The sequence below is a fragment of the Variovorax sp. UC74_104 genome, from assembly GCF_044055375.1.
Lineage (GTDB): Bacteria > Pseudomonadota > Gammaproteobacteria > Burkholderiales > Burkholderiaceae_C > Variovorax.
The window spans coordinates 2,823,156-2,929,707 of the sequence record NZ_CP171978.1; the positions used below are offsets into that span (position 1 = coordinate 2,823,156).

The window sequence follows — 106,552 nt, forward strand, 5'->3', positions numbered from 1 at the left end:
TGCCCGACCTGAACGACGACGACGCGCCCGTCATCGCGAGCATCTGCCGGAAGCTCGATGGCGTCGCACTCGCCATCGAACTCGCGGCTAGGCGCGTCGCCGCCTACGGGCTACAGCAGACGGCCACCCTGCTCGACGAGCGACTGGCGCTTTCGTGGCTCGGGCAGCGCACCGCGCAGCCAAGGCACCAGACCCTGCAGGCCACGCTGGACTGGAGCTACGAACTGCTCGACATGCCGGAGCGCCAGGTGCTGTGCCGGTTGTCGGTCTTCGTGGGCCATTTTTCGCTGGAAGCCGCGCGAGAAGTGGCAACGGACGGCGAGCTGACGCAGGCGCAGGTCGTCGATGCCGTCGCAAGCCTGGCGGAGAAATCGCTGCTCTCCATCCGGCGCTCCGTCGCCTCGACGCAATACCGGCTGCTCGAGAGCACCCGCGCGTATGCGCATTCGAAGGCCGGCGCGGACCTGGCCGATTCGGCGGCGCGGCGCCACGCGATCTACTTCCGCAAGCGGCTGGAGCAGATGGCAGAGCAGGACGACGCCTTCTCCCGCGACACGGCGCGCGCGTCGGATCTCGCGGACCTGGGCAACGTGAGGGCCGCGCTCGCCTGGTGCTTCGATCGCGTCGATTCCAGGGAACTCGGCGTTTCCCTCGTTCTGGCGGCCGTGCCGGCCTTCATGGCGATGTCACTGCTGGCCGAGTGCCACGACTGGTCGAAGCGCGCGCTCGCCGAACTGGGCCCGGCCTTGCTCGGCAGCGCCGCCGAGATGCACCTGCAGGCGGCCGTCGGCCTCTCGCAGATGTTCACTCGCGGCCACAGCGACGAGGTGCGGCACGCGCTCGAACGCAGCCTCCAGGTGGCGGAGGCGCTCGGCGACTCGCGCAGCCAGGTCGAGTTGCTGGGACGGCTGCAGATCTTTCATGAGCGCATCGGGGACTTCGTCGAGTCGCTCAGCCATGCCCGGCGCTGCGCCGCCGTGGCCGCCTCCATCGACGACGCGACGGCGCAGGCGACCGCCAATTCACTGGTGGGCCTCTGCCATCATTTGGTGGGAGACCAGGCCCGCGCGCGGCATTTCCTGGAAGCTGCGATCGCCGGCGCCTCGGTGTCGCGGCAGCGCAGCAGCATCCACGCCGGCTTCGATTTCCACAATCGCGCGTGCATCGCGCTGGCCAGGACCTTGTGGCTGCAGGGGCAGCCCTCGCAGGCCGTGGTCGTCGCCGGGCGCGCGGTCGAGGAGGCCCGGCACCTGAACCACCCCGTGACGCTCTGCATCGCGCTGATATGGGCCGTGTCGGTCTACATGTGGGTAGGTGACCTCGCGCGTGCCGAGCAGGACATCGATCGCTTCATCGCCTATGCGGAATCGCACTCGCTGACGCCGTATCTCGCGGTGGGCCGCGGGGTCAGGGGCGAGCTCGCCATCAAGCGCGGCGACGCCGCACGCGGCGTGAGAGCGATCCAGGATTCTCTGGTCGAGCTGCGTGCGTCGCGCTACGAACTGCTCACCACGTCGTTCAACATCACGCTCGCGGAAGGCCTGAATGCCATGGGCAGGAACTGTGACGCGCTTGAGTTGATGAACGACACGCTCGCGCTGGTGCACGCCAAGGGCGACCTCTACAACCTGCCGGAGCTTCTTCGCGTGAAGGCGCGTGCCCTCTCGGGTGCCGTGCCGCCGAACACCGCGGGCGCGGAGGAGTCGCTGCTCGAAGCGCTGGCAGTCAGCAGGCAGCAGGGCGCCCGCTCGTGGGAACTGCGCGTGGCGATGGACCTGGCGCGCCTTTTGGAAGACGCCGGACGCGGGCAGGAGGGCAGGAACCTGCTGGCCGGCGTGCTTGCCCGCTACACCGAGGGCTTCGAGACTGCGGACCTGCAGGAAGCCGAGCGGCTGTTCGGCGGGTCGATGGATTAGGGAAGGGCGCGGTCCGCCGCCTGCGGCCACGCCGCGCTCTGCGTCGATGAGGCGCGCGCGGCGGGCTGCCGCCGGGAAAAGATCATGGGGTTTCCCGGCGGCGGGGAGCGATGGAAGCGGATGCGCATCGGTGGCCGCTTACAGCGTTCCCTCGGTCACGCCGCGGGCCGCCGTTGCGCGTGCCTGCGCACGCACCATCGCGCGGTCGAGCGTGCTGGTGAATGACTGGGGTGCGTCGGCATTGGCGCCATCAGCGTAGATGTTGCCGGCGCGGGCAGCCGCGACGGCTTCGGCACGCGTGTCGGAGCGCTTGGCCAGGGTGGGCAGCGCGGGAGCGACATCTGCCGAAGCGCCTTCGCGGTAGGGATCGGCGCTGTGCGAGGCAACGACGGCCTCGGCCCTGACACCGGCGCGGCTCGCGCTGGAATGGAACTGCAGCACGCCCTGGTATTCCTCGGCGCTCGCGCTCAAGGCGAACAACGAAGAGACGGCAGCGGCGGCGAGGAGTACGGAAGCTTTCATGATGAATCCTTTCGGGTAGGTGATGACGATTCGGAAGACCGGTTGTCAGTCGGATCGCATGGGCTTTTCCGAACTGATGGAGAGATTGTTCGGCTCATGAGGCACCTGGTGATCGGATTGCGTATGCCTCTGTATCCGGGCCGTGTTCGTCAACACTAAATTTCAAAATCGCAGGCACGACCCATCAACTGCACCCCATCGATTGCGACTCGTCAGGGCGCGAGCCGCGTGAACACGTAGTCGTGGTTCTTCACCAGCGACTGATGGCAGGCAAAGCAGGTCTGGTGCTGTGCCAGGTCCGCGGGCTTGCCGTCGATGAAGCGCCCGAAGCCCCAGCCGCCGGTGGCGGCGTATTTCTTCGAATCCTTCACCATCACCTGCACGGTGGTGGCCGCGCCCGGAACGGATGCCGGTGCGAACTCGGGCGACTGCACGTGCCTCCAGGCGAGCTTGACGAGCACGGTTCCGTCGGGAAAGGGCAGCGTGCCCTGGTCGTAGGCCTTGATCGCCTTGGCGTTGCCGAGCACGGCGCGCAATTCATTCAGCGGCTCCGCCTCGATGGCGGGCGCGATCAGCTGCCACTGCCGGTAGCCCTTGGGAATGGTGACGCCGTAGATCGGCGATGCGTCGGGGCCTGCAGCGGCGCTGCGGGTCTCCTTGGCCGCGATGGGCGCGACCGCGAAGGCGGCCAGCGCGCCAGCGAGCGCGAGGAGGCCGAAGCTGGCGAGCCTGGCTGGCGCACCTTGGAGGAAGCGGGGCGATGCCTTCGTTGCGCGAGTGCCGCGAGGCTGATGGGTGTGGGGATGGTTCATGGGTGAGCTGAGTTGGTTGGACAGAGTCGGCATGCCGACGGGACGCGGGCCCGCACCCGGGGCGCGTCCGATGGTCTGCCGTCTTTTCCTCGTTCCTGCGCCTTGCGTATGCGCATGTATCGCGCCTGGCCGCTCCACACACTGCGTTACGGTGGCCGGCGTGCCACGCGCATCGCTCCGGTGCGTCTTCAGCGCGATGCGCACCGTCTTCGCCACGTGCACCTGCGTCGCGCATCTCGTTGCGAGATACGGCGATCTTCAATCCATATGAATATTGCGTGGAAACCCGCAGCCGCGCGGCGGGTGCGGACCCGACCATCGCCTGCAGTCGAACCAGACGAAGGAAAGCGACGCACCCATGAGCACCAGCACCATCGCGCAGCCCTACGAGGGCCGCTTCGACAGCACCTCCGACGCCGTCTACCGTAAGGTGGGATGGCGGCTGATACCGCTGCTGTTCCTCTGCTACATCGTGGCCTACCTCGACCGCGTGAACGTGGGTTTCGCCAAGCTGCAGATGCAGGGTGACCTGCAGTTCAGCGACGCGGTCTACGGGCTGGGGGCGGGCATCTTCTTCATCGGCTACTTCCTCTTCGAGGTGCCGAGCAACGTGGTGCTGCACCGCGTGGGCGCGCGCCGCTGGATCGCGCGGATCATGATCACCTGGGGCGTGCTGTCGGCGGGCACCATGTTCGTGAACTCGCCCACGTCGTTCTACGTGATCCGCTTCCTGCTCGGCGCGGCCGAAGCGGGCTTCTTCCCCGGCATCATCCTGTACCTCACCTACTGGTACCCGGCCGCGCGGCGCGGCAAGGCCACGTCGCTCTTCCTCGCGGCGATCCCGTTCGCGGGCATCCTCGGCGGCCCGTTCTCGGGCTGGATCCTGCAGGGGATGGGCGGCGTCAACGGCTGGGCCGGCTGGCAGTGGCTGTTCCTGCTGCAGGGCCTGCCGACGGTGGCGCTGGGCCTGGTCGTGTGGCGCTACCTCGACGACCGCGTGAAGGACGTGCGCTGGCTCACGCCCGCCGAGCGCGAACTCATCGCCCGCGAGATCACCGCCGAAGACGCCGGCAAGGCCGAGCCGCGCATCCTGAGCGTGCTGGGCAACGGCCGCGTGTGGCTGCTGGCGCTGGTGTACTTCGCCTACACCTCGGGGCTCTACGGCATCTCGTTCTGGCTGCCCAGCATCATCAAGGCGGCGGGCGTGAAGGGCGCGCTCGACATCGGCCTGCTCAGCGCCATCCCGTGGACCTTCGGCGTGGTCGCGATGTACTTCATGGCCCGCAGCGCCGACCGCCGGCTGGAGTACCGCTGGCACAGCGCGATCGGCGCGGTCGTCGGCGCGGCGGGGCTGGTGCTCAGCGTGGCCTCGCACGGCAACGTGACGCTCGCGATGGCAGGGCTCACGCTGGCCACCATGGGCATCATGTCGACCTTCCCCGTCTTCTGGGGCCTGCCCACGGCCTTTCTCGGCGGTGCGGCGGCGGCCGCGGGCATCGCGCTCATCAATTCGTTCGGCAATCTCTCGGGCTTCAGCGCGCCGTACCTGATCGGGCTCATCAAGGATGCGACGCAGAGCACCGATGCGGGCCTGCACATGCTGGCGGCGCTGCTGGTGATCGGCGCGGTGCTGGTGCTGTTCGTCAGGCCGGCCCGCGCGCTGTCGCAGCGCTGAGCGGCATTCAGTCAGGAGGCTCCCATGGACTCGGTCGTGAATATTCCCGTGCGTTCGAATACGCGGCGCTCCCCGTCGCCGGAACTGCTCGCCTTGCTGCAGGGCAGGTTCGCCGAACGCTTTTCGACGAGCAAGGTGGTGTTGCTGCAGCACGGCACCGACGAATCGACCTACCCGCCTCAGCCGCCCGACGCGGTGGTGTTCGTGCGCAGCACCGAGGACGCGGCCTTCGTGGTGCGTGCCTGCGCGCGCGAGCGAGTGCCGGTCATCGGCTTCGGCGTGGGGTCGTCGGTGGAGGGGCATCTGCTGGCCGTCGAGGGCGGTGTGTGCGTCGACTTCTCGCAGATGGACAAGGTGCTGGCGATCCGGCCCGGCGATCTCACGGCCACCGTGGAGGCAGGCGTCACGCGCGGACAGCTAAACGCGGCGCTGCAGGGCACCGGCTTCTTCTTCTCGGTCGATCCGGGCGCGGATGCGTCCATCGGCGGCATGGTCGCGACGGCCGCCTCGGGCACCAACACCGTCCGCTACGGCACCATGCGCGACAACCTCGTGAGCCTGACGGTCATCACGGCCGAGGGCGAGATCGTGCGCACCGCGTCGCGGGCGCGCAAGAGCTCGGCGGGCTACAACCTCACGCAGCTTTACTGCGGCTCCGAGGGCACGCTGGGGCTGATCACCGAGGCCACTGTGCGCCTGCATCCGCACCCGGAGACGTACGCCGCGGCGGTGGTGCACTTTCCATCGGTGCGCGCGGCGGTCGGCTGCGTGATCGAGTCGATCCAGATGGGCGTGCCGCTGGCGCGCGCGGAGCTGCTGGACGCGCTGACCATCCGCGCCGTGAACGCGCACAGCCGCACCGCGCTGGGCGAGCATCCGACGCTGTTCCTGGAGTTCGGCGGCAGCCAGGGGCAGGTCGACGAGCAGGCGGCGGTGGTGCGCGAGATCGCGGGCGGCCACGGCGGCGGCGACTTGCAGTGGGCAAGGCTGCCGGAGGAGCGCTCGCGCCTGTGGACCCCGCGCCATCACGCCTACTTTGCCTGCCTGCAGCTGAAGGCGGGCTGCCGCAGCCTGAGCACCGATGCCTGCGTGCCGCTGTCCGCGCTCGCGCAGTGCATAGAGGAGACGCAGGCCGACATCGCCGAACACGGCCTGCTCGCGCCGGTGCTGGGCCATGTCGGCGACGGCAATTTCCATTGCCTCGTGCTGGTCGACCCTGGCAGCGCTCAGGAGAACGAGGCGGCCGAGGCCTTCAGCCACCGGCTGGTGCAGCGTGCGCTGCGCCACGGCGGCACGTCGACCGGCGAGCACGGCGTGGGGCTGCACAAGATGAAGTACCTGGTCGATGAGCACGGCGAGCACGGCGTGGCACTGATGCGCGCGGTGAAGAAGGCGCTGGACCCGCACGACATCTTCAACCCCGGGAAGGTCGTCGCTCTGGCCGAGGGCTGAAGAGCAGGCTGGTGTGCGCTCTAGAATTTCCGGCCTCGCCCGCGCCTCGCGGCGAACGGCCGGAGGTCCCTCGATGGAGTTGCGCCAGTTCAAGTACTTCGTTGCCATCGTGGATTGCGGCAGCCTGTCGCGCGCCGCGCAGCAGCTCTTCATCGCGCAGTCGGCCCTGAGCAAGCAGATGGCCGAGCTGGAGGGCGAGCTCGGCACCCAGCTGCTGCTGCGAAGCCGAAACGGCGTGGCGATGACGGAGGCCGGCAAGGTCTTCTACGAATACGCGCAGGGCATCACCAAGCAGGTGCGTGACGCCAGGGCCGCTGTGCATGTCGCGGCCGAGTCGGTGGCGGGGTCGGTGGTCGCGGCGCTGCCGCAGAGCGTGTCGCCCATGGTCGCGCTGCCGCTGATGCGCGCGGCCGCGCGCCGCTATCCCGACGTGGTGCTGCACCTGAACGAGGAACTCACCGGCAACATGGCCGACCAGCTGCTGCGCGGCCGCGTCGACGTGGCGATGTTCTCGCCCGCGATGGCGGCGGAGGACATCCAGTTCACCCCGCTGGTCGAGGAAGACTTCGTGTTCCTCGACGCCCCGCAGAGCCCGCACGCGCTGCCGCCCGGCGACGTGAGCATCGAGCAGGCCATCGCGCGGCCACTGGTGTGGCCCGCCCATGCGCACGGCCACTGCACGCGCTGGCTGGTCGATGCGGTGCTGGAGCAGGCGGGGTACTCCGCGGCACGGGTGGCGGCGGAGATCAACTCGGTCTACACGCTGAAGGCCGCGGTGGAGGCGGGGCTGGGGCCGACCATCATGCCGTTCGGCCTCGCGCAGCGCGAAGTGCAGGAGGGGCGGCTCGTCGCGCACCGCATCGACTGGCCGTCGATGCGCCGCACGCTGGGGCTGTGCGTTTCCGTGCACCTGCCCGTCACCAATGCCAAGCGCGCGGTGTGCACGCTGATCGCCGATGTGGTGCGCGACCTGTGCGAGAGCGGCCAGTGGGCCGGCGCGCGTGCGCTCGCACCGGCGAGGAAGGCGAGCTGAGCTTCTTCGCGCTTCAGGCGCCGCGCGTGCGGGGCGCCGCGGCCTTCGCGGGCGGCGTGAAGAGGCGGCCGATGGCCTCGCGCACGTCGGCCTTCATGTTCTCCACGGCCTTCGCATCGCCCGACATGTGCTTGAGCAGCGCCTGCTGGAAGAGCCCGTCGAACAGCGCATAGGTGGCCGAGGGCGACATGCCGGGCTCTTCGCCCGAGAGCTCGGCGAAGCGGCTCATGATGCGCCAGATCATTTCTTCCAGGCTCTTGTCGATCTGCACGACGTCGGCGCGGAAGGCTTCCTCGAACAGCGCCTGCGAGCGCAGGTCGTACCAGAGGCGGTGCACGTGGCCTTCGTCGCACAGCGTGTCGCCGAGGCTTTGCAGGAAGCCTTCCATCAGTTCGTCGTAGGTCGTGGCGCTTTCCACGGCGTGGTCGTAGCGCGTGACGCAGCGGGCCTTGTACTGCTTCACGCTGCAGATGATCAGGTCGACCTTGTCGCTGAAGTAGTAGTGCAGCACGCCGTGCGAGAACTCGGAGTTCTGCGCGATCTCGCGCAGGCTGGTGCGTGCGTAGCCCAGTGCCGCCAGCGTGGTCAGCGCGGCCTCGCCCAGTTCGGCGCGGCGCTCGGAGAACTTGTCGACCCGCGCCTTGGGCACTCGTTCAGCGTGTTTCTTTACCCGTTGATGTGTCGTCATTGAAAGCCGGGCCGCATGCGTGCCGGCCCCTGTGTTCCTCTTGATCGCAGACCATAGCACGCAAGCGGGAGAACCCGCATCCGGCGCGCCACGGATGCCATTCTAGAAAAACTTGACGAGTGCCAAGAAAAATCTTGACAGTCGTAAAGTCGATTTCTAGCATGGCCGCTCCATCTCACAACATATCCACAGGAGACAAGTGATGGCCAAGTACGACTTGATGGGGCGCAGTGCGCTCGTGACAGGCGGTGCGCGCGGCATTGGCGCGAGCATCGCCGAGGCGCTGGCCGCGGCCGGCGCTTCCGTGATGATCGGCGACGTGCTCGCCGACCTGGGGCGCGAAACCGCCGCCAGGCTGTCCGCCTCGGGGGCGAAGGTGGGCTTCGTCCCGCTCGACGTCACGAGGGACGGCGACTGGGCCTCGGCCGCCGAGACCACGGTGAAGGAGATCGGCGGCTTCGACATCCTCGTCAACAACGCCGGCATCGAGATCACCTCGCTGGTGGTCGACGTGAACGCCGACGACCTGCGCCGCATGCTCGACGTGAACGTGGCCGGCACGCTGCTCGGCATGAAGCACGCGTTCCGCGCGATGCGCCCCGGCGGCAGCGCGGGCAAGGGCGGGGCGGTGGTCAACATCGCCTCGGTCGCCGCGACCATCGCGTTCCCCGCCATTGCCGGCTACTCGGCCACCAAGTCCGCCGTCGACCGCGCCACGCGCGTCGCGGCAATGGAATCCGGCAAGCTGGGCTACGGCGTTCGAGTCAACTGCATCTACCCGGGCCTCGTGCCCACCGACATGGGCATGAAGCTCGCCCATGACATCGTCGCCGCGGGCCTCGCGCCCAGCGTGGAAGCGGCCGTGGGCGACGTGGTCGGCCAGACGCCGCTCGGGCGCCTCGGCGAAGTCGGCGACATGGCCGACGTGGTGGTCTTCCTCTGCTCCGACGCGGCCCGGTTCATCACCGGCGCCGGCATCGCGGTGGACGGCGGCATGGGCATGTAGTCGCGCAGGCGAGCAACAGCAAGGAGACACAGCATGAGCAGCAGCAAGAAGAAACCCGTCGTCGTCTACGGCGCCTCCGGCTACACGGGCCGCCTGGTGTGCGAATACCTGCGCGAGTACAACATCCCCTTCGTCGCCGCGGGACGCAGCGCGCAGAAGGTCGAAGCGGCGATGAAGTCGAACGTGCCCGGCATCGAGACCGCGAACTACGAGGTGGTGGAAGTGGCGCATTCGGTGGGTGCGCTCACCGAGCTTTTCACCGGCGCCTCGGTGGTGCTGAACACGGTGGGGCCCTTCGCCCGCTTCGGCCACGAGGTGGTCGATGCCTGCCTGGCGGCGGGCTGCCACTACACCGACACCACCGGCGAGCAGGACTGGCTCATCACGCTCGACCAGAAGTACGGCGCCAGGTTCGCCGCCGCGGGCCTGCTGCTGTCGCCGGGCCTGGCCCACATGTACACCACCGGCGAGATCGCCGCGCAGCTGTGCCTGGAGACGCCCGGCCTCGACACGCTCGACATCGCCGTGTTCTGGGGCGGCAGCCCGACCATCGCGTCCACCCAGACCATCCTGGTGAATGCGGCCACCTCCAAGGCCTACTACCTGGAGCAGAACGAATACGTCGAGTGGCAGCCCGACGCGGGCCTGTACCACCTCTCGATTCCCGGCCAGCACGAGGCCGCGCTGGCGCTGCCCTGGGGCGGCACCTCGCACCCGGTGTGGTTCAAGCGCGATCCGCGCGTGGCCAACGTGAAGGTGCTCGGCGGCGTCTTCAACAAGGCGCTGATGCAGGGCGTACCGCAGATCGTGGCTGCCGCGCTCAAGGCCACCGAGGGCATGAACGACGACGACCGCTATGCCGCGCTGGCCCAGACCGCATCGGGCGTGATGAACACCATGCCGCCACGCGAGAACCCGCGCATCAACAAGTCGGTCGACTCGGTGCATGCCTCCGGTCCGCTGGGCCGCGTGCACTGCGTGATCTTCGGCAACTGCAACTACAAGCAGACCGGCCTGCTGCAGGCCTACGCGGCCGCCTCGCTGCTGCAGCAGCCGCCGCGGCGCGCCGGCTTCGCTTCGGGCTGCCAGGCCTTCGGTCACCGCGAGCTGCTGGGTGCGCTGCGCGGTTTCGGGCTGGTGCAGGAGCCCGTGATTACCCGGATGGGCTGATCCCATGCGCCTGGTCGACTACCTCGACAAGGGCGCCCAGCTCGGCGCCCATTCGCCCTGCCTGACCATGGGCGCCAGCAGCCTGAGCTATGCCCAGGTGCAGCGCATCAGCTGGCGCGTGGCGCGGGGCCTGCAGCGCGCCGGCATCCGGCCCGGCGACAAGGTGGCGGTGCTGTCGAGCAACGACGCGACGGCCTTCGCCACCGTGTTCGGCATCTCGCGCGCGGGCTGCGTGTGGTGCCCGATCAATCCGCGCAACGAGGCGAGCGAGAACGCCTACGTGCTCGACGCCTTCGACTGCGCCTGCCTGGTCTTCCACGGCAACTACGCGGCCATGGTCGAGCAGATGCGGTCGCAGCTGCCCAAGCTGCAGGCGCTGGTGTGCCTCGACCAGCGGCAGGCCTTCGCGCCGTCGCTGGACGACTGGCTCGAGGGCCTGGACGATTCGCCTTTCGACATCGCACCGCCCGACGACCTCGCGATGATCGCCGGCACCGGCGGCACCACCGGCCAGCCCAAGGGCGTGATGCTGTCGGGGCGCAATCTCGAGGCGATGTCGGCGCTGACGCTGATGGGCTATCCCTTCGAGGGGCGGCCGGTCTACCTCGCGCTGGCACCCCTCACGCATGCCGCCGGCGTGCTGTGCCTGCCGGTGATGGCGCTGGGCGGGCAGGTCGTGATCATGCCCAGGCCCGATCTCGGCGAGTTCCTGGGCCTCATCGAGGAACATCGCGTCACCCACACCTTCCTGCCGCCCACGCTGATCTACATGCTGCTGCAGCATCCGCAGCTCGCGCAGACCAGGCTCGATTCGCTGCAGTGCTTCTGGTACGGCGCCGCGCCCATGTCGGCCGCACGGCTCGAAGAGGCGCTGCAGAAGATCGGCCCCGTCATGGCGCAGCTCTTCGGCCAGACGGAGGCGCCGATGATGATCTCGATGATGTCGCCGCGCGAGCACTTCAACGCCGACGGCACCATCGCGCGCCACCGGCTGTCTTCGGCGGGCAGGCCGGGTCCGCTGGTGCAGGTCGGCGTGATGAACGGCGACGGCGTGCTGCTGCCCACGGGCGAGAGCGGCGAGATCGTGGTGCGCGGCTCGCTCGTGATGCTCGGCTACTACAAGAACCCGGGCGCCACCGAAGAGGCTTCGCGCCATGGCTGGCACCACACGGGCGACATCGGCTACCTCGATGCGGACGGCTTCCTCTACATCGTCGACCGCGCCAAGGACATGATCATCTCGGGCGGCTTCAACGTCTATTCGGCCGAGGTCGAGCAGGCGCTGCTGCAGCACCCCGACGTGCAGGACAGCGCGGTCGTCGGCCTGCCCGACGAGAAGTGGGGCGAGCGCGTGGTGGCCGTGCTGCAGCTGCACGAAGGCAGGCAGGTGGACGCGGAGGAAATCAAGGCCTTCGTCAAGGCGCGCATCGGCAGCGTGAAGGCGCCCAAGCAGATCGAGGTGTGGCTCGACCTGCCGCGCTCCAGGGTGGGCAAGGTGTTGAAGAAGGAAGTGCGCGCGACGCTGCTGCAGCGCGCGGATCAGCCGCCGCGCTCGTAGTGGTCGTGGTGCGCCCGGCGCAGCTCGAACTTCTGGATTTTGCCGGTCGATGTCATCGGCAGCGCCGGCAGGAAGATGATTTTCTTCGGCACCTCGAAGCCGCCCAGGTGCTCCCTGCAGTGCGCGGCGAGCGCGTTCTCGTCGAAGTCCGCCGGCGCGTCGTGCCTGCGCGTGACGAAGGCGGTGATGGCCTCGCCCCAGCGCTCGTGCGGCAGGCCCACCACCGCGGCGTTGAGCACGGCGGGGTGCCGCAGCAGCACCTCCTCGACCTTGATCGAGGGCACGTTCTCGCCGCCCGACTTGACCATGTCCTTGAGCCGGTCGAGAAAGATCAGCTGGCCGTCGGCGTCGAGCTTGCCCAGGTCGCCCGAGTGGTGCCAGCCGAAGCGCTGCGCGTTAGCGGTGGCCTCGGGGTCGTTGTAGTAGCCGAGCATCACGTTGGGGCCGCGGAAGACGATCTCGCCGACCTGCTCGGGGCCCAGCAGTTCGCCGTCGTCGCCCATCACCGCGACCTCGTTCACCAGCGTGCCCACGCCCCAGTAGGAGCCGAAGCGCCTGCGCTGCTCATGCGCCTCGAAGATGGTGGCGCCGGGGTACATCTCGGTCTGGCCCGAGACGAGCGCGAAGTTCGGGCAGAACTCGTCGAGCAGGCGCAGCAGCAGCGTGCGCGACATCGGCGCCATCGCATACACGCAAAGCCGCAGGCTCGAGATGTCCCGCGCGGCGCGCTGCGGATGTGCGAGCAGCGCGCCGTACATCATCGGCAGGCCGACCATCACCGTGATGCGGTGCCGCTCGATGGCCGCGAGCACCGCGCCGGGGTCGAAGCCGCGCAGCACCACGAGCGAGCCGCCCACCGCCAGCGCCGACATCAGCACCGTGTGCTGGCCGCAGTGGAAGAGCGGCAGCACGCTGCTCCACACGTCGGCGCGCTCGGGGCTGCTGCCCCATTCGACCATGTTGCTCAGCAGCACCGAATGCACCGAGGCGTGCGAATGCATCACGCCCTTCTGGCGGCCGGTGGTGCCGCTGGTGTACATGATGAGAGCGAGTTGCGCGCTGTCGATGGGCACCTCGGGCAAGGTCGTCGGGCCCTGCGCGATGGCTTGCGGCACCGTGGGCACGTCCTGCGGCGGCGTGTCGCCGTCGAGCACGCAGAGGATGGGTGCCACGCTCTTCGCGTGCAGCAGCTCGCGCAGCTCGGGCCGGGCGTGCAGCGCGGTGTCGATCACGATGTGTCGCACCTCGGCATGACCGAGGATGTAGCCGATGGCATCGACGGCCAGTGCGGTGTTGATCGGCACCCACACCAGCCCCGCCTTCTGGATGCCCAGCATGGCGACCACCATCTGGATCGAGTTGTTGCACAGCATGCCCACGCGGTCGCCGAGCGCGAGGCCCAGCCCCAGCAGGTGGTGCGCGAAGCGGTTGGAGGCGGCGTCGAGTTCGCCGTAGGTGATGCGGTGCTCGCCTTCGACGAGCGCCGTGCGTGCGCCGAAGCGGCGTGCGCTGCGATGGATCACGTCGCCGAGCGCGATGCGCGAGATGCGCGAATGGAACTGCGGCGGCACAGGGCCGTTGGCGGCTGCGGGCATGCTCTTCGTCTCCGTTCTTCGATGGTGGGCGCAGCCTAAGGCCGTGCGCCGTACCGCGTCTTGCGAAGACTGGCTGCCGCCCGCAGCCGGGGCACGCTGCTAGAAGCGCGCCTTGAGGAAGGCCGACGGCCCCTGCAGCCTGACCTTCAGGCGCGAGTCGGCGAAATCGTTCTCGCGCGTCAGGTCGATGTTGGTCACGCCATAGGCCAGCACCACGCCCACGTTCTTCACCGGGAACCACTCCACGCCGGCGGAGGCGTTGTAGATGTTGCCGTGGAAGCGGCCGCTGCTCTTCCACACGCCCGAGGCGTCGGCGAACAGGCGCAGGTCGGGCGTGATGGCATGGCGCACGCCTATTTCGAGCAGCGGCGCCACGGTGCTGCCGCTGGAGCTTTCGCTCAGCGTGCCGACCTGGCCGTTCACCGATGCCAGCGCGGTGGTGCCCAGCGTCGCACGGTAGTAGGCGGCGCCTGCGCCGAGGCCCAGCACGGTGTTGCCCGAGCCTATCCACCATTTGTAGGAGAGCTTGGCGAAGTCGAGCTTGGTGCTGATGTTCGCGTTGCCGAAGGTGTTGAGCGTGCCGAAGGGGCCCAGCGAGGTGGAGCTGTCAACGCCGCCCGAGTATTCGCGCTTGTAGCGGTAGTAGTCGAACGAGATGCCCTGGCTGTCGCCCAGCAGCACGTCTGCCGAGATGCGCGGCATGGTGACGCGGCCCGGCTTGACGTCGCCCGTCTGCAGCGCGCCGTAGGCCGTGCCGAAGGAGGCGTTGAGCTTCGGATCGGCGCTGAAGCCGCCGACCGAGAGGCTGAAGCGGTCGAGTGCGGGCGAGGGGTCGGCAAAAGCCGGCGAGGCGGAAAGCAGGAGGCCGGCGACGACCATGGCAGGCCGGCCGGAAGGACGTGAGCGAAAGCGCGTGAGCAGCATGAAGCAGATCCTTGATGACCCGAAAGACGAATGCCGCGGGCACCTCGTGAAGCGGACGCGAACGCTGCGTCCTGTGCGGTGCTTGCCGGCGAGGCTCCCTTGAACAGCGAAGACCATAGGGGCGCGCGCACCTGCCGTGGATGAGCGGAATGCCGCTGTGCTTGTAGGACTCGTGCCCAGCGCTGTTGCCGTGGCGTGACGGTGCCGCCCCTTCGCCCGGCGCTAAAGTGCCGCCATGCGCAGACACCTCTCCACCACCACCGGCCCTCAGCGTCTTCTCTACGGTGCCATCGCCGGCTGCGCCGTCGCGGCCGCGCTGATGCCGGTGCCCATGAGCGGCATGGCGCGCGGGCTCACGGGATGGTGCGCGGCGGTGGTCGTGCACCAGCTGCTGGCCTGGTGGCTGGCCTGCACCTTCGATGCGAAGCGCACGCGCGAACGTGCGCAGTCGCTGGACCAGCCCAACGTGATGATCCTGGTGTCGATGCTGGTGGTCGTGGCCATGAGCGTGGTGGCCATCGCCATGCTGCTCCAGCAGGGGAAGGGGCTGGGCGGCTGGGAGCGCGCCGGGCACGTGGTGCTGGGCCTCGTGGCGCTGGCGGGGTCATGGCTGACGATGCACACCATCTACGCCTTCCACTACGCCCACCGCTACTACATCGATCAGCGCGACGGAACGCCCGACGGCGGCCTCGACTTTCCGGGCAAGGGCGAGGACGCGCCCGACTACTTCGACTTTCTCTACTACTCGTACGTGATCGGCATGACCTCGCAGGTCTCGGACGTGCAGGCCACCTCGAAGGAGATGCGGCGCATCACGCTGCTGCACAGCGTGCTGGCCTTCGCCTTCAACATGCTGGTGCTGGCGCTTTCGGTGAACGTGGTCGCGGGCGCCGTGTAGGCGCCGTGCGATGCAGTCTCAGGCTGCGGCCTTGCGCGGCCAGCCGGGCTTGACGATGCCGGTCGACAGCGCCACCCCGCACACGATCACCAGCGCGCAGATCAGCATCCACTGCGTGATGTTCTCGCCGAGGAACACCGCGCCGTAGAAGAGCGCGAACACCGGCACCAGGAAGGTCACCGTCAGGGCGCGGGCCGGGCCGGCGCGCTCGATCAGCCGGAAGAACAGGATGTAGGCCACCCCCGTGCAGGCGATGCCTAGCGCCAGCAGCGCGAGCCATGCGCGCAGGCTCGGCATCTGTGGCGGCCAGAACAAGAAGGCGGGCAGGGCGAGGAAGACGGTGGCGCCGATCTGGCTGCCGGTGGCGGTGGTGAGCGCGGGCACGCCGCCCAGGTAGGCCCGCGTGGCGCTGGCCGAGATGCCGTAGCACAGGCACGCGCCCAGGCAGGCCAGCACGGCGAAGAGCGCGGCATTGCTGCTGGCGCCGGCGTGCAGGCCGGCACTGCGGCTGGCGAGCATCGCCACGCCGGCGAAGCCGATCAGCAACCCCACCAGGCGCCAGTTCGCGGGGCGCTCGCGGAACCAGGCCCAGGCCACCAGCGCGCCGAACATCGGCACGGTGGCGTTGAGCACCGCCGCGAGGCCGGTGTTGATGGTCAGCAGCGCGAAGCAGAAGAGCGCGAACGGCATGCCCGAGTTGAAGACGCCGACCAGCAGGCTGGCCTTCCAGTGCTTCGCGAGCGACGGCCCCTGGCCGCGCAGCAGCGCGATGGGCAGCAGGAACAGCGCTGCAATCGCCACCCGCACCGCGGCCGTCGGCAGCGCGCCGAACTCGGCGGCGCCGATGCGCATGAACAGGAAGGATGCGCCCCACAGCGCGCCGAGCAGCACGAGGTCGATGAGCCAGGCAGTGGGGGCGAGGGGCTTGGCGGCGGTGGTTGGCGTGGCGGCGTTGTTGTTCGTTGTGCTCATGAGTCCTCGGTCGTTCTCTTCTTTTCTGCTGCACACCCGGATGGCTCAGATCGCCTTTTCGAGCTGCAGCAATGCTGTCTTGCGTTCGAGCCCGCCAGCGTAACCGGTCAGCGAGCCGTCCGAGCCGAGCACCCGATGGCAGGGCACGATCACGCTGATCGGGTTGCGCCCCACGGCCGCGCCCACCGCGCGCACCGCGGCCGGGTTGCCCACGTTGATGCTCAGGGCTCCGTAGCTGGTGGTGGCGCCGGTCGGAATGGCCAGCAGCTGCTGCCACACGCTCTGCTGGAAAGCCGTGCCGTGCGACAGGTCGAGCTTCATGTCGAAGCTGTCGCGCCTGCCGGCGAAGTAGTCGCGCAGTTGCGCGCCCGCCTCGACCAGCGCGGGGTGGTCGTCCTTCGCGATCCAGCCGGTGGTGTCGGGCCAGTGGCGCTGCTGGTCGAACCAGACGCCGGCCAGTCCCTGGTCGGTGGCCGCCATCGTGATGCCGCCCAGCGGCGTGTCGATGTGCGATGTGTAGATGACTTTGCTCTTGAACTTCATGACGCTTCAGGCTGCGACGCCTGCCGTTGCAACAAGGGGAGAACCGGCGTCGTTCGCCGGAACAGGAGAAGGGGCCGCACCGGGCGCATGCCAGGCCCGCAGTACCGCGTAGCTGCGCCAGGGCCGCCAAGCCTGCGAGGCCTCGCTGGCGGCGCGGGCGGTGGTCACGCCCAGCGCCTTCTGCAGCGCGACGTCGCCGGCCGGAAAGGCGTCGGGCCAGCGCAGCGCGCGCATCGCGATGTATTGCGCGGTCCAGGCGCCGATGCCGGGCAGCTCCTGCAGCGCGGCGATGGTGGAGGGCACGTCGGCCCCCGCATGGAGCGCCAGCTTGCCGGAAGCGACTTCGCGCGCGATGGCCTGCAGCGCCGTCTGCCGTTGCCGCACGATGCCGAGCCGGCCCAGCTCGTCGCCGCTTGCGGCGGCGATGGCCGCTGGCGTGGGAAAGAGCCGGTTCAGCCCTTCGACGGGCGTGGCCAGCGTTTCGCCGAAGGCCTCGACCAGCCGCGAGCCCAGCGTGCGCGCCGCGGCCACCGTGATCTGCTGGCCCAGCACCGCGCGCACCGCGAGCTCGAAGCCGTCGAGCGCGCCGGGCACGCGCAGTCCGTCGCCGTGCGGGAAGGCCGCGTGCAGCGCCGCATTGATCGCCATCGGCTCGGCGTCGAGGTCGAACAGCGCGCGGGCCCTGCTGATGACGATGGGCAGCACCGCGGCCAGCGAATCGCTGACGGACAGCAGCATCTGCTCGCGCTCCATGTCGAAGCGCAGCTGCAGCCAGCCGGCGTGGGCCTGCCCGCCGTGCTGGATGCGCAGCGTGCGGGTCAGCTTCGAAAAGACCGGCGTGCTGCCCTTGGCGGGCTCCTTGCCGTCGGCCGTGGAGACGACCTCCACGCCGCGCAGCGCACGGCGCGCGAAGAAGCCGAGCATCGCGTTGGCGTCGTAGGGCGGCCGCAAGCCCAGCCGCACCTCGATGGCCCTGCCTTCGCCGCCTTCGGCGATGGCGCCGCCGGCCCGTCGCAGTGCGCTGGGGTTCAGTCCGTAGTGCTCGAGAAAGGCCGCGTTGAAGCGCCGCACGCTCGCGAAGCCGCTGGCCAGCGCCACCTGCGTCATCGGCAGTCGCGTGTCGGCGATGAGCTGCTTTGCGGCCAGCAGGCGGCGCGTCTGCAGGTATTGGAGGGGCGAGACGCCGAACTGCGCCTCGAAGATGCGCCGCAGGTGGCGGTCGCTCACGCCCAGGCGGGCCGCGATCTGCGCCGCGCCGGGGCCGTCTTCCGACCAGGCGTCGGGCTCGTCGATCAGCCGCGCAGCCTGCTGCGCGAGGATGCGCGATGCGTCTTCGGTCGACCAGGTGGCTGCGCCTGAAGCACGAGGAGCGAGTTCGGGCCGGCAGCGCAGGCAGGGGCGGAAGCCCGCGGCCTCGGCCTGTGCCGCATGGCGGAAGAACCGGCAGTTCTCGCGCCGCGGCAGCTTCACGCGGCAGACCGGGCGGCAGTAGATGCCGGTGGATGTCACCGCGGTGAAGAACGACCCGTCGAAGCGCGCGTCATGCGTCTTCATCGCCAGGTAGCAGGCGTCGCTCTCGAGCGCTTCGGTGGAGGTGTGGTTGGCGGGCATGGAGAAATGATACGGTTTCGACTCGTTTCAACTGGCCGTTTTCGGACATGTGGGCACCCTGGGCCTTGCCTACAATGCCCCGTTTACAAATCCATAGCAGGGAACCGCCTTTCATGCAGCTCAGCGCGTCGATCTTCAAGGCCTATGACATTCGCGGCATCGTGCCGGCCACTCTCGATGAGGAGGTGGCGGAAGCGCTCGGCAGGGCCTTCGGCAGCGCCGCCCGCGCGGCTGGCGAGAAGTCGGTGGCAGTGGGACGCGACGGCCGCCTTTCGGGCCCCTCGCTGGCCCAGGCGCTGATCAAGGGCCTGGTGGCCACCGGCATCGAAGTGATCGACGTCGGCGCCGTGACCACCCCGATGCTGTACTTTGCGGCCCACACGCTGTGCACGAGCGGCATCCAGGTCACCGGCAGCCACAACCCCAAGGACTACAACGGCTTCAAGATGGTGCTGGCCGGCCGCGCGATCTACGGCGACGAGATCCAGGGCCTGCGCAGGACCATGGAAGCCGGCTCCGCCCAACTCGCCCCGGGCGGCAGCGTGCGCAAGGTCGACGTGACCCAGGCCTACATCGAGCGCATCGCGGGCGACATCAAGCTGGCGCGGCCGATGAAGATCGTGGTCGACTCGGGCAACGGCATCGCCGGCGCCTCGGCCCCGGCCATCTTCCGCGCCCTGGGCTGCGAGGTGACCGAGCTCTACAGCGAGGTCGACGGCAACTTCCCCAACCACCATCCCGACCCCAGCAAGCCCGAGAACCTGAAGGACCTGATCGCGGCGCTCGCCACCGGCGACGCCGAACTGGGCCTGGCCTTCGACGGCGACGGCGACCGCCTGGGCATCGTCACCAAGGACGGCCAGAACATCTTCCCCGACCGCCAGATGCAGCTGTTCGCGCAGGACGTGCTCTCGCGCGTGCCCGGCGGCACCATCGTCTACGACGTGAAGTGCTCGCAGCGCCTGGCGCCGGCCATCGAGGCGGCGGGCGGCAAGCCGATGATCTTCAAGACCGGCCACTCGCTCATCAAGGCCAAGATGAAGGAAATCGACTCGCCCCTGGGCGGCGAGATGAGCGGCCACATCTTCTTCAAGGAGCGCTGGTTCGGCTTCGACGACGGCACCTACGCGGGCTGCCGGCTGCTCGAGATCCTGAGCAAGAGCCCGGACGCGAACGCCGTTCTCAATGCGCTGCCCACGAGCTTCTCGACCCCCGAGCTGAACGTGGCCTGCGCCGAGGGCGAACCGCACGCCGTGGTCGACAAGCTGGTGAAGAGCGCGAATTTCGCGGCCCCCGCCAAGGTCTCGACCATCGACGGCCTGCGCGTCGACTGGCCCGATGGTTTCGGGCTGATCCGCGCTTCGAACACCACGCCCGTGCTGGTGCTGCGCTTCGAAGGCCAGACCGATGCCGCGCTCAAGCGCATCGAGGCCGAGATGCTGGCGCTTCTGAAAACCGCCAAGCCCGACGCCAAGGTGGGCGAAGCCGCCCACTGAACAGCCGAGCCCGTGCGTTCCCTGCTGCTGCGCCTCTACGGCGCCTTCACCACCGTCGTGCAACCGCTGGTGCGCCGCAAGCTGCGGCGCCGCGCGGAGGCCGAGCCGGGCTATGGCGTGGCCGTGGAGGAGCGCTTCGGCTACTACGACGAAGCCACCACCGGCCAGGCCCAGTGCTGGGTGCATGCGGTCTCGCTCGGCGAGACGCGCGCGGCCGCGATCCTGATTGCCGAGCTGCGGCGCCAGTATCCGGGCGTGCCGATCCTGCTCACGCACGGCACGGCCACCGGCCGAGAGGAGGGCGCCAAGCTGCTTGAGCCTGGCGATACGCAGGTCTGGCAGCCCTGGGACACGCCGGGCGCAGTGCGCCGCTTCCTCGACCGCTTCCAGCCGCGCATCGGCGTGCTGATGGAAACCGAGGTCTGGCCCGAGATGACGGCCGCCTGCGCCGAGCGCCGCATTCCGCTGGTGCTGGCCAACGCGCGTCTCAACGAGAAGTCGCTGGCGGCGGCCGAGCGCCTCGCATGGCTGGCGCGGCCCGCATATTCGTCTCTCACGGCCGTGTGGGCGCAGACCGAAGCCGATGCGCACCGGCTGGTGTCGCTGGGCGCCAAGGTGGCCGGCATCTACGGCAACCTGAAGTTCGACGCCACGCCCGACGCGCGCCAGCTCGCCACGGCCGCCTCGCTGCGCGAGCGCCTGCCCAAGCCGATGGTGGTGCTCGCAAGCTCGCGCGACGGCGAGGAGCGCATGCTGCTCGAAGTGCTCAAGCGCTTCGGCGCGACGTCGCCGGTGCCGCCGGAGCAGGGCGCGATCCGCTCGATTTCCAAGCGCGTGCACGACGTGCAATGGATGATCGTGCCGCGCCATCCGCAGCGCTTCGACGAGGTCGCGGCGCTGATCGAGGCCGAAGGCTTCGCGGTGGCGCGCCGCAGCGCCGCCGGCCAGCCGGCCGAGGCCGAGATCTGGCTGGGCGACTCGCTGGGCGAGATGGCGCTGTACTACGGCCTGGCCGACGTGGCGCTGCTTGGCGGCAGCTTCGAGCCGCTGGGCGGGCAGAACCTGATCGAACCGGCGGCCTGCGGCTGCCCGGTGGTGATGGGCCCGTCGACCTTCAATTTCGCGGAGGCGGCGCAGCTCTCGCTGGCTGCCGGCGCGTCGCTGCGCGTCGAGGGCATGGAGCAGGCCGTGACGGCCGCGCTGAAGCTGGTCGAAAACCCCGAGCGCCGTGCCGCGATGGCGCAGGCTGCGCTGGCTTTTGCATCCTCGAACCGTGGAGCGGCCGAGCGCACGGCGGCTGCCGTGCTGGCGATTGCGCAGGCGGCCGAGCCGGTGGACACGGTGAATGCGCCGCTGGACGACGATCCGCAACAACCGCCGCGCGCGGAACCCACGCTGGACTGAATTGCCTCCGGCTCCTTCCCCCTCTGGGGGGGAAGGCTCAGCGCACCGGCGGATTCAAAATGACCGGCGGCACGGGTGCCGTCGGCATCGTTGGCGCCGGGGGATTGAACTGCGGCGTCTGCACCGGCGGAACCACGGGAATGCTCTGCGGCGCCACGGGCACCGCGGGCGAAGTCGTGCCGCGGTCGGGGCCGATGGCCGGCGGCACGGCCGGCACGCTGCCGCTGCTCGCCAGCGTCGCGTTGATCGCGTTCATGTCGTCGGTGGTCAGCGTGCCGTTGGCCTGGCGTAGCTTCAGGTTGCCCAGCAGCACGTTGTAGCGCGCCTGCGCGAGGTCGCGCTTGGTCTGGTAGAGCTGGCTCTGCGAGTTCAGCACGTCGATGTTGATGCGCACGCCGACCTGGTAGCCGAGCCGGTTGGCGTCGAGCGCGCTCTGGCTGGAGGCCTCGGCCGCTTCGAGCGCCTTCACCTGCCCCGCACCCGAGACGAGCCCGAGGTAGGCCGCGCGCGTGGCCTGCGCCACGCTGCGGCGCGTGCCGTCGAGCACGCTGCGCGACTGGTCTTCGAGCGCCAGCGTTTCCTTGATGCGGTTCTCGGTGGCGAAGCCGGCGAAAAGCGGCAGGTTGAAGGTGACGCCCACCGTGGCCGCGTTGACGCGCGTGCCCACGGTGCTCGTGCTGGTGCCGGTCGGGTTGCGGGTGACGTTGTAGCCCAGGTTGGCGTCCAGCGTGGGCTTGTGGCCGGCCTTGGCCTTGTCCACCTCGAGTCCGGCCACGTCCAGGCCCAGGCGGGCCTGCCGGATGGCGGGATGCGCCTCGTCGGCCTGCGAGACCCAGGCGTTGATGTCGGCGGGCGTCGCCGTCGGCAGCACCACGGGCACGGCAAGCGGCACCGGCACGCTGCCGGGACGGCCGACCAGTTGGTCGAGCACCACCTTCTTCACCTGCAGGTCGTTCTCCGCCGCGATCTCCTGCGCGATCACCAGGTCGTAGCGGGCCTGGGCCTCGCGCGAATCGGTGATGGTGGAGGTGCCTACCTCGAAGTTGCGCTTGGCCGAAGCCAGCTGCTCGGCCACGGCGACCTTCTGCGCGCGCACGAGCGCCAGGCTGTCCTGGCTCGCGAGCACGTCGAAGTAGGCCTGGCTCACGCGCACGATCAGGTCCTGCTCGGCAATGGTGAGCACTGCCTGAGCGATATCGGCCTGCCGCTTGCCCTGCTCGTAGGTGGCCCAGTTGGCGGGCCGGTACAGCGGCTGCGTGGCGTTGATGCCGACGTTCTGCGTGGTGAAGTCGCGCGAGGCCGAGGTGCCCCGGCCGGCGCCCGTGAGGGTGTCGATGTCGAGGTCGCTGCGCGTCACGCCGGCCGTGAGCCCCACGGCGGGCAGGATGCCGGCCTTGGCCTGCGCGGCGCGGGCGATGCTCGCGTCGTACTGGGCTCGTGCGCCCTGGTAGGTGGCGTCGAAGCCGCGGGCGGATTCGTAGAGTTCGTTCAGTGTCTGGGCCTGGGTCAGGGCCGGCGATGCGAGCAGGACTGCGAAGGTGGTTGCGAGTGCTGCGGAAAGAGGCGAAAGCCGGGGCCTGGGGGGCATTGAACGTCCTTGGGGGAAAGAATCAGTAGCGCGGGACCGATGGGTCGTGCGAGGACCAGGCGTCGATGCCGCCCGCCACGTTGGCGAGCTGGTCAAAGCCGTTCTGGTTCAGGAAGGCGGCCACGCGCTGGCTGCGCGCGCCGTGATGGCATAAGCAGGCAATCCTGAGTTCGGGTTGGCCGTCGCTCAGCTCGGCCAGCCGCCCGGGAATCTCGTTCATCGGAATCGCCACCAGGGTGAAGCCCTGGGGCGCGACGCTCGCCGTCTGCAGCTCCCAGGGCTCGCGCACGTCGAGCAGCACGGGGGCTGCGTCGGCGTTCTGCGCGAACCAGGCGGCGAGGTCGGCGGGGCGGACTTGGTCGATCATGCTTCGGTCAACCGTCTGCTCAGAACGAGAAGCGCGAGGGCTCGGGGAAATTCAGCAGGCGCGGGGCCACCGTGTCCCAGGGCTGGATGGTGTCCCACTTGCTCTCGCTGGTGCGGGTGACGAAGTGCGCGCGCATCATCGGCTCTTCGCCCACGATGGCCGAGAGGCGGCCGCCGACCTTCAGCGAACCCAGCAGGTTCTGTGGAATGCGCGCGACGGAGCCGCTGAGCACGATCACGTCGAAGCTGGGGCCGCTGGGCAGGGGCACGGCGCCGTCGGCATTGCGCACTTCGACGTTGGTCACGCCGTTGCGGCGCAGCGTCTCGGCGGCGCGGGCGGCCAGCACGGGGTTGATTTCGAGCGAGAGCACCTGGGCGGCGCGGGCGCCCAGCAGGGCGGCCATGAAGCCGGAGCCGGTGCCGATCTCGAGCACGCTCTCGTGCTTCTGGATGTGCAGGTCCTGCAGCGTGCGGGCCTCGACCTTGGGCGACAGCATGATCTCGCCGGGCACGGAGCCGTCGAGCAGCGGCAGTTCCATGTCGAAGAACGAGAGGGTGCGGTGCGCGTCGGGCACGTAGTCCTCGCGGTGGATCTGGGCCAGCAGCTCGAGGATGTCGTTGTCGAGCACGTCCCAGGGACGGATCTGCTGCTCGATCATGTTGAAGCGCAAGCGCTCGAGGGTGGGGGTGGGGTTCATGGCGTGGCTTTCCTTGTGGGCTCAGGACAAACCTTCAATTTTAGGTGCCGCCGATGACACCCCCGGTTCGGTCGGCCTTCCGGGACGCACGCTGAGGCCGTTGATCACCACTTCGGCCTGGGTCGCCAGGTACTTTTCGGGGTCGAGCGCCGCGGCGCCGTCGACGCAGACCATGGCCGAATGCTTCCAGAGCATGAGAAAGACCATGGGCGCGACCACCGAGTAGATCGCGTGGTCGACGTCCATCGGCGCGAACTCGCCGCTGTCGATGCCGCGCTGGAAGATGCGCCGCAGCAGGTCGTGGCCGGGCCGGACCACCTGCTCGCGGTAGAACTCCGCGAGCGCGGGAAAATTGGCGCCCTCGCTCATCATGAGCTTGGTCAGGCCCGAGGCCTGGGTCTTGCCGACGCGTTCCCACCATACGGTCATGCAGTAGCGCAGCATGTCGGCGGTGGTGCCCTCGAAGGCCTCGAACTCGGCATTCCACTCAGTGAAACGGCCGCCGAGGTTTTCGACGACCACGGCCTTGAACAGCTCTTCCTTGCTCGGGAAGTAGAGGAAGAGGGTGCCCTTGGAAACCCCGGCACGCGCCGCCACTTCTTCCGAGCGTGTCGCCGCAAAGCCCTTTTCCACGAACAGATCGAGCGCGGCCGCCAGCAGTTCGCCGGGGCGTGCCTCTTTCCGGCGCTCGCGCTTGGCGCGCACCGGGCAGATCTTGTCGACGAAGGAGCGGGGCGTAGGCATGTCTTAATGACTCGTTGGTTAGTAATGTAGTGACGGGCATCCGTCACGTCAAGCCGCGACAATATCGGGTTCGCCTTTTCAACCTCCGCCGGAGCAGCACCATGTCCACTTCATCGTCGCCCACCGAAACCATCGTTCTGGGCGGGGGCTGCTTCTGGTGCACCGAGGCGGTTTTCGACCGCGTCCAGGGCGTGCTCGACGTCGAATCGGGCTACTGCAACGGCCAGACCATCAATCCGAGCTACGAGCAGGTCTGCACCGGCCGCACCGGCCATGCCGAGGTGGTGAAGCTCGAATTCGACCCGGCGCAGATCAGCCTGCGCGAGATCCTCGAGATCTTCTTCGTCGTGCACGACCCGACCACGCTCAACCGCCAGGGCAACGACGTCGGCACCCAGTACCGCAGCGGCATCTACTACACGGACGATGCCCAGAAGCAGGTGGCCGAAGACGTGATCCGCGAGATCGAGGCCAGCAAGACCTACCGCTCCCCCGTGGTCACCGAGGTGGCGCCGCTTTCCAACTACTCGGCGGCCGAGGCCTACCACCAGGACTACTTCCTGAACAACCCGAACCAGGGCTACTGCGCGTTCGTCGTGGGCCCGAAGGTCGAGAAGTTCCAGAAGACCTTCGCCTCGCGCCTGAAGGCCTGACCGGCCGGCCAACCCCCTTTTCCGTGCACCTCGCCATCCGCCAGCACCGCACCCGCTCGACCCGCGCGCTCGTGTTCGCGCTGGCGGTCGCGCTGTGGTTCGCGGGCACGCTGGGGCTGATGCACCGTGCCCTGCACGTGCCGGGCCTGCCAGCCGCGGCGGAGCAGGCGTTGCAGGTCGCCCACAAGCATGCCGGGCACCAGCTGGCCGGCCTGTTCGGCGATCACACCGATGCCGAGTGCCGGCTGTACGACCAGCTTTCCCACGGCTCGGCCGCGCCCGGCGTGCCGCTGGTGGTGCTGCCGATGCTGCTGCCGTCGGCCACCTTCGCTTTCCTGCAGGGCGAGGCCATCGCCCGCTGGGTCGCGCTGTTCGACGCGCGCGGCCCGCCTTCCACTCGCTGAATCCCCTGTTCCCGATTGCTGCTGCACCCGCTTCGCGCGCGGTGGCGGTCGGTCGTCTCTTGATTCACCGAGTGTCCATTCATGACCCCCAATTTCCGTCGCAACGCCATCGGCGTTGCCGTTCTTTCGCTTGCCTCCTTCGCAAGCATGGCCCAGGCGCAGGCAACTGATGCCGCCCCGGCCGCCCAGCCCCAACCCGCCGACGCCGCGAGCCTGCGCGAGATCACCGTCACAGGCAATCCGCTCGGCGCCTCCGAACTGATCGCGCCGACCACCACGCTCTCGGGCGACAAGCTTCTGCTGCGCTCCGAATCGACCCTCGGCCAGACGCTGGACAACGTGCCCGGCGTGAGCAGCAGCTACTTCGGCCCCAACGCCAGCCGGCCGATCATTCGCGGCCAGGACGGCGACCGCATCCGCATCCTGCAGAACGGCGGCGCCGCGCCCGATGCTTCGTCGCTCAGCTACGACCATGCCGTGCCCGTCGACTCGCTCGTCACCGAGCGCATCGAGGTGCTGCGCGGCCCGTCGGCGCTGCAATACGGCGGCAGCGCCGTGGGCGGCGTGGTCAACGTGATCGACAACCGCATTCCCACGGAGCCGATCAACGGCTTCGGCGGCCGCGCCGACATGGGCTATTCCACCGGCAACAAGGAGAAGAACGGCGGCGTGGTGCTCGAAGGCGGCAACGACCGCGTCGCGGTGCACGTCGACGCCTTCAACCGCGACTCCAAGGATGTCTCGGTGCCGATCACGCTCGAATGCAGCAAGCCCGGCTCGCCCTGGACTGCGCGCAAGATCTGCAACTCCGCCAACGAGGCGAACGGCGGCGCGTTCGGCGGCACGGTGTTCTTCGACCAGGGCTACATCGGCGCGTCGGTCAGCAGCTACCGCAGCAAGTACGGCACGGTCGCCGAGGACGACGTGACCATCAACATGAAGTCCGACCGCTACGCGCTGGAAGGCGAATGGCGCCCGGGCGGCTTCATCAGCAGCATCCACGCCAAGCTCAGCCACACGAACTACCGCCACACCGAGTTCGAGGGCGGCACGCCCGGCACCACCTTCTCGAACATGAGCAATGACCTGCGCATCGAGGCGCGCCACCAGAAGATCGGCAACTTCGAGGGCCTGGTCGGCTTCAGCAGCGAGACCAACCGCTTCGCCGCCGATGGGGAGGAAGCCTTTGCGCCGCATAGCCGCACGCGCACCAACGCTCTGTTCCTGTTCGAGGAATACGGCACGTCGTGGGGCCGCCTGAGCTTCGGCGCGCGCAGCGAGCAGGTGCGCATCCGCTCGCTGGGCTATCCGGACGATCCGACGGTGACACGCTTCGCCATCGGCGAGCGCACCTTCAATCCGCACAGCGCGGCATTCGGTGCGCTGGTGAATCTCGCGCCGCAGTGGCAGCTGACCTCGAACCTCGCCTATACCGAGCGCGCGCCCAAGGACTACGAGCTGCTGGCCAACGGCCCCCACGTGGCAACGGGCGCCTGGGAAGTGGGCGACCCGAACCTGAAGAAGGAGAAGTCCACCGGCTTCGACCTGGGCGCTCAATGGAAGTCGGGCCCCAATACGGCCCGCGTGAATGCCTATGTCACGCGCTTCAGCAACTACATCGGCCTGACGGCGACGGGACGCAGCCTCGACGAGGAAGGCAACGTGGCCGAGCCCGGCGCCACCGATACGCTGGCCGAGTACGTCTACGGCGGCGTGCGCGCGCGCTTCACCGGCATCGAGGCCAACGGCAACCTGCGCCTGCTGGGCTCCGACGGCTTCGCGCGCATGGGCGATGCGGGCACGCTCGACCTGGAGTGGCGCGGCGACATCGTGCGCGCCAAGAACCTCGACACCGGCGAGCCGCTGCCGCGCATCGCGCCGCTGCGCCTGGGGGCCACGCTGGCCTACAACAACGGCCCTTGGGGCGCGCGCTTCGGCTTCGACTACAACGCGGCGCAACGCCGCGTGCCCTCGGTGGGCGCGCGCGAGACCGATGCCTACACGCTGTGGAACGCCGCCATCACCTACCGCATGAAGGTGCAGCGCGCCAACCTCACCTGGTACGCGCGCATGGACAACATCACCAACAAGCTGGCCTACAGCGCGACTTCGATCCTGACGACGACGGTGTATCCGAACGCGCCGCTGCCGGGCCGCTCGATGAAGGTCGGGCTGCGCGTGACGTTCTGATCGGTGCCTGTCTCCCTCCCCCTCTGGGGGAGGGCAGGGGTGGGGGCAAGCGGCGTCCGATGAAGCCGCAGCCATTCAAGCGCCGCCTGCCCCCATCCCGACCTTCCCCCAGAGGGGGAAGGAGCAAGGCGACTGACCCCTCGGCTATCCTCGCCGGGTGAATTCCTTCGTCATCTCCTCGCTCGTCCCCGTGGTCGTGCTGATCGCCGTGGGCTACCTGGCCGGCAAGCGGCGCTGGATCGGCGGCGGCGCGGTGAAGGATCTTTCTCACCTCATCTTCCTGCTGCTCGCGCCGGCGCTGCTGTTCCGCGCAATGAGCACGGTGCACGTCGAGCAACTGAGCCTCAAGCCGGTGGCGGCGTACTTCATCGCCTCCGGCCTGCTGTTCGCGGGCACGCTGGCGCTGCGCGGATTCAACCGCACGGCCGCGGTGATCGCGCTGGCCAACACCTACAGCAACACCGTGATGATCGGCATCGCGCTGATCGGCCTGGCCTACGGCGAGGCGGGCATGGTGGTGCTGCTCACGCTGATCTCGCTGCATTCGCTGGTGCTGCTGACCAGCGCCACCGTGGTGCTGGAGCTGGCCGTGGCGCGCGAGCAGGCCGGAGCCTCCGGCGGTGAGAAGCGTCCCTCGATGGCGCGCACCGTGATGCGCGCGCTGCGCAACGCCATCATCCATCCGGTGCCCTTGCCGATCATCGCGGGCCTGCTTTTCGCGCAGACCGGGCTGGTCATGCCCGAAGCCATCGACAAGCCGATCCAGCTGCTGGGCCAGGCCTTCGGGCCGATCGCGCTGGTGATGGTGGGCATCACGCTCGCGCTCACGCCCATCGGGCGGCACTGGCGCGGCGCGCTGGTGCAGGCGCTGGTGAAGAACTTGCTGCATCCGCTGCTGGTGGCGCTCATCGGCTGGCTGCTGGGCGTGCGCGGCATTCCGCTCACGGTGATGGTGGTGGCTGCGGCGCTGCCGATCGGCGCCAACGTGTTCCTGTTCTCGCAGCGCTATCGCACGGCCGAAGACCTGGTGACGGCCAGCGTCGCCGTCTCGACGGTGCTGGCGCTGGCCACGCTCACGCTCGTGATGATGTGCGTGCAGTGGCTGCGCTGAGTCCTTCGCGCTCATCCCCATAGCCTGCCGCGCACTTTCGCGTTAGCACCTTGGCGCTTTCACGCGGCGCGCCTATGCCGTTCGGCAGGGTGGCCGTTTGGCGAGATGCCGCGCGGCCTTCCGGCCCCTACATTTGCCGGCTGATGATTCACCCGGCGCGCTCTTCGGCCCTTCTTGCTATGGCGGTGGTCGCGACGGTGATCGCGCTGCACGGCCGTCCCGTGCGGGCCGCGGATGCCGCCGAGGCCAAGCCATGCCGCACGCCGTGCCTGTCGGCGAACGTGCCGCGCGAGCCGGCCGAATCGTCCGGCGCCGGCAAGGCCGAGAAGGCGGATAAGGCGGACAAGGCGGAGGAAATGCCGTCGAAGCCGAAGCCGGCGGCCAGGGCACGCCCGCAGCCGGTCGCGCCGCCGCCGTCGGCACCCCCTCCGGTGCAGAGGGAGGCCGCAGCGGCACCGCGCCCCGCGCCGTCGAAGCGCTGCAGCGAAATCAACATGCGCGCCGCCGTCGGCGAGCCGCTGTCGGACCAGGACATGAAGACATTGAGGAGCCAATGCTGATGACGACCACCATCCAACGAGCCCGCCTGGCGCTGCGCATGCTCGCGCTGTGCGCCGCCGCCGTGCTTGCCGCGGCCTGCGCGCACCGTCCCGCGACCGGCAACGCGATGCCCTTCGACCAGGCTGTGAACCAGGCGGTGGACGACCTGATGGTGCAGACGCAGAAGCTGCCGGCATTCCTGGCCAAGGTGGAGTCGACGCTCACGCAGCGCCGCATCGTGATCGACCCGCTGCTCGAGGGCGCGAGCGGCCAGCAGACCGAGGTGACGCGCGTGGCCGAGCAGCGCATCGTCCAGCGCATGCAGGCGCAGTTCAAGCAGTTCACCGTCTCGCCCTTCAACGCCACGGAGATCGGCAACGCGCAGTACGTGCTCAACGGCACGCTGGTGCGCGACAAGGACGCCTCGGGCGCGCCCTACAGGCTGAACCTCGCGCTCACCGAGATCAAGAGCGGCGTGGTGATCGCGCAGTCGGTGACGCGCATCAGCGACGCCTCGCTCGACACCCGCCCCACCGCCTTCTTCCGCGACAGTCCGGTGAACGGCAAGGACCGCGGCGTGGAGGGCTACATCCGCACCGCCGAAACGCAGCCCGGCCAGGCCGCAGACGCCCTGTACCTGGAACGCCTGCCGACTGCCACCGTGCTGCAGGAAGCCACCGCCGCCTACGAGGCCGGCCGCATGAGCGAGGCGCTGAGCCGCTACGAAGCTGCGTCGAAGCGGCCCGACGGCCAGCAGCTGCGCATCTACAGCGGGCTGTACCTCACGCAGTCGCAACTGGGCCGCACGGCCGATGCCGAGAAGACATTCGGCACCATCGCCCGGCTGGGGCTCGAAACCAACAACCTGAGCGTGAAGTTCCTGTTCAAGCCGGGCTCGACCGACTTTCTTTCCGATCCGAAGATCAGCGCCGCCTATCCGATGTGGCTGCGCCAGATCGCGCGGCAGGCAGCGCAGATCGATTCTTGCGTGGTGGTCACGGGCCACACCAGCCGGACCGGTTCAGAAGCGGTGAACGAGCGGCTGTCGCTGCAGCGCGCGACCAGCGTGAAAGCAAAACTGGTGGGCGAGGCCCCGCCGCTGTCGAAGAAGCTGCGCGAATCGGGCATGGGGTTCCGCGAGAATATCGTCGGCACGGGCGCCGACGATGCGAGCGACGCACTGGACCGGCGCGTCGAATTCAAGGTGGTCGGTTGCGAGGCTTGACGACGATCCGCTTCACGGAGCCAGGCGCTCGCGCACCCAATCCGCGCCCTCGAGCCTGTAGCGCAGCCGGTCGTGCAGCCGGCTCTTGCGGCCCTGCCAGAACTCCCAGCGGTCGGGCACGAGCCGGTAGCCGCCCCAGTGCGGTGGGCGCGGCGGCGAGAGCAAATGCCTGGCTGCGAACACGGCGGCGTTCTTCACCAGCACCTCGCGGCCGCTGATCACTTCGCTCTGCGGGCTGGCCCAGGCGCCGATGCGCGAATCGAGCGGACGGCTCGCGTAATAGGCGTCGCTTTCATCGGCGCCGGCCTTTTCCACGCGGCCCTCGATGCGCACCACGCGCTCCAGCTCGACCCAGTGGAACTGCAGCGACGCATACGGGTTGCCCGCGAGCTCGCGGCCCTTGCGGCTCTCGTAGTTGGTGTACCAGACGATGCCGCGCGCGTCGTAGCCCTTGATGAGCACGATGCGGCTCGATGGCCGCAGGTCGCTGCCCACGGTGCACAGCGTCATCGCGTTGGGCTCGGGCACCTGCGCCTCGACGGCCTCGGTGAGCCAGCGTTCGAACTGCCTGAGCGGATCGTCGGCGCTGCGGGTCTCGTCGAGCTCGGCGCGCTCGTAGCTCTTGCGCAGCGCGGCCAGCGCGTCTTTGGAAAGAGGGGAAGTCATGCCGGGATTGTTGCGCACATACTCGGCCCATGACGACGCAGAAGGCGAATTCCCCGGTGGTGATCGTGCTGGCCTCGGGCCGTGGAGAGCGCTTCATCGCGGCCGGCGGCACCGGCTCCAAGCTCAGGGCGCTGCTGGCCGGCAGGCCGGTGCTGGAGCGCACGCTCGACGCGGTGCGCGCCAGCGGCTTGCCCTGGCACGTGGAAGACGCCGGGCACCCCGGCATGGGCGATTCGATAGCGGCCGCCGTGCGCGCCACGCCGGGCGCGGCGGGCTGGCTGATCCTGCCGGGCGATCTGCCGCTGGTGCGGCCGCAGACGCTGCACGCCGTGGCGGCCGCCCTGGGCGGCGCGGTGAATGCCGTTCAGCCGCAGTATCGGGGGGAGCGGGGCCACCCGGTGGGCTTCGCCGCCGTGTGCGGCGCACAGCTGGCGGCGCTGGAGGGTGCGGCCGGCGCGGCGTCGGTCCTGCGAGCGATGCGTGCCACCGGTTCGGTCACCGACCTCGCGGTGGACGACGTGGGCGTGGTCACCGACATCGACACGCCCGAAGCGCTGGCGCAGGCCGAGGCGCTGTGGCTGGCGCGCGAGGGCGCCTAGCCTTCCTTTTCTTCTCTGTCTTCTGCCGTCAGGGCTTCGCGATCACCGAGCAGGCGATGCGCGGGCCCGAATTGCCCGCGGGCTGCGTCGTGAAGTCGTCGGGGTCGCGGTGCACCACCAGCGCACGGCCGATCACGCTGTTGGCGGCACCCGGGGTGAGCGAGATCGAGTGGTCTTCGAGGCTGAAACGCGCCACGCCGCTGGAATCGGCCCGCAGGCTGGGCAGTTCGCCCGCATGGCTGCCCGGCGCGCCGAACTTGCCGTGCGTGCCGCCGGTCGGGTTGAAGTGGCCGCCCGAGGCGTTGCCGTTGTCGCCGCAGTCGCCCTTTTCGTGGATGTGGAAGCCGTGCTCGCTGCCCGGCACCAGGCCGCGCACTTCGCCTGCCACGCGCACGCCGTGGTCGAGGGCGGTGAAGGTCACCGTGCCGCGCGTCGGGTTGGGCGTGATCGCGGCGGTCGGCACCAGCTCGACGGCGGTGCTCGGCTTGCCGCCCATGCTGCCGCAGGCGGCCAGGAGGGCCGAGGCGAGGAGGGCGCCGCCGGTGGCGATGAGACGACTTTGGTTCATGTGTTTTCCTTGTTGGATCCGGAAGGTTGGGATGAAGACTTGTCTGCCGACCCCGGAACATATACCGGAGCCTGCGGCGCATCGCAATCAGCCGCATTCTCCGATGCGAGCTGCTGCTTCACTTCGGCCAGCGCCACCAGCCGCGCCAGCGCGGCATCGTGGATCGAATGGCGCTGCAGCTCCAGCAGCGTCTGCTGGGCGTAGTCGAGCGAGCTACCGTAGCGGCCCACGGCATTGGCGAAGATGTGGCGGTAGCGCTCGTCGCTGAGTTCGCCCGTGAAGTTGGGGCTGCGCCGCGAGAGCGTGAAGGCCAGCGCGCGCACATCGCCCTGGGCGGTGCCGCAGCGCAGCCATTTCGGGTCGTACACGCCGGTGGGCATCTCGCGCAGCCAGAGCCGGCGCAGCGTTTCGAGGCCGTCGGCCTTCGGCACGCGGAACACCATGCCGCGGCAGCTACCGCCGGACAGCAGCCCGAACACGAGGCCGGGCGTCTGCACGCTGCCGCGGTTCACGCGGCTCCACATCTTCAGCGCGCGGTGCCAGCCGTGCACCCAGGCCGGGCGGCGCTCGGTGAAGCCGAATTCGGGCCGCCATATCAGCGAGCCGTAGCCGAAGAGCCAGAGGTCCTCGTGCCCGCCCCAGTCGGCGATGGCGCGCTCGAGCATGGGCTGCGGGTCGCGCAGGGGCCTGGGCATGGGATCGAGTCCCGGCGGACCGGGGTTCGGGGCAGGGTCCGACACGGGCGTGACGGAAGCGGCACCTACAATTTCCTGATCATGGTTCACCGCACCATTATTTACCGGCCACTTCCCTACGGAGCAAGACCCCCGATGAGCGACGACGACAGCCAGCAGAACTTCATCCTCGGATTCGTCATGGCGCTGATCGCGCTGGTGATCTTCTTCGTGATCGGCATCGTGCTCTGGCACAAGGCCCACACCAACGCGGCCAACGTGGCGGTCGCCAAGCCCGCTGCGGCTGCGGTGGTGATTTCGGCGCCGCCCGCCGGCGCGGCGCCCAAGGTGGCAGAGGTCACCGAGACGGTGACCGTGGTCATCCCCGACGGCGCGAGCATCCGCGTGGTCGACGGCGTGGTGAACTTCTACTTCGCGACCGGCAGCGCCGACCTCGCGCCGGGCGCCGCCGAAGCGCTGGCCGCGGTCATCAAGGGCGTCGAGAGCGGCCGCAAGGCGGTGATCTCGGGCTTCCACGACACCACCGGCGACGCCGCCATCAACGAGCAGCTCGCGAAGAAGCGCGCCGAGATGGTGCGCGACGTGCTCGTGGGCCTGGGCGTGCCGGCCGCCAAGGTCGATCTGCAGAAGCCCGCCGTCACGGCCGGTTCGGGCAACAACGCCGAGGCGCGTCGCGTCGAGGTCAAGCTGGTCGACTGAAAGCCCCTTGCGCCTATTCCCCAGGAAGCCCGGCCACGCCGGGCTTTTTTGCGTGTGCTTCGTCACAGGATGCAAACGGGTAAATTCGTATTGCCCTGCGCTCGGATTTCATCGGGCCCGCACGCCTGGCTTGTTACCATGGCCTTCCAGGCCCACAGTCGCTCCGGCGACATGCAGCAGGAGCCATCGACCCCCATGAGCAGCAGCACGAACCCCACCGTCCGCGACGTCACCGATCGCATCCGCGAGCGCAGCCAGGGGCTGCGCAGCGCCTACCTCGCCCGCCTTGCCGAAATCCGCAACCGCGACCGCGGCTCCGACCGCATGGGCTGCGCCAACGTCGCGCATGCCGTGGCCGGCATTCCGGCCAACGACAAGTTCCGCGTGGTCGCCGAGCGCGCGCCCAACATCGGCATCGTCACCGCCTACAACGACATGCTCTCGGCCCACGCGCCGTACCAGGGCTACCCCGACATCATCAAGAACGAGGCCCGCAGCCTCGGCGCCACCGCCCAGGTGGCCGGCGGCGTGCCCGCCATGTGCGACGGCGTGACCCAGGGCACGCCCGGCATGGAGCTGAGCCTCTTCAGCCGCGACGTCATCGCGATGAGCACTGCCGTCGCGCTCACGCACGACATGTTCGACGCGGCGCTGATGCTCGGCGTGTGCGACAAGATCGTGCCGGGTCTGCTGATCGGTGCGCTGCACTTCGGTCACCTGCCCACGGTTTTCGTGCCGGCCGGCCCGATGCCCTCGGGCCTGTCGAACAGCGCCAAGTCGAAGGTGCGCGAGCAGGCGGCGCAGGGCCTCGTCGGCCGCCAGGGCCTGCTCGACGCCGAGATGGCCGCCTATCACACGGTCGGCACCTGCACCTTCTACGGCACCGCCAACAGCAATCAGATGCTGCTGGAGGCCATGGGCCTGCACGTGCCGGGCACCGCGTTCATCCAACCCGGCGACGCGATGCGCGAGACGCTCACGCGCGAGGCGGTGCGCACCGTGCTTGGCAAGGCGGGCAACGCTCCGTTCGACTGCCCGCCCATCGGCGAGATGGTCGACGAGCGCTGCATCGTCAACGCCATGGTCGCGCTGCTCGCCACGGGCGGTTCCACCAACCACCTGATCCACTGGGTGGCCGTGGCGCGCGCCGCCGGCATCCTGATCGACTGGGACGACTTCTCCAAACTCTCCGACGTGGTGCCGCTGCTGACCCGCGTGTACCCCAACGGCAGCGCCGACGTGAACGAGTTCCAGGCCTCGGGCGGTCCGGGCCTCGTGATCGGCGAGCTGGTCGATGCCGGCCTGATGCACGCCGACGTGCTGACGGTGCGTTCGGGCGGCATCCGCGAATTCGCGAACATTCCGTCGCTGACGGAGCAAGCCGGCGAGCAGGACCAGAAGCGCCTGCAATGGACGCCGGGCGCCGCGCTGCAGAACGATGCCGTCACCCGTACCGTCGCCAATCCGTTCAGCGCTACCGGCGGCCTCAAGCTGCTGAGCGGCAACCTGGGCCGCAGCGTCATCAAGGTGTCGTCGGTGCCAGACGACCGCCACGTCATCGAGGCGCCCGCGCGCGTGTTCGACTCGCAGGCCGCGCTGCAGAAGGCGTTCACTGCCGGCGAGCTGGAGCGCGACGTGGTCTGCGTGGTGCGCTGGCAGGGCCCGCAGGCCAACGGCATGCCCGAGCTGCACAAGCTGACGCCGCCGCTGTCGGTGCTGCAGGGCAAGGGATTCCGCGTGGCGCTGGTCACCGACGGCCGCATGAGCGGCGCCTCGGGCAAGATCCCGGCCGCGATCCACGTCTCGCCCGAGGCCGCCGCCGGCGGGCCGCTGGCCAAGGTGCGCGACGGCGACCTGATTCGCCTCGATTCGGTAGCGGGTACGCTCGCCGTGTTGCTGCCCGAGGACGAATGGGCCGCCCGCGAGGTCGCCACCATGTCCGAGGCGCAGCGCGTCGCCGACGGCCACGGCCTCGGCCGCGAGCTGTTCGCAGGCATGCGCCGCAATGCACTGGCCGCCGAGGAGGGCGCCTGCACCTGGCTGTGACCAGGGGCGGTCCTCACAGAGCGCGATGCATACGTAACCGATTGGAGCCAGCAAATGACTGAAAAACTCACCCCCCTCGAAGTGATGCGCGACGCCCCGGTCATTCCGGTGATCGTGCTCAACGACGTGAAGGACGCCATCCCGCTCGCGCGCGCCCTCGTGGCCGGCGGCATCCGCATGCTCGAGGTCACGCTGCGCACGCCGCAGGCGCTGCAGTGCATCGAGGCCATCGCCAAGGACGTGCCCGAGGCCGTGGCCGGCGCTGGCACCATCCGCAGCGCCGCCGACGCGCAGGCCGCGGCGCTGGCCGGCGCGAAGTTCGGCGTGAGCCCGGGTTACACGCGCTCCGTCGGCAAGGCCTGCCACGACATCGGCCTGCCGCTTCTGCCCGGCGTTGCCACCGGCAGCGAGATCATGACGGCGCAGGAAGACGGCTACACGCAGCTGAAGTTCTTCCCCGCGCTGCAGGCCGGCGGCCTGCCGATGCTCAAGGCATGGCAGGGCCCGTTCGGCGACGTCACCTTCTGCCCGACCGGCGGCATCCATGCCGGCAACGCGGCCGAGTTCCTCGCGCTGTCGAACGTGGCCTGCGTGGGCGGCTCGTGGATCGTGCCGACCGACGCGATCCGCGACGGCGACTGGGCCCGCATCGAGCAGCTCGCACGCGCCGCGAGCCAACTGTCGCGCTGAGCGCCGCCGCCATGAGCAGCGCGGATTTCGACGCGAGCGATCTCAAGGTCATCGCATTCGACGTCTTCGGCACGGTGGTCGACTGGCACAGCGGCATCGCCGCCGAGGTCGAGCGCGTGTTCCCGGGCATCGACGGCGCGGCCTTCGCGCTCGCGTGGCGCGCCGGCTACCAGCCCGCCATGAAGGCGGTGATGGAGCGCATCGCGGCGGGCGAGGGCGGCTTCACGCTGCTCGACGAACTGCACCTGAGCATGCTTGACCAGGTGCTGCACGACTTCAGCCTGGCCGACAGCATCGAGGCCGGCGCCAAGCGCGACCTGAGCCGTGCCTGGCACCGCCTGCCGGCCTGGCCCGATTCGGTGGACGGGCTCTCGCGGCTGAAGAAGAAGTTCACCATCTGCACGCTGTCGAACGGCAACATCGGCCTGCTCACCGAGATGGCCAAGCGCGCGGGCCTGCCCTGGGACTGCATCCTGTCGGCCGAAGTGTTCAAGGCCTACAAGCCCGACCCGCGCACCTACCTTGGCGTGGCGGGCGTGTTCGATGCGACGCCCGGCCAGGTGATGCTGGCCGCCGCGCACCATGACGACCTCGCGGCCGCGCGCGCCTGCGGCCTGAAGACGGCCTACATCGAGCGCCCGCACGAGTTCGGCCAGGCCCGGCCGAAGGACGTGTCGCCGCAGCCGGACAACAACCTGCACGCCCGCGACATCGACCACCTGGCCGATCTGCTGGGCTGCTGATCGATCAACGAATCAATCAGTCGGTGAGAAGTTTCTCCACCGTGCGCAGGTTGCGCGTGGTGGTGCTCGACTTGTAGCGGGCCTTGCCGAGCAGCTTGGCCACCGGCGTATCGAGGCTCTCGCCGCGCGGGCACTGCCAGTACAGAACGCCCTTGCCGCGCTCCAACTGCTCGGTGGCGGCATCGACCGCGCCGGCCTTTTCCATGATCTCGTCGAGCATCGCCTTGTCGGAGCCGAACACGATGTACGGATGGCGCTCCTCGTCGATGCGTTCGAAGGGGTAGGCGGTGGCGATCTCGGCCAAGGTCTTCTGCGTGAGCAGCACGATCCACGCGTCGTAGCCGAAGCGCTTGCGCAGCGCCTGCTCGATGCGGGTGCGCAGCGCGGCGCCGCTCTCGTCAGAGTCGAACAGCACGTTGCCGCTGGCGAGCACCGTGCGCACCGCGCCGAAGCCCAGTTCGACGAAGAGCGCCTTCAGCTCGGCGCTCTTGATGGTGATGCCGTTGACGTTCACGCCGCGCAGCAGCGCGACATGGCGCGTTGCCGCGGGCTGTTTCTTCGTGGCTGCCATGGCGGGGTCGGCGGCGCGGCCCTCAGCGCAGGCCGCCGCCTGCGGCGTTCTCGTCGCGCTGGATGAGTTCGATCTTGTAGCCGTCGGGGTCGGTGACGAAGGCGATCACGGTGGTGCCGCCCTTGACCGGGCCGGCCTCGCGCGTCACGTTGCCGCCGGCGGCCTTGATCTTCTCGCAGGCCGCGTAGGCATCGGGCACGCCGAGCGCGATGTGGCCGTAGGCGGTGCCGAGCTCGTAGCTCTCGGTGCCCCAGTTGTAGGTGAGCTCGATCTCGGCCTGGTCGGGGTTGCCGTTGCCGTAGCCGATGAAGGCGAGGCTGTATTTGTACTCGGGGTTCTCCGAAGTGCGCAGCAGGTTCATGCCGAGCACCTTGGTGTAGAAGTCGATGGAGCGCTGCAGGTTGCCGACGCGCAGCATGGTGTGGAGGAGTCGCATCTCGTGGTGCCTTGTTCGTAGTCGTGGAGAGGGAAGCCCGCTATTGTGAGCCTGCGGGCGCCGCGATCAAGCGGCCAGGGTCAGCAGGTGGGCCTGGTGGCGCTTCAGGAACTCCATCAGGTGCTGCGGGTACTCGGGCACCACCGCGTTGCGCACGCTGGGGCGCGCGGCCAGTGCCTTGCGCCATGCATCCACCTTGGGCAGCGAATCGAAGATGAGCGAGTCGCTGATCGCATCGAACACCTCGAAGTAGCGGAACACCGGCGCGAAGACCGCGTCGACGAGGCTGAAGCTGCCGCCCGCGAAGTAGGGACCTTCGCCCAGCGCCGCCTCCACACGCTGGAACTTGGCCAGCAGCGCCTGCCGCTTCTGCTCGAACACGGCTGCGTCCTGCGTGGTCTCGTAGCCCCAGAGGTCGCCGAGGATGGCCGAGCCGAACTCCATCCATGCGCGGTGCTCGGCGCGGGTGAGCGGGTCTTCAGGGTGCAGGCGCGCGCCGGACTGCGTTTCTTCGAGATACTCGCAGATAACGTTGCTTTCGAACAGCACGGCCTCGCCGCCGTCAGGCCGGCGCACCTTCAGCAGCGGCACCTTGCCGAGCGGAGAGATGTCGAGGAACCACTGCGGCTTGCTGGACAGGTCGATCACCACGCGTTCGAAGGGCACGTTCTTCTCGTGCAGGGCGATCGCGGCGCGCTGCACGTACGGGCACAGCAGGTGGCTGACGAGGGTGAGGGCTTGTTGCGTCATGGGGCTTTCCGTTCTTTTCTTGCTTGGCTGGTGTGGGTCTGGAACGCCGCGATTCTTGCGAGCCGGAACAACCTTTTCCCGGAAAGCCCATTCGTGAAACGGGCGGCTTGTGCTAGGCCGCCGTATCGAGCCAGTGCGTGATCCGTCCGCCGTGCATCACGCCGATGCGGTCGGCCATCGCGTGGGCTTCGGCTTCGTTGTGCGTCACGAGGATGGCCGTCTGCCCGGCCTGCTTGAGGATGCCGCGCACTTCCGCCGTCAGCCGCTCGCGCGTGCCGCCGTCGAGGTTGGAGAAAGGCTCGTCGAGCAGCAACAGGGCGGGCGAGGGCGCGAGCGCGCGGGCGAGCGCGATGCGCTGCTGCTGGCCGCCGGAGAGCTCGTGCGGATAGCGTTCGCCTGCATCGGCAAGGCCGACCAGCGCGAGCATCTCGGCCACGCGCGACTGCTGCTCGGCGCGGCCCAGCCGGCGCAGGCCGAAGGCCACGTTCTTCGCGGCCGAAAGGTGCGGGAACAGCGCGTATTCCTGGAACATCATGCCCACGCGCCGCTGCTCGGGCGGCAGGTGCTTTTGCGTGGACGACAACAGCACGTCACCGAGGCGGATCGTGCCGGCGCGCAGCGGCTCGAAGCCCGCGATGGCGCGCAGCACCGTCGTCTTTCCGCAGCCGGAAGGGCCGAAGAGGCAGGCGATGTCGCCCGCGTCCAGCGCCAGCGAGAAGCCGTCGACGACCGTGTGCGGGCCGCGCGGCGTGTCGTAGGCCAGCCTGATCGCGTCGAGATGCAGTGGGGAGCTCATGTCGGTGTCTTCTCGGCGGCCAGTGTGGCCGAAGGCGTGCCCAGCTGGTTGCGCGCGAGCAGCACCACGGGCAGCAGGCCGGCCAGCACGATGGCGAGCGCGGCGATGGCGCCTTCCTCGTAGGTGCCGCGCGCGGCCTCGGCATAGAGCCAGGTGGCCAGGGTGTCGAAGTTGGCGGGCCGCAGCAGCAGTGTGGCCGGCAGCTCCTTCATCGCGTCGACGAACACCAGCAGCGCGGCGGAGGCCATGGCGGGGCGAAGCAGCGGCAGGTGCACGCGGCGCAGCGTGCCGGCGGTGGTTTCGCCGAGCAGGCGCGAGGCCTGCTCGATGGCGGGCGGGATGCGCGAGAGCCCCGCCTCGATGCCGCCGACCGGCATCGCGAGAAAGCGGATCGCGCAGGCCACGACCAGCACCATGCCGCAGCTCATGAGCGGCAGCCCCTGCCAGCCGAAGGCCGTGGCCAGGGCCGCGTCGAAAGCCAGCGCCGGCGTGAGCAGCCCGATGGCCAGCACCGTGCCCGGCACCGCGTAGCCCAGCGTCGCAGCGCGCGCCTGCCAGCGGGCACGGCCGGGGCCGGAGCCCTGGCTGCGCGCAGCCCACGCCACGACCAGCCCGGCCGCCACCGCGACGGCGGTGACCCCCGCGGCCAGCGCCAGCGTGTTGCCCAGGCTCGCGACCAGTCCTTGCGAAATGCCGCCGCCCTGGCGCAGCCGCTTGGCGCTTTCCCAGACCAGGTAGGCAGCGGGAGCCACGAAGCCGATCAGCACCGGCAGCGTGGCTGCCGTCGTCGCAGCCCAGGCCGCAGCGCCGCGCAGCCGCCGCGGCTGCACCGCGCGCATGCGCTGCGCCGAGCCGAAGCGCTGGTGCCGCCGGCCGTTGCGCTCCAGCCAGACCAGCGCGATCACCACGAAGAGCATCGCGCAGGCGATCTGCGCTGCGCCCGCGAGGTCGGAGCGCGTGATCCATGTGGTGTAGACCGCGACCGTGAGCGTGTTCACGCCGAGGAATTCGGAAGCGCCGATGTCGTTGAGCGTCTCCAGCAGCGCGAGGCTCAGCCCCACCGCCAGCGCCGGCCGTGCCAGCGGCAGCGCCACGCGGAAGAAGGCGCCGCGCCGGCTTTCGCCGAGCATGCGCGCCGCTTCCATGAGGTGCGCGGGCTGCGTCATGAACATCGCGCGCGCCGTCATGTAGACGTACGGGTAGAGCACGAAGCCCAGCACGAAGATCGCGCCGGGCATCGAGCGCAGATCGGGCAGGCGGAACTGCCGCGGGCTGTCGAAGCCCAGCATCCAGCGGATCGCGCCCTGCACCGGGCCGATGGGGTGCAGCAGGTCGAGATACGCGAAGGCGACGATGTAGGTCGGCATTGCGAGCGGCAGCAGCAGCGCCCAGTGCAGCATGCCGCGTCCGGGGAAGTCGTGCGCCGTCACCAGCCAGGCGCAGCCGGTGCCGATCACCAGCACCAGCGTGCCGACGCCCGCGAGCAGCACGGCGGTATTGAGCGTGGCCTGCGGCAGCACGTGCGCGAACAGCGGCCCCCAGTGGCCGAGGCCCGAGCCGAATGCCAGCCACGCCAGCGTGAGCACCGGCGCGAGCACGCCGATGGCGATCAGGAAAGACGCGCAGCGCCAGGCCGGGCCTGCGGCTTGCAGGCCCGCGTACCGACCGCCTATGTTCATGCGAAGCAAAAGATGCCTATGCGCGCGCTCTGGTTTTTGCGATTAACACCGTGGAACCGGCTTTGCCCCGGATGGGGGCTGAGGCGACACGCAGTGCGCCGCAGCCTGGGGGCGAGCCACGGCTACTGGTCGAAGCCGACCTTGTCGACCAGCGCGCTGGCCTGCTTGCGGTACTTGGCGATCTCGGTCAGCGGTAGCGGGTCGACCTTCAGCTCGCCGATGGTCTGGCCGATGATCGGGTCGAGCGCCACGCCCTTGCGCACCGGGTACTCGTAGTTGGTCTGCGCGTACAGGGCCTGTGCCGGCTCCGACACCAGGAACTCGAGCAGCTTGACCGCGTTGGCGCGCTGCGGCGCGTTCTTCGCCACGGCCGCGCCGCTGATGTTGACGTGCGTGCCGCCGCTCTTGGCGTTGGCGAAGGTCGGGCGCACCACCTTGATGGCGTCGCCCCACTTGCGCGCGTCGGTGCCTTCCTTGGCGCTCTTCATCTGGCCGACGTAGTACGAGTTGGCCAGGCCCACGTCGCAGATGCCGCCGAGGATGTCGCGCGCCACGTCGCGGTCGCCGCCGGTGGCCTTGCGCGCCAGGTTGGCCTTCACGCCGCGCAGCCACTGCTCGGCCTTGGCTTCGCCGTCGTGCGCGATCAGCGAGGCCACCAGCGCGGTGTTGTAGGGATGCTGGCCGGAGCGGATGCAGACCTTGCCCTTGTATTTGGGGTTGGCCAGGTCCTCGTAGCGGAAGCTGGTGAGCGGCAGGTTCTTGTCGGCGTACAGCACCGCGCGCGCGCAGCGAGAGCGAGAACCACTGGCCGTCGGCGCCGCGCAGGTTGGCCGGAATGGCCGATTCGAGCGCGGCCGATTTCACCGGCTGCGTCACGCCGCCGTCGACCAGGTCCATCAGGTTGCCGATGTCCACCGTCATCAGCACGTCGGCGGGGGAGCGGGCGCCCTCGGCCTTCACGCGCTCCAGCAGGCCGTCCTTCACGAAGACGGTGTTGACCTTAATGTTGCTCTGCGCGCTGAACGCGGAGATGAGGGGCTGGATCAGCGCCGGTTCGCGCGTTGTGTAGAGCGTGAGCTCGTCGGCGGCGGCCTGTGCGGGGATGGCGGTGGCGGCGAGCAGGGCAGCGCCGGCGCCGAGCAAAGCGCGCGCGGCGCGGCCTTGGACGCGTGAGCGTTCGGTCATGAAGATCCTCCAGGAGCGGGTGTTCTAGAAAGCTCCGGCGCCGGCCGCAGATGTATTGCTGGGTATTGTCGGTACCGGATGAGAATAATTATCACTGGGCGCCAGGATCAGGATGCCTTTGTACTTACAGATCGAAGGCCTACTGCACATCGTTGCAAACAAGGCGCCCGCGCCGCTCGACAACTCGCGACCGGCCCGCTAAAACGGCCCCAGCCTTTTCCCGAAACGGAGGGAGTGCCGATGAGTGGTCGAGAGTTCTGCGCGCCGGACAACGCCAACTATCCGAAGTGGACGTCGTGGGATGCCTTCAAGTGGCAGATGCTGCCCCAGCGGCTCGGCGGCGGTTTTCCGCACCTGAGCGACTACAAGGACGCCTGGGTGCTCTACAACCGGCTGCGCATCGTCGCGGTGGCGAAGAAGTACCAGATATCCCCGGTGCTGCTCGGCAGCGTTGCGTGGGCCGAGGTGGGCGGCAAGCCCGACGGGAGCAAGCGGCCCATGTTCGCGCTGCGCAGCTTCGACTGGAGCGGCCCCGACTGGGTCGACCGCAACCTCACGGTCACCAGGCCGCCGGGCCAGACCTCGTTCGGCGCGGTGAGCATCCAGATGCGCGCCGCGGTGCGCGAGCTGGGGCTGGACCCCGACAGCCTGAGCTACGAGGAAGAACTGCGGCTGGTCTCCTGCCTCGAGCAGGATCTCTTCAACCTCGAGATCGTCGCGAGGCACCTGCAGGGGCTGGTGCTGCACGACTATCCCGGGGCGGACACCGAGAACCTGTCGGAAGAGCAGTTCGTCGTGGCCGGCGCGCGCTACAACCGCGGCATCGAGCGCAAGCTCTCCGACATCGTCGATTCGCTGAAGGCCACGCCGGGCAGCTCGGGGCGCGAATACTCGTCCTATGGCCGCGCCATGGTGAAGCACCGCGAGCACGTCGAGTCGCTGCTCAGCAGGTGAGCCGACGCACGCGCGCGATTCGATGAGCCTGAAGAGGTCCGCTTCCGCATCGATCTTCGCGGTGGTGTCGGCGCTCTATGCGCTGTTCTGCGCCGCGATGCTGTTCGCCATCCCGCGCAACCGCTACGAGTGGATGCTGGAAGACCCGGCGATGCGCGGCGACGGGCTGACCTTCTGCACCCTGCCCATCGACCACGGGCTGGACGCGCGGATCGAATCCTTCGCGTACCTGGTTCCGCTGTTGGTCGTGGCCGCGGTGCTGTCCGTGCGGCGGCGCAGGCCGCACTGGCTGCTGTGGGTGGGCCTGGGGCTGGTACTGCTCTGGGGCGCCCGCTTCGTGGTGCTGGCGCCTTCCTGCCCGGTCCGCTAGCGCGCTGCGGGCACCTCGAACACCAGGCAAGTGGTCGTGGCATGCGCGTACAGCGTGCCGTCGGGGCCGTAGAGGCGGGCTTCGGCGGTGGCGAGCTGCTTGCCGCAGTGGATCACCTTGCCTTCGGCGCGCACGCGCTGCACCTTGGGCGTGAGGCCCTTCACGTAATTCACGCCGAGCTCGGCGGTGGTGTAGGCGCGGCCCGGCGGCATCATCGTGTGGACCGAGCAGCCCAGGGCCGAGTCGAGCATCGTCGCGACCCAGCCGCCGTGGATGGTGCCCAGCGGGTTCAGGTGTTGCGGCAGCGGCGTGCCCTGGAAGATGGCCACGCCCTGGCGCGCCTCGATGATCGTGAAGTCCAGCGTCTTTGCGATGGCGGCGTAGGGAATGTCGCCGTTGAGCATCGCCTGCATGATCTCGAGGCCGGTCTTGCCGGCGATCTGGTCGGGACGGGCGAGGCCGGGGCCCGGGCCGGCCTCGAGGCGACCGGTGATCTTCTGTTCCTCGGCGATCCATGCGTCGAGCTGGCTGGCGGCTTGTGTCATGCCTGTGTTCCTTCTGGGGGCTTTGTCCCGGGGTGTTGATTGCATATGCAATAGTTGCACATACAATAATAGCCCATGGACACCCCCACCAAGCCACGCGGCTGCACCAGCTTCAAGGTGCGCCAGCTGTCGCGACGACTCTCGCAGCACTACGACGCCGAGGTCTCGCAAAGCGGCCTCAAGACCACGCAGTACTCGCTGCTGTCCCACCTCGCGCGGCTCGGCCCCACGCGTCCGGTCGACCTGGCGGCCGAGCTCAAGATGACCGCCTCCACCCTCAGCCGCAACCTGCAGCCGCTGATCTTCGCGGGCTGGATCGCGCAGAGCGCGGGCGCCGATGCGCGCAGCCGGCTGGTGCAGCTCACCGAGGAAGGCGAGGTCAAGCGGCGCGAAGCCCTGGCGCACTGGAAGACCGCACAGCAGAAGCTGAATGCGCTGCTGGGCGTCGAGCGCGTGCTCGCGCTGCACCTGCTGATCGACGAGGCCATGGAACTGCTGGGCGGCGATGAAGAGCCCGCCAGCGACGACTGACCCCTCAACTTTTTCTTTACCCACGACCAACCCGCTCATCGTGCGCCCGGCCGCGCGAGGGATCCGTTTCGCCTTCTTTTTCCTCCATTCAATTCCAACAGCAGAGGCCCCATGTTCGCCACACCCGTTTCCGCATGGCTGCAGCGCCGCGGCATCCACTACGGCTGGATCGTCGCCGCCATCACCTTCCTCACCATGCTGACCATGTCGGCCGCGCTGGGCCTGCCGGGCGCCATGCTGCAGCCGCTGGGCAAGGAGTTCGGCTGGAGCACCGAGCAGAATCTCCTCCTCGCTGGCATTGCGCTTCGCGCTCTTCGGACTCATGGGCCCCTTCGCCGCTGTGCTGATGGAGCGCTACGGCCTGCGCGCGGTGGTCTGCACCGGCCTCGCGCTGGTCGGGCTGGGCATGGCGCTGGTCACCATGGCCTCGCAGCTGTGGCAGCTCTTCGTGCTCTGGAGCCTGATGCTGGGCCTGGGCACCGGCATGACCGCGCTGGTGCTCGGCGCGGTGGTGGCCAACCGCTGGTTCGTCGCACGGCGCGGGCTGGTGGTGGGCATGCTCACGGCCAGTTCGGCGACGGGGCAGCTGGCGTTCCTGCCGCTGGCGGCCTGGATGATCGAGCACTGGGGCTGGCGCTCGGCCATCGTGCCGATCGTGATCGGCACCATCCTCATCGGCCTGCTGGCGCTTTGCTTCATGCGCAACCGGCCTTCCGACGTCGGCCTGCTGCCGTATGGCGAAGCGCCCGGCACGCAGCCTGCAGCCCCCGCCGCGGCAGCACCTGCAATGAACTTCGCCACGCCGTTCCGCGTGCTCAAGGAAGTCTCGACCAACCGCACCTTCTGGGTTCTGGCCGGCACCTTCTTCATCTGCGGCCTGAGCACCAACGGGCTGGTGCAGACGCACTTCATCTCGCTGTGCGGCGACTACGGCATGAGCGCGGTTCCCGCCGCCTCGGTGCTCGCGATGATGGGCGCCTTCGACTTCGTGGGCACCATCCTCTCGGGCTGGCTCTCGGACCGCTACGACAACCGCAAGCTGCTCTTCTGGTACTACGGCCTGCGCGGGCTGTCGCTGTTCTGGCTGCCGCACTCGGAATTCACCATCTACGGCCTGGGCATCTTCGCGATGTTCTACGGCCTCGACTGGATCGCCACCGTGCCGCCGACCGTCAAGCTCGCCGGCGCCGCCTTCGGTCCCGCCAAGGTCGGCCTGGTGTTCGGCTGGGTCTTCGCCGCGCACCAACTGGGCGCCGCAACTGCTGCCTATGGCGCCGGCTTCGCACGCACGCTGCTGCTGACCTACACCCCGGCGCTCTACACCGCCGGTGCAGCCTGCCTGGTGGCGGCGCTGATCGTGATGACCATCCGCCGTCCCGCGGCAAAGTCCGGATCGTCGGCCACGCCGGCTGCGGCCCGCGCCTGAACCAAGAAGGCGCCAGAAATGACCGCACCCCACGGCTCCACCGAACTCGACCCGCGCACGCGCCGCCTGCTCGAGGCGCCCATCGTCCCCACGCTGCTGCGCCTTGCCGCGCCCAACGTGCTGGTGATGGTCGCGCAGGCCTGCGTCGGCCTCATCGAGACCTACTTCGTCGGCAAGCTCGGCACCGATGCGCTCGCCGGCATGGCGCTGGTGTTTCCGATCGTGATGCTGATGCAGATGACCTCCAGCGGCGCCATGGGCGGCGGCATCGCCTCGTCCATCGCCCGCGCACTCGGCGCGCGCCGCCGCGACGATGCGAACGCGCTGGTGTGGCACGCCATCGTCATCGCGCTGGGCTTCGGCTTGTGCTTCACGCTGGCGCTGCTGCTGGGCGGGCGCTGGCTCTATGGCGTGATGGGCGGCACCGGGGCTGCGCTGGAAGCCGCGCTCACCTATTCCAACTGGGTGTTCGCGGGCGCGACGCTGGTGTGGCTCTTCAACTCGCTCGGCGCCATCATCCGCGGCACCGGCAACATGTCGGTGCCGGCCAACGTGACGGTGGTGGGCGTGGTGTTCCTCATTCCGGCATCGCCGCTGCTCATCTTCGGCATCGGGCCGCTGCCGGGCATGGGCATCGCGGGCGGCGCGATCGCGCTGCTGCTGTACTACCTGCTGGGCTCCATCGCGCTCATCGCCTACCTGCGCTCGCCGCGCAGCCTGCTCAAGCCCACGCTCGACGCGCTGAAGCTGCGCTGGCCGCTGTTCCGCGACATCCTGCGCATCGGGCTGGTGGGCGCGGTGTCGACGGTGGCGACCAATCTTTCCATCGGCATCGCCACCGCGCTGACCGGCCATTTTGGCTCCGGCGCGCTGGCCGGCTACGGCACGGCATCGCGGCTCGAATACCTGCTGGTGCCGCTGGTGTTCGGCCTGGGCGCACCGCTGGTGGCGATGGTCGGCACCTGCATGGGGGCGGGGCTGCGCGAGCGGGCGTTGCGCGCCACCTGGGCCGGCGCGGCGCTGGCCTTCACGCTCACGGAAACCATCGGCCTCGCGGCGGCGCTGTTCCCGCGCCCGTGGCTGCTGCTGTTCGGCAACGACCCCGCGATGCTGGAAACCGGCGCGCATTACCTGCGCGTGGTCGGGCCGATGTACGGCCTCTTCGGCGTCGGGCTGGTCCTGTACTTCGCCTCGCAAGGCGCGGGCCGGCTGCTGTGGCCGATGCTCGGCAACATCGCGCGCCTGGCGGTGGCGGCCAGCGGCGGCTGGCTGGCGCTGAACTGGGGCGCCGGGCTCACCGGCGTGTTCGCGGCGCAGGGCGTGGCGCTGGCGGTGTACGGCGTCGTGACCGCATCGGCCATCGCGGGCGGTGCCTGGTTCGGCCGCGTGGGCTGGCCGCGCACCACCACCGGACTGCTGCGGCGCATGGCGCAGGCCTGAAATCCGGCTATCGACTCATTCATCAACCAACGAAAGACTCGTCATGAAAATCAAGGACTCCGTGGTCTTCATCACCGGCGCCAATCGCGGCCTCGGTCTCGCCTTTGCGAAGGCTGCGCTCGCAGCGGGCGCGCGCAAGGTCTACGGCGCGGCGCGCGACCCCAAGAGCATCGACCTGCCCGGCGTGACGCCGGTGGCGCTCGATGTGACGCAGCCCGCGCAGATCGAGGCGGCCGTGCGTGCCTGCGGTGACGTGACGGTGCTGGTCAACAACGCGGGCATTTCGCGCGGCTCCAGCTTCCTCGGTTCGCCCGATGCGGTGGCCGCGGCGCGCGCCGAATTCGAAACCAATTTCTTCGGCCTGTGGGCGGTGACGCAGGCCTTCGCACCAGTGCTCGCGGCCAACGGCGGCGGCGGCGTGATCAACGTGCTGTCGGCGCTGGCCTGGACCACCTTCCCGAGCGTGGCGACCTACAGCGCGACCAAGTCGGCCGCGTGGTCGCTGAGCAACGGGCTGCGCAACGAACTGGCCGGGCAGGGCACGCAGGTCACGAGCCTGCACGTGGGCTACATGGACACCGACATGACGTCGCACATCCAAGGCCTGCCCAAGGCATCCCCGGACGACGTGGCGCGCCAGGCGCTGGCCGGCCTCGAAGCAGGCCAGGCCGAGGTGCTTGCGGACGACACGTCGCGGCAGCTCAAGCAGGGCCTGTCGAGCCCGACGCCGCCCTACGCGAGCGTGCCCCAGGCAGCCTGAACGGAAAACCCGGGCGCGGGGCCCGGGTCTCGTTCATTCCGCTCAGTAGCGGTACGGGTTGTTGGGACGGCGGTCGTAGCGGTTCGGCACGCCATCGCCATCGTTGTCCCGGCGGCCATAGCGGCGGCGGTCGTCCCAGCGGCGGTCGTAGTGGTGGCCATGGCGGTAGCCCGGGCCGTAGTAATGGTGCGGCGGAGGCGGCGGCGCGTAATAGCGGCGCGGCGGCGGCGGCGCCGGAACGACGTACACCTGCGCCTGGATGAACGAGCCGCCCGTCTGTGCCTGGGCGGGTGCGCTGATGGCGGCCAGCGAGAGCAGGGCCGCGGCGCCGAATGCGAAAGTGAGCTTTTTCATCTGATCCCCCGGTTGTGAGTTGGAAGCCTCATCCTCGCTGCCCTTTGTTAAGTTGATGTAAGGCTGAAGCGAAATCGGATGAAGAGCTGTAACCCGTGCGCACGGCGTGCGGCACGGGCAAGACACAATTGTGAATGGACTTTTCACCGCGGAACACCTCCGCGGGTAGGCCATCGGCTCTATCGGCCGAAGGTTCAGCCGCGCGGAGCGGGCAGGAGGCGGCGCAATGCCTCGAAGAACAGGTCGGACTGCTCGCGCTCGCCCTGGATCTGCGCTGCCACGTGGGCTGCCAGCTTCGGGTTCACGGGCACCAGCGGGCGGCCGGTCGACTGCGCGATCACCTGGTGCAGGCAGGCGCGCTCCAGGTAGTAGAGATCGTCGTAGGCATGGGCGATGGTGCCGCCGGCCACGATCACGCCGTGGTTCGCGAGAAAGGCCACGTCCTTGCCGGCCATCGCGCGGGCGATGCGCTCGCCCTCGGCGTCGTCGAGCGCGAGGCCGTTGTATTCGGCGTCGATGGCGATGCGGTTCATGTAGCGCATCGCGTTCTGGCTCGCGGTGGGGTCGAGCGCGCGGTCGACCGTGATCGTGAGCGCCGTGGCGTACGGCATGTGGCAGTGCAGCACCACCGCATGGCCGGTGAGCCGGTGCACCGCGCCATGGATGAAGAGGGCGGTGGGCTCCACGCGGTGGCGGCCCGCCAGCACCTCGCCATGCACGTCGATCAGCACGATGTCGTCGGGGCCGATCTCGCTCCAGTGCAGGCCGCGCGGGTTGATGAGGTAGCGGTCCTGGGCGCCCGGCAGCATCACGCTGAAGTGGTTGCAGACGCCTTCCGACAGTCCGTGATGGTCGGCGGCGCGCAGGGCGAGGGCGAGGTCTTCGCGCAGCTTGCGCACGGCAGGGCTGGCGTAGAGGGCATCGGCGGACATCGGTGGGGGTCTCCTGTTTCTTCTTGGGGGTCAGGCGAGCGTGAGGCCTTTCCAGGCCGCGACGAATTTCCGGGCGTCCTCGCGCACCGCCGCGGCCTGCTTGCCGGGTTTGTAGAGCGAGGAGCCGATGCCGAAGCCGGCGGCACCGGCCGCGCGCCATCCGGCCATGTTGTCGGGCGCGATGCCGCCCACGGGCATCACCGGCGTGCCGGTGGGCAGCACGGCCAGCAGGGCCTTCACCACGGCGGGCGAGGCCAGCTCGGCCGGGAACAGCTTGAGCCCCGTGGCACCGGCCGCGAGCGCGCCGAAGGCCTCGGTCGGCGTCATCACGCCGGGCAGGCAGACCATGCCCAGCCGCACCGCCTCGGCGATGACTTCGGCGTTGAAGTTCGGCGAGACGATCAACTCGCCGCCGGCTGCATGCACCTCGCGCACCTGCTGCGCGCCCAGCACCGTGCCGGCGCCGACCAGCGCTTGCGGGAAGCGCCTGCGCATCAGCGCGATGCTCTCGAGCGGCTGCGGCGAATTCAGCGGCACTTCGAGCAGGCGGAAGCCAGGCTCGACGATGGCGTCGCCGACGTCGGCAGCCTCGGCGGGCGAGAGGCCGCGCAGGATGGCCACCAGCGGCAGCTCGCGCATCGCGGCGTCGAATTTTTCGAGGGGAGTGGGGGCGGTCATGCGGGAGTCCTGTCGGAATCGAGAAAGCCGGACAGCGCATGCAGTCCGGCCCAGGTGGCTTCGGCGCCGAGCGTGCGCGTGGCGACGCCGGTGGCGCGCAGCGCCAGCGTGTAGCGCTGGGTGAGGGCCGACGAGCCGATCAGGATCACTTCGCCCGACGCCTGCAGCGCCTGCGTGCGCAGCTCCTCGCCGATCAGCAGGCCCGAGAGGTAGCTCGACAGCTCTTCCTTCGGCATGCGCTCGAACAGCGCAAGGGTGCGCGTGCCGAAGGCGTTGTGGAGCAGGCCGTGTCCGTTCTCGGAGCGGGTCACGCCTTCGAGGAAGGCCGCCTCGTCGAGCGGCGCCGATGCATCGAGCGTGCGCGCCAGGATCGAGTGCTGGCTCAGCAGCGCGTAGAACTCGCCCGTCATGTAGGTGCGAAAGCCCGCGACGCGGCCCTTCTTCACCGTGGCCCACTTGTTGTGCGTGCCGGGCAGCACGAAGAGGCCTTCGCTCAGGCCGGTGAGTTCCATCGCGCCGAAGATCTGCACCTCTTCGCCGCGCATCACGTCGGGCACGCCCGCATGCTCGTCGCTCAGGCCCGGCACGATCGCGATGCGCGCACCCGGAACTGCGTCGATGTCGATGATCGTGCGGCCCACTTCCACGCGGCCGGCGGGGCAGGCGCAGTAGGGCGCTTCCACCCAGCCCTGCTTGCTGCCGGCCATGCCGGAGATCAGGCAGCGCGCGCCCTCGAGGCGCATCCAGTCGCCGAACAGCTTGTCGAAGACGGCGGGAAAGCCGCCTTCGGGCACGGTGAGAATGCCGCGCGCATCGCTGCGCTCTTCCAGTACCTTGCCGCCTGCGTCAAGCAGCGCGCCGCGCAGTGAACTCGTGCCCCAGTCGATCGCTACCAGTCTTGTCATCTAGTGATTGTCGCGCGGCACGAAGGCACCGCGGCGACCGCGCAGGAAGGCCAGGTCGGCGCCCTGGTCGGCCTGCAGCACCGTATCGACATACAACTTCCAGTAACCGGATTCGAGCGGCGCCTTGGGCGCGACCCATTTCTCGCGGCGCTTCGCGAGCTCTTCGTCGCTCACGTGCAGGTGCAGCCTGCGGTTGGGTACGTCGAGTTCGACGATGTCGCCGTCCTGCACCAGCGCCAGCGGGCCTCCGGCGGCCGCCTCGGGCGCGGTGTGCAGCACCACGGTGCCGTAGGCCGTGCCGCTCATGCGCGCGTCGCTGATGCGGACCATGTCTGTGATGCCCTTGCGCAGCACCTTCGGCGGCAGCGGCATGTTGCCTGCCTCGGCCATGCCGGGGTAACCCTTGGGCCCGCAGTTCTTGAGCACCATGATGCAGTGCTCGTCGATGTCGAGGTTCTCGTCGTCGATGCGCTTGTGCAGGTCGTCGGCGCTCTCGAACACCACCGCGCGGCCCTTGTGCACCAGCAGCTCCGGCGTGGCCGCGCTGGGCTTGATGATGGCGCCGTTGGGCGCGAGGTTGCCGCGCAGCACGCAGATGCCGGCCTTGTCCTTGAAGGGCTCGGCCAGGGTGCGGATGACCTGCGGGTTGAAGTTCTCCGCGTCCTTCACGTTCTCCCAGATGCTCTGGCCGGTGACGGTGATCACGTCCTTGTGCAGGTGGTCGGCGATCTCCTTGATGACCACCGGCAGGCCGCCCGCGTAGCAGAAGTCTTCCATCAGGAACTGGCCCGAGGGCTGCAGGTTCACCAAGCAGGGCAGTTCGGAGGCGAGGCGGTCGAAATCTTCCAGCGTGAGTTCGACGCCCATGCGCCCCGCGATGGCCAGCAGGTGGATCACGAAGTTGGTCGAGCCGCCGATGGCCGCGTTGACCTTGATCGCGTTCTCGATGGCCTGGCGCGTGAGGATCTTCGACATGTTCATGTCTTCATGAACCATGCCGACGATGCGCCGGCCCGCCTGCCGCGCGAGCACGTTGCGGCGGCCGTCCACGGCAGGGTAGGCCGCGTTGCCTGGCAGGCCAATGCCCAGCGACTCGACCATGCTGGCCATGGTGCTGGCGGTGCCCATCGTCATGCAGTGGCCGTGGCTGCGATGCATGCAGCTCTCGGCCTCGAAGAATTCCTGCAGCTTGAGCGTGCCGGCGCGCACCTGCTCGCTCATCTGCCACACGCCGGTGCCGGAGCCGAGCTCCTGTCCGCGCCATTTGCCCGAGAGCATCGGGCCGCCCGACACGCCGATGGTCGGCAGGTCGACGCTGGCGGCGCCCATCATGAGCGCGGGCGTGGTCTTGTCGCAGCCCATGAGCAGCACCACGCCGTCGAGCGGGTTGCCGCGGATGCTTTCTTCCACGTCCATGCTCGCGAGGTTGCGATACAGCATGGCGGTGGGCCGCAGCAGAGTCTCGCCGAGCGACATCACGGGGAATTCGAGCGGGAAGCCACCCGCTTCGTACACGCCGATCTTCACCTGCTCCGCGAGCGTGCGGAAGTGCGAATTGCAGGGCGTGAGTTCGCTGAAGGTGTTGCAGATGCCGATGACCGGTCGGCCGTCGAACTGGTCGTGCGGAACACCCTTGCCCTTCATCCAGCTTCGGTAGATGAAGCCGTCGCGATCGTGGCGGCCGAACCATTGCTGGCTGCGAAGTTCTTCGGGCTTTTTCTTCGGGGAGGTGCTCATGGAATGTCTCTCTTTGTTGTCGAAGCGTGGGCTCGACCCTCAGGGTTTGTCCTGCCGATAGAGCGTTTCAATCATCATATGATAAGCGCGAACAACACGCCGGAGCCTTAGTGTTTTCGAGCGGCGGGATACCAGTTTTCACATCACGCATGATCAAGAACATCCACGGTCGCACGCTCGAACTCCTCGGTGAAGCCGTGGTGTCGGGGCGCTATGCGATCGGCGCGTCCATCCCCTCCGAGCCCGTGCTCGGCGAGGAACTGGGCGTGAGCCGTACCGTGGTGCGCGAGGCGGTGAAGTCGCTGGCGGCCAAGGGCCTGATCGTGACGGGCCCGAAGGTCGGCACGCGCGTGCTGCCCAAGGACAAGTGGAACTGGTTCGACCCCGACGTCATCACCTGGCAGGCGCGCGCCGGCCTCACGCCCGAGTTCCTGCGCGACCTGCAGGACCTGCGCCGCGCGGTGGAGCCGGCGGCGGTGCGGCTGGCCGCGGAGAGAGCCACAAACGAAGACATCGACGAGATCGAGCGTGCCTATGCCGGCATGAAGGAAGCGGTGGAGAACGGCGGCGACTACGTCACCTTCGACCTGCGCTTTCACAACGGCCTGCTGGGCGCCGCGCGCAACAGGATGATTGCGCAGATGAGCAAGGTGCTCAACGCGTTGCTGCGCACCAGCTTCGAGATATCGACCACCAAGCCCGACGGCCCCGCGCTCTCGCTGCCGCTGCACCGTGCGGTGCTCGACGCGGTGATCGTGCACGACCCCGACGTCGCGGAGCGCGCGATCCTCCGGCTCATCGACGGCGCCCGCCAGGACATCGAGGACGTGCTGGGCTCGCGCCGCAGGTTGCCGCGCTTGAGCCGGCCGCCGCCACGGCTCAAGGCCGGCTAGCCGTCCGGGTCCCGCCGGCAGTCCTCATCAGGTTTTCCACCCCACGCTCGCGCGCCGAGCAGATTCCACCCCAAGAAGAGAAGGAGACAACGTCCATGAAACTCGTCAAGTCGCTGATCGCGCCGACGCTGGTCGCGATGGGCCTGCTGTCGGCAGGCCACGTCGCCGCGCAGGAAAAACTCACCGTCTGGTGGGTCAAGGGCTTCTACAAGGCCGAGGACGATGCGCTGTACGCCGCCATCAAGAAGTTCGAGGAGAAGAACAAGAACGTCAAGATCGAACTCTCGCAGTACCCCATTCAAGACATGATCCCCAAGACCGTGTCCGCGCTCGACTCCGGCAGCCCGCCCGACGTGGCGTACGCCGACGTGTACGACTTCCAGGTCACCGGCAAGTGGGCTTTCGACGGCAAGCTGGAAGACATCAGCAGCGTGCTCACGCCCATGAAGGACCGCTTCGCGCCCAACACGCTGGAGACCACCTACCTCTACAACGACCAGACCAAGGGCAAGGCGTACTACGCCTTCCCGATCAAGCAGCAGACGATGCACATCGAGTACTGGCTCGACATGCTGACCGAGGCCGGGTTCAAGGAGTCCGACATTCCCACCGCGTGGAAGGACTACTGGTCGTTCTGGTGCGAGAAGGTGCAGCCCGCCAGCCGGCAGAAGAGCGGCAAGCGCAACTTCGGCATCGGCATGCCGATGGGCGTGGATTCGAGCGACGCGTTCTATTCGTTCCTGACCTTCATGGACGCCTACAACGTCAAGCTGGTGGACGACAACGGCAAGCTGCTGGTCGACGACCCGAAGGTGCGCACCGGCCTGATCGGCGCCATGACCGACTACACCATGCCCTACACCAAGGGCTGCACGCCGCCTTCCTCCACCAGCTGGAAGGACCCGGACAACAACGTCGCCTTCCACAACAAGACGACCGTGATGACGCACAACGCGACGATCTCCATCGCCGCCAAGTGGCTCGACGACTCGAACAACGCCTCGCTCACGCCCGAGCAGCGCGAGGAAGCGCGCAAGAACTACACCGAGCGCATCCGCACGGCCGGCTTCCCCAACAAGCCCGACGGCAGCAAGATGGTCTATCGCACGGCGGTGAAGACTGGCGTGATCTTCAAGGACGCGAAGAACAAGGCGCGCGCCAAGGAGTTCGTGTCGTTCCTGATGCAGGAAGAGAACCTCACGCCCTACGTCGAGGGCTCGCTGGGTCGCTGGTTCCCGGTGACCAAGGCCGCGCAGCAGCGTGACTTCTGGAAGGCCGATCCGCACCGCCTGTCGGTCTACAACCAGTACGCCGCCGGCACCGTGACCTTCGAATTCACGAAGAACTACAAGTTCACCGTGCTGAACAACGAGAACGTCTGGGCCAAGGCCATGAACCGCATCGTCACCGACAAGGTGCCGGTGGACAAGGCAGTGGACGAGATGATCGCCCGCATCAAGACGGTGGCGGGGCAGTAAGCCGCGCACGTACGGCACACGTCGCCACCAACAACAGCAGCATGCCATGAGCGCCACTGCCACCGCCGCCGCGTCGACCACACCGGCGCCTGTCGTCAATCCCGCAGCGCGGCATGCGCGCTGGCAGTTCTGGGGCGCGGTCATGGTCGTGCCCTACCTGCTGGTGTTCGTGGTGTTCGTGCTGTACCCGGTGGGCTACGGGCTCTGGCTTGCCCGCCATCCGCAAAGCTACGTGAAGCTGGTCGAAGACCCGATCTTCTTCCGCTCCGTGATCAACACGGCCATCTTCCTGGTCGTGGCGATCAACCTCAAGATGCTCGTGGCGCTGGTGCTCTCGGGCTTCTTCGTGACATCGCGCTGGTGGATCAAGATCGTCTCGGCGATCTTCATCCTCCCGTGGGCGATGCCCTCCATTCCCACGATCCTGTCGATCCGCTTCATGCTGAACCCGGAGTGGGGCGTGATCAACAGCACCATCTTCCGCCTGACCGGCGCCGACGGCCCCAACTGGCTCAACGATCCTTCCCTGGCGCTGGCCTTCGCGATGATCGTGCACATCTGGAAGTCGCTGCCGTTCTGGACGCTCATCCTGGTGGCGGGCCGGCTGGCCATTCCCACCGAGCAGTACGAAGCGGCTTCGGTCGACGGCGCCTCGTCGTGGCAGAAGTTCCGCTTCGTGAGCTGGCCGGCGCTCAAGACGCTCTACATCACCTCGCTGATCCTCTCGATGATCTGGACGCTGGGCGACTTCAACAGCGTCTACCTGCTGACCGGCGGCGGCCCTGCCGACCTCACGCACGTGCTTGCCACGCTGGGCATCCGCTACCTGCGGCTGGACCAGGTCGACCTGTCGATGGCGTCCATCGTGGTGGCGATGCCGCTAGTTCTGCCGCTCGTGTACTTCATGATGAAGAGGCTCTCGAAATGAAGCGCTGGACTCCCAAGGCCGTGCTCACCGAGGCCCGGCTGCTGCTGATCGGCATTCCGGTGCTGCTGTGGACGCTGATCCCGGTCTACCACATGGTGCTGTTCGCGATCTCGTCGAAGGACTCCGCGACTTCCGGCCACCTCTGGCCCAAGAATGCGACGCTGGACAACTTCCGCATCGTGTTCCAGCAGAAGCACTTCTACCTCGACCACTTCTGGCTGCAGCTGTGGAACTCGCTGCTGATCGCGGTCTCGGTGGGAGCGCTCACGCTCTTCGTGGCGACCACTGCCGCGTTCGCCATCAGCCGGCTGCGCGTGCGCGGCGGGCGCACGGTGATGAACATGGCGCTGTTCACGTACTTCATCCCGGCGGCCTTCCTCGCAGTGCCCATGTACAAGACCATGGGCAACTACGGCCTGCTCAACAGCCAGTGGGCGCTGATTCTCGCGATGGTGACCATCGCCTCGCCGTATTGCATCTGGGTGCTGAAGCAGGCTTCCGACAAGCTGCCCTACGAGCTCGACGAAGCCGCGCGCATGGACGGCGCATCGCCGCTGCAGCTGTTCCGCCTCGTGTACCTGCCGCTGATGGTGCCGTCGCTGGTGGCCGTGGGCACGTATTCGCTGCTGCTGGCCTGGAACGAGTACCTCTATGCCTTCCTGCTGCTGTCCAACGACAAGAGCGTGACGCTGGCGGTGGCGCTGGGCAACTTCCTCTCGGCCGACGATTCGCCGTGGGAGCTGCTGATGGCCACCGGCCTGATCTACGCGCTGCCCCCGGCGGCGATCTATTACGCATTCAAGCGCTACATGGTCGGCGGCATCACCGCCGGCGCGGTCAAGAGCTGAAAGAGCTCACGCAGGAAACGAAAAAATGGCATCCGTATCCTTTCGCAATATCCAGAAATCCTTCGGCAAGATCCAGATCATCAAGGGCCTGGGCTTCGACATCACCGACGGCGAATTCGTCGTGCTGGTCGGCCCCTCGGGCTGCGGCAAGTCGACGCTCTTGCGCATGCTCGCGGGCCTGGAGGACATCAGCGGCGGCGAGATCGTCATCGACGGCCGCGTGGTCAACGACCTCGAGTCGAAGGACCGCGACATCGCCATGGTGTTCCAGAGCTACGCGCTCTATCCGCACATGACGGTGGGCGAGAACATGGGCTTCAGCCTGCGCCTGCGCAACGCCGACAAGTCGGTGACGGACGAGCGCGTGGCCAGGGCCGCGAAGATCCTCAACCTCGACGCGCTGCTGGGCCGCTATCCGCGCGAACTCTCGGGCGGCCAGCGACAGCGCGTGGCCATGGGCCGCGCCATCGTGCGCGACCCGAAGGTGTTCCTGTTCGACGAGCCGCTGTCGAACCTCGACGCCAAGCTGCGCGTGGCGATGCGCGCCGAGATCAAGGCGCTGCACCAGCGGCTGAAGACCACCACCGTCTACGTCACGCACGACCAGATCGAGGCCATGACCATGGCCGACCGCATCGTCGTGATGCACGACGGCATCATCGAGCAGATCGGCACGCCGCTGGAGCTGTACGACCGGCCCGACAACCTGTTCGTCGCGCAGTTCATCGGCTCGCCGTCGATGAACGTCATCGAGGGCACGGTGCGGCGCTCGGGCGGCGAATGCTGGGTCGAGGCGCAGGGCGCGCGCTGGCCCGTTCCCGTGGCCACCGCGGTGCCCGATGGCCAATCGGTGCACTACGGCGTCCGTCCTGGCGACATGACGCTCGGCGGCGGCTCGCACGGCGTGGAGGCCAAGGTCATCGTGGTCGAGCCCACGGGCGCGGAAACCGAACTGCTGGTGCAGGTCGGCGAAGCCAGGCTGGTGCTCGCGGTGCACGGCCGCGTCGATGCCGGACCCGACGACATCGTGCGCCTGGCCATCGAGTCGGAGAACGTGCACCTGTTCGACCGGCAGACCGGCCGCCGCATGGGCTGAGTCGCGCTGGGCGGCGTCGTTCAGGCCGTGCGCAGCCGAAGCAGGGCGCGCACGAAGCCGTGGTCCGAGCGCGAGCGGTCGCGCCCTTCGTGCAGGTGGTCGTTGAAATAGTCGACGCGCCGCACGTCGCCCAGGCTGTGCCGGCTGGTGGCGACGAACTCCTCGCTCACGAAGATCTGGTCGAGCACCTCCGGGTAGCCTTGGTGGACGTGCGAGTAGGCCACGTCCTTCTTCAACGCCGCCTCGCCCTGCATCTCGTAGGCGTTGAAGAGCGCCACGTCGCGCGCGGCCTTGTCGTAGGCCACCTCCGAAGTGGCCGCCACCAGTTGCGTGGTCACGCTGTGCGGGTTGTCGTTGAAGTCGCCCATCACCACGAGCGGCACGTTTGTGCCCTGCAGCAGGTCGATCACGATGCAGCGCAGGGCGGCGGCCTCGGCGCCGCGCATCAGCAGCGAGCGCAGCGAGGCCATCACGCCCACCTTGCGGTCGTCGCGGTCTTCCAGGTGGTTGCCCTGGGCGTCCTGCAGGAACTTGGGGCGCTTGGACTTCAGGTGTACCGTGAGCACGTGCACCTGCTGGCCGTGTTTCATGCGCACCGTGGCCAGCAGGGGAGGCCGCTCGAAGCGCGTGTGCGGGCCGAGCCCTGGTACATCGACACCGAAGCCGGGTGGAAAGTCGACGAAGGAGCGAATCTCGTCCACCTTCAGCCGCGTCGCGATGCCTACGCGCGGCGTGCCCTGTGCGCCTGGCCGGGCGGGCGTGCCTTCGGGGCTGCCTGGCGGCGCCGTGTTCTCCGCGCCAGGCACCGTGATGAAGTCGTAGCGCAGGCCGCTGCGCCCGATGCAGGCTTTCAGCGCCGATTCGTCCCACACCTCCTGCACCGCCAGCACGTCGGCGTTGAGCGCGCGGAAGCGCTCGCCGATCCAGTCGATCTTCCGCTCGTACTCGCGCTCGGTGTAGGCGTCCTGGTTCTCGTAGTACACGCGGTTCGGGGCCGCGAGGTTGAGGAGATTGCAGGTGGCTACGAAGAGAGTGGCGTAGTTGGGCGGGATGTATTGCATGGGGTGACGATTGTGGCTCGGGTTACGATTCCGGGCCAAGATGCACCGCCCATGTCATTCGACGTCGAGGCCGGCTGCAGAAACAACAATGAAACGAGGGAGCCGCCCGGGGGCGGAATGTATGAAGCTCACCCATATCACCGCGTGCGCCGTGGCGACGTTGCTTGTTGCCGGTTGCGCATCCCGAGGCAATCCGTCGATGTCGTTCGGCGGCAAACTTGTCGAACACAGCCTGCTGCGCATCGACGATCACGTTTCCTTTGCGCTGGAAGACGGGCCCGAGACCCGCAACTTCACTGTCTCGTGCAATGCGGAGCAGGCGTGGTTGCTCTACTCCGATCTGCGCGCTGGCCGAAGCTATCCAGTCACCGGGCCGCGCTACGGCGTGCGCAAGGAATTGGTGGAGCGCCAGGCACAGGCCCTGAAAGCGCTGCCCGAAGTCGGGCGTGCGTGCCAGGCGGCGCGGCCCGATTGGCGCGAAGTGCAACGCAGCCCCGACGGGACATTCACGCTCATCGACATCGCAAGCGTCGAGACATCTGACGGCGCACTCTTCTTCTGGGGTGCGTTCGACTATCCGCGAATGGACTTCGACCTGCCTTACCGGGCCCCGTTCGGCCAGAAGCGCGAGCGCTTCAGGCTCGAATGCCAGACGAAGTCCTATGCCCAGATGAGCGGCTTCGACGTCGACGAGCGCGGTCGGGTCACGGACGGTCGGGTCGAAGGCACCAAGGCGAAACCCAGCGTGATCGGCGCCGATACGAACTCGGACTACCTGGCGCTCTTCAAAGCGGCCTGTGGCGGCGCTTCGGCAGTGCAGGCGTTGGCTGTTTTCGCTCCTCGCGCCAAGGCAATGCCCGATCCCCGGGGCCTGACGGCAATCAGCCCGCAGGTGACGAACGCCATCTCGCAATTGGGGCTTCCGCCGGCGCCCAAGCGCCTGAAGCGCATCGTGCTCGAAGGCACATGGACCCGAGACGGGAAGACGACTTCGACCCGCAGCGAGGTGCAGATCGAGCCGGATGCGGCAGCTTCCATTTTCCGAGCCCGCTCCAGGGATGCGGATGGCACACGGGCGCAATTCGCCTCGTTCGCAGGCTTGATCGATCTGAGCGCCTTCGTCAACTTCCTCCCCGGCTCCGCCACCATCAGCCAGGTCATGACCGATCTCTCGCTGACCGGGGACTGGCAACGCATGACCGTCGGCTCGGAGCTGCGTTACGCCACAAAGAAACTGAGCCTGTTCAGCATGATGGGCGGAGTGACCTACGACTACACGACTGTCTGCAAGATCGTCGGTGTCAGCGCGGCTGCTGAGCTCCATGCCGAACTGAGCGGCGAGGCCAAGCGCCTGGAATGCCGCATGGAGCGCGACTCGCTCGGTCGGACCAACAGCTATGTGTATCTGACCGACTACGGCTACGCGGTGCAGCTCGGGGAGGCCGCGGCCAAGCCGCCTTCCGAAGGGGTTAAGAGGATTACGGCGGTCGAGCAATGAGCGGCGAGGTCATGACACATCGGCGCGGTTTTCTGGGCACCCTGGGGCAGGTGATGACTTGCGCGGCCCTGCCCGCCCTCGTCGCATGCGGCTCCGGCGGTCCCAGGACGCCGCCGCCATTGCCCAGGATCACCCGCATCATGGTGATCCCCGCCGCTCCCATCGAAAAGATGCACACCGAGAACAAAGGCATCCCCCTGGGCGTGCTGTGGCAGTCGATCGCCGACCGAATCAAGGGTGCCGACTTCAATGAGCGCATGGAAGCCGTGCGCCGCGGGATGGGCCCGAAACTGACGGCTGCGCTGGTGCAGCAACTGAATGCGCAAGGCTACCGGGCAGAAGCACTCGAGGCCGTGTCGCGACCGGCGGCGTCGCCGGACAACATCGACTACAGCAAGCTGCCGACCACCGAGCCGGTGCTGCACGTGTACTTCAACGAGGTCGGCATGTATTCGGCGCGCTTCTCGACCGACTATGTTCCGCGGGTCAACGTGAGCGCCTACCTGATGGATTCGAAGGACGGGGACACCGTCTATTCAGAAACCCTGTACTACGGGGCCGATGCGAGTGGAGACGCAACGGTCAATGTGCCGGCGAACCCGGGCCACCGCTGGGGCAGTTTCGGCGAACTGGTTGCCCAGCCGCAGGCGGTTGCCGCGAGCTATGACGACGCGGTAGTCGCGCTCGCGACCCGCATCGCCAGGAACATCCGGGCGCAGACGGCACCACCCCGCTGAGGGCAGCTGCTGCGCGAGGACAAAAAGAAAGGGCACCGAGGTGCCCTTTCAGTTTTCAAGCAGGCGTGCTGCTCGCAGTGCCTTGTCAGCGGCCGAACGAACGGCCGCCACCACCGCCACCGCCGGAGCGATTGCCACCGCCGTAGCCGCCGCCACCACCCGAGCGGCCACCGCCGCCCGAACGGTTGCCGCCACCGTAGCCACCGCCACCCGAACGGCCACCGCGACCGCGGCCGCCCATGTGGTCGACGCTGGTGCGAAGCGGATCAGGCTGGCCGGCGCCGCCGCCGACCGATTCGGCGCGCAGGTGCGCGACCTGGTTGGCCTGCGTGGGGCTGTGGCTGTTGCCGTGATGGCGCGGCTGGCGCTCCTCGTGCGGCGCGTGATGGTGATGCTGCGGAGCGCGTGCGGGGCCCTGCGGATTACGAGGCTGCTGCTGCGGACGCGCGCCCTGGCCGCGCGGGCCCTGGCCTTGACCCTGTCCCTGGCCGCCGCCGTTGGCGCTACGGCCCTGGCCGTTGCCGCCACCCTGACTGCCGCCACGGCGCTGGCCGCCATTGCCACCGCCGTTGCCGCCACCCTGGCCAGCCTTGTTCTCGCGGATGCGCTGCAGCATCTCGGTGCGTGCGGCCTTGGCGGCCGCCTGCATGACTTCGCGGCTCGGCGGACGGCCGGCGCCGCCCCAGATGGTCTGGCGGCCCATGGCGATGGGTTCGGCGCGCTCGCCTTCCTCGGGGCCGAAGCCCTCGATGACCTGCACGGGGATCGTCTGCTTGGTGAAGCGCTCGATCTCCTGCATGAAGCCTTCCTCGTCCAGGCACACGAAGCTCACGGCCTCGCCGCTGGAGCCGGCGCGGCCCGTGCGGCCGATGCGGTGCACGTAGTCTTCGCTGACGTTGGGGATCTCGTAGTTCACGACGTGCGGCAGCTCGTCGATGTCGATGCCGCGGGCGGCGATGTCGGTGGCCACCAGCGCGCGGAGTTCACCGCTCTTGAAGCCGGCCAGCGCCTGCGTGCGGGCGCTCTGGCTCTTGTTGCCGTGCAGCGCCATCGCCTCGATGCCGTTCTTGGTGAGGAATTCGGCCACGCTGTTGGCGCCGAACTTGGTGCGCGTGAACACGAGCACCTGGCTCCAATTGTTCTCGTTGATGATGTGCGCGAGCAGCGCCTTCTTCTTGCCGCGGCCTACGGGGTGGATCACCTGGGTGATGCGCTGCACGGTGGTGTTGCGCGGCGTGACCTGGATGCTCTGCGGGTTGCGCAGCAGCGTGGCGGCCAGGTCGCGGATCTCGTCACTGAAGGTGGCCGAGAACAGTAGGCTCTGCTTTTCCTTGGGCACTAGCGCCAGGACCTTCTTCACGTCGTGGATGAAGCCCATGTCGAGCATGCGGTCGGCTTCGTCGAGGATCAGCATCTGGACCTGGCCCAGGTCGAGCATGCCCTGCTGCTGCAGGTCGAGCAGGCGGCCGGGGGTGGCCACGAGGATGTCGACGCCCTTCTTGAGCTTGCTGATCTGCGGGTTCATGCCGACGCCGCCGAAGATCACGGTCGAGTCGAGCTGCAGGTACTTGCCGTAGGTGCGCACCGACTCTTCGACCTGCGCGGCGAGTTCGCGCGTGGGGGTCAGCACCAGGGCACGGATGCCGGTGCCGCCGAACTTGTTGGTGGCGCTGCGGCTCATGGTGAGCTTGTGCAGCATTGGCAGCGTGAAGGCGGCGGTCTTGCCGGTGCCGGTCTGGGCGCCGCCGAGCAGGTCGTGGCCTTCGAGGACGGCGGGGATGGCTTGCGCCTGGATGGGGGTGGGGGTGTCGTAACCGTGCTCGTGCACAGCCTTCAAGATGGCGGGAGCCAGCTTCAGTTCGTCAAAAGTCATTGAAAACAATAAGCGCCATACACGGCGCAGTGGCATCGGCCCGCTTGGCGTCTTGTTGACGCCGAGCCAGTCAAGGCAGATGAGGGTCAGGGGTGGGAGCCGGAAAGTCCGCCCTCGCAAAAGGGTGAAATGGGCCTTTCTTCGTCCCCGGCAGAGAGCCGGTGTCGCGGGCAACTGGACCCGCCAACGGAGCCTATTGTCGCATGAGTCGATAATCGGTGGTTTGCCGCGCCCGAATGCCTCCATTCCGGCGACCGCGCATTCCCTCGAATCCCGCTACCCAAGGTAACAAAACCACACATGGCTCAATACGTCTATTCGATGAACCGTGTCAGCAAGACCGTGCCGCCCAAGCGGCAGATCTTGAAAGACATTTCGCTGTCCTTCTTCCCCGGCGCCAAGATCGGCGTGCTCGGCCTGAACGGCTCGGGCAAGTCCACGCTGCTCAAGATCATGGCGGGCGTCGACAAGGAAATCGAGGGCGAGGCGCTGCCCATGCCCGGCCTGACCATCGGCTACCTGGAGCAGGAACCCAAGCTCAATCCCGAGCACACGGTGCGCGAATCGGTCGAGGAATCGATGGGCGCCGTCAACGCGGCCAAGAAGCGCCTGGAAGAGGTCTACGAGCTGTACGCGGCAGAAGACGCCGATTTCGACGCACTTGCCGCCGAGCAGGCCGAACTTGAAGCCATCATCGCCACCGCCGGCACCGACTCCGAGCACCAGCTCGAGATCGCCGCCGACGCCCTGCGCCTGCCGGCCTGGGACGCCAAGATCGGCGTGCTCTCTGGCGGTGAAAAGCGCCGCGTGGCGCTGTGCCGCCTGCTGCTGAGCAAGCCCGACATGCTGCTGCTCGACGAACCGACCAACCACCTGGACGCCGAATCGGTCGAGTGGCTCGAAGTGTTCCTGCAGCGCTTCCCGGGCACCGTGGTGGCCATCACCCACGACCGCTACTTCCTGGACAACGCCGCCGAGTGGATCCTCGAACTGGACCGCGGCCGCGGCATTCCATGGAAGGGCAACTACAGCACCTGGCTCGAGCAGAAGGGCGAGCGCCTGGCGCAGGAGCAGAAGAGCGAGGAAGCCCACGCCAAGGCCCTGAAGAAGGAACTCGAGTGGTCGCGCCAGAACCCGAAGGCACGCCAGGCCAAGAGCAAGTCGCGCCTGGCCCGCTTCGAGGAGCTGAGCGACGTCGAATACCAGAAGCGCAACGAAACGCAGGAAATCTTCATTCCTGTGGCCGAACGCCTGGGCAGCCAGGTGTTCGAGTTCAAGAACGTCAGCAAGTCCTTCGGCGACCGCATGCTGATCGACAACCTGAGCTTCAACATCCCGGCAGGCGCCATCGTCGGCATCATCGGCCCGAACGGCGCCGGCAAGTCGACGCTGTTCAAGCTGCTCGCGGGCAAGGAAAAGCCGGATTCGGGCGAGGTCGTCATCGGCCAGACCGTGAAGATGGCCTTCGTCGACCAGTCGCGCGATGCGCTGGGCGACCAGAAAACCGTGTGGGAAGACATCTCGAACGGCCTCGACATCATCAATGTCGGCAAGTTCCAGATGGCCAGCCGCGCGTATGCGGGCCGCTTCAACTTCAACGGCGCCGACCAGCAGAAGAAGGTCGGCACGCTGTCGGGCGGTGAACGCGGCCGCCTGCACCTGGCCAAGACGCTGATCGCCGGCGGCAACGTGCTGCTGCTTGACGAACCGTCGAACGACCTGGACGTGGAAACCCTGCGCGCCCTCGAAGACGCGCTGCTCGAGTTCGCCGGCACGGTGATGGTGATCAGCCATGACCGCTGGTTCCTCGACCGCATCGCCACGCACATCCTGGCTGCCGAAGGCGACAGCCAGTGGACCTTCTTCGACGGCAACTACCAGGAGTACGAAGCCGACAAGAAGAAGCGCCTGGGCGAGGAAGGTGCCAAGCCGAAACGCATGCGCTACAAGGCGCTGAAGTAAGCCTCAGGCGGCTTCGGCCGCTTCCGAAAGAGCGCGCGGTTCCGCAAGGGCCTGCGCGCTTTTTTCATCGTCCGCCGCGAACACGTCGCGCGCCGCGAAGAGGCCGTTGAGCGCTGCCGGAAAGCCTGCGTACACCGCCATCTGCATCATGATCTCGACCACCTCGTCGCGGGTCACGCCGACGTTCAGCGCGGCCTGGATGTGCACCTTCAGCTGCGGCGTGGCATTGCCCATGGCGGCGAGCGCCGCCACCGTCGCGATCTCGCGGGAGCGCAGGTCGAGGCCGGGGCGCGAGTAGATGTCGCCGAACGGGAACTCGATCAGCAGGCGGCCGAAGTCCGGCGCGATGCCGGCCAGGCTCTCGACCACCTTGACGCCGCCTTCACCGTCGATCTCCTGGAGCTTGGCCAGGCCACGCGTGTAGCGCAGGCTGTCGCTTTGAACCTGGTCTTGCTGTTGTTGTGTGTTCGTCATCGCTCGTCTTTCCTTTCCGGGCTTTGCCCGACTTGGGAGGACGCTTCTGCGTGTTCTCGACCTCGCGGTAGTGGTCGATCTTGAGCGACAGCGCCTGCATGGATTGCTGCAGCGCCGCCACCTTGGCATGAACCTCGGCGAGGTGCTGTTCGAGCATCTCGCGCCGTTCGCCGACGCTGGCGTCCCCCTGGCTTCGAAGCCTGACGAAGGCCTGCATGCCCTGGATGGACATGCCGGTCTCGCGCAGGCGCAACAGGAAATCCAGCAGGTCCATGTCGGCGCTCGCATAGCGCCGCTGACCGCCCGGTGCACGGGGCACCGCGGCGATGAGCCCGATGCGCTCGTAGTACCGCAGCGTGTGGGCCGTGAGGCCGGTCCGTTCTGCGACTTCCGCGATGGTCAGGCTGGTTTCCATGGCATTGATTCTCGAAATTAGAGCGCGCTCTAAGTCAAGCGCCTTGTCGAACTATTTTTGAAAGCCTTCCAGGTCGGCATCCAGCCAGCCACGCAGGCTGTTCACGAAGGCCAGGGCCTGCACCCGGGGCAGATCGTCCACCCGCACGACCGCTTCGGCAAGCTGGCCGTCGCGCACGCGGTTGGCGCGGCCGATGCCGTTCAGCAATCCGCAGCGCAAGGGCGGCGTGACCCAGCGGCCGTCGAGCAGCAGGGCGATGTTGCCGCGCGTGCATTCGGTGATCTCGCCGTCGCGGTTCCACAGCAGCGTGTCGAAGGCACCGGGCTGTGTGGGCGCGAAGGCTTCGTAGTGGGCGCGGCGGGTGGTCTTGAAGCGGGTGAATTCGCCGTGGGCCTCGTCGAACGGGCGCGTGGCGAGCTGCAGGCGCACGCGCGCGGGCGGCGCTTCCATTGCGAAGGCTTCGGCGCGCGGCGTGCCCTGCGCATCGAGCAGCAGGCGCACGCGCCAGGTGCCAGCGGCGTGCCGGGCCTTCAGTTCGTCGAGGCAGGAGGCGACCAGCGCGTGCTTCCAGGGGCGCCCGAAGTGCGCGGCTGCGGCTGCCATGCGCGCCAGATGCGCCGGCGCGTCGCGCAGCTCGCCGTGCGCCAGCGCCAGGGTTTCGAGCAGGTCGAACGATGGCGTCGCGGCCTCGGCTGCGCGGTCCAGGAAGGCCCGCTTGTGGCGCCACTCCTCCCACTCGGCGTCGGCCCGCGCATCGGCGGTGATGCCGCTGCCGATGCCGCAGCGGGCCTTGCCGTCGCGCAGCGTCACTGTGCGTATAGGCACGTTGAAGGTCGCGTGCCCGCCCGGCCGCACGACGCCCACGGCGCCGCAGTACACGCCGCGCGCCTCGGGCTCCAGCTCGCGGATCATGCGCATCGCGCTCACCTTCGGGGCGCCGGTGATCGAGCCGCACGGGAACAGCGCCGCGAACACGTCCGCCAGCGTGGTGCCTTCGCGCACCCGGGCTTCGACGTCCGAGGTCATCTGCCACACCGTCGGCAGCGCCTCGGTGTGGAAGAGGCGCGGCACGCGCACCGAGAAAGGCCGGGCGATGCGCGACAGGTCGTTGCGGATCAGGTCCACGATCATCACGTTCTCGGCCCGTTCCTTGGGCACGGTGCGCAGCCGCTGCGAAAGCGCCTCGTCTTCCGCGGGCGTGGCGCCGCGCGGGGCGGTGCCCTTCATGGGCCGCGTCAGGATGCGGTCGTCCTGCCAGTCGAAGAAGAGTTCGGGCGACACCGACAGCACCTGCTCCTCGCCGGTGTCGATGAAGGCGGTGTAGCCGTCGGGCTGCGCCTGCCGCAGCGCCATGAACAGGGCCTGCGCGTCGTCGTGGAAGCCGGCGTGCAGCGCGGCGGTGTAGTTGAGCTGGTAGAGCTTTCCGTCCGCGATCGCGCGATGGATGGCTCGCATGCCGGCATCGAAGTCGGCGCGCGAGAGATCGAGTTGCCAGTCGATGGGCGCAAGGGCGTGGTCGCCCGTGGCTTCGGGCCATGGCAGGGCTTCGTCGTGCACGCCGAACCATGCCAGGGGGCCATCCGCCGCATGCACGGCGAATGCGCGGTCGAAGGCCGCCGCTGCCTCGTAGCGCAGATAGCCCACGCACCAGCGCCCCTCGCGCGCCAGTGCCTCGACGGTGTCGAGCACGGGCCGCACCTCGGCCGCGGTGCGCGCCACGAGCACGCGCGACGGCGCGCCGAAGCACAGGCGCAGCCTGCCCGCCTCGCCGTGCGGCTGCGCGAAGTCGATCAGCGTGCGCGGGGTCGCGGGCCGGGTCTTTCGGGTGTTGTCAGACGGCATCGTTCGCCGCTGCCGTGGCCGCGCCGGCCACGCCCGCCTGCGGCGCCTTGGCCAGCACCCGCTTGCGCACCGCGTAGATGTTGTTGCGCAGCGCATAGAGCTCGTCGGCGTACGACAGCGGCACGGCCACCTTGTTGACCACGCGGTCGAGCTGGTCGAGCTCCTCGAGCAGCGACTTGCGCTCGTCCTCCTTCGCCAGCGCCTGGGTATCGACCTTCGCCTCGATGTCGCGCAGCCGCGCATACCAGCGGAACACGCGCCGGCGCACGCGGAACTGGTACAGCGGCGGCACCACGCGGCTCAGCGGCAGCATCAGCACCAGCAGGCCGCCCAGCACCAGCCACATGCGTTCGACGAGGTTGCTGGCCCAGAAGGGCAGGTAGCGCTGCCACACCGGCGGCGTGCCGTTGATGGCGCGGTCGCCTTCGGGGCTCACCGGCAGTTCGCTGGTGCGGGTGTTGGGGAAGTCGCGCGCGCGGTTGAACCAGCCCGCGCCGCTGTGCACCGTCTGCGCGGCCTGCGCGAAGAGCTGGCGCAGCGCGGGATGGGTTTCGTCGCGCGACAGCAGCGAGGTGGTGGCCGCGAGCAGCGACACGTCGTGCGGCGGCGAGTCCTTTGACAGGTCGATCATTCCGCGCGACAGCGTCACGGCCGAGAGGAAGGGAAAGCGCCGCGAGTAGGCGTCGGCCTGCCCGAAGTCCATGAGCTTGATCGAGTCGGAGCGCAGCAGCCGCTGCACCTGCGGCGACTGCGGCGCGGAAGACAGCACGATGGCGTCGAGGAGGCCCGCCTCCAGCGCTTCGGCGGCCGAGGCCTGCTCCAGGTTCGACAGCAGCAGGTCGTCGGGTCCGAGCCTGTTGGCCTTGAGCATGCGCTCCATGATGTCCGGCAGCCCGCTGCCGGGCAGGTCGACGTTCACGCGCAGGCCGCGCAGCTGGGTCAGCGATGTCAGCGTGGCGGTCTTGCGGTCGATCTTCTGGGCCGAGTCGGTGCGGTAGAAGAGCCAGATCGGCTCGTAGAACAGGCTGCCCAGCGAGGTGAGGCCGGCTTCCTCGTCGGCCACCGGGTCGGCGCTGCCGCCGCGCACGAAGCCCACGTCGGCGCCGCCGGTGCGCAGCAGCTGCAGGTTCTCGGTCGAGCCGGAGGTGGGCTTGAGCTCCACCTCGATGCCGTTGTGGCGCAGCGCCTCGGCATAGCGCTTGCCGAACTGCGCGTAGGCGCTGCCCGTGGGGCCGGTGGCCAGCGTCACGTGCTTGGGCGGCTGCGGCTGCAGCCACCAGTAGGCCGCGACCAGCAGGCCGATGACGATGAAGACGATCGGCCCCGCCGAAGCGATCAGGTCGCGGATCGACAGCAATATCAGCTTCAGGGTCCTGGGGAACGCCATGGTGTTGCCTCCCTTGGTCACCCGTGCGCCGCGCCCAGGTCCGCCGCGCAGGGAATGTGCAGCTCGCCCACCGTCACCGTGCGCGCGGCCTGCACCGCGCGCAGCGCCGCGATGGCGACGACCTCGGCGGCCATGGTGCTCAGCACCGTCATGCCGGGCGCATCGCCCTCCAGCGGCACGCGGCCGGTGGCCAGCGCGAAGAGGGTGTCGCCGTCGCTCATGGTGTGCACCGGGTTGATGGAGCGCGCCAGCCCGTCGTGCGAAACCATGGCGAGCCGGTTGGCCTGCACCTTGGTCAGCACCGCGTCGGTGGCGATCACGCCGATGGTGGTGTTGGTGCCAGCCAGCAGCGGCTTGGGGCTGTCGCCGCGAAGCAGCGCGCGCCGGGTGTCGAGCAACCGGGTGCCGTCCTCGGTGCGCGCGCCGGCCACGGGCTGGCCGGTGTCGGGGTCGATCACGTCGCCCAGCGGGTTCACCGCGATCAGCGCGCCCACGGTGACGCCGCCGACCTTGACCGATGCGGTGCCGACGCCGCCCTTCATCGCGCGATGCACGCCGAAGAGCTTGCCCACCAGCGCGCCCGTACCGGCGCCCACGTTGCCCTCGGCGGGCGCGGCGGTGCTGGCGGCCTCGCAGGCGGCATAGCCGGCGGCGGCATCGGGCCGGATGCGCGCGTCGCCCATGGGCAGGTCGAACAGCACCGCGGCCGGCACGATGGGCAGGGTGCCGAAGCGCACGTCCATGCCGATGCCGCGTTCCTCCATCCAGCGCATCGCGCCTTCGGCCGACGCCAGGCCCCAGGCGCTGCCGCCCGCGAGCATCACCGCGTGGATCTGCTGCACGAGGTTGCCGGGCGAGAGCAGGTCGGTCTCGCGCGTGCCGGGCGCGGCGCCGCGAACGTCCACGCCGGCCACGGCGCCTTCGCGCGCCATGATCACGGTGCAGCCGGTGGGGCGGCGCGTCTCGGTGAAATGGCCGACCTCGATGCCGGCGACGTCGGTGATGGCACCGGCGGAATGGGAGAGGAGAGAGGAAGACGGTGCTGACATGGCGGCCGATTATGAGACCGCACCCTCTACGATCGCCGTCCATGACGGTTGCAAGAAGTTTCTCTTCCCCGGGTGGTGCGCGCCACGTGGTGGTGATCGGCGCGGGCGCGGTCGGCAGCGCCACCGCCATCGAGGTGCTGCGCGCGGGACTGCGCGTGACGGTGCTCGAGCCCGGCGAGCCGGGCGGCCCGCACGCCACCAGCTACGGCAATGCCGGCTGGCTCTCGTCGCACTCGGTGGTGCCGCCCGCGCTGCCGGGCGCATGGCGCAAGGTGCCGGGCTGGCTGGCCGATCCGCTCGGCCCGCTGGCCCTGCGCTGGCGCTACCTGCCGCGCGCCCTGCCGTGGCTGCTGCGCTACCTGGCCTCGGGCTGGACCGAGCCGCGCGTGCAGCGCACCGCCGACGCGCTGCGCACGCTGCTGGCCGATGCGCCCGCGCTGCATGCGCGGCTGGCGGCCGAGGCCGGCGTGCCCCAGCTGATCGAGCAGCGCGGCCTGCTGCATGCCTACCGCTCGCGCGCCGAGTTCGATGGCGACGCGCTCGGCTGGCGGGTGCGCCGGCGCACCGGCTTGCAGTGGGAGGAATGGCCGCAGGACGAACTGCGCCGCCGTGAGCCCGACCTCGACGCGCGCTACACGCTCGGCATCTTCGTGCCGGAGGCAGGCCATTGCCGCGACCCGGGCCGCTACGTGGCCGCGCTGGCGCGGCATGCGATCGATTCGGGCGCCGAGCGCGTCGCGGCCCGCGCAATAGGCTTTCGCATCGAGGGCGGCCGGCTGCGCGCCGTGCTCACCGAAGCCGGCGAGATCGCCTGCGATGCCGCCGCCATCTGCGCCGGTGCGCGCTCCGGCCCGCTGGCCGCGGCGGCCGGCTCGGCGGTGCCGCTGGAGTCGGAGCGCGGCTACCACGTGGTCGTCGAGGACGCGACGGCCGGCCCGCGCACGCCGACCATGGTGGCCGACGGCAAGCTCATCGCGCACTGGATGGACGGCGGCCTGCGTGCCGCCGGGCAGGTGGAGATCGCCGGCCTCGAAGCCGCGCCCGATTGGCGCCGCGCCGAGATCCTGCTCGCGCACCTGCGGTCGATGTTTCCCTCGCTCGCCCCAGCCGCGCCGGGCTCGACCGCGGCGAAGCACTGGCTCGGACACCGCCCGAGCCTGCCCGACGGCCTGCCCTGCATCGGGCCGGCGGCAGCCACTTCAGACGTAGTGCTGGCCTTCGGGCACGGCCACGTCGGCCTGTGCGGTTCGGCGCGAACGGGGAGGATGGCTGCGCAACTGCTCGCGGGTGCCGCGCCGGAGATCCCGCTGGCACCCTTCGACCCGGCGCGCTTCTAGAGTTCGGCGCGTTCCAGCTCGGCGAGCAGGGCGCGCGTGGCGCGACTGAGAAAAGCCGAGCGGCGCACCACGCAGGCGACGGGAACGCGCACGTCGAGGTCGTCGATGCGGATCAGCGCGAGGCTCCCGCGCGCGACTTCTTCGGCAATGCCGCTTTCCTGCAGGAACGCGAGCCCGAACCCCGCCTCGACCAGCCGCTTCTGCGCCGTGAGGCTGTCGACGGCACTCCAGTCGATGCGCTCCACGCCCCGCACCAGGAACTGCGAAAAGATCGCCTCCGCATGCGGCTCGGTACGCCGTGGCGGCTGCGGAAAGGCCAGCCACCGTTCCTTCGAGAGCCGAACCAGCGACTTCAGCCGTGCGCCCGCGAGCGGATGCGATGGCGCGCAGGCGACCACCAGCTGCTCGTGATGGATGACCTTGCACAGGAGGTCAGGCGACGGGTCTTCGTAGTAGCGCAGGCCCACCGCCACGTCGCTGGCGCGCACCTTCTCGCTGACCTCCGCGCTGGTGGCCGTCTGCAGCCGGACGTCGAGGCTCGGCAGCGATTGCCGCAGCCTTGCGAGCACCGTGGCGAGGCCCGAGCTCGCCAGCGTGCCGACGGCGGCAATGTGCACCGTTCCCGCGGCGTCGGACTTCGCGGCCTGCACGGCGGCCACCGCGTCGCCCATCGCTGCAGCCACTTTCTCCGCGTGCGGCAGCAGCGCCTCGCCCGCCTGGCTGAGCCGCAGGCCCCGGCCCACGCGCTCGAAGAGGGGCGCGTCGAGCTCCTCTTCGAGGAGCGCGAGGCGGCGGCTGATGGCCGACTGCGTGCGCGAGAGTGCGGTCGCGGCGGCAGATACGCCGCCTTGCCGGTGAACCGTCAGGAAGGTGGCGAGAGCTTCGGAATCCATGTGGCAAATTCATGCAAAAGATCGATGGGTTCGAGAAATATTATGCGTTTGACGCGTGCCATCGCCGTCGCGACGATCGAGTCTTCATCGATCAAGCCGGAGCTGGAATGGACCCGAAGACACGCATGGCGCGCGGCCGCACCTTTCTCGAACTGCACCGCGCGAACCGCGGCTTCGTCATGCCCAATGCCTGGGACCCGGGCAGCGCCGTGCTTCTCGCGGCAGAGGGCTTCGAGGCGATCGGCACCACCAGCGCGGGCATCGCGTTCTCGCTGGGCAGGCCCGACTACAACGTCAGGGATTCGCGTCTCGCGGTGGGGCGCGAGGAAATGCTCGAGGTTGTGGGCAGGATCGCCGAGGCGGTGGACATTCCCGTGAATGCCGACCTGGAGGCGGGCTATGGCGACGAGCCGCAGGACGTGGCCGACACCGTCCGCATGGCGATGGATGCTGGCGCGGCCGGCGGCAACATCGAGGACACCGACGCCGCGCACGGGCGGCTGTTCGACGAAGAACTGGCCGTTGCCCGCATCGCGGCGGCCCGCGCGGCGATCGACGCGGCAGGCGGCGGCTTCGTGCTGAACGCGCGCACCGATGCCTTCCAGCTGCCCGGCGATGGCGCGCTGCGCATCGCGATCCGGCGCGCCAACCGCTTCATCGAGGCGGGCGCGGATTGCGTGTTCGTGCCCGGCGTCACCGATGCATCAGTGGTGGCGACGCTGGCGCGCGAGATCGCGGGGCCCCTCAACATCGTGATGGGGCTGAACGAAGCCGGCGCCAGCGCCTTCAGCCTGATCGAGGCGGGCGCCCGGCGCATCAGCGTGGGCGGATCGATCGCGCGCTCGGTCATGGCGCTGGTCAGGCGCAGCGCGCAGGAACTGCACGTGCTGGGAACGGTGTCCTACGCGAGCAGCCAGATCCCGCAGCGCGAACTCAATGCGCTGTTCGAGGCCGCGCTGCGCAAGAGCCTCAGTTCGCCGGCGCGATCGACAGCACCGTGAGCGCGCCGTCGACCTTGTCGGCGGTGAACTGCACCTTGTCGCCGGGCTTCACCTTCGTGAGCAGCGCGGGGTCCTTCACGCGGAAGACCATGGTCATGCCCGTCATCTCGAGGTTGGGAATGTCGCCGTGCCTCAGCGTGATCTTGTTCGCGTCGGTGTCGATCTTGCGCACCTCGCCCTCGACCGAGGGCAGGGCGGATTGAGCGAAGGCGGCGGCGGCGAGCAGGGCGGCGCAGAAGGCGGTGAACAGTTTCTTCATGATCGGTTTGCTTCCTTGTTTCTGTTTCGAGGTTCGATTCAGCGATAGCTCTGGTAGACGCGCGTGCTGCCGTCGGCCAGCACCAGCAGCACGTCGTAGGGGGCGCGCTGGTCGCCGTAGGCGGGGCCGTCCATGCCCGGGGAGCCGACCGGCATGCCGGGCACCGCGAGGCCGACGGCCTTGGGCTTTTCCTTCAGCAGCCGCTGCACCTCGCGTGCTGGCACGTGGCCCTCGATGGCGTAGCCGCCGACCAGGCCGGTGTGGCACGAGCCCAGCTTGGCGGGCACGCCCAGCCGGTTGCGCGCGGCCGCGTTGCCTTCGTCGTGCACGCGGGTGGCGAAGCCGTTCTTGTTGAGGTGCTTCACCCAGTCCTGGCAGCAGCCGCAGTTCGGGTCCTTCCAGATCTCGACCATCGGCGCGGCGGCCTGCGCGGTCGTCGCGGCGAACGGCAGGGCCGCGGAGGCCAGTGCCAGCAGCATGTTCCTTCTGCGCATGGCGTTCTCCTTCAGGACTTGCCGCCGGCTGCAGGCAGCACGCGGACGCGGCCGGCCATGCCGAGCTCGTAGTGGTCCTTCACGAGGCAGGCGAAGTCGAAGTCGCCGGCGCGGTTGAAGGTCCAGACCATGCTGCCGGTCTTGCCGGCGGGCACGTGGACCATCCACGGATCGTCGTGCTCCATGTCCGGAAACTTCTTCATCATGGCCGCGTGAGCCTCGATCTCGGCGGTGGTGCCCAGCACCAGCTCGTGCAGTTCCTTGCCGCGGTTCTTCAGGCGCAGGCGGACGGTATCGCCCTCGCGCACCTCGATGACCGAGGGCGTGAAGCTCATGTCGTCGGCCATCGCGATGTCGATGGTGCGTTTCACCGCGCTGCTCTTGCCGGCGATGCCCCAGGGCTTCTGCTCGGGCGCGAGTTCGGCGGCGCCCTTCGGCTTGGGTTTGTCGTGGGCCTCGTGCGCGAACGAGGCGCTGGCGAGTGCAGCGAGCGCAAGGCCCGCGGCGATGGACTTCAGGTGTGTCTTTTTCATGAGGTGAGCTCCGTGAGAAAGGAGGACTAGATAGAAGAGGTCAGTGGTTGTGCGCGTCGTGCCCGGAGGGCTTGCGCACGGTCGCGTCGGGCTTGCCGCCCGTCGGCGAGGCGGGCGTTTCCTTGCGGGTTGCCGGCGGCACGTTCGCGTTCGGCACCTCGCGCGCCACGGTGCCCGCCGGGTGCCTGAACCAGCCCGGGTCGCGGTAGTCGCCCGGCTTCTGGTCGCGCCGCACCTTCAGCAGCGTGAACATGCCTCCCATCTCGGCCGAGCCGAAGGGGCCGGTGCCGGTCATCATCGGTACGGTGTTGTCGGGAATGGGCATTTCCATCTCGCCCATGTCGGCCATGCCCTTGTCGCCCATCACCATGTAGTCGGGCACGAGCTTTCTTATCTTCTCGGCCACGCCCTTGTGGTCGACGCCGATCATGGTCGGCACGTCGTGGCCCATCGGGCCCATCGTGTGGTGCGACTTGTGGCAGTGCAGCGCCCAGTCGCCTTCCTCGTCGGCGATGAATTCCATCTGCCGCATCTGGCCCACCGCCACGTCCACCGACACCTCGGGCCAGCGCGCGGTGCGCGGCACGGGGCCGCCGTCGGTGCCGGTCACCTCGAACTCGTGGCCGTGGATGTGGATCGGGTGGTTGGTCATCGTCAGGTTGCCCACGCGGATGCGCACGCGGTCTCCCTTGCGCACGTTGAGCGTGTCGATGCCCGGGAACACCCGGCTGTTGAAGCTCCAGATGTTGAAGTCGGTCATGGTGTTGACCTTGGGCGTGGCGCTGCCGGGCTCCACGTCGAAGCTGCCGAGCAGGAAGCAGAAGTCGCGGTCGGCCTTCTCGATCAGCGGGTGGTCGGCCTTCGGGTGCGTGACCCAGAAACCCATCATCCCCATCGCCATCTGCACCATCTCGTCGGCGTGCGGGTGGTACATGAAGGTGCCGGGCCGGCGCGCGGTGAACTCGTAGACGAAGGTCTTGCCCGGCGGTATGTGCGGCTGCGTGATGCCGCCCACGCCGTCCATGCCGTTGGGCAGGCGCTGGCCGTGCCAGTGCACGGTGGTGTGCTCGGGCAGCCTGTTGGTGACGAAGATGCGCACGCGGTCGCCTTCCACCACCTCGATGGTCGGGCCGGGCGACTGGCCGTTGTAGCCCCACATGTTGACCTTGAAGCCCGGCGCCATCTCGCGCACGACCGGTTCGGCGACGAGGTGGAATTCCTTGACCCCGGCGTTCATGCGCCAGGGCAGCGTCCAGCCGTTGAGCGTGACGACGGGGTTGTAGGGCCGGCCATTGGGCGGCACGAGCGGCGGCGCGGTGGCGGTGGAGCCCTGCGAGACGGGCTCGGGCAGCGCAGCCATCGACACGCGGCTGACCGTGGTGGCGGCGACGGCCGTGGCCGCGCCCGCGAAGAAGTTGCGGCGGTTCATGTCAGTGGCCTCCCGTTGCCGGCGCTTCGGCGGCCGAAGCGGTCTGCAGCGCCGACATGCCGCCCGGCGAACTGCCCGTGAGCACCAGCTGCAGGTCGGTGTCGGCGATCCAGAAATCGCGCTGCGCCTCGATGCCCGCATTCACCGCGAGCATGCTGGCGCGCGTCTCTGCCAGCAGTTCCCACACGCTGGCGAGCATGCCGTTGTAGCGCAGCACCATTTCCTCGTTGACCTTCCTGCGCAGCGGCAGCACCTCGTCGCGGTAGCGGCGCGCCAGCGCATAAGCCGTGTTCCAGCCCTGCCATGCCTCGCGCGCCTCGCTCGCGGCGAGCACGCCCACGTCTCGCACGCGGGCGGCCGACTGCAGGTATTGCGCCTCGGCGCGGCCGTTGCGGGACTGGCCCCAGTCGAAGATCGGAATCGGCAGGTCGAGCTCGAAGCCGCGCTTGGTGGTCTTCGTGCGGTCGGCGTCGTTCTCGAAGGTGGTGTTGCGCACCACGCCCAGCTCCATCGCGTTGACGACGCTGGTGGCGCGCGTGAGGCCGAGCGAGCCCGCCACGGCGGTGTTCTGCGCCTGCGCCGAGCGCACGTCGAGCCGGTCGCGCAGCGCCAGCGCCTGAACGTCGCCCAGTTCGGGCGCGGCCTTCGGCAGCGGCGGCAGGCGGTCGGGCAGGGTGTAGCGGGTGGCGCGCTCGCCGCCCAGGCCCATCAGGCGCGTGAGCTGCTCGCGCGAGGCCACGGCGGACTGCTCGGCGCGCGCCAGCTGCGCGGATGCATCGGCCAGCAGCAACTGCTCGCGCGTGCGCTGCAGCGCGCTCCAGTTGCCGACCTGGGCCATGCGGTGCGCGAGCTCGGCGCCGGCTTCGGCGGCTTCCTTCGCGTCGCGCAGGTAGGCCACGCTCTGCTGCGCCGCCACCGCGCGCACCCAGGCGCGTCGCGTGTCGGCGGCCAGCACCAGCACGCTCTGCGCGGCCTGCAGCTTGGCCGCCTCATGCCGCTGGCCAGCCCACCGGGCCTGCCATGGCAGCGTGACGAGGCCCAGCACGTTGAAGCTGAGCATGCGCTCGAACTCGCGCTCGCTGCCCTGCGCCAGGCGGCTGAAGGAAAGCACGGGGTTCGGCGGGCTCGCGGCCTGAACACGGTCGGCATCGCTGAGCTGCAGGGTGGCGAAGGCGTCCTGCACGCGCGGGCCGTTGATGAGCGCGATGCGCACCGCGGATTCGACGTCGAGCGGCTTGGCGAGCAGCTCGTCGACGCTCTTCTGCGAGGCCTCGTCGGGCGTGCGCTGGGCGGTGGCGCCCGCCATCAGCGGGTTGCTGCCGACCAGCGCCTGCACGTCGGCGCTGCCGCCGTCGGGCGAGAGGCTGGCGCAGCCGGCGAGCACCAGCGCGGCCGCCAGCGCGGCGCCGGTCCGGATGAGTGGAAGAAGGGGCTTGTCGCCGACCTTGGTCGGGCCAGGCGGGTGTGCTTCGCTACGCTTTCGATAGCGATGAGTGCCGGCGGCATGCCGGCGAACGGGGGAATTCACTTTCGATCTCCATGAGCAATACGACGGACGCCGCGAGCCGGAACAGGCTCACTGCGGACGGACTACGGGCAGGGAGATCAGGAAATGGGCGGCTTCAGGCCCTGGACGGGCTCCGCGCTGACGAAGCGGGCCGCGTGGGCCGCGGGCGACGCCTGGGGCGCGCCGTGGACGATGGCAACCAGCGGCATGCCGCCCAGTGCCACCGTGTGGCAGACCTGGCAGGCGACGCAGGTGCCGCAGCCCTGGTGGCCGGTGTTGTCGTGGCTGTTGTTGCTGCCGCCGTCGTCATGCCCGGCGTGGGCCGACATGTCCATCGCCATGTCGCCGGCCGCATCCATCGCCTCGTGGCAATGGGCTTCGGCCGCGGCGGAAGCCACGGTCGCGGCCTCCATGGCAGCCGGCAGCGAGTGGCGCACCATCTCGACCGCCATGGCATCGCCCAGCCAGCCGCGAACGGGCAGCAGGACGATCATGAGGGCGAGCAGCAGGGTGCGCATGAGGGCGGATGATAAACCGGTGCCTCAAGACACCAGCTGGCCGCGGGCCTTGTCGACCCACACCTGCAGGTTGTCGAGCAAATCCTTCTGGCTGAACGAGCAGCTTTCCTCGCTGAAGAGCGCGCTCGATTCCAGCCGGTCGAGCAGCCCCAGCAGCACCTCGCCGTAGCGCGGGGGAAGGGCGCCCAGCAGCTCGGTGCTGGCGCGGGCCTCGTCCGACAGCGTGGTGACGGAACCACCCCCGGCACGCAGGGCCGCGACGCGCGCGGCGACGGCATCGAGCTGCTGCAGCGCGGCGCTCACGATGCGTTCTTCCCGGGAGGCGGCAGCGACAGGCCGCGCTCGCGCATCAGGTCGCGCAGGATGTCGGGGTAGTCGGTGATGATCCCGTCGGCGCCCCAGTCCATCAGCCGCAGCATGTCTGCGCGCTGGTTCACCGTCCAGGGCAGCACCTTCATGCCGATCTTCTGGGCCTCGCGGATGACTTCCGGCGTCAGGTCGGCAAAGGCCGGCGACCAGATGACGGGTCCCGGCGCATTGGCCGACGCCGCCCTGACCATCTGCGGCACCGAGGCGAAGCTGGCGGCGTCGAAGCCATCGGTCCAGCGCTTGTCCTTCAGCGTGCGGGGCGTCGTGAGGTAGGCGCGCGGCAGTTGCGGTGCGAGCTTGCCGACCAGCGTCAGCGTGCGCCAGTCGAAGCTCTGGATGGTCACGCGCCCGGCCATGTTCGCCTTGTCGATCTCGGCGAGCAGAGCGCGCACCATCGGCTCGGGTGCGGCGGTTTCGTCGGGCCTGGTGGGATCGATCTTGGTCTCGATGTTGAAGCGCACCGTGGCCGCGTCGGCGCCGCGCGCCTGCACCTGCGCGAAGAGCGAGGCCAGCGTGGGAATGCGTTCGCCGTCGCGTGGCATCTGCAGCGCGAACTGCTTGCCGTAGTTGCTCGCCGGGTTGAGGCGGCCCACGTCGTAGGTCTGCAGCTGCGCGAGCGTGAGCGAGCGGATCGGCGCGCCGCTCTTCGGCGCCAGCCAGGCACCGCTGGCGTCGCGCGTGTGATCGGGGTTGAGCGAGGTGTCGTGCGAGATCACCACCACGCCGTCAGCCGTGAGGCCGATGTCGAGCTCCAGCGTGGTCACGCCCATGTCGATGGCGTTGGAGAACGCGGCCAGCGTGTTCTCGGGCGCCAACCCGCGTCCGCCGCGATGGGCCTCGAGATCGAAATGCTGCCTGGCCTTGGGGGCCAGGGCGGCACAGCCGGCCAGCACCAGCGCAAAGGCGATGAGCGTGTATTTCCTCTTCATTTGAGCTGTACCTTGATCCCGTTGTCCTGCACCGTGATGTCGCCGATCTCGTAGGTCTTGCGGCCCACGGTGAGTTCGTCGGCCGTGAAGCTGCGCAGCACCTGGCCCTGCAGCAGCTCCTGCGCGACCACCGCTCCCACCTTCTGCAGCCGCTCGGCGTCGCGGCCCTCGATGCCCTGCAGCTCCAGGCGCTCGGCCTTGGGCTGGTCGAGCCGCAGGGCGCGCGCGGTGGCGTCGTACTTCAGCGCGCTGCTGACCGACACCACGCCCTGCACCGGCGAGGAGGCCAGCAGCGGGCTCGCGATGGTCAAGGTGGCGGTGATGGCCGCGCGGTTGGCCTGCGCGTTCAGGCCCAGCTGCGGATCGCGCAGGCCGACCATGAAGATCTCGGCATAGCGCTCGGCCACCGGGAAGCGCTTGGCGATCTGCGCCTGCAGCTCGTCGCGGCTGGCGGTGTATTCGCTGGTGAAGAAATTGAAGCCGGCCAGCGCTGCGAAGGGCGCCTGCAGGGCCGTCGCGCCCAGCAACGCGTGCAGCACGCGGCGGCGGGAGATGGTGGGCAGGTTGCGGTGGTTCATACGGTTGGGAGCTTGCCACAGGAGGTAGGTTTCCCGGTGTCGGGCGGCGCGCCGACGGTTTGTACCCGCATCTCGTAGCGCGCAAAGGCCCGCTCGCCCTTGTGTATCACGCTGTGCAAAGAGAAACCGAAGCGCTCGTACAGCGAGCGCAGCGGCGCCCGGTCGGCCACGCAGTCCAGCCTCAGGTACGGGCGGCCAGCCTGCGTCGTGCGTTCTCGTGCGAATTCCAGCAGCCGCACGGAAACGCCGCGCCCCGCCCAGGCCCGGCTCACGGCGAGCTTGTGCACGTAGAGCGAATCGCCGCTTTCCATTTCGGGCCAGAAGCCCGGGTCTTCGAGGTCGATCCGCACCACGCCGGCCACATCGCCGCCTTCGCGCGCGATGAAGTAGCTGCCGGCATCGGTGTCGCGCTGGATGCGCTCGAGGGCGACGTCGGCCGCCGACCACAGCGGCCGGCCCTCGGCGGCGATCCACCGGGCGGCTTCGTTCAGTACGGCCGCGACGGTGGCGGCCTCGGAGGGCTTGGCTTGTTCGATCTGCATCGGGGCCAGAGCATAGCGGCGCCGGCCTCAGGCATGCCTGAGGACGTCGAAGCCTTCCTGCAGCGAAGGCGCGGCGAAGTGGCTGCTGATCTGGTCGAACTGCTCATCCGTCGTCTCGAAGGGATGCGTGCCGCTCGCGTTGCGTGCCCGCAGGCGCCCCTTGCAGACGGCGTCGGGCACGTCGAGAAAGTGCAGCCTGTGCGCGGCGCCGGCCGCTTCGAAGATGCCTCGCATCCACCGGCGGCTGGCCACCGTGTTGGCGGGAAAGTCGAGTACCACCGACACGCCGGCCCCGAGCAGCCCGGCCACGTGAGGCGACATCGCCTGCTTCAGCCGGCCCGCGCAGCGCACGTAGTCGGACAGTTCCCGGATCTCGCCGGGGTACAGCGCCGCCAGCCAGGCGTCCTCGCTGATCAATACCGTGGCAGGCGCCTCGGCGAGCTGCCGCGTGAGCGTGGACTTGCCGGCGCCGATCTTGCCGCAGACCATGTGGAGCACGGGGCGGGGGAGGGGTGTCATTTCGATCTCCTGGAGGGTGGAAGAAAAATGCCCCAGGAAACGAAAAACCCGCCTCGTGGGGCGGGTTGCATGGCGTACCTGACGTGTCGTTCGAAGTGCCGCGCGCTAACCCACCGTCTTCCGGATGGGTCGAATAATGGACGCGGTACGCAGGCTGGCCATGGGCGGAGGATAGCAGCCCGGCCGTCAGCGGCTCAGTCGTGCAGCGAAGAGAGAAACTGCTTCAGCTCCGGCGTCTGCGGATTGCCGAACAGTTCCGCCGGCGGCCCCATCTCGTGCACGCGGCCCTGGTGCATGAAGATCACGCGGTCGCTGACCTTGCGGGCGAAGCTCATCTCGTGCGTGACCATCAGCAGCGTCATGCCCTCGTCGGCCAGCGACTCCACCACGCGCAGCACCTCGCCCACCAGCTCGGGGTCGAGCGCGGAAGTGATCTCGTCGCACAGCAGCACGGCCGGCTCCATGGCCAGTGCGCGGGCGATGGCCACGCGCTGCTGCTGGCCGCCCGAGAGCTGGTCGGGCATGGCGTCGAACTTCTCGGCCAGGCCCACGCGCGCGAGCAGCTTGCGCGCCTGCGAGGCGGCTTCGAGGCTGGTGCGCTTCTTCACCAGCGTGGGCGCGAGCATCACGTTCTTGCCGACCGTGAGGTGCGGGAACAGGTTGAAGCCCTGGAAGATCATGCCCACGCGCTGGCGCAGCTCGCGCATGGCCATGGCGCTCTCGTGCAGCAGCGGCTTGCCGTCCACCGTGAGCGAGCCTTCCTGGAACACCTCCAGCCCGTTGACGCAGCGCAGCAGCGTGCTCTTGCCCGAGCCGCTCTTGCCGATGATGGCGATCACCTCGCCGCGCTTCACGTCGAGGTCGATGCCCTTGAGCACCTCGTTGGTGCCGTACGACTTGCGCAGCGCCGTGATGCGCACGATGGGCGAGCCCACCGCGGTGGCGGGTTGTTGTTGGGGTTCAAGCACGGCGGCCATGGGATTTCCTCTCGAGGTTCTTGGCGTACAGGCTCACCGGGAAGCACAGCACGAAATAAAGCAGGGCCACGCAGCTGAACACCACGAAGGGCTGGAAGGTGGCGTTCGAGATCATGCTGCCCGCCTTGGTGAGTTCGATGAAGCCGATCACCGACGCGAGCGCGGTGCCCTTGATGACCTGCACCAGGAAGCCCACCGTGGGCGCGATGGCGATCTTCACCGCCTGCGGCAGGATCACGTGGCGAAGCTGCTCGCCGAAGCTCAGCGCGAGGCTGCCCGAGGCCTCCCACTGCCCCTTCGGGATCGAGGCCACGCAGCCGCGCCAGATTTCGGTGAGGAAGGCGCTGGTGTAGAGCGTGAGCGCCAGGCTGGCGGCGGTCCACGCCGACACGTCCACGCCGAAGAGCGCGATGCCGAAGTAGGCCAGGAAGAGCTGCATCAGCAGCGGCGTGCCCTGGAAGAGCTGCACATAGAGGCCCACGGCCCGGCTGGCAGCCTTGCCGCCGCGCAGCCGCAGGAAGAGCAGCAGCGCGCCCACGATGCCGCCGCCGATGAAGGCGATGAGCGAGAGCACGACAGTCCAGCGCAGTGCCAGCAGCAGGTTGCGCAGGATGTCCCAAAGTGAAAAGTCAGCCATGGTGGTGAAAGTGCCCGTGTTCGCTCAGCGCCCGAAGAAGAACTTCGGCCCCGCCCAGTCGAGCAGCCGCCGCAGCGCCACCGACAGCGCCAGGTAGATCAGCGTGGCGACGATGAAGGCCTCGAAGGCGCGAAAGTTGCGGCTCTGGATGAGGTTGGCCGCGTAGCTCAGCTCCTCGGTGGAGATCTGCCCGCACACCGCCGAGCCCAGCATCACGATGACGATCTGGCTCACCATCGCGGGCCACACCTTCTTGAGCGCCGGCGGCAGCACCACGCGCAGGAACACCTGCGACTTGCTGAGCGCCAGGCTCACGGCGGCCTCGATCTGCCCCTTGGGCGTGGCCTCGATGCCGGCGCGGATGATCTCGGTGGAGTAGGCCCCCAGGTTCAGCACCATCGCGATCACCGAAGCCACCTCCGGCGTGAGCTTGACGCCCGCGGCCGGCAGCCCGAAGAAGATGAAGAAAAGCTGCACGATGAAGGGCGTGTTGCGGATCAGCTCCACGTACGTGCCCACGATGGCGCGCAGCCACTTCGGGCCGTCGGCGCGCGCCCACGCGCAGAAGGTGCCCACGATCATGCCCAGCACGGTGCCGACGGCGGTCAGGCCGATGGTCCACGCCACGCCGCGCAGCAGCAGCGGCCACTCGGAGAGCACCGCGCCGAAATCAAACTCGATGCCCATGGCCGCGCCGATCGATCAGACGGGGAGGTCGCCAGCGGCTTTGCCCAGCCACTTCTTGGACATGGCATCGAGCGTGCCGTCCTTCTTGGCGGCCGCGATGATCTCGTTGACCTTGGTCTTCAGCGCGGTCTCGCCCTTGGCGATGCCGACGAAGCACGGGCTGTCCTTCAGCAGCAGCTTGAACTCGGCGCTGACCTTCGGGTTCTTCGCGAGCATGTCGCCGGCGACGGCGGCGCTGGTCGCGAGGGTCTGCGTCTGGCCGGCCACGAAGGCGGCGATGGTCGCGTTGTTGTCCTCGAAGCGGCGGTAGTCGACGTTCGGCGGCGCCACCTTGTTCAGTTCCTGGTCTTCCATCGCGCCGCGCGTCACGGCCACGGTCTTGCCGGCCATGTCGGCGAAGCTGGTGAGCTTCATGCTCTTGGCTGCGTACACGGCCTGGAAGAAGGGCGCGTAGGCCGACGAGAAGTCGATCACCTTCTCGCGCTCGGGGTTCTTGCCCAGCGTGGAGATCACCAGGTCGGCCTTCTTGGTCTGCAGGTACGGGATGCGGTTGGCGCTGGTCACCGGCACCAGCTCGACCTTCACGCCCAGCTTGGCGGCGATGAGTTCGGCCATCTCGACGTCGAGGCCTTGCGGCTTCATGTTCTTGTCGACCGAGCCGTAGGGCGGGTAGTCCGTGGGCACTGCGATCTTGATCGTCTTGGCCTTGAGCACGTTGTCCAGCGCGTTCTGGGCGTGCGCGGCGCCGGCCGAGGCCAGCATGGCGGCGGAAGCGAGCGCCAGGGCGACGCGGCGTTTGGATGCAGAGAAGGTCATAGCAGGGCTCCTAGGTAAGTCGAAGAATCGGAATCGGGGGCTGCGCCGGGCTTGCGGCGCCTGCCTTTGGCTGCGGCGGGCGCAGCGGTCGTGTTCTGAAGCGGCGCCAGCGCGTCGCGCAACTGCGCCAGCGGGTCGGTGGGCGCCTGCACGCGCAGCGCCGACTGCACCGTGCCGATGTGCTCGGCCATCAGCGCCTCGGCGGCGGCGTGGTCGCCGCGCTCCAGCGCCGCGACGATGCGCACGTGGTCTTCGCAGGACTGCACCGCGTCGTGCGTGGACTGGTAGAGCATGGCGATCAGCGTGGTGCGCGCCGTGTAGTCGCGCAGCGTGTCGGCCAGCAGCGTGTTGCCCAGGCACTCGGCCAGGCAGACGTGGAAATCGCCCAGCAGGAAGCTGCGGTTGCCGACGTCGCTCTCTTTCAGTGCGGCCTTTTCACGCTGCAGGTGCGCCTTGAGCTGCCGCAGGGCGGTCTTCTCGATCTTGCCCACGCTTCGGATGAGCCCCAGTTCGATCACGCGCCGCGCCTCGAAGGCCTCGCGCGCCTCGTCCTGCGAGGGCTCGATGACGAACCAGCCGCGCCGCGCGCTCACCGTGACGATACCGCGCGCCGCCAGCCGCGTGAGCGCCTCGCGCACGATGGTGCGGCTGCAGTCGAACAGCATTGCCAGCTGCTGCTCGCCCAGGCGAGAACCCGGCGCGAGCTTCTGTGCCATCACCGCCTCGACGATGCGTGCACTGATTTCGGATGCGGAGATGGCCATATGCCTGCATACCAGCAGCTTCTGTGCCAACTGGTATGCAAGATTTGCGCACCTGAATGGAGCGCGACCCTGGTGCGGGGTCCCTGCGGATGCTCCGGTTCAGTGCCTGGCGCGGCCCAGCGCGCTGGCCGGCAGTGCCACAAGCATGAGCAATGCCGACAGCACCAGCGCCCCGCTCAGCACGTAGAGGCTGGCGGTGAAGCCGCCCGTGAGCGTCTTGAGCCAGCCGACCATCACCAGCCCCGCGCTGCCGCCGATGGTGCTGATGAGCGCGATGCCCGCCGCTGCCGCGCTCTTCGACATGAAATTGCCCGGCACCGCCCACAGCACGGTGAACGCCGCCGAGATGCCCATGGCCGCCAGCGCGAGGCACAGCACGGCGGCTATGGCGTCATGCATGAAGAGCGTCGTCAGCGCCAACCCGGCCGCGCCCGCGACCGCGCTGAGCGCGAAGTGCCAGCGCCGCTCCTTGCTGCGGTCGGAATGCCGGCCCACCACGATGTTGGCCGCGATGCCCGCCACCGCCGGAATCACCGAATAGAAGCCGATCTGCAGCACGCTCAGTCCCATCGACTTGAGGATCGTCGGCTGCCAGAACGACAGCGCGTAGATGCCCAGGATGATCAGGAACGACATGAAGCCGATCAGCCAGACCCGGCCGTCGCGCATCGCCGCGCCGAAGGTGTGGCGCCCGGCGGCGCCGTGCGCGGCCTGGTCTTCGGCCAGCAGGCGGGCCACGCGCTGCTTCTCGGCAGCGCTGAGCCAGGCCGCCTGCGCCGGGCCGTTCGACAGCCAGCCGAAGGCCGCGATGCCGAGCAGCACGCTCGGCAGTCCCTCCAGCAGGAAGAGCCACTGCCAGCCGCGCAGCGACAGCGCGCCGTCGAGGTACGTCATCGTCAGCCCCGCGATCGGCCCGGCCACGATGGGCGCCGCGCCGAAGGCCATGAAGAAGAGGGCCGTGGCCTGCGCGCGGCGGTGCGACGGAAACCACAGCGTCAGGTAGAACAGCACGCCCGGCGCGAAGCCGGCCTCGAACACGCCGATGAGAAAGCGCAGCACGTAGAACTGCGTGGGCGTCGTCGTGAACATCATCGCGGCCGAGGCCAGCCCCCACAGGCCCATGATGCGCAGCAGCGTCGCGCGCACGCCGATCTTCGCGAGCATCAGGTTGCTCGGAATCTCGAACACCGCGTAGCCGATGAAGAAGATGCCCGCGCCCAGGCCGAACACCGCGTCGCTGAAGCCGAGCTGCTCCTTCATCTGCAGCTGCGCGTAGCCGACGTTGGTGCGGTCCAGGTAGTTCAGCACGTAGCAGGCGCACAGCAGCGGCATCAGGCGCCAGGTGATCTTGCGGAAGAGGGCGGCGTCCTCGCGGGCGGTGGCGCCCGGGGAGGTACTTGCCTGCGCCCCGGCCAGGGTGGCTGTGTTCATCGTCTGTCTCCTCGTTGTCGGTCGTTCGGTCAGGCTTTCACCGGCGTTCCGAAGCTGGTCTCGCCCCAGAGGAAGCTGGCCGGCGCGCCCGGAAAGAGCCAGTGCGGCGTGCATTCCGCCGACGGCACCACGTTGCTGAAGCCGTGCGAGGAAGAAGTGCCCGCGAGCGTCTTCTCCAGCACCATCGACAGGTACTGGTCGTTGCTGCTTTCCTGCGTGTTGCCGTTGAGGATCACCTCCGCGCCGGTGGCCTGCGCATAGCGGCGGATGCCGTTGTGCCGCGACTGCAGCGGCGCCCAGCTGTCGGCCGACACGCCGTTCTCGCTGCTCACCCGCAGGCCGTCGGCGGCGCGATAGACCAGCGAATGGTTGCCTTCGGTGTGGCCCGGCGTGTGCACCAGCGCCAGCCCGCGGCCGAGCTGGATGCTGCCTTCGAAAGCCACGATTCGCTCGGCCGGAATGCCGTCGAGCCCGTGCGGGCAGTACCACTCGGCCTGCACCGGCATCAGGCCCTGCACGCTCGCGAGTTCCTGGCGGTGCACCAGCAGCTTGGCGTTCGGCAGCATCCCAGGCGTGCCGGCATCGCCCAGCCAGCGGCGCAGGTCCTGCGTGTGCAGGTGGTCGTAGGTGATGTAGTCGACCTGCTCCGGCGCGATGCCGCAGCTCGCCAGCGCCTGCGGCACGGTCCGGTAGACCGGCGCGATCGCCTTGTGCAAGAACTTCGGTGTCTGCTCGGCCAGGCGCTTGAAGTAAGGCGTCTCGTTGCCGGCCTCGAAGTCGGCCGGGGTGAACAGCAGCGTGCGCAGCCGGCCCTCGAAGTCGTCGTACTGGACCAGCACCGTGCGCGCCAGCAGATGCACCATGTGCGGCTTGAGCAGCTTCTGCGAGTACACGCCGGTGAAGGCGAACCACGCGGGATACGGAATGCGCAGCAGGTCGAAGCTGCGTGCGAAGCGCACCGGCGGCGCGTCGAGCAGGCGCTCGCGCAGGCCCTCGGCGGCGCGGCGGATGGCACGCAGGCGGTCCTGCGGCATGGCGGCGTTGCGCGCGCCGTCGAAATCAGCCAGCTGGGCGAAGCCGGTCGGGTCGGGGTCTCGGGTCATGGGAAGTTCTCCTTGGCTTTTTGGCGCGCAGGCGCTCAGTACATCGAGCGCCCGCCCGAGATGTCGAACACCGCGCCGGTGCTGAAGGAACAGTCGTCCGACGCGAGCCATGCCGCCATGGCGGCCACCTCGTCGACCTCCACGAAGCGCGCCATCGGCACGCGCGAGAGCAGGGCGATGCGCAACTGCTCGCGGTGTTCGGCCGGAACGGCAGCGAACACCTCGGTATCGGCCGCCGAGGGTGTGATGCAGTTCACCAGCACGCCCGAGGAAGCCAGCTCCTTGCCCAGCGACTTGGTGAGCGCGATGAGCCCGGCCTTCGAGGCGGAGTAGGCGGCGTTGAAGCCGTTGCCCTCCTTGCCCGCGACCGAGGCTATGTTGACGATGCGGCCGCGCCGCCGCTCGAGCATCGCCGGTGCCACTGCCCGGCAGCACAGCCATGCGCCCGTGAGGTTGACGTCGAGCACGTTGCGCCACTGCGCCGGCGTGTGCTCCCAGGCCGGCACGGTCGGCCCGAGCACCCCGGCGTTGTTGACGAGGATGTCGATGCCGCCAAAGCGCTCCTGCGACTGCGCGGCCGCGCGGGCGATCTGGTCTTCTTCACGCACATCGACGACTGCCGACGCGGCGGTGCCGAGCGGCGCGAGCGTCTCCAGGGCATCGGCGAGCGCCAGCGCATCGAGGTCCCAGAGCGCGACGCTCGCGCCGGCCGCCAGGTAGTGCCGCGCAATCGCCAACCCGATGCCCGCGCGCGCCGCCGGTCACGATGGCATGCCGGCCGGCGAGCGCATCGCCGCGCAGCGCGTTCATGCCGCGGCCGTTTCGGGAGTGCGCGAGGCGGCCGGCTGGCCCAGCAGCCCCGCCACCAGCGCGCCGACCTGTTCTGCCGGCACGCCCGCCAGCAGCTGCCGCAGCATCGTCAGGGTGTCGAAGTAGACGCGCTCGCACACCAGCCGGTCGCCCTCGAAGATGAAGAAGGCGTTCATCCGGCAGCGGAAGCTGTTGCCGGTGGGCGGCAGGCCCTTGAGCGGGCCCTTGTGCGTGCCCAGCAGCCAGAACTCGACGATCACCGAATCGTCGGCGTGGCGCAGCTGGATGATCTCGTGGCGCTGGTCTGGAAAGGCACGGCGCGTGTCGATGTAGTACTGGCGCACCTCGGCGATGCCGTCGTGCACCTCGCCGCTGGGAACCAGCTCGTAGTGCGGATGTGGGAAGGTGCCGAGCACCGCGTCGAAGTCCTGCCGGGTCTCGTCGGCGAAGTGGTCGAGCACGAGGCGCTCGCGGCGGGCCTGGAGTGCTGTGCGTGGGGTGTCGTCTTTGCTCATCGGGGTGTGCTCCATGTGACAGGAATGGCTGCTGACATCGGGTTGGCGCGAATGCGCCGCTCCGGGCTCGCTGCGTACTATCGGCACGCCCCTGAAACAAGACTGTCCGGTGTTGGCAATCGACGCTACGGACAAACCCGCGATGCCACGCACGCCCCCTTCATCCCCCGACACGGCCCCGGACGCGCAGCCATCGCCGGTGCACAACGGCGACATGCGGCTGGCCGAGGACGTGCAGCGGCGCCTGCTCGAAGTGGCGCACCGGCGCACGCTGGCGCGCGGCGAATCGCTCTTCCACAAGGGCTCGTCGCCCGACGCGCTCTTTGGCGTGGTGGCCGGTTCTCTGCGCGTGAGCGTGGTGGCGCCGGGCGGACGCGAGGCGGTGATCGCGATGCTCGAACCCGGCCACTGGTTCGGCGAGGTGTCGCTGCTGGTGGGGCGCGAGCGCGTCTACGACACCTGCGCAGTCGACACCACCGAGATGGCCGTGGTCGCTGCGGCCGACTTCCATCGCCTCGTGGCCGAGCATCCCGACGTGCACATGGCCTTCACCCGGCTGGTGTGCCTGCGGCTGCGCCAGGCGCTGGCGTGGATCGACGACGTGATCCTGATGCCGCTGCCGGTGCGGCTCGCGCACCGCCTGCTCACGCTGGACGCGCGCGCGGAGGGCACGGGCGAGGGCGCGGACAAGGGAGGCAGCGCGCTGCTGGGCGTGTCGCAGGAAGACCTGTCGTTCATGCTCGGCGTGTCGCGCCAGAGCGTGAACCGGCAGCTCAAGCTGTGGGAGGAGGACGGCACACTGCGCGTGCGCTACCGCGCCATCGAGCTGCTGGACCGCGCACGGCTCGAGCGGCACGCGGCCACGCCGCCCTGAGCGGCGTTCTGCGCGGGATCAGTCCATCCGCGCGCCGGATGCCTTCACCGCCTTCTCCCAGCGCGGTGTTTCCGTCGCGAGGAAGCGCGCGAAATCCTCGCTGCCCAGGAAGGCCGGGTCTGCGCCCTGGCTCACCATGCGCTCGCGCACCTCGGGGTTGTTCAGCACCTGCTTGAAGGCGTCGCTCAGCTTGGCGACCACGTCCTTGGGCGTGTCCTTCGGCGCGAGGAAACCGTAGAAGCCCACCACCTCGAAGCCCTTGACGCCCGATTCTATGACGGTCGGGATCTCGGGCAGGGCGGGGTTGCGCTCGCGGCTGGTCACGGCCAGTGCGCGCACCTTGCCCTGCTTGTGATAGTTGGCCGCCTGCGGGATCGACTCGGCCATGAACTGCACCTGCCCGCCCATCAGGTCGGTGAAGGCCGGGGCGCTGCCGCGGTAGGGGATGTGCACCATGAAGATGCCGGTGGCGGTCTTGAACATCTCCGGCACCAGGTGGCTGATGCCGCCGTTGCCGGCCGAGCCGTAGTTGACCTGGCCGGGCCGCGCCTTGGCGTAGTCGATGAACTGCTTCAGGTTCTGCACCGGCAGCTTGGGGGTGACCAAGAGCGCCAGCGGCTGCATCGCGGTGCGCGCGATGGGCACGAAGTCGCGCTGCGTGTTGTAGGGCAGCTTGCTGTAGAGCGCACCGTTGATCACCGCCACGCCGGTGTTGGCCAGCATGAGCGTGTAGCCGTCGGCCGGGCTCTTGGCGACTGCATCGGCGCCCACCGAGCCGCCCGCGCCGGGCTTGTAGTCGACGATCAGCGGCTGGCCCAGCACGGCCTGCAGCTTGTCGGTCAGCAGGCGCGCGTGCTGGTCGAGCGGGCCGCCGGCCGGGAAGCCGATGACGATCTTGATCGGCTTGTCGGGAAAGGCGGCCATTGCCGCCGTGGCGCCGAGGCCGAGGGAAAGGGCCGCGAGCGCGGTCCGCAGGGGCTTGTTCATGATCCGTCTCCTTTTTGTTGGGAGACGATCATAAGCAGCGCCTTCAGCCGGCCAGCGTGGCTTTCAGCGTGATCTCCGGCACGCTCGCCAGCGCCTTCGACAGCGGGCAGCCGGCCTTGGCTGCGGCCGCGATCTGCTGGAATTTCGCCTCGTCGAGGTTGGGCACGCTGGCGTCGAGTTCGAGCGCGATGCGGTCGATCTTGAAGCCGTCGCCGTCCTTGGCCAGCCGCACGGCCGCGCGGGTGTCGATCTTCGTGGCCGCCAGGCCTTCCCGCTCCAGCGCGAAGGCGAAGGCCATCGTGAAGCAGGCGGCGTGCGCGGCGCCGACGATTTCCTCGGGGTTGGTGCCGCGCTTGTCGTCCTCGAAGCGGCTGGCGAAGCCGTAGGGGTAGTCCTTGAGGGCGCCGGTCTCGGTGCTGACCAGGCCCTTGCCGGTCTTGCCGGCGCCTTCCCAGTGAACGCTCGCGTGCTTTTCTGCTGCCATGGAAGCTCCTTCGTTTGGGTGGGTGGATGGGGGGAAAGGAGAAGAGCCTGCAGGTATCGCGCGGAAGGCGGCGCCTGTCTGTAGTCGCAGAGCGCATCCGGCAGGGCCGGGCATGTGAGAAAAATTGGCGTCACCTAGGCGACGCCCCCGGGGGCTTCCCCGATGCGAGCGGCGGACGTGGCGGCTTAGGCTGGCGGGCATCCATCTTCCCGCCCTCCCGCCCCCGACCGTGACCACCATGGAACAACGCCCGCATTACAAGTTCTGGCCCAAGCGCCTCCCGCACTCGATCACCGTCCCCGCCACCTCGCTCTGGCACAACCTGGCCACCTCGGCCGCGCGCTACCCCGACAAGCCCGCGCTGGTGTTCTTCGGCCGCGTGACCAGCTACCGCGAGTTCGCCGCCCAGGTCGACCGGCTGGCCGGCACGCTGCATGCGCTGGGCGTGAAGCGCGGCGACCGCGTGATGCTGGACATGCAGAACTGCCCGCAGCTGGTGATCGCGCATTTCGCGATCCTGCGCGCCAACGCGGTGGTGGTGCCGGTCAACCCGATGAACCGGGCCGAGGAGCTCAAGCACTACATCACCGACCCCGACGCCAAGGTGGCCCTCATCACCGGCGACCTGGCGCCCGAGCTGGCCAAGGCCAGCAACGCGCTGCCGCCCGAGCAGCGGCTCGACCACATGATCGTGACCCAGTTCACCGACGCCTTCGACGCCGACGCCTCGGGCGACGATGCCCCGGCGCCCGCCTGGAAGGAATGGCTCACCACCCGCCACCCGCTGCCCGCGCTCGATGGCGGCACGGTCATCGCCTGGACCGACGCGCTAGAGGCCGGCCACCCGCCGCCCGAGCACGTGGTGGGAGCCAACGACATGGCGCTGCTGCCCTACACCAGCGGCACCACCGGCCTGCCCAAGGGCTGCATCCACAACCACTCCAGCCTGATGCACAACGCCGTCGCCGGCCAGATGTGGGGCGGCTCCACCTCCGAGACGGTGGTGCTGGCCGTGGTGCCGATGTTCCACATCACCGGCGTGGTGAGCATGATGCACACCGCCATCCTCGCGGCGGCCACGCTGATCATCATGCCGCGCTGGGACCGCGACGTGGCCGGCCGGCTCATCTCGCGCTGGAAGGTCACGGCCTGGACCAACATCCCGACCATGGTCATCGACCTGATGGCCAGCCCCAACTTCAAGGACTACGACCTGTCGAGCATGACCTACATCGGCGGCGGCGGGGCCGCCATGCCGCAGGCCGTGGCGCAGCGCCTCCTCGAGCAGTACGGCCTGAAGTACCAGGAGGGCTACGGCCTGACCGAGACCGCCGCTCCATCGCACACCAACCCCTCGGACCACCCCAAGCAGCAGTGCCTGGGCATCCCGTTCATGAGCACCGACGCGCGCGTGGTCGACCCCGACACGCTCAAGGAAATGCCCATCGGCGAATCGGGCGAGATCATCATCCACGGCCCCGAGGTGTTCCAGGGCTACTGGAAGCGCCCCGACGCCACGGCCACCGCCTTCGTCGAATTCGAGGGCAAGCGCTTCTTCCGCTCGGGCGACATGGGCCGCATGGACGAGGACGGCTACTTCTTCATCACCGACCGCCTCAAGCGCATGATCAACGCGAGCGGCTTCAAGGTGTGGCCCGCCGAGGTCGAGCTGCTGATGTTCCGCCACCCGGCCATCCAGGAAGCCTGCGTCATCTCGACCAAGGACGACTACCGCGGCGAATCCGTCAAGGCCGTGGTGGTGCTGCGCCCCACCCACAAGGACACCACCGAGCAGCAGATCATCGACTGGTGCCGCGAGAACATGGCCGTCTACAAGATCCCGCGCAAGGTGCAGTTCGTCGACGCGCTGCCCAAGAGCGGGAGCGGGAAGGTGATGTGGCGGCTGCTGCAGGAGGCGGAGAGCGAGGCGAAGTGAGGCGAAACGAGATCGGGGCCTTTCACTTGCGGCCCAGCGATTTCAGCAGCTTCCCGGCTTCTTCTTTCCCGCTGGCGTGACGGATGCCGCCGCCACCGCCTTCGTGAGGTAGTCGACAACCTTGCGGTGGTTCTTGTGCGGGCCTTCCCAGAGGAAGAGGCGGCCCAGTTCCAGTGCCGCGTCGCCATCGCCTCCGGCGTAGGCGCGCTCGAACCAGAAGCGGGCCCAGCGGAAGTTGCCTTCGTCGCGGTAGCAGATGGCGAGGTTGGCGCAGCCCGCCACGTCGCCCGCCTTGGCCGCCTTGCGGTACCACTGGCGGGCGGCGGTGCTGTCCTGCCTCACGCCGATGCCGTGGTCGAGGAAGTAGCCGACGCTGTTGAGCGCATGCGTCTCGCCAGCGGCCGCCGCCTTGAGGAACAGCGACAGCGCCTTCTTGTGCGCGCCGGAGTCCCATGCGTCGTTGGCGGCGGAAAACCAGTCGTCCCGGGTGGGTTCCTGCATGTGCGGGGTCTCCTTCGAAGCGGCCGTTCCGCAAAGAACGCGAGAAAGAAAAAAACTGTGTCCCGATCTTTGCCGGCGCACGGATCACTTAGCCTTGATCGGTTTGGCGATTCTGCCAATCTCCAGGTCTTTCCGGCTCCTTCATGCACTTTCGCGCGCTGCTTTCCAGTCTTCTCCTCTTCGCCCTTCCTCTTTTCTCCCAGGCCGCACCCCGCGACTGCCTCGTCGTCGGCATCAGCGACGGCGACACACTCACCGCCCGCTGCGGGCGCATCGGCGCCTACGAGCGCGTGAAGGTGCGCATCGCCGCCATCGACGCGCCGGAAAAAGCCCAGCCCTACGGCCAGCGCAGCCGGCAGGCGCTGAGCAGCATCTGCTTTCGCGAGCAGGCGCTCATCACCGAGATCGACACCGACCGCTACGGCCGCACCGTCGCCGACGTGAGCTGCAACGGCGAGGACGCCGGCAGCCGAATGGTGGCCGACGGCTGGGCCTGGGTGTACGACTACAACCGCCTTGCCACCAGGCGCGGCGGCGGGCTCTTCAAGCTGCAGGAAAGCGCCCGGGCCCGGCGCGCGGGCCTCTGGGCCGACCCTCGCCCGACGCCGCCCTGGGAGTGGCGCAAGGAGCAGCGCGAGGAGCTGCGGGAAGGGCAGCCGCACTGGGGCGGCAGCCATTGGGGCAGGCTCTTCTGATTGCCCCCGGGGCCTCTGCGACCGGCCTCATGTCACGGCGGATTCACGGGAGGGCAGGACCATGTCGGGTTCCCACAATCCCCGCGACAACGACATGGCAAAAGACTTCGCCCGCATGGAAGACTCCAATCCCTGCGCCAACCCCACCATCCATGAAGTTTCCGACCCGGCCCGGCGCGTGTTCGTGCGCGGCGGCATGGCGGCGGCGGTAGCCGGGCTCTTCGGCCCGCTGGCGGCCGGCACGCTGGCCGGCTGCGCCACCACCGGCGGCAGTGGCGGCAACGTGAGCGGCGTGGGCCGCGCCATCGGCTTCAAGAGCGTGCCCATGGCGGCCGTCGACACCGTGGTCGTGCCCGAGGGCTACAGCACGCAGGTTCTCTACCGCTGGGGCGACCCGACCGGCATCGCGGGCGCCATGCCCGCCTTCAAGGCCGACGGCTCCAACACCGCCGAAGAGCAGGCGCTGCAGGCCGGCATGCACCACGACGGCATGGCCTTCTTTCCGCTCGAAGGCTCCAGCCGCGGCCTGCTGGTTCTGAACCACGAGTACGTCGACGACGGCCTGCTGCACCCCGACGGCATGAAGACCTGGACGCCAGAGAAAGTGCGCAAGTCGATGAACGCGCACGGCGTGTCGGTCATCGAACTGCAGCGCGACGGCGCCGGCAGGTGGACCCAGCTCACGCCTTCGCGCTTCGCCCGCCGCGTCACCGCGCTCACCCCGATGACGCTGACCGGCCCCGCCGCCGGCCACGCCATGCTGCGCACCGCTGCCGATCCCTCCGGCACGCAGGTGCTGGGCACCTTCAACAATTGCTCCAACGGCCACACGCCGTGGGGTACCTACCTCACCTGCGAGGAGAACTTCGCCGACTACTTCGAGGGCACCGACACGCCCGACGCCCACCAGAAGCGCTGGGGCATCAGGAAGGGCAACGGCGCCAAGTACCGCTGGCACGAGCACGAGGCGCGCTTCGACGTGTCGAAGCACCCCAACGAATCGAACCGCTACGGCTGGGTGGTCGAGATCGACCCGCAGGACCCCGCCTCCACGCCGCGCAAGCGCACCGCGCTGGGCCGCGCCGCGCACGAGGGCGCCGCCACCGCGCTCACCGACGACGGCCGCGCCGTGATCTACATGGGCGAGGACTCGCGCTTCGAATACATCTACAAGTTCGTGAGCCGAGACGCGGTCAAGCCCGGCGGCGCAGCCGCCAACCGCGACCTGCTCGACCACGGCACGCTGTACGTGGCGCGCTTCGACGTGGACGGCACCGGCGAATGGCTGCCGCTCACGCAGGGCAAGGGCGGCCTCGTGGCCGACAAGGGCTTCGCGACCCAGGGCGACGTGCTCATCAAGGCGCGCCAGGCCAGCGACCTGCTGGGCGCCACGAAGATGGACCGTCCCGAATGGACCACGGTGGACCCGCTTACCAAGGAGGTCTACTGCACGCTCACCAACAACAGCAACCGCGGCGGCGCCGGCCAGCCCTTCATGGACGCGGCCAACCCGCGCTCCAACAACACGATGGGCCAGATCATCCGCTGGAAGGAAAGCGGCGACCTCGACGCGACCAAGTTCGCCTGGAACCACCTCGTGCTCGCGGGCGACCCGAAGCAGGTGCGCTACGAGGCGCAGGGCAACGTCAAGGGCGACTTCTTCGGCAGCCCCGACGGCCTGATGGTCGATGCGCGCGGCGTGCTGTGGATCGAGACCGACGTGTCGACATCGACGCTGGGCAAGGGCGAGTACGCCAACATGCCCAACAACCAGATGCTGGCCTGCGACCCGACCAAGGGCGAGATCCGCCGCTTCCTGCTCGGCCCGGCCGGCTGCGAGATCACCGGCCTCACCGCCACGCCCGACCTGCGCACGCTATTCATCAACATCCAGCACCCGGGCGAGCCCGCCAACGAGCGCAGCGACCCCGATCGCCCGCTCGCCGTGTCGAAGTGGCCCGACGGCGCAGGCCGGCCGCGCTCGGCGACCATTGCCATCACCAAGAACGACGGCGGCGTGATCGGGACCTGAAGAAGGCGCCCCTCAGCAGCTTCCCCAGCATCGCAGCGAGGGCACGAAAAGCCCCGCCGCGAAGCTGACGGCGCAGAAGAACAGTAGGATCAGCGCCGCCAGCTTCAGCCCCTGGGCGCTCCAGCGCGGTGCAAAGGTGCTGATGAGGCCCGAGGCGAAGCTGCCTTCGAGCCGCTGCGCGCCGCCCCAGCGCAGCACCCAGAGGCAGAACAGCGCTTCGGCGGCATGCGCTGCGATCCATAGGGTCAGAGACATGGAAGGCCCATTTTTCTGCCCCGCGTTCGCGTGACCCGCGACGCATAGAACTGGCGCAGCCGGTTGGCGGGACACCGCGGAACCGGCTTTGCCGGCCCGCCGGTGTCGCCCCCGGTGAGGGGGTTGGCGAAGCGACACGAAGTGCGCGAAGCCTGGGGGAGTTCCACGGTCAGGATTCGCTCTTGCCTTGCACATCGGCTACCACGCGAGCGTTGCGCTGGAAGCTCCAGTAGGCGCTGGCCCAGTCCATCATCACGACGATGCGGTTGCGGAAGCCGATCAGGAAGTACGCGTGCGCGAACAGCCAGAACAGCCATGCGAGCCGGCCGCTGAAGCGCAGCGGGCCGAAAGGCGTGCCCAGGTCGACCACCGCGGAATTGCGGCCGATGGTGGCGAGGTTGCCGTAGTCGGCATAGCGGAACGGCACCGTCGGCTGGCCCGCGATGCGGCGCAGGATGTTGGCTGCCGCCGCGCGCCCCATCTGCTTGGCGCCGGGCGACACGCCCGGCACGGGCTTGGGCGGCTTGCCGGGCGCATGGCTCATGGCGGCGGCGAGGTCGCCGACCACGCTGATCTCCGGGTGGCCCGCGAGGCTCAGGTCGGGCTCGACCTTGATGCGGCCCGCGCGGTCGCATTCGACGCCCGTGGCGGTGCCCAGCATGCGGCCCAGCGGCGAGGCCGCCACGCCGGCCGCCCACACCACGCAGCTGCTATCGATTCGGTAGCTGGTGACAGGCGCTCCGTCTGCGCCGCCACCGGTCTGCACTTCGAGCCCGTTGGCATCGATGGCGGTCACGCGCGCGTTCAGGCGCACTTCGACGCCCAGTCTTTCCAACTGCTCGAGCGCCTTCTGGCTCAGCGATTCGGGCATGGCCTGGAGCACGCGCGGGCCGCCCTCGACCAGCAGCACCTGCGCGCTGCCGGGGTCGATGTGGCGGAACTCGCCCGACAGCGTGTGCTTGGCGATCTCGGCCAGCGTGCCCGCCATCTCGACGCCCGTGGGCCCGGCGCCGATCACCACGAAGGTGAGCAGGGCGCGGCGGCGCTCCAGGTCGGCCGTGATCTCGGCGTTCTCGAACGACAGCAGCACGCGGCGGCGGATCTCGAAGGCGTCGGCCAGCGTCTTCAGCCCGGGCGCGACGGTGGACCACTCGTCGTGGCCGAAGTAGCTGTGCGTGGCGCCGGCCGCAACGATCAGGTGGTCGTAGGGCACGCGGTCGCCGTTGGCCAGGTGCACCGACCGGGTGGACGGATCGATGCCGCTCACCTCTCCCAGCAGCGTGGTGATGTTCGGCTGCTTGCGAAAGAGCCCGCGCACAGGCGCCGCGATGGACGGAGCTGCGAGTCCCGCGGTCGCCACCTGGTACAGCAGCGGCTGGAACAGGTGGTGGTTGGTCTTGTCGATCACCGTCACGTCGACGTCTGACTTCTGCAGCTTGCGCGCCGCTTCGAGTCCGCCGAATCCGCAGCCGACGATGACGACTTTGGGCCTGCCCGAGGGGTTGATCGTTTGCATGCGTCGGATGATACGCAGCCGCCCTGCACGCCCCGGCGTCTTGTGCCACAGTGGCTGCCCCTTGCGCTCGTTTGCGCTCTTTGCCGAAGTCGCGGCGGCAGGCCTGCGGCGTTTTGTCCTACGCGCCGCCGCGACCCGGATGGGCTACAACTTGCGGCTGACCCGACTGGAGATTCCATGACGCTTTCCCGGCCGATCACTCAGGCGGCGGGCGCGCTGCGCGACAGGTTCCGCGAAGTGCGCGCCACGAGCCTGGCGCTTGCCGCCCCGCTTTCCGCCGAAGACCAGTGCATCCAGTCCATGCCCGACGCGAGCCCCACCAAGTGGCACCTCGCGCACACCACCTGGTTCTTCGAAAGCGTGCTGCTGCAGCCGCATGCCGGCGGCTACCAGCCTTTCGACGCGCGCTTCCTCTACCTCTTCAACTCGTACTACGAGGCGCTCGGCCCGCGCCATCCGCGCCCGCAGCGCGGCCTGCTCACGCGGCCCTCTCTGGAGGAGGTGCACGAATACCGCCGCCATGTGGACGAGGCGGTGGTGGCGCTGCTCGAGGACGGCGGCTTCGACTGGACCGTGATCGAGCCCATCGTCACGCTGGGCCTGAACCACGAGCAGCAGCACCAGGAGCTGCTGCTCACCGACATCCTGCATGCGTTCTCGTGCAACCCCATGCTGCCCGCCTACAAGCCGGCAGGCGGGCCCGCCCTGCGGCTTGCCGCCGTGCCGCCCGCGATGCGCTGGATCGAGCAGCCCGGCGGCATGGTCGAGGTGGGGCACGACGGCACGGGCTTTTCCTTCGACAACGAGACGCCGCGCCACCGCGCGCTGCTGCAGCCCTACGCGATTGCCGATCGCCTCGTGAACTGCGGCGACTACGCCCAGTTCATCGCGGACGGCGGCTACCAGCGGCCCGAGCTGTGGCTGTCCGACGGCTGGGCCGCGGTGCAGGCCAACGGCTGGCGGCATCCGGCCTGCTGGCTGGCGCAGGACGATCCGAGGCTGCGCTTCGCCGGGTCTTCGTCGCCGCAGAGCGCCGGCGGCTGGCATGTGTTCGGCCTGCACGGCGTGCGGCCGATGGAGGCGGATGCACCCGTGTCGCAGCTCAGCTTCTACGAGGCCGCCGCATACGCCGAATGGGCCGGCGCGCGGCTGCCGACCGAGTTCGAATGGGAAGCCGCATGCGACGCGCCGGGCATCTCGCAGATGACGGGGCACGTCTGGCAATGGACGCGGTCGTCGTACGACCCGTACCCGGGCTTCAGGCCGCTGGCGGGCATCGCGGCCGAATACAACGGAAAGTTCATGGTGGGGCAACTGGTGCTGCGCGGCAGCAGCGTCGCCACGCCAGCCGGGCATGCGCGGCCCAGCTATCGCAACTTCTTCCCGCCGGCGGCGCGCTGGCAGTTCACGGGGCTGCGGCTCGCGAAAGACCTCTGATCATGCGCAATCCAATTTCCTCGTCCTCGCTGTCGTCCTTCGTGCCCGCGACGGCACGGCAGAAGCCGGCAGCGTCGCCCTCGCAAGCGGCGGCTGCGACGCCGCCTCTGTCGGAGTTCGGCCGCGAGATGCAGGCGGGGCTCGCGCGCTCGCCGCGCAGCGTCTCGCCGAAATTCTTCTACGACGTGGCCGGCTCGCAGCTGTTCGACCGCATCTGCGAGCTGCCCGAGTACTACCCGACGCGCACCGAGTTGCGCATCCTCGGCGAGTGCGCCGGCGAGATCGCCGGGCAGATCGGGCCGAACGCGGAGATCGTCGAGTTCGGCGCGGGGTCGCTCACCAAGGTGCGGCTGCTTCTCGATGCACTGGAAACGCCCAGGCGCTACCTGCCCATCGACATTTCAGGTGAGCACCTGGAGGCGGCGGCCGCGCGGCTGAAGGCGGACTATCCGGAGCTGGTGGTGCAGCCCATCGCTGCGGACTACACGATGCCCTTGGTGCTGCCCGCGCCGATGGCTGGCTCCGGTCGCCGTGTGGGGTTCTTTCCGGGCTCGACCATCGGGAACTTCGAACCTGACGAGGCGCTGGCCTTCCTGCAGCTGGCTGCGCGGATGCTGCGCGGGGGCGGGTTGCTGATCGGGGTCGATCTGGTGAAGGATCCGGCGCGGCTGCATGCTGCGTACAACGATGCACAGGGGGTGACTGCGGAGTTCAACCTCAATCTGTTGCGGCGTGCGAATGCCGAACTGGATGCCGACTTCGATCTCGATGGGTTCTCGCATGCGGCGTTCTATAACGCGCCTCGGCAGAGGATCGAGATGCACCTTGTGAGCCGGCGGGATCAGAGCGTTTGCCTGAACGGGCAAGTGTTCGGGTTTGCCGAAGGGGAGACTATTCATACGGAGTACTCGCACAAGTTCACTGTGGAAGGGCTTCGGGGGCTGGCTGTGAGGGCTGGGTTTCGGCCTGGGGCGGTTTGGACTGATCCGGAGAGGCTCTTCAGCGTTCATTGGCTGGCTGCTTAGCCTTGTGAGGGGTTTGCTTCCCGGGGCCGAGACCCGGCCTCGGGAAGCAATCACCCAACAGCGTCCCACCGAGGCAAGGCCAACGAAAGTGAAGCCGGCCCCCGGCTCCAGAATCCAAACCCTCTACAGGGTAGATAGAAGCCAAGGAAGCCCAACCCCGCAGCAGCGGCACAATATCCTTCGAAAGCGGCACCCGGCCGCCCCCGGAGACCCCAAGCACCATGAAAGCAACCTGGAACGGCGTAACCATCGCCGAAAGCGACGACACCGTCCTCGTCGAAGGCAACCATTACTTCCCGATGAGCTCGCTCAACCGCGACTTCGTCACCTTCAGCAACCACAGATCCACCTGCCCCTGGAAGGGCACCGCGAGCTACTACTCGCTCCTGGTCAACGGCGAGCTCAACACCGATGCCGCCTGGTACTACGCCGATCCGAAGCCCGAAGCCGAAGAGATCCGCGACCGCGTCGCGTTCTGGAAGGACGTGAAGGTCAGCGCCCAGTGACCACCGCCGCCTTCGCTCCTCCGTTCATCGCCCCGGCCGAGCTGCCCGCCGCGCTGCGCGACCAGGGCTATGCCGTGCTGAGCCCGCAGGGCGTCAGCGAATGGCTCGGCGTTCCGATCTCGCAGCTCGAGGCACTGCACGCCGACTGGAATGGCCTTCCGCCCGACGACTACCTGAAGGACGGCGGCCGCTACCGTACGCGGCGCCATGCCTGCTTCACGGTCGAGGCCGACGCGCAGGCCTCGCTGGCGCAGGTGCCGCATCGCGCGCACTGGCAGCCGGTCGAATACAACGCGCTGCACGGCGGCATGCAGCGCTGGTTCGCGCCGATGCTCGAGGGCACCGTTGCACAGCCCGTGTGGCAGCGGCTGCTGCAGCAGCTCGGCAGGGCCAGCAGCGAGATGCGCGGCTCGGCGCAGCGCTGGTACGTGGAAGCGCACCAGTTCCGCATCGACACCGCCGGCGGCATCGGCCGCCCCACGCCCGAGGGGGCGCACCGCGATGGCGTGGATCTGGTGGCGGTGGCGCTCGTGGGGCGGCACGGCATCAAGGGCGGCGAGACGCGCGTGTTCGAAGCCAACGGGCGTCGCGGCGAGCGCTTCACGATGACCGAGCCGTGGACGCTGCTGCTGCTCGACGACGCGCGCGTGATCCACGAGTCGACGCCGATCCAGCCGCTCGAAGAGGGCGGCGAAGGCTGGCGCGACACGCTGGTGATCACCTGCCGGGCAGAGGGTTTCCAGGGGGATTGACGCCCTGCAATACGGGGGCTTGCCCTTGCTGGTACGAGTCCTACAGCCCGCGCCGAGCAACAGCGGTTAAATTCGGGGCCCCGGTCCGGTATGGGCCGAGTCTGTCTGCGAACGAAAGCGAGGTCCCGCCATGTTCAATCACATCCTGGTTCCGATCGACGGCTCCGAAACTTCCATGCTCGCCGTCAGCAAGGCCAGCGGCCTCGCGCTGGCCTTCGGTAGCCGCATCACGCTGATCCACGTGATCGACAACTACCCCTTCATCGGCGTGGGCGCGGACTACGCGCTCGGCCAGAACGAATACCTCGCGGCGGCCACTGCCAGTGCCAATGCCGCACTGGCGCGCGGCGTGGCGGCGCTCGCGGCCGAGGGCCTTCACAGCGACCAGCGCGTGATCGACGGCCACGTGGTGCACGAAGGCATCGTCGACACGGCCATCGCCATCGCGGCGGACCTGATCGTGATGGGCTCCCACGGCCGCAGCGGCATCGAGAAACTGCTGCTGGGCAGCGTGACGCAGCGCGTGCTGCAGGACGCGAACATGCCGGTGCTGGTCGTCAAGGGCGGCTGAGCGGCAGCGGCAACGACGGCAACAACGCAAACCGCGGCGTCTGTAGCGCAATCTAGGAACGAACGGGCGGAGCCTCAGGCGAACCCGGAGGGCCGCTCGAAGCGAAGCACTTCGCCCGTCGCCGGATGCACGAACCCCAGCTCGCTCGCATGCAGCATCAGCCGCGGCGCTCGTGCCTGCAGCGCGGCATCGCCGTACAGCGCATCGCCCAGGATCGGATGGCCGATCGACAGCAGGTGCACCCGCAGTTGATGTGAGCGGCCCGTCAGAGGCTCCAGCAGCACGTGCGTGGCGGCGGGCTCTCCCGGCAGCACTGAAAGCGCCTTCCATCGCGTGACGCTGGGCTTGCCGGCAGGGTCGATCTTCTGCAGGGGGCGGCGCGGCCAGTCGGCCATCAGGGGCGCGTCGATCGCCGACCAATCCTCCCGCAGCGGCATTTCGCCGTCGACGACGGCTTCGTAGCGCTTGTGCACCCTGCGTTCGGCGAATTCGGCGCTCAGCGCGCGCTGCATCTCGATGCCCCGCGCCATCACCACCAGTCCGCTGGTGGCCATGTCGAGGCGGTGCACGATGAGCGCGTCGGGCCACTGCCGCGTGGCGCGCGCGCTCAGGCAGTCCTGCTTGTCCTCGCCACGGCCGGGCACGCAGAGCAGGCCGGCGGGCTTGTCGAGCACCAGCAGGTGGGCGTCTTCGTGAACGGGTTGCAGCGGCGGCGGGGCGGTCATGGGAGCCGCCGAGTGTAGACAGGCCCCGGCCGCCGCTTGCTGGCCCTCACGCCCCGCTCATCCGGCCTCGGCTATCCTCGGGCGAATGTCCGGCCCCGCCCCAGTCTCTGCTTCCTCCTCCCCCGACGCCCAAGCCCCATTGCCGGCTGCGGCGATTTCTCCCCCCAGCTTCTCCGACCTGACGCGCGAACGCCCGTTCATGCAGATGTGGACTGCGCGCCTGTTCGGCACCGCCGCCTCGCAGATGCTGCTGGTGGCCATCGGCTGGCACATGTACGAACTCACCGGAAGCGCCTGGGACCTGGGGCTGGTCGGCCTCTACCAGTTCGTGCCCGCGCTGGTGCTGGCGCTGCTGGCCGGCCACGTCGTCGACCGCCACCATCGCGGGCGCATCGTGGCGGCCTGCTTCGCCGTGCAGGGGCTGGTGGCGTTGGTGCTGCTGCTGGCGGTGCTCGAGAAGCACGACACGCGCGGCCTGCTGCTGGGCCTGTCGCTGGTGCTGGGCGCGGTGCGGGCATTCCAGATGCCGGCGCAGCAGGCGCTGACGCCGCTGCTGGTGCCGCCTTCGATGCTGTCGCGCGCGATGGCCTTCAGCTCGGCGGGCATGCAGGGCGCGATCATCGGCGGGCCGGCCCTGGGCGGCCTGCTGTTCGTGGCGGGCATGGCGGTGGTGTATGGCGCCAGCGTGGTCTTCTTCGCCATCGCCTGCGCGCTGGTGCTGCGGCTGCGCTACGCCTACACGCCGGCCGCGCGCGAGCCCGTCACGCTGGCCACGGTGTTCGCGGGCGTCGATTTCATCTGGAAGCGCAAGCCCGTGCTCGGCGCCGTCTCGCTCGACCTGTTCGCCGTGCTGCTGGGCGGCGCGGTGGCGCTGCTGCCGATCTATGCCAAGGACATCCTGCACACCGGCCCCTGGGGGCTCGGCCTGCTGCGCAGCGCGCCGGCCGTGGGCGCGCTGGTGATGTCGATCGCGCTCACGCGCAGGCCGGTGGAGCGCAACGTGGGGCGCACGCTGTTGCTGGCCGTCGGGCTCTTCGGGCTGTGCATGGTGGTGTTCGGCATCTCGAAGAGCTTCATCGTCTCGCTGATTGCGCTTGCGGTCTCCGGCGGCGCCGACATGGTCAACGTGGTGATCCGCCAGACGCTGGTGCAGCTGGAAACGCCCGATGCCATGCGCGGACGGGTGAGCGCGGTCAACTCGATCTTCATCGGCGCGAGCAACCAGCTCGGCGAGTTCGAATCGGGGGCCACGGCGGCGCTGCTCGGGCCGGTCGGCTCGGTGGTGGTGGGCGGCGTGGGCACGATGCTGGTCGCGCTGAGCTGGTTCAGGATATTCCCCTCGCTGGCGCACCGCGACCGGCTGGTGGTGGCGGCGCCTTCGGTCAGGCCGCCGAGCGCCTAGTCTGCAAACAGGGCGCGTGCGCCCGGCACTTCGAGCGTGATGTCGCCGAGCGCCTGCGCCACGCAGGGCAGGATCCAGCCCTCGGCCTTTTCCTCGGCGCTCAGGCCGGGCCATTCGATGATGTGGCGGGTTTCGCCCGCGAGCCGCAGGCAGATGCAGGTGCGGCAGGTGCCATTGCGGCACGAGCTCGGCAGTTCGATGCCGGCGGCCTCGGCGGCCTTCAAAAGGGTGGTTTCGGCGTCGGTCTCGAAGTCGAGGCCCGAAGGCTCGATCCGGACCTTCATGGCTGTTGCTGCTGTTGTTGCTGCTCGCGGCGTTGCTCGCGCAGCATGAAGAGGTAAAGGCTCTCGACTTTCTCGCGCGCCCATGGCGTCTTGCGCAGAAACTTGAGGCTGGAGCTCACGCTCGGGTCGAGCGTGAAGCAGCGGATGGGAACGAGCTCGCTCAGGTGCTCCCATCCGTAGTAATCGGCCAGCGCCGTCACGATGGCCTCCAGGGTGACCCCGTGCAGCGGGTTGCGCGGCTGGGGCCTGGGGGCGGGCGCTGGCGCTTCGCTCATCACTTGTTCTTGAGCTTGCCGCGGGGAATGACCTCGGTCGTGACCGTACGGACCGGCTCGAAGCCGCCACCGGTGTTCACGGGCTTGGGCGGCGAGCTGTCCTTCTTCGGTTTCTTCGCTTCCTTGTTGCTGCGTTGCTGACCCTTGGCCATGTCGATTTCTCCGGTTGTTGCGGCAATGCGGCGTGCAGTTTAGCGGTGCGGCGACAATATGCGGTTCCATTCGATTTCCCGCATTCATGTCAGATTACGAAGTTCGCCCCGCGACCCTGCGCGACGCCAAGGCCGTCGCAGAAATCCACGCTCTCGCCGTCAAGGCCGCCTACGAGGGCATCCTGCCCGAGGAAGAGCTGCGCGCCCTGGCCCCGGCCAGCCGCGAAGCCAAGTGGCGCGAGGCCATCGAATACAGCGAGCCGCAGGTGTGGGTGGCCGTGTCGGGCAGCGAGATCATCGGCTTCGTCGGTTTCGACCGCTCGCGCGACCCCAAGACGCCGCCCACCACCGGCGAGATCTGGGCCATCTACGTCAAGCCCGAGCACTGGGGCAAGGGCGCGG

At 68.8% G+C, this 106,552-nt stretch carries 109 protein-coding genes and 3 pseudogenes (2 of these 112 only partly in view); 48 read left to right on the plus strand and 64 right to left on the minus strand.

The genetic code is table 11. The features are described 5' to 3' along the window. A protein-coding gene (locus tag ACHMXA_RS13030) for an ATP-binding protein (RefSeq protein WP_395320917.1) crosses the window boundary here: on the plus strand, positions 1–1,916 show its 3' portion. The gene continues 706 nt to the left of window position 1, outside the view; only the last 1,916 of its 2,622 coding nucleotides appear in the window; its start codon lies off the left edge, out of view; its stop codon occupies positions 1,914–1,916. A 138-nt stretch (positions 1,917–2,054) separates the two neighbouring features. Here ACHMXA_RS13030 and ACHMXA_RS13035 read toward each other — a convergent pair whose 3' ends face one another. Beyond that, the gene (locus tag ACHMXA_RS13035; protein ID WP_176664762.1) at positions 2,055–2,438 is read right to left on the minus strand and encodes a helicase SNF2; all 384 of its coding nucleotides are present in this window, start codon (positions 2,436–2,438) and stop codon (positions 2,055–2,057) included. 212 nt (positions 2,439–2,650) lie between these two features. Beyond that, positions 2,651–3,250: a cytochrome P460 family protein gene (locus ACHMXA_RS13040; RefSeq protein ID WP_176664763.1), complete on the minus strand. Its 600-nt coding sequence runs from the start codon at positions 3,248–3,250 to the stop codon at positions 2,651–2,653. A gap of 358 nt (positions 3,251–3,608) precedes the next feature. Here ACHMXA_RS13040 and ACHMXA_RS13045 point away from each other — a divergent pair, with 358 nt between their 5' ends. The 3 genes from ACHMXA_RS13045 (at position 3,609) to ACHMXA_RS13055 (ending at position 7,410) form a co-directional block, all read left to right on the plus strand. Further along, complete coding sequence (locus tag ACHMXA_RS13045) at positions 3,609–4,925, plus strand: MFS transporter (RefSeq protein WP_176664764.1); 1,317 nt, start codon at positions 3,609–3,611, stop codon at positions 4,923–4,925. 24 nt (positions 4,926–4,949) lie between these two features. Further along, positions 4,950–6,377: an FAD-binding oxidoreductase gene (locus tag ACHMXA_RS13050; RefSeq protein WP_176664765.1), complete on the plus strand. Its 1,428-nt coding sequence runs from the start codon at positions 4,950–4,952 to the stop codon at positions 6,375–6,377. A gap of 73 nt (positions 6,378–6,450) precedes the next feature. Next, positions 6,451–7,410: a LysR substrate-binding domain-containing protein gene (locus tag ACHMXA_RS13055; protein ID WP_176664766.1), complete on the plus strand. Its 960-nt coding sequence runs from the start codon at positions 6,451–6,453 to the stop codon at positions 7,408–7,410. A 13-nt stretch (positions 7,411–7,423) separates the two neighbouring features. On the opposite strand, the gene ACHMXA_RS13060 is transcribed toward ACHMXA_RS13055, so the two are convergent. Next, positions 7,424–8,059, minus strand: a complete 636-nt coding sequence (locus ACHMXA_RS13060) for a TetR/AcrR family transcriptional regulator (RefSeq protein ID WP_371132166.1) — start codon at positions 8,057–8,059, stop codon at positions 7,424–7,426. 241 nt (positions 8,060–8,300) lie between these two features. On the opposite strand from ACHMXA_RS13060, the gene ACHMXA_RS13065 reads away from it, so the two are divergent. Genes ACHMXA_RS13065 through ACHMXA_RS13075 form a run of 3 tightly spaced genes read left to right on the plus strand, consistent with a single transcriptional unit; the run spans position 8,301 to position 11,832 of the window. Further along, a complete protein-coding gene (locus ACHMXA_RS13065) occupies positions 8,301–9,104 on the plus strand; it encodes an SDR family NAD(P)-dependent oxidoreductase (protein WP_176664768.1) in 804 nt (267 codons plus the stop codon). Between the two features lie 33 nt (positions 9,105–9,137). Next, on the plus strand, positions 9,138–10,274 hold the full coding sequence (locus tag ACHMXA_RS13070; RefSeq protein ID WP_176664769.1) for a DUF5938 domain-containing protein: 1,137 nt from the start codon (positions 9,138–9,140) through the stop codon (positions 10,272–10,274). A gap of 4 nt (positions 10,275–10,278) precedes the next feature. Then, on the plus strand, positions 10,279–11,832 hold the full coding sequence (locus ACHMXA_RS13075) for a long-chain fatty acid--CoA ligase (RefSeq protein ID WP_176664770.1): 1,554 nt from the start codon (positions 10,279–10,281) through the stop codon (positions 11,830–11,832). Here ACHMXA_RS13075 and ACHMXA_RS13080 read toward each other — a convergent pair. Both ACHMXA_RS13080 and ACHMXA_RS13085 read right to left on the minus strand, forming a co-directional pair. Beyond that, entirely contained in the window at positions 11,814–13,427 is a 1,614-nt protein-coding gene (locus ACHMXA_RS13080) for a class I adenylate-forming enzyme family protein (protein ID WP_176664771.1), read from the minus strand. The two genes, ACHMXA_RS13075 and ACHMXA_RS13080, sit on opposite strands and share 19 nt — an antisense overlap. A 99-nt stretch (positions 13,428–13,526) precedes the next feature. Beyond that, positions 13,527–14,351 carry a hypothetical protein gene (locus ACHMXA_RS13085; RefSeq protein WP_176664772.1) on the minus strand — a complete coding sequence of 275 codons (825 nt, stop codon included), beginning with the start codon at positions 14,349–14,351 and terminating at the stop codon, positions 13,527–13,529. A gap of 235 nt (positions 14,352–14,586) precedes the next feature. Between ACHMXA_RS13085 and ACHMXA_RS13090 the strand changes: the two genes are divergently transcribed. Further along, positions 14,587–15,252 (plus strand): DUF1345 domain-containing protein, encoded by a 666-nt coding sequence (locus tag ACHMXA_RS13090; protein ID WP_176664773.1) that lies wholly within the window; start codon positions 14,587–14,589, stop codon positions 15,250–15,252. 18 nt (positions 15,253–15,270) lie between these two features. Here ACHMXA_RS13090 and ACHMXA_RS13095 read toward each other — a convergent pair whose 3' ends face one another. Genes ACHMXA_RS13095 through ACHMXA_RS13105 form a run of 3 tightly spaced genes read right to left on the minus strand, consistent with a single transcriptional unit; the run spans position 15,271 to position 18,378 of the window. Then, positions 15,271–16,224, minus strand: coding sequence for a DMT family transporter (locus tag ACHMXA_RS13095; RefSeq protein ID WP_176664774.1), 954 nt, complete (start codon positions 16,222–16,224; stop codon positions 15,271–15,273). A 45-nt stretch (positions 16,225–16,269) separates the two neighbouring features. Beyond that, the gene (locus ACHMXA_RS13100) at positions 16,270–16,767 is read right to left on the minus strand and encodes a methylated-DNA--[protein]-cysteine S-methyltransferase (protein ID WP_176664775.1); all 498 of its coding nucleotides are present in this window, start codon (positions 16,765–16,767) and stop codon (positions 16,270–16,272) included. Positions 16,768–16,773: 6 nt separating this feature from the next. After that, positions 16,774–18,378, minus strand: a complete 1,605-nt coding sequence (locus tag ACHMXA_RS13105; protein ID WP_176664776.1) for a DNA-3-methyladenine glycosylase 2 family protein — start codon at positions 18,376–18,378, stop codon at positions 16,774–16,776. Positions 18,379–18,491: 113 nt separating this feature from the next. On the opposite strand from ACHMXA_RS13105, the gene ACHMXA_RS13110 reads away from it, so the two are divergent. Together ACHMXA_RS13110 and ACHMXA_RS13115 are read left to right on the plus strand one after the other, a co-directional pair. Continuing rightward, positions 18,492–19,874, plus strand: a complete 1,383-nt coding sequence (locus ACHMXA_RS13110; protein ID WP_176664777.1) for a phosphomannomutase/phosphoglucomutase — start codon at positions 18,492–18,494, stop codon at positions 19,872–19,874. Positions 19,875–19,886: 12 nt separating this feature from the next. After that, positions 19,887–21,278, plus strand: a complete 1,392-nt coding sequence (locus ACHMXA_RS13115) for a 3-deoxy-D-manno-octulosonic acid transferase (RefSeq protein WP_176664778.1) — start codon at positions 19,887–19,889, stop codon at positions 21,276–21,278. Positions 21,279–21,315: 37 nt separating this feature from the next. Here the strand turns inward: ACHMXA_RS13115 and ACHMXA_RS13120 are convergent, their stop codons facing one another. The 4 genes from ACHMXA_RS13120 to ACHMXA_RS13135 are packed head-to-tail and all read right to left on the minus strand — an operon-like array spanning position 21,316 to position 24,674. After that, on the minus strand, positions 21,316–22,866 hold the full coding sequence (locus ACHMXA_RS13120; RefSeq protein WP_395320922.1) for a TolC family outer membrane protein: 1,551 nt from the start codon (positions 22,864–22,866) through the stop codon (positions 21,316–21,318). 22 nt (positions 22,867–22,888) lie between these two features. Beyond that, positions 22,889–23,233, minus strand: coding sequence for a rhodanese-like domain-containing protein (locus tag ACHMXA_RS13125; protein WP_176664780.1), 345 nt, complete (start codon positions 23,231–23,233; stop codon positions 22,889–22,891). 19 nt (positions 23,234–23,252) lie between these two features. Beyond that, a complete protein-coding gene (locus ACHMXA_RS13130) occupies positions 23,253–23,930 on the minus strand; it encodes a protein-L-isoaspartate O-methyltransferase (protein ID WP_176664781.1) in 678 nt (225 codons plus the stop codon). 21 nt (positions 23,931–23,951) lie between these two features. Further along, positions 23,952–24,674: a TetR/AcrR family transcriptional regulator gene (locus tag ACHMXA_RS13135; protein ID WP_176664782.1), complete on the minus strand. Its 723-nt coding sequence runs from the start codon at positions 24,672–24,674 to the stop codon at positions 23,952–23,954. 101 nt (positions 24,675–24,775) lie between these two features. On the opposite strand from ACHMXA_RS13135, the gene msrA reads away from it, so the two are divergent. The 6 genes from msrA (at position 24,776) to ACHMXA_RS13165 (ending at position 30,797) form a co-directional block, all read left to right on the plus strand. Then, on the plus strand, positions 24,776–25,327 hold the full coding sequence (msrA, locus tag ACHMXA_RS13140; RefSeq protein WP_176664783.1) for a peptide-methionine (S)-S-oxide reductase MsrA: 552 nt from the start codon (positions 24,776–24,778) through the stop codon (positions 25,325–25,327). A gap of 23 nt (positions 25,328–25,350) precedes the next feature. Continuing rightward, positions 25,351–25,731 carry a hypothetical protein gene (locus tag ACHMXA_RS13145; RefSeq protein WP_176664784.1) on the plus strand — a complete coding sequence of 127 codons (381 nt, stop codon included), beginning with the start codon at positions 25,351–25,353 and terminating at the stop codon, positions 25,729–25,731. A gap of 81 nt (positions 25,732–25,812) precedes the next feature. Beyond that, a complete protein-coding gene (locus ACHMXA_RS13150) occupies positions 25,813–27,921 on the plus strand; it encodes a TonB-dependent receptor (RefSeq protein WP_176664785.1) in 2,109 nt (702 codons plus the stop codon). A gap of 157 nt (positions 27,922–28,078) precedes the next feature. Further along, entirely contained in the window at positions 28,079–29,032 is a 954-nt protein-coding gene (locus ACHMXA_RS13155) for an AEC family transporter (protein WP_395320926.1), read from the plus strand. Between the two features lie 143 nt (positions 29,033–29,175). Further along, positions 29,176–29,592 (plus strand): hypothetical protein, encoded by a 417-nt coding sequence (locus tag ACHMXA_RS13160; RefSeq protein WP_395320927.1) that lies wholly within the window; start codon positions 29,176–29,178, stop codon positions 29,590–29,592. Further along, on the plus strand, positions 29,586–30,797 hold the full coding sequence (locus ACHMXA_RS13165; RefSeq protein ID WP_176664788.1) for an OmpA family protein: 1,212 nt from the start codon (positions 29,586–29,588) through the stop codon (positions 30,795–30,797). The genes ACHMXA_RS13160 and ACHMXA_RS13165 overlap by 7 nt, the downstream gene beginning before the upstream one ends. 12 nt (positions 30,798–30,809) lie before the next feature. On the opposite strand, the gene pdxH is transcribed toward ACHMXA_RS13165, so the two are convergent. After that, the gene (gene pdxH / locus ACHMXA_RS13170) at positions 30,810–31,463 is read right to left on the minus strand and encodes a pyridoxamine 5'-phosphate oxidase (RefSeq protein WP_176664789.1); all 654 of its coding nucleotides are present in this window, start codon (positions 31,461–31,463) and stop codon (positions 30,810–30,812) included. A 29-nt stretch (positions 31,464–31,492) separates the two neighbouring features. On the opposite strand from pdxH, the gene ACHMXA_RS13175 reads away from it, so the two are divergent. Next, positions 31,493–32,062, plus strand: a complete 570-nt coding sequence (locus tag ACHMXA_RS13175) for an NTP transferase domain-containing protein (protein WP_176664790.1) — start codon at positions 31,493–31,495, stop codon at positions 32,060–32,062. A 28-nt stretch (positions 32,063–32,090) separates the two neighbouring features. Here the strand turns inward: ACHMXA_RS13175 and ACHMXA_RS13180 are convergent, their stop codons facing one another. After that, positions 32,091–32,630, minus strand: coding sequence for a superoxide dismutase family protein (locus ACHMXA_RS13180; protein ID WP_176664791.1), 540 nt, complete (start codon positions 32,628–32,630; stop codon positions 32,091–32,093). Continuing rightward, a complete protein-coding gene (locus ACHMXA_RS13185) occupies positions 32,627–33,325 on the minus strand; it encodes a gamma-glutamylcyclotransferase (protein ID WP_176664792.1) in 699 nt (232 codons plus the stop codon). The genes ACHMXA_RS13180 and ACHMXA_RS13185 overlap by 4 nt, the downstream gene beginning before the upstream one ends. 135 nt (positions 33,326–33,460) lie before the next feature. Between ACHMXA_RS13185 and ACHMXA_RS13190 the strand changes: the two genes are divergently transcribed. From ACHMXA_RS13190 to ACHMXA_RS13205, 4 genes are all read left to right on the plus strand, one after another. Then, the gene (locus ACHMXA_RS13190; protein ID WP_176664793.1) at positions 33,461–34,024 is read left to right on the plus strand and encodes an OmpA family protein; all 564 of its coding nucleotides are present in this window, start codon (positions 33,461–33,463) and stop codon (positions 34,022–34,024) included. A 195-nt stretch (positions 34,025–34,219) separates the two neighbouring features. Then, the gene (edd, locus tag ACHMXA_RS13195; protein ID WP_176664794.1) at positions 34,220–36,070 is read left to right on the plus strand and encodes a phosphogluconate dehydratase; all 1,851 of its coding nucleotides are present in this window, start codon (positions 34,220–34,222) and stop codon (positions 36,068–36,070) included. Positions 36,071–36,124: 54 nt separating this feature from the next. After that, positions 36,125–36,760: a bifunctional 4-hydroxy-2-oxoglutarate aldolase/2-dehydro-3-deoxy-phosphogluconate aldolase gene (eda, locus tag ACHMXA_RS13200; RefSeq protein WP_176664795.1), complete on the plus strand. Its 636-nt coding sequence runs from the start codon at positions 36,125–36,127 to the stop codon at positions 36,758–36,760. Positions 36,761–36,771: 11 nt separating this feature from the next. After that, a complete protein-coding gene (locus ACHMXA_RS13205) occupies positions 36,772–37,503 on the plus strand; it encodes a haloacid dehalogenase type II (protein WP_176664796.1) in 732 nt (243 codons plus the stop codon). 16 nt (positions 37,504–37,519) lie between these two features. Here ACHMXA_RS13205 and ACHMXA_RS13210 read toward each other — a convergent pair whose 3' ends face one another. From ACHMXA_RS13210 to ACHMXA_RS13235, 6 genes and pseudogenes are all read right to left on the minus strand, one after another. Next, positions 37,520–38,074, minus strand: a complete 555-nt coding sequence (locus tag ACHMXA_RS13210) for a DUF1697 domain-containing protein (protein WP_176664797.1) — start codon at positions 38,072–38,074, stop codon at positions 37,520–37,522. A 22-nt stretch (positions 38,075–38,096) separates the two neighbouring features. Beyond that, on the minus strand, positions 38,097–38,510 hold the full coding sequence (gloA, locus tag ACHMXA_RS13215; RefSeq protein ID WP_019654873.1) for a lactoylglutathione lyase: 414 nt from the start codon (positions 38,508–38,510) through the stop codon (positions 38,097–38,099). A 66-nt stretch (positions 38,511–38,576) separates the two neighbouring features. Then, positions 38,577–39,260, minus strand: a complete 684-nt coding sequence (locus tag ACHMXA_RS13220; protein ID WP_176664798.1) for a glutathione S-transferase family protein — start codon at positions 39,258–39,260, stop codon at positions 38,577–38,579. Positions 39,261–39,372: 112 nt separating this feature from the next. After that, a complete protein-coding gene (locus ACHMXA_RS13225) occupies positions 39,373–40,056 on the minus strand; it encodes an ABC transporter ATP-binding protein (RefSeq protein ID WP_176664799.1) in 684 nt (227 codons plus the stop codon). Continuing rightward, on the minus strand, positions 40,053–41,735 hold the full coding sequence (locus ACHMXA_RS13230; RefSeq protein ID WP_176664800.1) for an iron ABC transporter permease: 1,683 nt from the start codon (positions 41,733–41,735) through the stop codon (positions 40,053–40,055). Before ACHMXA_RS13230 ends, ACHMXA_RS13225 begins: the two co-directional genes overlap by 4 nt. Positions 41,736–41,857: 122 nt before the next feature. Further along, positions 41,858–42,920, minus strand: a pseudogene (locus tag ACHMXA_RS13235) (Fe(3+) ABC transporter substrate-binding protein). A 240-nt stretch (positions 42,921–43,160) separates the two neighbouring features. Here ACHMXA_RS13235 and ACHMXA_RS13240 point away from each other — a divergent pair. After that, positions 43,161–43,874 carry a hypothetical protein gene (locus ACHMXA_RS13240; RefSeq protein WP_176664802.1) on the plus strand — a complete coding sequence of 238 codons (714 nt, stop codon included), beginning with the start codon at positions 43,161–43,163 and terminating at the stop codon, positions 43,872–43,874. A gap of 22 nt (positions 43,875–43,896) precedes the next feature. After that, entirely contained in the window at positions 43,897–44,244 is a 348-nt protein-coding gene (locus tag ACHMXA_RS13245; protein ID WP_395320928.1) for a hypothetical protein, read from the plus strand. Here the strand turns inward: ACHMXA_RS13245 and ACHMXA_RS13250 are convergent. Beyond that, complete coding sequence (locus ACHMXA_RS13250; protein WP_176664804.1) at positions 44,241–44,789, minus strand: PaaI family thioesterase; 549 nt, start codon at positions 44,787–44,789, stop codon at positions 44,241–44,243. The genes ACHMXA_RS13245 and ACHMXA_RS13250 overlap by 4 nt on opposite strands. Before the next feature lie 75 nt (positions 44,790–44,864). On the opposite strand from ACHMXA_RS13250, the gene ACHMXA_RS13255 reads away from it, so the two are divergent. The 4 genes and pseudogenes from ACHMXA_RS13255 to ACHMXA_RS13270 all read left to right on the plus strand — a co-directional run bounded on the left by ACHMXA_RS13255 (position 44,865) and on the right by ACHMXA_RS13270 (position 48,946). After that, positions 44,865–45,320: a MarR family winged helix-turn-helix transcriptional regulator gene (locus tag ACHMXA_RS13255; protein WP_176664805.1), complete on the plus strand. Its 456-nt coding sequence runs from the start codon at positions 44,865–44,867 to the stop codon at positions 45,318–45,320. Positions 45,321–45,431: 111 nt separating this feature from the next. Next, positions 45,432–46,746: pseudogene (locus ACHMXA_RS13260) on the plus strand (MFS transporter). Between the two features lie 18 nt (positions 46,747–46,764). Continuing rightward, positions 46,765–48,186, plus strand: coding sequence for an MATE family efflux transporter (locus ACHMXA_RS13265; RefSeq protein ID WP_176664807.1), 1,422 nt, complete (start codon positions 46,765–46,767; stop codon positions 48,184–48,186). A gap of 43 nt (positions 48,187–48,229) precedes the next feature. Next, positions 48,230–48,946 carry an SDR family oxidoreductase gene (locus ACHMXA_RS13270; protein WP_176664808.1) on the plus strand — a complete coding sequence of 239 codons (717 nt, stop codon included), beginning with the start codon at positions 48,230–48,232 and terminating at the stop codon, positions 48,944–48,946. 42 nt (positions 48,947–48,988) lie between these two features. On the opposite strand, the gene ACHMXA_RS13275 is transcribed toward ACHMXA_RS13270, so the two are convergent. From ACHMXA_RS13275 to ACHMXA_RS13295, 5 genes are all read right to left on the minus strand, one after another. Further along, positions 48,989–49,300 carry a hypothetical protein gene (locus ACHMXA_RS13275; RefSeq protein WP_176664809.1) on the minus strand — a complete coding sequence of 104 codons (312 nt, stop codon included), beginning with the start codon at positions 49,298–49,300 and terminating at the stop codon, positions 48,989–48,991. Between the two features lie 194 nt (positions 49,301–49,494). Continuing rightward, the gene (locus ACHMXA_RS13280) at positions 49,495–50,232 is read right to left on the minus strand and encodes an aldolase (protein WP_176664810.1); all 738 of its coding nucleotides are present in this window, start codon (positions 50,230–50,232) and stop codon (positions 49,495–49,497) included. Positions 50,233–50,262: 30 nt separating this feature from the next. After that, on the minus strand, positions 50,263–50,910 hold the full coding sequence (locus ACHMXA_RS13285) for a 2-dehydro-3-deoxy-6-phosphogalactonate aldolase (RefSeq protein WP_176664811.1): 648 nt from the start codon (positions 50,908–50,910) through the stop codon (positions 50,263–50,265). After that, positions 50,907–51,815, minus strand: a complete 909-nt coding sequence (locus ACHMXA_RS13290; RefSeq protein WP_176664812.1) for a 2-dehydro-3-deoxygalactonokinase — start codon at positions 51,813–51,815, stop codon at positions 50,907–50,909. The genes ACHMXA_RS13285 and ACHMXA_RS13290 overlap by 4 nt, the downstream gene beginning before the upstream one ends. Continuing rightward, entirely contained in the window at positions 51,816–53,552 is a 1,737-nt protein-coding gene (locus tag ACHMXA_RS13295) for an IlvD/Edd family dehydratase (RefSeq protein ID WP_176664813.1), read from the minus strand. Positions 53,553–53,701: 149 nt separating this feature from the next. Here ACHMXA_RS13295 and ACHMXA_RS13300 point away from each other — a divergent pair, with 149 nt between their 5' ends. The 5 genes from ACHMXA_RS13300 (at position 53,702) to ACHMXA_RS13320 (ending at position 58,795) form a co-directional block, all read left to right on the plus strand. Beyond that, positions 53,702–54,445, plus strand: coding sequence for a FadR/GntR family transcriptional regulator (locus ACHMXA_RS13300; protein WP_176664814.1), 744 nt, complete (start codon positions 53,702–53,704; stop codon positions 54,443–54,445). A gap of 95 nt (positions 54,446–54,540) precedes the next feature. Beyond that, entirely contained in the window at positions 54,541–55,923 is a 1,383-nt protein-coding gene (locus tag ACHMXA_RS13305; protein WP_395320929.1) for an ABC transporter substrate-binding protein, read from the plus strand. Positions 55,924–55,969: 46 nt separating this feature from the next. Then, positions 55,970–56,851: a carbohydrate ABC transporter permease gene (locus ACHMXA_RS13310; protein WP_176664816.1), complete on the plus strand. Its 882-nt coding sequence runs from the start codon at positions 55,970–55,972 to the stop codon at positions 56,849–56,851. Next, entirely contained in the window at positions 56,848–57,699 is an 852-nt protein-coding gene (locus ACHMXA_RS13315; protein ID WP_176664817.1) for a carbohydrate ABC transporter permease, read from the plus strand. The genes ACHMXA_RS13310 and ACHMXA_RS13315 overlap by 4 nt, the downstream gene beginning before the upstream one ends. 25 nt (positions 57,700–57,724) lie before the next feature. Beyond that, positions 57,725–58,795: an ABC transporter ATP-binding protein gene (locus ACHMXA_RS13320; RefSeq protein WP_176664818.1), complete on the plus strand. Its 1,071-nt coding sequence runs from the start codon at positions 57,725–57,727 to the stop codon at positions 58,793–58,795. 20 nt (positions 58,796–58,815) lie between these two features. Here ACHMXA_RS13320 and ACHMXA_RS13325 read toward each other — a convergent pair whose 3' ends face one another. Then, the gene (locus ACHMXA_RS13325) at positions 58,816–59,856 is read right to left on the minus strand and encodes an endonuclease/exonuclease/phosphatase family protein (protein ID WP_176664819.1); all 1,041 of its coding nucleotides are present in this window, start codon (positions 59,854–59,856) and stop codon (positions 58,816–58,818) included. 121 nt (positions 59,857–59,977) lie between these two features. Between ACHMXA_RS13325 and ACHMXA_RS13330 the strand changes: the two genes are divergently transcribed. Further along, a complete protein-coding gene (locus ACHMXA_RS13330; RefSeq protein WP_176664820.1) occupies positions 59,978–61,354 on the plus strand; it encodes a hypothetical protein in 1,377 nt (458 codons plus the stop codon). Further along, entirely contained in the window at positions 61,351–62,091 is a 741-nt protein-coding gene (locus ACHMXA_RS13335) for a hypothetical protein (protein ID WP_256098969.1), read from the plus strand. Before ACHMXA_RS13330 ends, ACHMXA_RS13335 begins: the two co-directional genes overlap by 4 nt. 85 nt (positions 62,092–62,176) lie before the next feature. On the opposite strand, the gene ACHMXA_RS13340 is transcribed toward ACHMXA_RS13335, so the two are convergent. Next, positions 62,177–63,964: a DEAD/DEAH box helicase gene (locus ACHMXA_RS13340; protein ID WP_395320933.1), complete on the minus strand. Its 1,788-nt coding sequence runs from the start codon at positions 63,962–63,964 to the stop codon at positions 62,177–62,179. Positions 63,965–64,264: 300 nt separating this feature from the next. On the opposite strand from ACHMXA_RS13340, the gene ettA reads away from it, so the two are divergent. Next, positions 64,265–65,926, plus strand: coding sequence for an energy-dependent translational throttle protein EttA (gene ettA / locus ACHMXA_RS13345; RefSeq protein WP_176664822.1), 1,662 nt, complete (start codon positions 64,265–64,267; stop codon positions 65,924–65,926). 3 nt (positions 65,927–65,929) lie between these two features. On the opposite strand, the gene ACHMXA_RS13350 is transcribed toward ettA, so the two are convergent. Genes ACHMXA_RS13350 through ACHMXA_RS13370 form a run of 5 tightly spaced genes read right to left on the minus strand, consistent with a single transcriptional unit; the run spans position 65,930 to position 71,093 of the window. After that, positions 65,930–66,400 (minus strand): carboxymuconolactone decarboxylase family protein, encoded by a 471-nt coding sequence (locus tag ACHMXA_RS13350; RefSeq protein WP_395320935.1) that lies wholly within the window; start codon positions 66,398–66,400, stop codon positions 65,930–65,932. Then, on the minus strand, positions 66,309–66,815 hold the full coding sequence (locus ACHMXA_RS13355) for a MerR family transcriptional regulator (protein ID WP_395320937.1): 507 nt from the start codon (positions 66,813–66,815) through the stop codon (positions 66,309–66,311). Before ACHMXA_RS13355 ends, ACHMXA_RS13350 begins: the two co-directional genes overlap by 92 nt. A 51-nt stretch (positions 66,816–66,866) precedes the next feature. Next, positions 66,867–68,657: an aminodeoxychorismate synthase component I gene (pabB, locus tag ACHMXA_RS13360; RefSeq protein ID WP_395320939.1), complete on the minus strand. Its 1,791-nt coding sequence runs from the start codon at positions 68,655–68,657 to the stop codon at positions 66,867–66,869. Continuing rightward, complete coding sequence (locus ACHMXA_RS13365) at positions 68,647–70,044, minus strand: TAXI family TRAP transporter solute-binding subunit (protein WP_176664826.1); 1,398 nt, start codon at positions 70,042–70,044, stop codon at positions 68,647–68,649. Before ACHMXA_RS13365 ends, pabB begins: the two co-directional genes overlap by 11 nt. Positions 70,045–70,061: 17 nt before the next feature. Continuing rightward, positions 70,062–71,093 (minus strand): P1 family peptidase, encoded by a 1,032-nt coding sequence (locus tag ACHMXA_RS13370; RefSeq protein ID WP_395320941.1) that lies wholly within the window; start codon positions 71,091–71,093, stop codon positions 70,062–70,064. Positions 71,094–71,134: 41 nt separating this feature from the next. Here ACHMXA_RS13370 and ACHMXA_RS13375 point away from each other — a divergent pair, with 41 nt between their 5' ends. Then, on the plus strand, positions 71,135–72,430 hold the full coding sequence (locus ACHMXA_RS13375; protein ID WP_395320943.1) for an NAD(P)/FAD-dependent oxidoreductase: 1,296 nt from the start codon (positions 71,135–71,137) through the stop codon (positions 72,428–72,430). Here the strand turns inward: ACHMXA_RS13375 and ACHMXA_RS13380 are convergent. Next, positions 72,427–73,323: a LysR family transcriptional regulator gene (locus ACHMXA_RS13380; RefSeq protein WP_395320944.1), complete on the minus strand. Its 897-nt coding sequence runs from the start codon at positions 73,321–73,323 to the stop codon at positions 72,427–72,429. The genes ACHMXA_RS13375 and ACHMXA_RS13380 overlap by 4 nt on opposite strands. A gap of 11 nt (positions 73,324–73,334) precedes the next feature. Here ACHMXA_RS13380 and ACHMXA_RS13385 point away from each other — a divergent pair, with 11 nt between their 5' ends. Further along, positions 73,335–74,324 (plus strand): isocitrate lyase/phosphoenolpyruvate mutase family protein, encoded by a 990-nt coding sequence (locus ACHMXA_RS13385; RefSeq protein WP_395320946.1) that lies wholly within the window; start codon positions 73,335–73,337, stop codon positions 74,322–74,324. Here the strand turns inward: ACHMXA_RS13385 and ACHMXA_RS13390 are convergent. The 20 genes and pseudogenes from ACHMXA_RS13390 to ACHMXA_RS13485 form a co-directional block, all read right to left on the minus strand. Next, positions 74,293–74,583, minus strand: coding sequence for a copper-binding protein (locus tag ACHMXA_RS13390; RefSeq protein WP_176664831.1), 291 nt, complete (start codon positions 74,581–74,583; stop codon positions 74,293–74,295). The two genes, ACHMXA_RS13385 and ACHMXA_RS13390, sit on opposite strands and share 32 nt — an antisense overlap. Before the next feature lie 38 nt (positions 74,584–74,621). Then, a complete protein-coding gene (locus ACHMXA_RS13395) occupies positions 74,622–75,077 on the minus strand; it encodes a DUF411 domain-containing protein (RefSeq protein WP_395320948.1) in 456 nt (151 codons plus the stop codon). An 11-nt stretch (positions 75,078–75,088) separates the two neighbouring features. After that, entirely contained in the window at positions 75,089–75,610 is a 522-nt protein-coding gene (locus tag ACHMXA_RS13400; protein ID WP_395320949.1) for a plastocyanin/azurin family copper-binding protein, read from the minus strand. Positions 75,611–75,650: 40 nt separating this feature from the next. Then, positions 75,651–77,039: a multicopper oxidase family protein gene (locus ACHMXA_RS13405; RefSeq protein ID WP_395320951.1), complete on the minus strand. Its 1,389-nt coding sequence runs from the start codon at positions 77,037–77,039 to the stop codon at positions 75,651–75,653. A 1-nt stretch (position 77,040) separates the two neighbouring features. Beyond that, positions 77,041–78,567, minus strand: a complete 1,527-nt coding sequence (locus ACHMXA_RS13410) for a TolC family protein (RefSeq protein ID WP_395320952.1) — start codon at positions 78,565–78,567, stop codon at positions 77,041–77,043. A 77-nt stretch (positions 78,568–78,644) separates the two neighbouring features. After that, the gene (locus ACHMXA_RS13415; protein WP_395320954.1) at positions 78,645–79,064 is read right to left on the minus strand and encodes a hypothetical protein; all 420 of its coding nucleotides are present in this window, start codon (positions 79,062–79,064) and stop codon (positions 78,645–78,647) included. Positions 79,065–79,088: 24 nt separating this feature from the next. Continuing rightward, positions 79,089–79,367 (minus strand): hypothetical protein, encoded by a 279-nt coding sequence (locus ACHMXA_RS13420; RefSeq protein ID WP_395320956.1) that lies wholly within the window; start codon positions 79,365–79,367, stop codon positions 79,089–79,091. After that, a complete protein-coding gene (locus tag ACHMXA_RS13425; RefSeq protein ID WP_395320957.1) occupies positions 79,364–80,362 on the minus strand; it encodes a glycerophosphodiester phosphodiesterase in 999 nt (332 codons plus the stop codon). Before ACHMXA_RS13425 ends, ACHMXA_RS13420 begins: the two co-directional genes overlap by 4 nt. Beyond that, a complete protein-coding gene (locus ACHMXA_RS13430; protein WP_395320958.1) occupies positions 80,359–80,940 on the minus strand; it encodes a DUF1439 domain-containing protein in 582 nt (193 codons plus the stop codon). The genes ACHMXA_RS13425 and ACHMXA_RS13430 overlap by 4 nt, the downstream gene beginning before the upstream one ends. Then, a complete protein-coding gene (locus ACHMXA_RS13435; protein ID WP_395320959.1) occupies positions 80,937–81,482 on the minus strand; it encodes a GNAT family N-acetyltransferase in 546 nt (181 codons plus the stop codon). Before ACHMXA_RS13435 ends, ACHMXA_RS13430 begins: the two co-directional genes overlap by 4 nt. Positions 81,483–81,509: 27 nt before the next feature. Next, entirely contained in the window at positions 81,510–82,001 is a 492-nt protein-coding gene (locus ACHMXA_RS13440; protein WP_395320960.1) for an AAA family ATPase, read from the minus strand. 194 nt (positions 82,002–82,195) lie between these two features. Next, positions 82,196–82,978 carry an amino acid ABC transporter ATP-binding protein gene (locus tag ACHMXA_RS13445; protein WP_218088176.1) on the minus strand — a complete coding sequence of 261 codons (783 nt, stop codon included), beginning with the start codon at positions 82,976–82,978 and terminating at the stop codon, positions 82,196–82,198. Further along, complete coding sequence (locus tag ACHMXA_RS13450; protein ID WP_395320962.1) at positions 82,962–83,615, minus strand: amino acid ABC transporter permease; 654 nt, start codon at positions 83,613–83,615, stop codon at positions 82,962–82,964. Before ACHMXA_RS13450 ends, ACHMXA_RS13445 begins: the two co-directional genes overlap by 17 nt. Positions 83,616–83,639: 24 nt before the next feature. Continuing rightward, positions 83,640–84,302 (minus strand): amino acid ABC transporter permease, encoded by a 663-nt coding sequence (locus ACHMXA_RS13455; RefSeq protein ID WP_395320963.1) that lies wholly within the window; start codon positions 84,300–84,302, stop codon positions 83,640–83,642. Positions 84,303–84,317: 15 nt separating this feature from the next. After that, entirely contained in the window at positions 84,318–85,118 is an 801-nt protein-coding gene (locus ACHMXA_RS13460; protein WP_176664843.1) for a transporter substrate-binding domain-containing protein, read from the minus strand. After that, the gene (locus ACHMXA_RS13465; RefSeq protein ID WP_176664844.1) at positions 85,115–85,882 is read right to left on the minus strand and encodes a GntR family transcriptional regulator; all 768 of its coding nucleotides are present in this window, start codon (positions 85,880–85,882) and stop codon (positions 85,115–85,117) included. Before ACHMXA_RS13465 ends, ACHMXA_RS13460 begins: the two co-directional genes overlap by 4 nt. Positions 85,883–85,981: 99 nt before the next feature. Beyond that, positions 85,982–87,313 carry an MFS transporter gene (locus ACHMXA_RS13470; RefSeq protein ID WP_176664845.1) on the minus strand — a complete coding sequence of 444 codons (1,332 nt, stop codon included), beginning with the start codon at positions 87,311–87,313 and terminating at the stop codon, positions 85,982–85,984. 29 nt (positions 87,314–87,342) lie between these two features. Continuing rightward, entirely contained in the window at positions 87,343–88,416 is a 1,074-nt protein-coding gene (locus tag ACHMXA_RS13475; RefSeq protein ID WP_176664846.1) for a hypothetical protein, read from the minus strand. A gap of 35 nt (positions 88,417–88,451) precedes the next feature. Next, positions 88,452–89,226 (minus strand): annotated as a pseudogene (locus tag ACHMXA_RS13480) (SDR family NAD(P)-dependent oxidoreductase). Continuing rightward, the gene (locus tag ACHMXA_RS13485; RefSeq protein ID WP_176664848.1) at positions 89,223–89,741 is read right to left on the minus strand and encodes an ester cyclase; all 519 of its coding nucleotides are present in this window, start codon (positions 89,739–89,741) and stop codon (positions 89,223–89,225) included. Before ACHMXA_RS13485 ends, ACHMXA_RS13480 begins: the two are co-directional and overlap by 4 nt. A gap of 142 nt (positions 89,742–89,883) precedes the next feature. Here ACHMXA_RS13485 and ACHMXA_RS13490 point away from each other — a divergent pair, with 142 nt between their 5' ends. Then, a complete protein-coding gene (locus ACHMXA_RS13490; protein ID WP_176664849.1) occupies positions 89,884–90,615 on the plus strand; it encodes a Crp/Fnr family transcriptional regulator in 732 nt (243 codons plus the stop codon). Positions 90,616–90,633: 18 nt separating this feature from the next. Here the strand turns inward: ACHMXA_RS13490 and ACHMXA_RS13495 are convergent, their stop codons facing one another. Then, positions 90,634–91,602 carry a tripartite tricarboxylate transporter substrate binding protein gene (locus tag ACHMXA_RS13495; protein ID WP_176664850.1) on the minus strand — a complete coding sequence of 323 codons (969 nt, stop codon included), beginning with the start codon at positions 91,600–91,602 and terminating at the stop codon, positions 90,634–90,636. Positions 91,603–91,645: 43 nt separating this feature from the next. Next, complete coding sequence (locus ACHMXA_RS13500) at positions 91,646–92,086, minus strand: OsmC family protein (protein WP_019654928.1); 441 nt, start codon at positions 92,084–92,086, stop codon at positions 91,646–91,648. A 238-nt stretch (positions 92,087–92,324) separates the two neighbouring features. Between ACHMXA_RS13500 and ACHMXA_RS13505 the strand changes: the two genes are divergently transcribed. Beyond that, on the plus strand, positions 92,325–94,022 hold the full coding sequence (locus tag ACHMXA_RS13505) for a long-chain fatty acid--CoA ligase (RefSeq protein ID WP_176664852.1): 1,698 nt from the start codon (positions 92,325–92,327) through the stop codon (positions 94,020–94,022). Positions 94,023–94,064: 42 nt separating this feature from the next. On the opposite strand, the gene ACHMXA_RS13510 is transcribed toward ACHMXA_RS13505, so the two are convergent. After that, the gene (locus ACHMXA_RS13510; RefSeq protein ID WP_395320966.1) at positions 94,065–94,523 is read right to left on the minus strand and encodes a tetratricopeptide repeat protein; all 459 of its coding nucleotides are present in this window, start codon (positions 94,521–94,523) and stop codon (positions 94,065–94,067) included. A 143-nt stretch (positions 94,524–94,666) separates the two neighbouring features. On the opposite strand from ACHMXA_RS13510, the gene ACHMXA_RS13515 reads away from it, so the two are divergent. Together ACHMXA_RS13515 and ACHMXA_RS13520 are read left to right on the plus strand one after the other, a co-directional pair. Continuing rightward, entirely contained in the window at positions 94,667–95,218 is a 552-nt protein-coding gene (locus ACHMXA_RS13515; RefSeq protein ID WP_176664854.1) for a thermonuclease family protein, read from the plus strand. Positions 95,219–95,312: 94 nt separating this feature from the next. Continuing rightward, positions 95,313–97,250: a PhoX family phosphatase gene (locus ACHMXA_RS13520; protein ID WP_176664855.1), complete on the plus strand. Its 1,938-nt coding sequence runs from the start codon at positions 95,313–95,315 to the stop codon at positions 97,248–97,250. A gap of 12 nt (positions 97,251–97,262) precedes the next feature. On the opposite strand, the gene ACHMXA_RS13525 is transcribed toward ACHMXA_RS13520, so the two are convergent. Next, positions 97,263–97,505 carry a hypothetical protein gene (locus ACHMXA_RS13525; protein ID WP_176664856.1) on the minus strand — a complete coding sequence of 81 codons (243 nt, stop codon included), beginning with the start codon at positions 97,503–97,505 and terminating at the stop codon, positions 97,263–97,265. Between the two features lie 169 nt (positions 97,506–97,674). Next, positions 97,675–99,021, minus strand: coding sequence for an NAD(P)/FAD-dependent oxidoreductase (locus ACHMXA_RS13530; RefSeq protein ID WP_176664857.1), 1,347 nt, complete (start codon positions 99,019–99,021; stop codon positions 97,675–97,677). Positions 99,022–99,198: 177 nt separating this feature from the next. Between ACHMXA_RS13530 and egtB the strand changes: the two genes are divergently transcribed. The 5 genes from egtB (at position 99,199) to ACHMXA_RS13555 (ending at position 103,312) form a co-directional block, all read left to right on the plus strand. Beyond that, positions 99,199–100,458, plus strand: a complete 1,260-nt coding sequence (gene egtB, locus ACHMXA_RS13535; RefSeq protein WP_176664858.1) for an ergothioneine biosynthesis protein EgtB — start codon at positions 99,199–99,201, stop codon at positions 100,456–100,458. 2 nt (positions 100,459–100,460) lie between these two features. Then, the gene (gene egtD, locus ACHMXA_RS13540; RefSeq protein ID WP_176664859.1) at positions 100,461–101,483 is read left to right on the plus strand and encodes an L-histidine N(alpha)-methyltransferase; all 1,023 of its coding nucleotides are present in this window, start codon (positions 100,461–100,463) and stop codon (positions 101,481–101,483) included. A gap of 221 nt (positions 101,484–101,704) precedes the next feature. Further along, positions 101,705–101,989, plus strand: coding sequence for a DUF427 domain-containing protein (locus ACHMXA_RS13545; protein ID WP_176664860.1), 285 nt, complete (start codon positions 101,705–101,707; stop codon positions 101,987–101,989). Then, complete coding sequence (locus tag ACHMXA_RS13550) at positions 101,986–102,741, plus strand: 2OG-Fe dioxygenase family protein (protein WP_176664861.1); 756 nt, start codon at positions 101,986–101,988, stop codon at positions 102,739–102,741. Before ACHMXA_RS13545 ends, ACHMXA_RS13550 begins: the two co-directional genes overlap by 4 nt. 130 nt (positions 102,742–102,871) lie before the next feature. Beyond that, positions 102,872–103,312, plus strand: a complete 441-nt coding sequence (locus ACHMXA_RS13555) for a universal stress protein (protein ID WP_007833935.1) — start codon at positions 102,872–102,874, stop codon at positions 103,310–103,312. 74 nt (positions 103,313–103,386) lie between these two features. Here the strand turns inward: ACHMXA_RS13555 and ACHMXA_RS13560 are convergent, their stop codons facing one another. Beyond that, a complete protein-coding gene (locus ACHMXA_RS13560; protein ID WP_176664862.1) occupies positions 103,387–104,037 on the minus strand; it encodes an RluA family pseudouridine synthase in 651 nt (216 codons plus the stop codon). A gap of 199 nt (positions 104,038–104,236) precedes the next feature. On the opposite strand from ACHMXA_RS13560, the gene ACHMXA_RS13565 reads away from it, so the two are divergent. Then, positions 104,237–105,439: an MFS transporter gene (locus ACHMXA_RS13565; protein ID WP_371132167.1), complete on the plus strand. Its 1,203-nt coding sequence runs from the start codon at positions 104,237–104,239 to the stop codon at positions 105,437–105,439. Here the strand turns inward: ACHMXA_RS13565 and ACHMXA_RS13570 are convergent. The 3 genes from ACHMXA_RS13570 to ACHMXA_RS13580 are packed head-to-tail and all read right to left on the minus strand — an operon-like array spanning position 105,436 to position 106,150. Then, positions 105,436–105,723, minus strand: a complete 288-nt coding sequence (locus ACHMXA_RS13570; RefSeq protein ID WP_176664864.1) for a 2Fe-2S iron-sulfur cluster-binding protein — start codon at positions 105,721–105,723, stop codon at positions 105,436–105,438. The two genes, ACHMXA_RS13565 and ACHMXA_RS13570, sit on opposite strands and share 4 nt — an antisense overlap. Further along, positions 105,720–105,998 (minus strand): VF530 family DNA-binding protein, encoded by a 279-nt coding sequence (locus tag ACHMXA_RS13575; RefSeq protein ID WP_176664865.1) that lies wholly within the window; start codon positions 105,996–105,998, stop codon positions 105,720–105,722. The genes ACHMXA_RS13570 and ACHMXA_RS13575 overlap by 4 nt, the downstream gene beginning before the upstream one ends. Continuing rightward, a complete protein-coding gene (locus tag ACHMXA_RS13580) occupies positions 105,998–106,150 on the minus strand; it encodes a hypothetical protein (RefSeq protein ID WP_176664866.1) in 153 nt (50 codons plus the stop codon). The genes ACHMXA_RS13575 and ACHMXA_RS13580 overlap by 1 nt, the downstream gene beginning before the upstream one ends. An 86-nt stretch (positions 106,151–106,236) precedes the next feature. Here ACHMXA_RS13580 and ACHMXA_RS13585 point away from each other — a divergent pair, with 86 nt between their 5' ends. Continuing rightward, a protein-coding gene (locus ACHMXA_RS13585) for a GNAT family N-acetyltransferase (RefSeq protein WP_176664867.1) crosses the window boundary here: on the plus strand, positions 106,237–106,552 show its 5' portion. Its footprint extends 203 nt past the window's final position; the window shows 316 of its 519 coding nt (coding positions 1–316); the start codon lies at positions 106,237–106,239; the stop codon falls past the right edge of the window.

What these genes read in the sequence shown, in the direction of transcription:
- ACHMXA_RS13565 (WP_371132167.1), top strand. Translation starts at nt 104,237, where the DNA reads ATGCAGATGTGGACTGCGCGCCTGTTCGGCACCGCCGCCTCGCAGATG.
- ACHMXA_RS13470 (WP_176664845.1), bottom strand. Translation starts at nt 87,313, where the DNA reads ATGAACACAGCCACCCTGGCCGGGGCGCAGGCAAGTACCTCCCCGGGC.
- ACHMXA_RS13325 (WP_176664819.1), bottom strand. Translation starts at nt 59,856, where the DNA reads ATGCAATACATCCCGCCCAACTACGCCACTCTCTTCGTAGCCACCTGC.
- ACHMXA_RS13185 (WP_176664792.1), bottom strand. Translation starts at nt 33,325, where the DNA reads ATGCCCAGGCCCCTGCGCGACCCGCAGCCCATGCTCGAGCGCGCCATC.
- ACHMXA_RS13100 (WP_176664775.1), bottom strand. Translation starts at nt 16,767, where the DNA reads ATGAAGTTCAAGAGCAAAGTCATCTACACATCGCACATCGACACGCCG.
- ACHMXA_RS13085 (WP_176664772.1), bottom strand. Translation starts at nt 14,351, where the DNA reads ATGCTGCTCACGCGCTTTCGCTCACGTCCTTCCGGCCGGCCTGCCATG.
- ACHMXA_RS13545 (WP_176664860.1), top strand. Translation starts at nt 101,705, where the DNA reads ATGAAAGCAACCTGGAACGGCGTAACCATCGCCGAAAGCGACGACACC.
- ACHMXA_RS13130 (WP_176664781.1), bottom strand. Translation starts at nt 23,930, where the DNA reads ATGAACCCCACCCCCACCCTCGAGCGCTTGCGCTTCAACATGATCGAG.
- ACHMXA_RS13250 (WP_176664804.1), bottom strand. Translation starts at nt 44,789, where the DNA reads ATGACACAAGCCGCCAGCCAGCTCGACGCATGGATCGCCGAGGAACAG.
- ACHMXA_RS13225 (WP_176664799.1), bottom strand. Translation starts at nt 40,056, where the DNA reads ATGAGCTCCCCACTGCATCTCGACGCGATCAGGCTGGCCTACGACACG.
- ACHMXA_RS13150 (WP_176664785.1), top strand. Translation starts at nt 25,813, where the DNA reads ATGACCCCCAATTTCCGTCGCAACGCCATCGGCGTTGCCGTTCTTTCG.
- ACHMXA_RS13385 (WP_395320946.1), top strand. Translation starts at nt 73,335, where the DNA reads ATGCAAAAGATCGATGGGTTCGAGAAATATTATGCGTTTGACGCGTGC.
- ACHMXA_RS13490 (WP_176664849.1), top strand. Translation starts at nt 89,884, where the DNA reads ATGCCACGCACGCCCCCTTCATCCCCCGACACGGCCCCGGACGCGCAG.
- ACHMXA_RS13120 (WP_395320922.1), bottom strand. Translation starts at nt 22,866, where the DNA reads ATGCCCCCCAGGCCCCGGCTTTCGCCTCTTTCCGCAGCACTCGCAACC.
- ACHMXA_RS13350 (WP_395320935.1), bottom strand. Translation starts at nt 66,400, where the DNA reads ATGACGAACACACAACAACAGCAAGACCAGGTTCAAAGCGACAGCCTG.
- ACHMXA_RS13415 (WP_395320954.1), bottom strand. Translation starts at nt 79,064, where the DNA reads ATGCGCACCCTGCTGCTCGCCCTCATGATCGTCCTGCTGCCCGTTCGC.
- gloA (WP_019654873.1), bottom strand. Translation starts at nt 38,510, where the DNA reads ATGCGACTCCTCCACACCATGCTGCGCGTCGGCAACCTGCAGCGCTCC.
- ACHMXA_RS13255 (WP_176664805.1), top strand. Translation starts at nt 44,865, where the DNA reads ATGGACACCCCCACCAAGCCACGCGGCTGCACCAGCTTCAAGGTGCGC.
- ACHMXA_RS13380 (WP_395320944.1), bottom strand. Translation starts at nt 73,323, where the DNA reads ATGGATTCCGAAGCTCTCGCCACCTTCCTGACGGTTCACCGGCAAGGC.
- ACHMXA_RS13180 (WP_176664791.1), bottom strand. Translation starts at nt 32,630, where the DNA reads ATGAACCAAAGTCGTCTCATCGCCACCGGCGGCGCCCTCCTCGCCTCG.
- ACHMXA_RS13475 (WP_176664846.1), bottom strand. Translation starts at nt 88,416, where the DNA reads ATGACCCGAGACCCCGACCCGACCGGCTTCGCCCAGCTGGCTGATTTC.
- ACHMXA_RS13285 (WP_176664811.1), bottom strand. Translation starts at nt 50,910, where the DNA reads ATGACCGCCCCCACTCCCCTCGAAAAATTCGACGCCGCGATGCGCGAG.
- ACHMXA_RS13165 (WP_176664788.1), top strand. Translation starts at nt 29,586, where the DNA reads ATGCTGATGACGACCACCATCCAACGAGCCCGCCTGGCGCTGCGCATG.
- eda (WP_176664795.1), top strand. Translation starts at nt 36,125, where the DNA reads ATGACTGAAAAACTCACCCCCCTCGAAGTGATGCGCGACGCCCCGGTC.
- ACHMXA_RS13275 (WP_176664809.1), bottom strand. Translation starts at nt 49,300, where the DNA reads ATGAAAAAGCTCACTTTCGCATTCGGCGCCGCGGCCCTGCTCTCGCTG.
- ACHMXA_RS13405 (WP_395320951.1), bottom strand. Translation starts at nt 77,039, where the DNA reads ATGAACCGCCGCAACTTCTTCGCGGGCGCGGCCACGGCCGTCGCCGCC.
- ACHMXA_RS13320 (WP_176664818.1), top strand. Translation starts at nt 57,725, where the DNA reads ATGGCATCCGTATCCTTTCGCAATATCCAGAAATCCTTCGGCAAGATC.
- ACHMXA_RS13330 (WP_176664820.1), top strand. Translation starts at nt 59,978, where the DNA reads ATGAAGCTCACCCATATCACCGCGTGCGCCGTGGCGACGTTGCTTGTT.
- ACHMXA_RS13295 (WP_176664813.1), bottom strand. Translation starts at nt 53,552, where the DNA reads ATGAGCACCTCCCCGAAGAAAAAGCCCGAAGAACTTCGCAGCCAGCAA.
- ACHMXA_RS13065 (WP_176664768.1), top strand. Translation starts at nt 8,301, where the DNA reads ATGGCCAAGTACGACTTGATGGGGCGCAGTGCGCTCGTGACAGGCGGT.
- ACHMXA_RS13220 (WP_176664798.1), bottom strand. Translation starts at nt 39,260, where the DNA reads ATGACGCAACAAGCCCTCACCCTCGTCAGCCACCTGCTGTGCCCGTAC.
- ACHMXA_RS13445 (WP_218088176.1), bottom strand. Translation starts at nt 82,978, where the DNA reads ATGGCCGCCGTGCTTGAACCCCAACAACAACCCGCCACCGCGGTGGGC.
- ACHMXA_RS13055 (WP_176664766.1), top strand. Translation starts at nt 6,451, where the DNA reads ATGGAGTTGCGCCAGTTCAAGTACTTCGTTGCCATCGTGGATTGCGGC.
- ACHMXA_RS13440 (WP_395320960.1), bottom strand. Translation starts at nt 82,001, where the DNA reads ATGACACCCCTCCCCCGCCCCGTGCTCCACATGGTCTGCGGCAAGATC.
- ACHMXA_RS13075 (WP_176664770.1), top strand. Translation starts at nt 10,279, where the DNA reads ATGCGCCTGGTCGACTACCTCGACAAGGGCGCCCAGCTCGGCGCCCAT.
- ACHMXA_RS13080 (WP_176664771.1), bottom strand. Translation starts at nt 13,427, where the DNA reads ATGCCCGCAGCCGCCAACGGCCCTGTGCCGCCGCAGTTCCATTCGCGC.
- ACHMXA_RS13305 (WP_395320929.1), top strand. Translation starts at nt 54,541, where the DNA reads ATGAAACTCGTCAAGTCGCTGATCGCGCCGACGCTGGTCGCGATGGGC.
- ACHMXA_RS13430 (WP_395320958.1), bottom strand. Translation starts at nt 80,940, where the DNA reads ATGAACCACCGCAACCTGCCCACCATCTCCCGCCGCCGCGTGCTGCAC.
- ACHMXA_RS13125 (WP_176664780.1), bottom strand. Translation starts at nt 23,233, where the DNA reads ATGATCGACCAAGTCCGCCCCGCCGACCTCGCCGCCTGGTTCGCGCAG.
- ACHMXA_RS13110 (WP_176664777.1), top strand. Translation starts at nt 18,492, where the DNA reads ATGCAGCTCAGCGCGTCGATCTTCAAGGCCTATGACATTCGCGGCATC.
- ACHMXA_RS13435 (WP_395320959.1), bottom strand. Translation starts at nt 81,482, where the DNA reads ATGCAGATCGAACAAGCCAAGCCCTCCGAGGCCGCCACCGTCGCGGCC.
- ACHMXA_RS13230 (WP_176664800.1), bottom strand. Translation starts at nt 41,735, where the DNA reads ATGAACATAGGCGGTCGGTACGCGGGCCTGCAAGCCGCAGGCCCGGCC.
- ACHMXA_RS13485 (WP_176664848.1), bottom strand. Translation starts at nt 89,741, where the DNA reads ATGAGCAAAGACGACACCCCACGCACAGCACTCCAGGCCCGCCGCGAG.
- ACHMXA_RS13375 (WP_395320943.1), top strand. Translation starts at nt 71,135, where the DNA reads ATGACGGTTGCAAGAAGTTTCTCTTCCCCGGGTGGTGCGCGCCACGTG.
- ACHMXA_RS13455 (WP_395320963.1), bottom strand. Translation starts at nt 84,302, where the DNA reads ATGGGCATCGAGTTTGATTTCGGCGCGGTGCTCTCCGAGTGGCCGCTG.
- ACHMXA_RS13095 (WP_176664774.1), bottom strand. Translation starts at nt 16,224, where the DNA reads ATGAGCACAACGAACAACAACGCCGCCACGCCAACCACCGCCGCCAAG.
- ACHMXA_RS13340 (WP_395320933.1), bottom strand. Translation starts at nt 63,964, where the DNA reads ATGACTTTTGACGAACTGAAGCTGGCTCCCGCCATCTTGAAGGCTGTG.
- ACHMXA_RS13160 (WP_395320927.1), top strand. Translation starts at nt 29,176, where the DNA reads ATGATTCACCCGGCGCGCTCTTCGGCCCTTCTTGCTATGGCGGTGGTC.
- ACHMXA_RS13070 (WP_176664769.1), top strand. Translation starts at nt 9,138, where the DNA reads ATGAGCAGCAGCAAGAAGAAACCCGTCGTCGTCTACGGCGCCTCCGGC.
- ACHMXA_RS13555 (WP_007833935.1), top strand. Translation starts at nt 102,872, where the DNA reads ATGTTCAATCACATCCTGGTTCCGATCGACGGCTCCGAAACTTCCATG.
- egtD (WP_176664859.1), top strand. Translation starts at nt 100,461, where the DNA reads ATGCGCAATCCAATTTCCTCGTCCTCGCTGTCGTCCTTCGTGCCCGCG.
- ACHMXA_RS13135 (WP_176664782.1), bottom strand. Translation starts at nt 24,674, where the DNA reads ATGCCTACGCCCCGCTCCTTCGTCGACAAGATCTGCCCGGTGCGCGCC.
- ACHMXA_RS13560 (WP_176664862.1), bottom strand. Translation starts at nt 104,037, where the DNA reads ATGACCGCCCCGCCGCCGCTGCAACCCGTTCACGAAGACGCCCACCTG.
- egtB (WP_176664858.1), top strand. Translation starts at nt 99,199, where the DNA reads ATGACGCTTTCCCGGCCGATCACTCAGGCGGCGGGCGCGCTGCGCGAC.
- msrA (WP_176664783.1), top strand. Translation starts at nt 24,776, where the DNA reads ATGTCCACTTCATCGTCGCCCACCGAAACCATCGTTCTGGGCGGGGGC.
- ACHMXA_RS13500 (WP_019654928.1), bottom strand. Translation starts at nt 92,086, where the DNA reads ATGGCAGCAGAAAAGCACGCGAGCGTTCACTGGGAAGGCGCCGGCAAG.
- ACHMXA_RS13355 (WP_395320937.1), bottom strand. Translation starts at nt 66,815, where the DNA reads ATGGAAACCAGCCTGACCATCGCGGAAGTCGCAGAACGGACCGGCCTC.
- pabB (WP_395320939.1), bottom strand. Translation starts at nt 68,657, where the DNA reads ATGCCGTCTGACAACACCCGAAAGACCCGGCCCGCGACCCCGCGCACG.
- ACHMXA_RS13530 (WP_176664857.1), bottom strand. Translation starts at nt 99,021, where the DNA reads ATGCAAACGATCAACCCCTCGGGCAGGCCCAAAGTCGTCATCGTCGGC.
- ACHMXA_RS13450 (WP_395320962.1), bottom strand. Translation starts at nt 83,615, where the DNA reads ATGGCTGACTTTTCACTTTGGGACATCCTGCGCAACCTGCTGCTGGCA.
- ACHMXA_RS13390 (WP_176664831.1), bottom strand. Translation starts at nt 74,583, where the DNA reads ATGAAGAAACTGTTCACCGCCTTCTGCGCCGCCCTGCTCGCCGCCGCC.
- ACHMXA_RS13495 (WP_176664850.1), bottom strand. Translation starts at nt 91,602, where the DNA reads ATGAACAAGCCCCTGCGGACCGCGCTCGCGGCCCTTTCCCTCGGCCTC.
- ACHMXA_RS13395 (WP_395320948.1), bottom strand. Translation starts at nt 75,077, where the DNA reads ATGCGCAGAAGGAACATGCTGCTGGCACTGGCCTCCGCGGCCCTGCCG.
- ACHMXA_RS13515 (WP_176664854.1), top strand. Translation starts at nt 94,667, where the DNA reads ATGCACTTTCGCGCGCTGCTTTCCAGTCTTCTCCTCTTCGCCCTTCCT.
- ACHMXA_RS13580 (WP_176664866.1), bottom strand. Translation starts at nt 106,150, where the DNA reads ATGGCCAAGGGTCAGCAACGCAGCAACAAGGAAGCGAAGAAACCGAAG.
- ACHMXA_RS13400 (WP_395320949.1), bottom strand. Translation starts at nt 75,610, where the DNA reads ATGAAAAAGACACACCTGAAGTCCATCGCCGCGGGCCTTGCGCTCGCT.
- ACHMXA_RS13370 (WP_395320941.1), bottom strand. Translation starts at nt 71,093, where the DNA reads ATGTCAGCACCGTCTTCCTCTCTCCTCTCCCATTCCGCCGGTGCCATC.
- ACHMXA_RS13300 (WP_176664814.1), top strand. Translation starts at nt 53,702, where the DNA reads ATGATCAAGAACATCCACGGTCGCACGCTCGAACTCCTCGGTGAAGCC.
- ACHMXA_RS13210 (WP_176664797.1), bottom strand. Translation starts at nt 38,074, where the DNA reads ATGGCAGCCACGAAGAAACAGCCCGCGGCAACGCGCCATGTCGCGCTG.
- ACHMXA_RS13190 (WP_176664793.1), top strand. Translation starts at nt 33,461, where the DNA reads ATGAGCGACGACGACAGCCAGCAGAACTTCATCCTCGGATTCGTCATG.
- ACHMXA_RS13240 (WP_176664802.1), top strand. Translation starts at nt 43,161, where the DNA reads ATGAGTGGTCGAGAGTTCTGCGCGCCGGACAACGCCAACTATCCGAAG.
- ACHMXA_RS13365 (WP_176664826.1), bottom strand. Translation starts at nt 70,044, where the DNA reads ATGGCGTTCCCCAGGACCCTGAAGCTGATATTGCTGTCGATCCGCGAC.
- ACHMXA_RS13270 (WP_176664808.1), top strand. Translation starts at nt 48,230, where the DNA reads ATGAAAATCAAGGACTCCGTGGTCTTCATCACCGGCGCCAATCGCGGC.
- ACHMXA_RS13570 (WP_176664864.1), bottom strand. Translation starts at nt 105,723, where the DNA reads ATGAAGGTCCGGATCGAGCCTTCGGGCCTCGACTTCGAGACCGACGCC.
- ACHMXA_RS13575 (WP_176664865.1), bottom strand. Translation starts at nt 105,998, where the DNA reads ATGAGCGAAGCGCCAGCGCCCGCCCCCAGGCCCCAGCCGCGCAACCCG.
- ACHMXA_RS13335 (WP_256098969.1), top strand. Translation starts at nt 61,351, where the DNA reads ATGAGCGGCGAGGTCATGACACATCGGCGCGGTTTTCTGGGCACCCTG.
- ACHMXA_RS13505 (WP_176664852.1), top strand. Translation starts at nt 92,325, where the DNA reads ATGGAACAACGCCCGCATTACAAGTTCTGGCCCAAGCGCCTCCCGCAC.
- ACHMXA_RS13280 (WP_176664810.1), bottom strand. Translation starts at nt 50,232, where the DNA reads ATGTCCGCCGATGCCCTCTACGCCAGCCCTGCCGTGCGCAAGCTGCGC.
- ACHMXA_RS13035 (WP_176664762.1), bottom strand. Translation starts at nt 2,438, where the DNA reads ATGAAAGCTTCCGTACTCCTCGCCGCCGCTGCCGTCTCTTCGTTGTTC.
- edd (WP_176664794.1), top strand. Translation starts at nt 34,220, where the DNA reads ATGAGCAGCAGCACGAACCCCACCGTCCGCGACGTCACCGATCGCATC.
- ACHMXA_RS13245 (WP_395320928.1), top strand. Translation starts at nt 43,897, where the DNA reads ATGAGCCTGAAGAGGTCCGCTTCCGCATCGATCTTCGCGGTGGTGTCG.
- ACHMXA_RS13090 (WP_176664773.1), top strand. Translation starts at nt 14,587, where the DNA reads ATGCGCAGACACCTCTCCACCACCACCGGCCCTCAGCGTCTTCTCTAC.
- ACHMXA_RS13265 (WP_176664807.1), top strand. Translation starts at nt 46,765, where the DNA reads ATGACCGCACCCCACGGCTCCACCGAACTCGACCCGCGCACGCGCCGC.
- ACHMXA_RS13315 (WP_176664817.1), top strand. Translation starts at nt 56,848, where the DNA reads ATGAAGCGCTGGACTCCCAAGGCCGTGCTCACCGAGGCCCGGCTGCTG.
- ACHMXA_RS13040 (WP_176664763.1), bottom strand. Translation starts at nt 3,250, where the DNA reads ATGAACCATCCCCACACCCATCAGCCTCGCGGCACTCGCGCAACGAAG.
- ACHMXA_RS13050 (WP_176664765.1), top strand. Translation starts at nt 4,950, where the DNA reads ATGGACTCGGTCGTGAATATTCCCGTGCGTTCGAATACGCGGCGCTCC.
- ACHMXA_RS13425 (WP_395320957.1), bottom strand. Translation starts at nt 80,362, where the DNA reads ATGAAGAGGAAATACACGCTCATCGCCTTTGCGCTGGTGCTGGCCGGC.
- ettA (WP_176664822.1), top strand. Translation starts at nt 64,265, where the DNA reads ATGGCTCAATACGTCTATTCGATGAACCGTGTCAGCAAGACCGTGCCG.
- ACHMXA_RS13290 (WP_176664812.1), bottom strand. Translation starts at nt 51,815, where the DNA reads ATGACAAGACTGGTAGCGATCGACTGGGGCACGAGTTCACTGCGCGGC.
- ACHMXA_RS13045 (WP_176664764.1), top strand. Translation starts at nt 3,609, where the DNA reads ATGAGCACCAGCACCATCGCGCAGCCCTACGAGGGCCGCTTCGACAGC.
- ACHMXA_RS13105 (WP_176664776.1), bottom strand. Translation starts at nt 18,378, where the DNA reads ATGCCCGCCAACCACACCTCCACCGAAGCGCTCGAGAGCGACGCCTGC.
- ACHMXA_RS13175 (WP_176664790.1), top strand. Translation starts at nt 31,493, where the DNA reads ATGACGACGCAGAAGGCGAATTCCCCGGTGGTGATCGTGCTGGCCTCG.
- ACHMXA_RS13205 (WP_176664796.1), top strand. Translation starts at nt 36,772, where the DNA reads ATGAGCAGCGCGGATTTCGACGCGAGCGATCTCAAGGTCATCGCATTC.
- ACHMXA_RS13510 (WP_395320966.1), bottom strand. Translation starts at nt 94,523, where the DNA reads ATGCAGGAACCCACCCGGGACGACTGGTTTTCCGCCGCCAACGACGCA.
- ACHMXA_RS13310 (WP_176664816.1), top strand. Translation starts at nt 55,970, where the DNA reads ATGAGCGCCACTGCCACCGCCGCCGCGTCGACCACACCGGCGCCTGTC.
- ACHMXA_RS13520 (WP_176664855.1), top strand. Translation starts at nt 95,313, where the DNA reads ATGGCAAAAGACTTCGCCCGCATGGAAGACTCCAATCCCTGCGCCAAC.
- ACHMXA_RS13460 (WP_176664843.1), bottom strand. Translation starts at nt 85,118, where the DNA reads ATGACCTTCTCTGCATCCAAACGCCGCGTCGCCCTGGCGCTCGCTTCC.
- ACHMXA_RS13525 (WP_176664856.1), bottom strand. Translation starts at nt 97,505, where the DNA reads ATGTCTCTGACCCTATGGATCGCAGCGCATGCCGCCGAAGCGCTGTTC.
- pdxH (WP_176664789.1), bottom strand. Translation starts at nt 31,463, where the DNA reads ATGACTTCCCCTCTTTCCAAAGACGCGCTGGCCGCGCTGCGCAAGAGC.
- ACHMXA_RS13465 (WP_176664844.1), bottom strand. Translation starts at nt 85,882, where the DNA reads ATGGCCATCTCCGCATCCGAAATCAGTGCACGCATCGTCGAGGCGGTG.